The following is a 92,291-nucleotide window of genomic DNA, read 5'->3' on the forward strand; positions in this document are numbered from 1 at the left end:
ACGACGCCACGATACTCACTCCACTATCTATTGTACACAATTTCGGAAAGCGGATTGGCACCAAAGATTGGGTGGTGGCATTCATGCCGATGCGATTATGGACCGAATTGTACATAAAGCCTTTTGGTACGATACTGGAAAGATGAATATGCGCGAATTTAATGCTCAAACAGAATAACAAATGAACCATAGCCACGCTAACTTGTTAGCGTGGCTACTTAAATGAACCTGATATGCGGACTAGTGGACTCGAAATGGCTATCCAAAGACTCGTCCTGCTGGAGAGGTGGATCTGAGAGCGCGGAATAATCAGGTGTTACGGAAGATGTGTGTATTCCGATTTTAGAAGCGGAATCAGGTCTGAAACATGGTATTGATTTTGCGGTAGGTTATTCACCAGAAAGAATAAATCCTGGGGACAAAGTACACACCCTAGAGAATATTATTAAAATCGTATCCGCAACGACCGATGAGGCTTTAGAAGAAATTGCGAAAGTATATGAGTGGGTGATTAAGGCGGGTGTACACCGTGCGCCAAGTATTAAAGTTGCGGAAGCAGCTAAAGTGGTGGAGAACAGCCAACGTGATATTAACATTGCTTTCATGAATGAATTAGCCTTAGTGTTTGATCGTATGGGCATTGATTCAAAAGATGTAATTGATGCGATGAATACGAAATGGAATGCTTTAGGCTTTACACCAGGTTTAGTTGGTGGGCACTGTATTGGGGTCGATCCTTATTATTTCGTCTATGAAGCGGAGAACTTAGGCTATCATAGTCAAATCATTAAATCAGGTCGTGAAATCAATGATAGTATGGGTGTGAATATTGCCGATAAAATCATTAAAGGCTTAATCAAAACAGGCAAAAAAGTCATTGAGGCGAAAGTAGTGGTATTGGGTTTAACCTTTAAAGAGAATACTCCCGATACGCGTAACTCTAAAGTAGGCGATATACTCAAACGATTAGCGGAGTATGATATTAAACCTGAAATCGTCGATCCATGGGCTTCTGAAACAGATGCATTAAAAGAATATGGCGTGACCTTATCTAAATATGAAGATATCCGTGATGCAGACTGTGTGGTCTTAGCCGTAGGTCATGAAGAATTTAAAGCATTGTCAGTAGAAGACATTGAAGCATTATTTAATCAAGAATTAACAAACGAAGAGCGTGTTCTGGTTGATATTAAGAGTATCTTAGATCATGAGCAGTTTACTTCAAAAGGTTATGCTTATTGGAGATTATAATTAACAAATTAATCTAGAAAAATTATCGTGCTTCGAACTATTAAGAGATATAAGGGTTGAACTATACGATTACACTAGGTAAAACTAGTCCAGTTATGCAATTTGAAGAGACTTCTGTCGATACTTACCAATGTGGGAATCGGCAGAAGTCTTAAACTATTTAAATGCTAGGAAGAGCCAGATGTTTGAACAATCTGGTTATAGACTTATTTAGTAAAGAACAATCGCAAGCTGACATAAAAAAAAGGGATTGTTCTGATAATTGGATAAGGGACGCGTTTATTTATGAAGACGAAAGTCACGGCTAAGGAATGTTAGCCAGTGTCTTCAACTGGAAGGTTTAATGTATAATTGTTGAAACTTGGTTATCGATCACCCAAGCAATTCTGTTTATAACCGGTAGACATAAGCGTCCATAAAAAAAGTTCGTTGAATCTACCATGGAACTAGAAAAAGACTTAACCGCAACTTATGGGATTGGAGAATTAAAAGCGCCCCACAAGCTAGTTATGAAATGAATGAGCGTAAAGAATGTAATTTAGATAATTGAATGGATTATACGGAGTTAAATACACTTTAGGATTCGAATGTACCTAAGTAAACGCTTAGAGACGAAAGTAAAATAACAATGAGGAACGAGTCAATGTGAGTTTTTCACGTTGGCTTATTTTGTATGTTCGTATATAGAAAAATATGATATTATAAAGTTGTCGTCTGACATTAAAAATGAATGGAATAATTAGTAGGATTTGTAAAGCGTTAATTCTTTTTTAGTTGTGAAAAGAATGACTGAGGTTATTTATTTAACTTAAGATGCCAAAGCATATCTCCAATTTTATAAGTGTAGAACGATGTGCACTAGTCACCCAAGCGAAAAAACTACCTATCTATTAGGTAATTCTAATGAAATTATTATAAAAGTAGGAAAGTTCTTATAAAAAAAGCTTTGACGAATTATCACAGGTTTTGAAGAATCTATGAAAGGTTCATTATCAAACCAATTCTGCTCGACAACTTTATACAATTTTATTATTAGTGGTGTGATGATAACCGTTAACTTAGATTTTTTAGAAAAGCTCTCGAGCAACACGAAGAAAAAGCGACTAAAGCTAGGCGTAGAGGTACGAGTGAGAACCAACAGAAACTCATCCGTCGTTTCCTTCCTAAAGTGCAGCTTCTCCAAAGTGTAGGTGACAGTTTGTGTCTGCGATTCCAAAAAGGGATGAATGATTATTAACATATAGAGTATCGTTGCGAAATGAATATTAAATAGTTATTTAAAGGAGTAAAATAATGTTTAAAGATAAAATTTTATTAATAACAGGCGGAACGGGTTCTTTTGGAAATGCGGTTTTAAAAAGATTTTTGGATTCAGATTTTAAAGAAATTAGAATTTTTTCACGTGATGAGAAGAAACAAGATGATATGCGAAAGAAATATAATAATGACAAAGTCAAATTTTATATTGGAGATGTACGCGATATCAATAGTATTCGTGATGCTGTACGAGGTGTAGATTATATTTTTCATGCTGCAGCATTAAAGCAAGTGCCTTCGTGTGAATTCTTCCCGATGGAAGCTGTTAAAACAAACGTTATAGGAACCGATAATTTACTTACGGCTGCAATTGATGCAGGAGTGAGCAATGTCGTTTGTCTATCAACAGATAAAGCTGCTTATCCTATTAATGCGATGGGGACATCTAAAGCAATGATGGAGAAAGTTATCGTGGCCAAAGCTCGTAATATTGATCCATCAAAAACTAAAATTAGTGCAACTCGCTATGGCAATGTGATGGCTTCAAGAGGAAGTGTCATTCCATTATTCGTTGATCAGCTGAAAGCAGAACAACCCCTTACATTAACTGATGGCAATATGACACGCTTTATGATGAGTTTAGATGAAGCCGTTGATTTAGTGTTATTCGCATTTAATAACGCTGAACAAGGTGATATTATGGTTCAAAAGGCGCCAGCAAGTACAATTAATACGCTAGTTGGTTCAATCTCAAAGATATTTAACGTTCAGCCAGAAGTCAAAGAGATAGGAATACGTCATGGCGAGAAAATGTATGAATCACTGTTAACAGCGGAAGAAGCCGTTAGAGCCATTGATATGGGCGATTTCTACCGAGTGCCCTCGGATAAACGTGATTTAAATTATGGTAAATACTTTGAAGAAGGACAAGAACCATCCGGCCTCATTGAAGAGTATAATTCAGATAATACTGAGCAATTATCGGTAGATGAATTGGCAGAAAAACTTTTAGAATTGGAGTATATCCAAGAAGAGTTAGCAAATTGGGGGACACGCTAGTGAATATTCTAGTAACAGGAGCTAATGGTTTTGTAGGGAAAAATTTGGTGGCGACACTTGAACAAATCGAACAATATAATGTATTACCTATTACTCGTGAAACTTCACAAGAAAAATTAACTGAAAGTGCACAAAAAGCTGATTTTGTATTTCATTTAGCGGGTGTAAATCGCCCAAAAGAAGAAAAAGAATTTAGTGAAGGTAATGTTGGTTTTACGCAGATATTGATTAACACGCTTATTTCAGTGGGGAGTACAGCTCCTATTGTGGTAACTTCTTCTATACAAGCTGAAAATGATTCAGCGTATGGTAAAAGTAAAAAAGCTGGCGAAGATTTAGTGTTTGAATACGGAGTGAAACAAAAAGTTCCAACCTATATTTATCGTTTACCAAATCTTTTTGGTAAATGGTCTAAACCAAATTATAATACCGTTATCGCAACTTTCTGTCATAAGATTTCTCGTAATGAAGAAATCACAATTAGCGATCCAAGAGTCCAATTAAAGTTAGTATATATCGATGACTTATTAGACGAGTTTTTAAGAGCTTTAGATAATAACCCAACAATTAATGGTGAATTTTGTGAGGTTCCAATCTTTCATACAGAAACCTTGGGAGATATTGCAAATTTATTGAAAGAATTTAAAAACTCACGAACAAATCTCATCATTTCAGATTTATCTCATTCATTCACCCGTAAGCTGTATAGCACATACTTAAATTTCTTGCCAGAGAATGACTTTAGTTACCCTTTATTAACTCATTCTGATCATAGAGGATCTTTTACTGAGTTTGTTAAGTCACCTTTTGGTGGTCAAGTATCCGTGAATGTATCTAAACCTGGTATTACCAAAGGAGAACATTGGCATCATACTAAAAACGAAAAATTCTTAGTGGTATCAGGACAAGGAGTCATTCGTTTTAGAGATTATTATTCGGATGAAGTTATTGAGTATAAAGTTTCAGGAGAAAAACTAGAAGTGGTGGATATCCCAACTGGTTATACTCACTCAATTGTTAACACTGGAGAAACTGATATGGTCACGATTATGTGGGTAAATGAAATGTTTGATCCGAATCATCCGGATACATTTTTCTTGGAGGTTTAATAAATGAAAAAATTAAAAGTTATGACAGTTGTTGGTACAAGACCGGAAATTATCCGATTGTCATCAGTGATTAAACGATTAGAAGAATCTGAAGCAATTGAGCATATTCTTGTACATACCGGTCAGAATTATGATTATGAATTAAATGAAGTTTTTTTTGAAGATTTCGGTTTGAGAAAACCAGACTACTTCTTAAATGCAGCAGGTGAGACGCCGATGGCGACTGTTGGACAAATATTGGCTAATATTGACCCAATATTAATGGCTGAAGCACCAGAAGCTTTCTTGGTTTTGGGGGATACGAATAGTTGCTTGTGTGCCATTGCAGCTAAACGTCATCATATACCAATCTTCCATATGGAAGCTGGTAATCGTTGTTTTGATCAACGAGTTCCTGAAGAAACTAACCGTAAAATTGTAGATCATGTAGCAGATATTAATTTAACTTATAGTGATATTGCGCGTGAGTATTTACTGGCTGAAGGTTTACCTGCGGATCAGATTATAAAAACGGGTAGCCCTATGTTTGAAGTGTTGACTGAAAAAATGGAAGATATCCAACGAGCAGAAAGTTTTACAAAGTTAGGACTCGTAAAAGGACAATATTTTGTTGTATCTGCGCATCGAGATGAGAACATTAGCTCTGAACGTAATTTCTTAAATTTAGTCGATTCTTTAAATGAAATTGCGAAGACATATGAATTGCCTGTGATTGTGAGTACGCATCCGAGAACCCGAAAAATGATTGAGGAAAAAGGTGTGAAATTCCATGAGAACGTTCAATTAATGAAACCAATGGGCTTTACTGAATATAATAATCTTCAGTTAAATTCTAAAGCGGTATTAAGTGATAGTGGTACAATCAGTGAAGAAGCGTCTATCTTAGGATTTAAAGCATTAAACCTACGTGAAGCTCATGAACGTCCAGAAGCGATGGAAGAAGGGGCTGTGATGATGGTGGGTCTTGATAAAGAAAGAATTATGCAAGGATTAGTTATACTAGATACACAAGATTCTAGCAGTTTGAGATTAGTAAGTGATTACAGTATGCCAAATGTATCAGAAAAAGTTTTGAGAATTATTATGAGCTATACTGATTATATTAACAGAAAAGTTTGGAAAACGGGTTTATAATTGGATATAAACTTCAAAAAAATTAAACTGAATTAAAATAGCCAACTGTGTAATGAACTCCAAAAAGATGGCGCCCCCTAAGGCAGATTTATACTTCATGGGACAAGCGTATTATAAAGATTTAGGTGATGCATTTGATTATACCAAACCTTCTTTGGATACGCCCCTTTGTGGGTATGTTAAACGGTAATATCATGGTTAACGATTTTCAAGACCTTAAAAAAACTGATGGATTTATATTAAGAGATTGATACAGCTACTATTGCTTTCACCAAAATGGCTTAAGAAGCCATTAATCGTTTGGATTCCTTTAATTTGAACAAGCAGCTGATGACTTTAATCGTGAGGACTTCAGGAGTCTAAATTTAGTAGGAAAAACCAGTCTGATAGAGGTACTAAATAAGAGGGTAGTGGCGGAAGAGCTCGACTTATGCTGCTTATTTTGAAATCAAGTTAATCTGTAATCAGACAAGGAAACTGAAGATTATTAACTATGCGATTGAGCCATTAAAAGAAACGCACACTGTAGTTGTGAAATGAATCGAGCGTAAAGAATGAAATTTAGGTAATCGAATGGATTATACGGAGTTAAGTATACATGGGGGATTCCAATATCCCGAAGGAAAGGTTTCACTAAGTGTTACTTGATTCAATCGAGTCATACGCTTATATACAAACGTTAACTAAAAAATGACGAACGAGTCAAGGTGAGTTTTTCACTTTGGCTTATTTAGTATGTTCGTATATAGAAAAATATGATATTATAGAGTTGTCGTCTGACATTAAAAATAAATGAAATGATTAAAAGGATTTGTTAAGAGTTAATTGTTTTTTTAGTTGTTCAGAGAATGAATGAGGTTATCTGTTTAGCTTAAGAGGTCAAAAACTATATCTATTTTTAAAAGTGTAGAATTATTTGTACTAGTTACCCAAACGATAAATATACCTATCTATTAGGTGATTCTAATGAAGATATAGTAAAAGTGGCGAAGTTCTTATAAAAAAACAAACTTTGGTAAATTACCACAGATTAATAAGATTCTAAGGATGAAGGTCCACTCTTAAACCATGGCTTGACTTTTTAAATCGAGGTAAACTAGTCGAAGATTGTAATGATTAGAGTGCTGAGTTTTTCTGACAGAACTGCCAAACTAGGCACAGATGAATGGAGAGTTGAAAACTACTTTTGCCTATCAAAGCAAACATAAATGAAATTACATCGAAAGATAGATCTTTTTGTTTGATCACAAATGTTTAGTCGAAATGATTGATAGTGTACTTATAACGGATAGTGTGGTAGAGGAGCTAGTAAAGATGTTAATAAATAATAGCCTATCTAAATCATTTTTATGAGAATTCATTTAGATAAAGAGAGTAAAGAAAAACAAAGGTGCAAATACTCGAAGTATAGAATATAGTTGAAAAGGTTTTGTTGTGTAAATATCAAGTGTGATAGGAGTTACTGCTGCACCTAATAAAAAAAGTGCCGTGGCTCGAATAAACAAAGCTCTATGGGATGATTATTAGAAAAAGATTATTAAGGACTAATAGAGTCAGCGGGTATTACAGGAAATAAAATTGTCCTTTTCAAAATATCACTAATTTGGATAAAAAGGATACCCGTTGATACATCACACATTATTAAGAAAACCAATGGGTGTTAAGCAGATAAAAATACTTCTATTTAATATATAAACTTCATTCAAGAAAGGATTATGATAAAATGGCTGAGAATAAGACTAATAAGAAGATATGGTTAGCTTCACCACATATGAGTGATGAAGGTTATGAAATGCATTATGTACGAGACGCATTTGATACAAACTGGGTAGCTCCACTAGGACCTAATGTTAATGAGTTTGAGAATGAGTTGGCTGCAAAAGTAGGTTCAAAGCATGCTGCAGCTTTGACTTCTGGTACAGGAGCCATTCATTTAGCTCTTAAAGCTGCTGGTGTTGGTGGAGGTGACATCGTACTTTGTCCTACCCTTACTTTTTCAGCTACAGCAAATCCAATCATTTATGAGAATGCTATTCCTGTCTTTATTGACAGTGATTATGAAACTTGGAATATGGACCATAAAGCATTAGAAGCAGCATTACAGAAATATGGTGACAAGGTGAAGGCTGTTTTAGTTGTCCACGTATATGGCTTATCGGCTGATATGGACAAGATTATGGAGATTTGCAGTAAGTACAAAGTGACCGTCATTGAAGATGCTGCTGAATCTCTAGGTGCTTATTATAAAGGAAAACATACTGGAACTTTTGGTGAATTTGGTGTGTTCAGTTTTAATGGGAACAAGATCATCACTACTTCTGGTGGAGGTATGCTTGTTTCTAATAATGAAGAGAAGATTAAGAAAGTTAGATTCTGGTCCACTCAATCTAGAGATGCGGCAAGACACTACCAACATAGCGAATTAGGCTTCAATTATCGTATGAGCAATGTCGTTGCTGGGATTGGTAGAGGACAGCTAAAGGTGTTAGATCAAAGAGTAGCTAAGAAGAAATATATCTTTGAGTTCTATAAGAGAGAACTTGGTCAGTTAGAAGGCGTTGAGTTTATGCCTATCAACGACTGGAATGAGCCTAATTACTGGCTGAGTGTGATGATAATGAAAGGTAAGGTTAGACCTCTAGATGTCATGGAAGCACTGGAGAAAGATAACATTGAATCAAGACCTGTCTGGAAGCCAATGCATATGCAGCCATTCTTTGCTGAGTATGATTATGTTGGTTCAGATGTCAGTGAGAAATTGTTTGAGAATGGTGTGTGTTTACCTTCTGATACTAAGATGACAGATGAAGATCTTGAGAGAATATGTGGGATTATAAAGGGACTTTGGTCTAAATAAGAAATGGGTGCAGATAGATGCAGAGCGAAGTTAAAGAAGAAGTAAGAGTTAGAAAAGGAATATACAGAAGATTTCTTAAAAGACCATTGGACTTCATTTTGTCTTTGATGGCGATTATTTTTTTAAGTCCGGTACTTATAATTGTTGCTATTCTCATTAAGTTGAAGCTTGGTAGTCCAGTGTTGTTTAAGCAGAAAAGACCTGGGCTTAAAGAGAAGATCTTTACTATGTATAAGTTCAGAACTATGACCGATGAAAAGGACGAGAATGGGGAGCTACTTCCAGACAGTGTTAGATTAACAAAGTTTGGTAGGGTGCTAAGATCTACAAGTCTAGATGAACTTCCAGAGCTGTTTAACATACTGAAAGGTGATATGAGTATTGTAGGGCCAAGACCTTTAGCTGTTCAATATTTACCGTATTATACTGAGACTGAAAGATTGAGACACTTCGTGAGACCAGGGTTGTCTGGGCTTGCGCAAATTAACGGAAGGAACACTGCAACTTGGGAAGAACGTTTTAACTATGATATTAAATATGTAAATGAGATAACCTTTTTAGGAGATTTTAAAATCATATTTCTAACTGTATTAAAGACTATACAAAGATCTGATATAGGTGAACGCGGTGTTGATTCGCCAAAGGATTTTGATAAATATCGAATGAAATAATTTAGGATGTGATGATGTGAACATTATCGGAGATAGAATTTATCTTAGAGCTGTTGAACTTTCAGATAAAGGAATGCTATTAGATATCATAAATGACGAACAAACTGAATACGAATTAGGAGGTTGGTCATTTCCGATATCTGTTCTAAATCAAGAGGAATGGATAAAATCTTTAAAACCAGATAATAAAACTCTTAGATGTGTGATTGTCAATAAAGAGGATGATAAAGCCATAGGTACAGTTATTTTATCTGATGTTGATTATAAAAATGGCACAGCTGAAATTCATGTAAAACTTGAAAAGAATATTAGATCAAAAGGTTACGGTGCTGAAACAATTAATTTGATTGTTGGCTATGCATTTAATGAGTTAAGACTTCATTGTATCTATGCTCATATCAATTCTTATAATAAAAAATCACAGAATCTTTTTGAAAAATGTGGGTTTGTGAAAGAAGGCATTCTCAGGGACAGAATTTTTAAAAAAGGTGACTATCACAATGTATATAGTTACTCACTATTAAAAGGTGATTTTAATGGAAATAGGTAGTGAGTTTTGGATTGATGATAACACTTTAGTTGAACATAACAGTGAAATGCCATCATGGCTAAGGCGGTTTGGAGATGTTGTATTAACATCATCAGGAAGAGGAGCTCTTAGTTTAATATTAGACCATGTTAAGCCAAGAGTTAAGAGCGTTTTATTGCCATCATATATATGTCAATCGGTTATACTTCCATTCGAAAAAGCTGGGTATGAATTGAATTTTTATGATGTAGATAAATATTTAAAGCCTGTTGATATAGAGCTTATAAAGAACTCTAACGTAGGAATATTCTTACACATGGGCTACTTTGGATTTTCAACTAATGAAATTTTATCAGACTTAATTTCAAGTCTAAAATCTGAGTCAGTCATTACAATTGAAGATGTAACACATACACTCTTCTCAAAGCAAAACAGGCCAATAGAAAGTGATTTTATTATTGGAAGTATACGCAAATGGTTTGGGATTCCAAGTGGGGGCTTTTTAGCATCAGATAAAATCACGAAATTAGAATTAATTGATGCTAATGTTGACTTTATAAACATTAGAAGATCGAGTTTACATCAGAAATTTGAATATATAAATTCAGGGAACAAATGTATTAAGTCTACTTATTTGTCAGGATTTAATAGAGCTGAGCATATATTAGATGAAGATATTAGACCTTATAAAATTGATCACGAATCTGAAGTGATAATTATGAATCTTGATGATAAAGAATTGCAGAGTTATAGACAAAGAAATTATAAGTTTTTACTAAAACATTTAAGGGATGTTGGTGGGATAGAAGTTTTATCCAGTGATATAGAAAATGATGTTACTCCGATGTTCTTTCCAATCTATGTAAAAAGTAATAGAGATGAACTAAGGAGTAGGTTGATTGAAAAAGAGATATATTGTCCTGTTCATTGGCCAATACCTAAGCAAGTGAATGGACATCTTGATATTACGACTAAATATATATATAACTCAATATTATCAATCCCTTGCGATCAAAGATATCAAATTGAGGATATGCGTAGAATAATAAACGAAATAGTTAGCTTTTTTGAAGAATAGGATGTGTTAATTTGCTTTCAATAATAACTTTAGAGGAATCAGATAAATGGGACTCAATAGTAAAGAGTTTTAGCAACTATGATGTTTACTACCTGTCTGGATATACAAAGGCATTTAAATTACATGGGGATGGAGAACCAACACTCTTCTACTATAATGATGAAGAAATTCGTGCCATTAATGTTGTTATGATTCGAGACATTGCGATGGGCAAAAATTTCAATGACAAATTAGAGACTCATAGTTGTTTTGATATAACTACACCCTATGGTTATGGTGGATTCATAATCGAAGGGACACCAAATAAAAGTAATGTAAAAAAAATGAATGAAGAATACACTGATTATTGTTGCTCAAAAAACATAATTAGCGAGTTTGTACGATTTCACCCAATTATTGAAAATTCTAAGGTAAATAGTGAAATTTATGAAGTTGTAGATTTAGGGAAGACCATTACAATGGATTTGACTTCCAAAGAACAGATTTGGAATGATCTCAGCAGCAAGAATAGGAATGTAATCAGAAAAGCCCTTAAATCGGGTGTAGAAATATATTGGGGTAGAAGTCCAGAACTTATAGATGAATTTATTCCTTTATATAACGCAACTATGAACAAGGATGACGCTACTAATTATTACTATTTCAATAAAGAGTTTTATAAAAGCGTACTTGAAGACTTAAGATACAACAATTTGATTTTTTATGCCTTGTATGACCAAAAGATTATTTCAATGTCTATGATTCTATTTGGTAATGATAATATGCATTATCACTTATCAGCCTCCGACAGAGAGTACCAGAGTTTAGCAGCAACAAACTTACTTTTGTATGAGGCTGCATGTTGGGGCTGTGAGAACGGGTATAAGTCATTCCATTTAGGAGGAGGCTTAGGTAATAAGGAAGACAGTTTATTTAAGTTCAAAAAAGCGTTTAATAAGAATTCGGACACGTATTTTTCAATAGGGAAGAAGATATTTAATAAAGAGAAATATGATGAATTGATTATGATAAGTGGCATTGACAGCAATGATCCAAATAGCAGTTTCTTCCCACAATATAGGAAGTAATATAAGGAGAGTAAATATGAATATTCTGTTTCTAACACTAAATAGTTTCTCTTCTATAAAAGAAAAGGGTATATATTCAGATTTATTGAGGGAGTTCGCTAAAAATAACCACAAATTATATATAGTAACACCTGTTGAAAAAAGAAAAAATGAAGAAACTACTTTAATTAATGAGAAAAATACCACGATTCTTAAGCTAAAGATTGGAAATATCCAAAAAACAAATTTACTAGAGAAGGGTATTTCAACACTAATGCTTGAGTCAAAGTTTAAGTCGGGAATACAAAAATACTTTAGTGATGTCAGATTTGATTTGGTTTTATACTCAACGCCACCAATTACACTTCAAAAGGCAGTCGCGTACATAAAACAAAAAGATAATGCTAAAACATATTTACTTCTGAAAGATATTTTTCCCCAGAATGCAGTGGATTTAGAGATGCTCAGGACCTCAGGTATTAAGAGCTTAATCTATAAGTATTTTAGGAGCAAAGAAGAGAGATTGTATAAAATATCAGATTATATTGGGTGCATGTCGAATGCAAACGTAGAATTTCTTTTAAAAAATAATCCATCAATACCTAATGAAATTGTAGAAGTGTGCCCTAATAGTATTGAACCAATTAATATTGATATTTCTGAACACGAAAAAAAGGAAATTAGAGAAAAATATAATTTGCCGATGGATAAGACTGTTTTCATTTATGGGGGAAACTTAGGGAAACCACAAGGGATAGATTTCTTGATTGATTGTATAAGAGCTAATGAAGATAATAATAATTCATATTTTTTCATTATTGGTTCAGGAACTGAGTTTGGAAAAATAGAGAATTACTTTGAAAGAGAAAAACCAAGGAATGCTATGTTGCGGAAGCAATTACCAAGAAATGATTACGAACTCTTGGCAAATTCTTGTGATGTAGGATTGATATTTCTAGATAAAAGATTTACCATACCTAACTTTCCATCTAGGCTTCTTTCATATATGCAGGCGTCAATGCCTGTTTTAGCGGCTACTGATATAAACACAGATATCGGAGAAATTATAGATCGTAGTAACTTTGGTTATTGGTGTGAAAGTGTTGATGTCGGTAAGTTTAATCAACTTGTTAATAAATTATGTGATGAAGAATTAAGAGTAAGTTTAGGTAGGAATGCAAGAGAATATTTGGAAGAACATTACTCAGCAAAGAACTCGTATGAAATAATTATAAAACATTTTAAGAATTAAAAGAGAGGTAATGGATAGATTACATTAAGTTGGACAAATAAATAAGGGCTAGTAAACTTAGACTATAACTATAAGGGAGCGTGCTACTATGACACGTCAACGTTGAACATTTACACCCGAATTTAAACTACAATTAGTGAAGCTTTATGAAAATGGTAAATCTCGTGCAGACATTGCGAGAGAATACGATATTACACCCTCTGCATTAGATCTCTGGGTTAAAAATCATCAAGAAACAGGTTCTTTCGCAGCCAAAGATAATCGGTCTGAACAAGAAAGTGAACTCGCTCGATTACGCAAAGAAAACCGGCGTTTATTAATGGAGAACGATATTTTAAAGCAAGCAGCGCTGATCATGGGACGAAAATAGATGTGATTCGAAATAATGCTCATAAACATTCAGTATCAGCAATGTGTGACGTCCTCAATATTCCGAAAAGCACCTATTATTATCATGCCGATTTATCTTGTAAAGATGTCAAAAAGGCCGAAGATATAGAGATTTCAAAGGAAATTACCCGTATTTTTAAAGAGAGCCGTCATGATTATGACACTCGTAAAATCAAAAAAGAATTAGAGAAATTACCTGAACCGAAACATGTTTTACGTTGTCTAATTGGGCGTCTAATGAATGAATTAGTCTTGGTATGAAACTATACCGTGTCGCAATTTAAGCCACATAAATCAAGTTGTAACGAAGCTCCAGTAAAAAATGAACTAAAGCGTCACTTCAAGCAGGATGAACAATTAGCAGTGATTGTTAGCGATTTAACATATGTCCGTGTCGGAAAAAATTGGCACTATGTATACCTGTTTGTCGACTTGTTTAATCGTGAAATTATTAGGCATAGTGCAGGTGCGAACAAAACGGCAGAGCTTGTGTATCAAACGATTGCGAGCATCCAAGTTAATTTAAATGATGTCAAAATGTTTCATACCGACCGAGGAAAAGAGTTAGATAATAAACTAATTTCAGAAGCACTTGAAACGTTTGGTATCCAGCGATCGCTAAGCATGAAGGGATGCCCTTATGATAACGCTGTGGCTGAAGCAATGTTCAAGGTATTTAAAACAGAATTCGCTAATCAAGCTCACTTCTCTTCACTTGAACAGCTCGCTCTTGAACTTAATGATGACGTTCATTAGTTCAACAACATTCGAATTCACGGAACACTAGGCTATTTAACGCCTGTGGAATTCAAGTAACTGACCTTATAATTTTGCCCAGTTTAGTGTTGCCAATCCAAAAGGCACCGGCTAGTACTATTAACACATTAGTTAAATCTGTATCGAAAATATTCAACGTAAAACCAGAAGTCAAAGAAATAGGCATTCGACATGGTGAAAAAATGTATGAATCATTGTTAACTGCAGAAGATGCAGCTAGAGTTATTGATTTGGGCGATTTCTATCGTGTACCATCTGATAAACGAGACTTGAATTACAGTAAGTATTTTTAAGAAGGTCAAGCCCCTTCGGGTATGATTGAAGAATATAACTCGGAGAATACTGATCAGTTGACTGTAGAGGAATTAGCAGAAAAACTATTAGAGTTAGATTACATCCAAACGGAATTAGCAAATTGGGAGGGGAAATAGTGAAGATACTTGTTACAGGTGCAAATGGTTTTTTCGGAAAAAACCTAATTTCAACTCTTGAACAAAATGAGGAGCATGTAGTTTTATCAGTAACACGTCAAACGTCTAGTACGCATCCGAGAACCCAAAAATGATTGAGGAAAAAGGTGTGAAATTCCATAAGAATGTTCAATTAATGAAGCCAATGGGCTTTACTGAATATAATAATCTTCAGTTAAATTCTAAAGCGGTATTAAGTGATAGTGGTACAATCAGTGAAGAAGTGTCTATCTTAGGATTTCAAGCATTAAACTTACGAGAAGCTCATGAACGCCCAGAAGCAATGGAGGAAGGTGCTGTGATGATGGTAGGTCTTGATAAAGAGAGAATTATGCAAGGGTTGACGGTATTAAATAACCAAGATGAAGAGACTTTAATATTGGTAGCAGTTTACAGTATGCCTAATGTATCTGAGAAGGTTTTAAGGATTATTGGAAGTTATACGGACTATGTAAATAGAGTGGTTTGGAGTGTAAGTAAATGAAGAATATTGTGATATTTAATCAAGGATATCTACCAGCAACCTCATATGGTGGTCCTGTCGTTAGCATAACAAATATTGTTACTGAATTAAATGAAAATTTTAATTTTTACATTATTTGTACAGCATATGAGTTAGATGGTATAAATCAATTACCTGATATCATACTGGATAAATGGAATTCTGGAAATAATGGTGAGCAGATATTGTATTTAAGTCATGTTAATAACAACTTTTCTTTCATCAAAAAATCTTTATTTCAAATAGAATCAATTGATTTGATTTATGTAAATAGCTTTTTTAATGCTAAGCAATTGTTTTATGGGTATAAAGTGAGTAAAGCTTTCAATTGCCCATTTATCATTGCTCCACGAGGTGAACTGGAAGAGAATGCATTGAAAATAAAAAGTTACAAGAAAAAGCCATATGTTTTTATAATGAAAAGAATATTGAATAAAAATGTCTATTATCAATCTACTAGTGAATTAGAAGGCAATAATATAATGAAAATTTTAGATGTAAAGAATTTCAATGTATTAGATTTACCCAACTTACCCTCAATTCCACAAAGTATAAATATTAGTAAATATAACAAAAAGAGTAATGAGATAAAAATGTGTTTCATATCTAGAATACAGGTCAAAAAAAATTTAGTGTTTGCATTAGAATGTCTATATAAAGTTAGTAGTGAGATTAAAATCACATTTGATATTTATGGAACGATTGAAAATGAGGCATACTGGAAGCAATGTCTAAAACTTATAGATAAAATGCCTAGTAATGTAATTGTTAATTACAATGGTGTAGTTAGTAGAGATAAAATTTTCGAAACATTTAGTAGATATGATTTATTTTTTTTCCCTACGTTAAGCGAAAATTACGGACATGTAATAGGAGAAGCATTATATGCAAGTTGTCCCATATTAATAAGCGATCAAACACCTTGGACGGATATTAATGATACTTATGGTGGTAGAGCATATTCACTAGACGGTAAAAATAAATTTGTAGACTACATTGAAGAAATTGCTATGTCGAGCTTAACTAGTATGAACATAATTAAAAACAGCGCTAAAAAATTTGTTGTCAACAAATCTGATATTGAGAATAAAAAAAATAAATATATTAAGATTTTTAATGAACTTATGATTTAAATGTCATTATCATAAGAATTGAAGAGTATTCAATTCTAGGCTTTTAAGCGTTAAATTATGTGAAGCAAATGAACGTTTAGAAGGAATGAAAGAAAGCTTCATAATGATGTTAGGGCTAAAGAAGAACGAATTAACAATGTCGGCAATGAATGTTTTTCTTATTTAAAATAAACTAAGCCAAAATGCTAATTATAAATAGCTCTAGAATTGGAGTCAAAAAAATAAAAGAGTAATTTAATCCTGATTTATTCATGCTATTTTTTATGACACAGAACTCGAAAATAATCGAGCTAGTTCTAAAATAACATCAATAAATCGTTATTTATCGATAATCCAACAATTTATAAATAGCAACAATTGTTTTCACTAAATTTGTGCAAAACAATGATGTGCAACTCTCTGATAATCAAAGCCTTTTAAAATTATCCGTCTGATTATCGTTGAATCAGTTAGAATTAGAATTATATATGTTGGATGTGTGTCAACGTCTCCTCCAAAAATTACATCGACATTTACAGAAGCTAATCGTGAGTGAATCTTTTTGATTTGGTGCATGATTTTCTGCCGCTTCTAAACAATCGTTTTCGGATGGTTGCATCGGTACGTGTCTGCTTTTTTTTTCGGAAAGTCTCACGCGTTTGAACATTGAAATAGATTATACATAATCGCACTCAAAAGCAAGTTGGACCGTTTTGCGATAAATTATGTGCTATCTGTTTATCTAACGCAAAGCTTGTTTAATTTATTTGATATTATTTTCCATCTGTTTACCTTGCTGGTAAAAGCGATAGAACTACTATGGCGATAGCTCTTTAATACTCTTGACGAAAACTTCATGCCGAAACAAAAAATTTCCTTAGGACTGCGTCGATTTAAAAAAGACACAAAAGGATTTACCTTTTGTGTTCGCTTGATAGAAGTAATCATAGTAATGGCACCCTACTAGTGTGGAATCATTTTCTTCACTGTTGATAATGAGTGACTCGGCCAAACTCATTAATCGGCAGTTGTTTTGAGAAGTATGAGAAAACATGTCCGATCTTCATCTTATAAGTCTTAAATTGTAAAATTAAGCTAGAAAAAATAAACTATTTGCAGTACATTCAAATCAAATTTTTAATCATGAAAATTAGAGGAGTGAACACAAATGGCCTACACACATCTTATTATGAAAGAACTCAGCTGAATAGAAACTTATGATGACATTGACTATAAACTCTATGAGATTGCGTAAAAAATGGGAAGTTCTAATCAACTTATCTATAACGTTATCAACTTCCTTATGCAGGGCGGTAAGATTCATGAATACTTTGAACACTACAAACAGAATAAATCGAAATGTGGGGTAAAGAAAAAACATTACTAATTAACAGACGCAATACACTAAGGTTCGTGTGGCAGATGGCTGGACACCGGATGTGATGATTGATCGAGGAGAGAAAGACCATGGTGTTCGATGAGCTCCCTCTATCGTCGTTTAAAGATAGCCCACTTTTCGAAGGGATAAGTTTAGCAAGCAAGGGAAACGAAAACCTAAAGGGAACAAAGAAACAAGCGGAAGGCAAGCAGATAAAAAAACGCTTGACGACCGTGATAGAGCTTATCCCGCATACGAAAGTAAGTTCGGCCATTTAGAGGGCGCTACCATCATTGGTAAAAAACTACAAGATTACCGTCGTTAAGTTTTCCGAAAGAGTCTCTAAATTAATTATTGCTTTAGAAACCCCGGGCCGTATAGCTAAAGATATCGAAGAGACATTAAACAATTGGTTGAACCAACTGACTAAGAATCTCTTCAAATCAATTACGGTTTATTGTGGTAAGGAATTTTCCAATTGTAAAAGCTTGAGTAATCAACAATACATTTCGATTTTCTTTGCGAACCCAGGATGCCCCTCTCAATATGGTCTGATAGAACATTTGAATAGTCTTTTGCGTAAAGCTGGATTACCGAAACAGATAGACTTCAATGAAGTGATCCATGAATTTATTTCTTCTGTCACCTTGAGCCGAAATAAAATACCTAGAAAATCTTTAAACTATAAGACGCTGTTGGATATCTTTATTGAAAATACACCAGAGTTAGTTAATTTATAGTTTAAATTGACAAATCAAAAGTTATAAACTTATAGTGTTGCAAAGCCAATATCTCCTCGAATGAGACAAGCCGACTGAACTTGTAACAGTCACTGATAGAGTGGAGGAAGTCTTGCACGCCACTAGACCTGTAGACATTGTCAATTCCAAGAACAGAATCAAGTACGAGTCTAGAAATGAAGTCACTCTGATAGCTCATCGTTCGAAAATGAGAATTATAATCTATCTGTACTTTACGGCCAATGTAGAGTCAATAAAAAGATAAGACTATCGTGAACCTGCTCTTGGAACGACCCTTCAACTAATATATTATAAAGCTGGAGCAGTTGATATGAGACTTTGAGCTTGCTTAAGATAGTTACAATATGCACGATGGTTATTCAATTTAATCTATAAGGTAAGAAATGAGTGGGATTTATTTTTTTGAAGAAAAACTTCGAACAGAATCATTCCTGAACTTTATGAAATATCGCCACCAAAATTAGTAACAGTTAATTGAGTATTAAAAGCAAGTGTTTTTTGTAATATTATCTCCAGTATGTAAGCTGAATTTTTAGGGAACTCACATTAATATACGAAAGTTTTTTTGCACCTAAAAAGTGAAAAAAGAAAATGAATTAAACCTTATTAGGGTAGGTCTCAGCGTACTAATCAGCAAAAGTTGAAAAATTCAGAAAACAGTTTTTTTATCAGAAAAATAAATTTATTTTATCGTTTAATTCATCATGTAATCCATAAGGGGAATTGAAATTTAGAATTGTAAGGAGAGTAAGGGTATGACTCAAGAATCTGTTAACAAGAAAATAATTGTATTTCATCCAATGCAACAACATTCTTATAAAACCGCAATAGCTGTAAAAGAAGCTGGTTTTTTATATGAATACTGGACAAGTGTGTATTATTCGCCAGAAAAAACCATATATAAATTATTATCCATTTTTCTAGGTGGATCATCTACTAAAAGGATGAAAAAAAGAACAAATGAGACATTAAATGCGTACGTGCGCACATCAGCTACGGTTTTAGGCTTGCTGTTTATTTTGTCAGGAAAGATTACAAAATCAAAGAAATTATCTAATAAAATGCAGAACATACTATCCATATACATGGGTAAAAAGTTGGCGAAGTCTGCAATTAAAAATGAAGTAGACTATATTATTGCCTATGATACATGGGCACATGGACTAATAAATGAATTGGAGAAACAACATTCTTCAATTAAAGTTATCATGGATTATTCATCATTATATGCAGAAGAAATTGTACATATAATAGAACAAGATATAATACGGTCGGAGACTAATATGGATTCCTTTAGAGAATTTATTGACAAGTACAAACCGAAATATATGGAGAAATATCGTATTGAATTAGAGAAAAGTTCTTACTTTTTATCACCATCAAAGGTTGTTAACCAATCATTAACGAATTATGGTGTACTAGACGAACAGATACAGCTTTGTCCATATGGTAGTAATTTTAAGAAGATAAATTTTAGACAGAAACCAATCAATAAAAAAATTGTATTTGTCTACATCGGACGCCTTAGCTATGCTAAAGGTGTGCATCATCTTATTAATGCTTTCAAAGGTTTAAAAAGAGATGATTGGCATCTTCAGTTGATTGGGGAGGACGTAGATGGGTTTATGAAGCAGAATAATAGTTCTTCTATAGAATTTATTGGCTTTATCCATCACGAAGAAGTTACCCTGTATTTATCTAAAGCACATATTGCTATATCCGCTTCCTTGTTTGATGGGTTTTCGTTATCATTATTAGAATCAGCATCATATAATTTGCCAATTATTTGTACTTATAATACTGGTGTGAGCGATTATATAGTTAATGGAGTTAATGGATACAAAGTAGAGACACATAATGAAAACTCATTAAGAGATGTAATATTAAAAGTTCTTAATAGCAAAGAGACTATAGATGAAATGTCTATTGGAGTTGGAGAGATAGTTGAGACATTAACTTGGAAAGAATATAATAAGAAAATAAAGACAGCTATTAATAATATTTTAGTTCTTGAAGAAAAAAAGCAATATGATTTTGTTGAAAAGAAATAAATAATAAAATTTAAAAATGAAAGAATATATACAATGACATTGTGTATTGATTTGATAAGTATATAATTTATGTTCAATATTCGGTCGATTTAGAAATATTATTGAGAAATGCATTGAGTGAATATTACAAATTAAAAAGACATTTTAAAACATCATCAAGATTAATAGTTTTTAAGAATAGACATTTTATTATTAAAAAAATTATGACCGATGTTTAACTTTGCATATTAAAAATAATATTTACAGTTATTTAAAGTACAAAAGATTATAAAATCTGTATGTACGCTTGCTAAAAATGATTAAAGGATTTAGTATGACCGTAGTTCAATAAAATCTAGAAATTATTTTGTGTAACTTTTATTAATGTTATAATATGATTATACAATGGTTAATAAGTTTTGAATTTACATTATTTGAAAATGAGTTGAGTAATTCCTTGTTTACTCATCAATAATCTTAACAATATCAAAATTGATTTGAATATTTAAAAATTAATAAGTCTTCAAAAATAATCATACCATTAAAATCCATGGTTTGTTAATATTGATAAGATAAGATAAGATAAGATAAGATAAGATAAGATAAGATAAGATAAGATAAGATAAGATAAGATAAGATAAGATAAGATAAGATAAGATAAGATAAGATAAGATAAGATGAGATGAGAGGTAATTTAAAATGGAAAAAATATGTATAATCCATTTAGTTAGGGATACTGGCGGAGTAGCGAAAATGATGCTAGAGCTTGCTAATGAGCAAGCTCGAAATGGGCTTAAAGTTGTTATTTTCCATACTTCGTTATCAGAAGAATTTATTAAGAAATTTTCACTAGAAATAGATGTTCATAAAATTAAGTTATCCCCCAAAGTCCCTCCTATGTTATTTGGTTTGGGATTTATAAAAGCATATAGGAGTATAGAAAAAAGCCATCCTAGTTATAAAATTATTGTACACGCACATAATATTGCGACAATTGGTTTGTTATCTAAAACTATAAATATACCTATAGTGTGCACGATTCATGGGATAAGTTGGTTCGGTAAAATTACATTCCGAAAGAAGATTTCCAGATATTTGACAGGGAAAAGATTAAGATACCTTAGTGGCAAATCGAATATACATCTTATAGCTGTCAGCAAAACTACTGCGGAGTATTATAACAATCTATGTAAAAAAAACATAATGGGCAGTATATATAATGGAATAGAAAGGGATATCAAGCGAAAACCCCAAAAAGAATTTACAATTGGATTTATCGGTGATATTAGTGAAGCAAAAGGATGGGGAATTGTTTTAGAGGCTATATCATTGCTTAATGAAAACATTCGGAATGATTTAGGTTTTATAGCTGCGGGTGGATCAAAGGAGAATTCAGAACAGGAAATTGAAAAGCAGATTGATAATTTAAAAATGGACAGAAGAGCTAAATATCTTGGTCTTGTCTCTGATGCATATCATTCAGTCACACCAAATCTTGACTTATTACTCCTCCCTTCGTTGAGTGAAGGTTTGCCTATGGCAATTATCGAGGCTCAGAGCTTAGGAATACCTGTAATTGCAACAGCGGTAGGTGGTATACCAGAAATAGTAATTAATGGAAATACTGGGATTATTGTGGAAAGAAATGCAACGAGTGTTAGTAACGCTATTGAGAAATTATACACGTATTCTGATAGTTATAAAAGAATGTCAAGTAATGCAGAGAAAAATTATATGGAAAGATTCACTTCTAAAGGCATGCATAATAAATATTTAGAATTATACCTGAGACTATAAGCATTCGTTGTTTATCGATATTAACAAGACTCAAAGCGTATGTAAAAATTTATTTAGAAAGGTCAGGTTATGAATATAAGAACTACAGTATACTCATATCTTTTAATGGTTTCGATATCATTTATTGGTCTATTTAATATTATTGGATCAAAGCAGGGTATTGTCATTGCGTGTTTAATTTGCTTTATACTATATTTTTTAAGTTGTGTCTCAAATATTAGGACACACTTTTTAGGTATTCTTTTTGGTATAGTAACCTTTGGATTTCTTTTCGGAAGCTTTGTATTAGATCAAGAACTAATGTTAGAAGTTGGAATTGATGAATTAGCTTTATATTGCTTTTGCCTTTCCTTGTCACTTTTAGGAATTTTCCTTGGATTAAACTTAGGTTCTATGAATAGAAAGCAAAATATTAATGATTTAGAAGAGTATAATTCAGATAGAAGAATAAAAAAAGTTTTTGTTATAGCTAATAAAATATTCTGGATAGCATTACCTTTTAGTTATATATATGCATTATTTCGAGCTTACTTTGCAATAAATTATGGCTATGTATATTTGTATAATAACCCTACAATTTTTTTATCTGGAAGCCTATCCTTCATTACGGATATAAGTAGCCTAACCAATGTAGCTTTTATTATTTTATTATCTACTTTGCCTAAAATTTCTAAAGTTAGAAATCAAACCATAGCTTTGACAGTATATAATATGCTACTTCTACTAAGTGGTACAAGAGCTGGACTTCTTAAGCTTCTATTTCTAATTGCATCGTATTTCTTTATTATGAGACATTCGTATGAAAAGAAAGCACTGCCAAAGAAAAAAATAATGAAATATATGCTAATTGCTTTTATCCTTATATCCTTTTTTTCTATTATATTTACTACTGTGGTTAATTTTAGATCCGGAGATAATTATTACTCGGACAATAAAAATCCTCTTATTAATCTCATCTCATCCGAAGGTAAAACATGGAGGGTAGTCATTGATGCTTTTGAAGTGTATGATAAAACGACAATGAGTCAGCACCTTAGATTTTATTTTAAGCCTTTAATCAATAGTATCTCTTTACAATTCATATTTGAAAGGATTGGATTAGGGTTTGTACAAGCATTGCCTTATACTTCAGAATTTGCACTCAACTCTTATAATTATAGTCATTTTTATACCTACACTGCAGATCCTTCCTTGTATTTATCTGGTGGGGGATTGGGTTCAAGCTATTTAGCAGAAAGTTATTTTCTTGGACAATATTTTGGCGTTTTTTTTCATTCGATTCTCATAGGTTTTTTCTTATCGGGTTTTATAAGTAAAGTGAGCAAAAGTCTTTGGAAAAATGCCTATATGTGGACATTCATTTTTAATATATTTTGGTCCCCAAGGGGGTCTGCCTTAGGCCCATACTTTTCTTTCTTTTCTTTTTCAAATTTAATTGTATTTATTGGGCTGTACTTGTATTTGGAGTTAACTCAGGATAAAATACGTTAGAGAATTTTCAATTTCAACAGAAATTATGACATTACGAATATACTAAGTGGATACTTCTATCTATGAAAAGGTGATTACTTTTGAATCGGACAAAACAATTAAAATATAATGCTTTTTCTTCCCTAACTAATCAGATTGTTACAGTGATAAGTAGTTTAATATTGCCTCGAATGATCTTATTATATTATGGTTCTAGTGTGAATGGTTTGATTTCATCTATCAATCAATTTTTAGTTATCATTACTTTTTTAGAACTAGGAGTGGGGATAGTTGTTCAATCTAGTCTATATACTCCACTAGCAAATAATGATTTCGAAAAAACTAGTTTAATATTACTTTCAGCACAAAGATATTTTAAGAAAATTGCTTTGATATTAGTTGGCTATGTTATATTATTAATTTTTAGTTTTCCTATAATAATTAATCAAAATCTTAGCTTTATTCCAACGGCTTTATTGATTATTTCAATATCTATAAGTAAATTCTCCCAATATTATTTTGGTATAGTGAATGAATTATTGTTAAATGCCGATCAAAAAGGGCATATTCATTTAATAGCAGAAGCAATAACAATTATCTTAAATCTTATAATTAGCATTATACTGATTGTAAATGGGATGACTATACAAAATGTTCAATTGCTTAGTAGTATAATCTTTTTAATTCGTCCCATATATCTAAATTGGTACGTGCATAAAAACTATGATATTAATCATAATATCGAAATTAAAGAGGAACCTATAAAGCAAAAATGGCATGGCATGGCATATCATTTAGCTTGGACCATACAAAATAGTTCAGCTATTATTGTGTTATCGTTTTTCTCGAGTTTAAATAATGTTTCTATTTATTCTATTTATTCAATGGTAGTAAATGGTATTAAAATGATTTTACAATCAATTACAAATGGATTAAGTTCATTTTATGGTAATCTCTTAGCAAATAATGAAATAGTACTGTTAAAGTCATACTTCTCGCGAATCGAATGGATCATACATTCCACAGTCACGTTTTTATTTAGTATGACATTAGTTTTAATCAACCAATTTGTGTTAATTTACACCTCTGGAATTAGCGATACAAATTACTACGCTCCCGTATTCTCAATAATTTTGGTGCTTTCACAAGCTATATATTCCTTGATAGTGCCTTATCAAAATTTGATATTAGCGGCAGGCCATTTTAAACAAACACAAATTAGTTCTTACATTGAGGTTGCTATAAATCTAATTTTATCTATATTACTAGTATCGAAGTTCGGACTGGTAGGTACTTCGATAGGCACTTTAATAGCGGCAATATTTCGTATTCTTTATGTAAATTGGTATTTATCAAATAATATTATTTATCGATCACCTAAGCTTTTTTTTAAACAAATTTGTGTTAATACTATTATTTTTGTAGTGATTCTTTGGGTTTCTTCATTCTTAAAGATAGAAACATTAGATTATATACAATGGTTTAAAAATGCAGTTATCTTAGGCGGAATATCTCTAGTTTGCACATTGATAATTAATATGATATTTTATAGAGAAAACACAAAAGAAATTATTAATCGTTTATTTAAAATAAGATAGAGAATTAATTTCGATTAGGTGACAATAAGGGCTGTGAAATTTTGAGTGTTGGTGGCTATCGAAAGTCAGAGTGATTCGTCACTTTGGCTTTTTTTTTGAAAAGAAATTCAAAAAAGGCGCAAAAAAGCACCCTCCATGTTATAACCTTGTCAAGGGCAATTTAATTTTGTAGGTTTATGGGGTTGTAAAAGGTGGGAGATTATTGGAGGCAAAGCGAGTGTTACATATTGAAATCAAACAATTAAAGAAGATGGGCTTTACGGTTAGTCAAATTGTTGCACAGCTAAAGATTAGTCGACAAACGGTCTATGATTATTTGAAGATGTCGTATGAAGAAGCAGAAGAATGGGTGATGACCTTAAGTCGTCGCGGTAAGAAGCTAGACCCTTATCAAGATTGGATCATTGCCAGGTTAAAAGAGTATCCACACTTAAGCGCAGCTCAAATTAAAGATTGGTTATTGGAGAAGTTTCCATCATTGGAGGTTGGGAATAGTACAGTGCGATTATACGTTGAGTATTGCGGGCGATTCTTACTGGCATTGCGGTTCTTCTTACCACTATTTGCGGAAGTTTTTACCACACCTTGCGGTGAAGTTTACCAGTTAAATTTATCATGTTCCTAAAACAAATCATCCTTGTTGCATATAGCGTCCATATAAAACCACAAAATCGCGATTCCCTAGACCAGGTGAATCGCGATTCTTTGTACCAGCTTAGTCGGCAGTTGTTGGACCACTTTTCATTCGTAACGATTCACCATAAATATAGATGTGATAAGAGTTTGAAATCGCGCGATCGAGAATCGCATCTGCAATTGCTCCACCACCCAGTTTCTTATGCCACTCACCAGTCTCCATTTGTGATGACAGAATCAGTGAACGATGCCTACTTCGTAATTCAAACACTTCCATCAGATATTTCTGCTCGTGTTCTGTGGTCGGCGTGAGTAAGAAATCATCAATGACTAATACATCTAGTTTTGATATTTTTTTAAGATAGCTTGGCAGTCTATCTTCGATATCAGCTGTCGATAGCTCTGAAAGCAAGTCATACATTCGGACATACCGAGCAGTGTAGCCTTCCTCAATCACGTAGCGACATAAAGCGTTCGGTAGATAAGACTTTCCGGTACCAGTAGCCCCCTGTATAATCACATGTCGATTGTTGGTAATAAATTGACAGGTAGACAGTTGATGAATCGTTTCTTGATTGATTCGTCGAACTGGGGAGTAGTCAATATCTTGAATATGAGCGTGTGGTTGAGTGAGTTTAGCTAATTTTAAGTTGCGTTGTATGGTATTATGTCGTCGTGCTTGGTACTCTTCGCTAACGATATCTTCCAGAATATCTAAAGTAGAGCCATGAGAGGCGGTAGAATCACCATAGAGGTCTACTAAACGATCAGCCATAACGGGTAACCTCATTTGTCGTAGGTAGCCAGTCAGGTGTTTAATTCTTTCGGTTGAATTTGTCATAATAAGCCGCTCCTCTCAGATAAGATTGTTCTGTTGGTGGTAACGTGTTAGAATTTATTTGCGTCATAGGATGTTCAATTAACTGCTTAATTAAGGTGAAATTGGGTTGACTTGAGCGTTCTAATGCATAATGGCAGGCTGTATCTAATCTTTGGTCGGAGTAGGTATCTGCCATTTTTAATATTGCGTGAACTCTTCGATAATACTGTTGTTCAGGGCCTAGAGCGAATAATTGCGCAATCACAGTATGAGTATTGGGCCCAATTCGACTCGCCCATTTTAAATATCGCGTGCTATTCCACTGACCATAATATTGACTCTCCTCAGGTAAGTGTGCTTCGACTGTTGAATACGCACCTGGACGCGTACCAGTTGTTCTGTGTTGGCAGACAAGTTGTTGCTTATGATACACCTCTAAATGATCTGCATAGATTTTAAGCGTGACTTTTTCGCCAATATATTGGTAAGGAACAGAATAGTAATGTTTATTCAGTGTGACATGACTATTGTTATAAACTTTAGCGTCTTTGAAGGTACACATTTCATAAGGATAGTGAGGCAAAGATTTTAAGGTTTCTCGTTCAAATGTTTCAAAGAGTGATAAACGGCTACCTTCTTTCTTCTGGAAGGGCTTCGCATTGAATTCAGCCAGCGCAATTAAAAGATAATGATTATATTCTTGAATACTGAAACACTGATAATGTCGCATACGTGCAATCAGGTGTGTGGTCAGATGCTTAACATGACCTTCGACAGCTGCTTTATCTTTCGGCCTATAAACTCGACTCGGCACGACAATTGTTTGGTAATAAGTGGCCATATCTTCATAAGTTGAATTGAGAATTAACTCATTCTTTGTATGTTTAGTGACGCTTACTCGAAGATTATCTGGAATCAATAAAGTAGAGACACCATTGAAGAACTTAAACATATTCACATGAGCGTCTATCCAACTCGCAGATTTTTGATCGACACAGGCTTGCGCATAGGTATAATTACTAAACGGTAGTGTGCCGACAAAAAATTCCCCCTTAATGATTTCACCGGTTGTTGGATCTACCCAGTGAGGCCGAGTCCCCGCCCAATCCACTTGAATTTGTTCGCCAGCCTTATGATTGAGTATGTGGCTAAATCTCGTTTTATTTAGATAATCATTGAAGTACTTTTTAAACTGAGTCAACTGATAGTAAATCTGTCCATTTAGTCGACAAGTTTGAGCATATTCTTCCCACAATAACTGCATCGTGACACCAGGTTTGACTAAATCCTTCGATAAGGCTTCATAATTTGGCATCACATGGTAAGTAATCGCCTGTTTTTTCTGAGACACTCTAAATAACTCTTCGATTTCTTTCACTGACCATTGAGATAAGCCTACGTATCCTAAACCTTTTTTTTGAGCAATATTGACCGTTCTTGTGACTGTACTTCTACCAGAACCAACAATTTTAGCTATCTGTCTTAAACTAAAACCCGCTTCGTGCAGCCGCACCATTTCTAAATAATTGGGCATATCTGCACCTCCATCATATTGTTGTACGATTTCCTCATACTCCCTAGTTATACCATTAGAAGAACAAAAAGAACCACAAAAGTGGTCCTAGTAGAGTGATTAGGGTGGTACAAACAATAGCGATTTAGGTGGTACTAGAACCGCGACGGGGTGGCTCTATTAGAGCGCCGTATCCACTTGTCTCATATTATAATTAAGACAAAGATGATTGATTTGGGTTTTACTTTATTGACTATTCTCATTATTGCTAAAATACTCGAAAATGATATTTCTTGAACCTTGATGAATAATCCGATCGAGTATGGCTTCAGCTAATGTGCCATAAACACCATCTCCTAATTTCTCATACCATCCCTTAAAATCAAATTGTGAACAGTAAATATTGGACTTCTGCGCTTCATACCTAGCGTTAATGATTTCAAGTAGTAGAGTAGCTTCTTCATCGGTCAAATCATATAACAGCCATTCGTCAAGAATAAGAAGATCTACCTTGATTAACTTCTTCATTAATTTTGTATAGCTACCATCCGCTTGGTGTTTCGCGATTTTGAACTCTTCTAACAGATTAGGTAAACGGGTATAACGTACTGTGTAAAATTGTCTACATGCTTGAACTCCTAGAGTGTAATATATAAGATGAGTAAATAAAAAATGTAGGAAAACCGACAATTTTAAATTGCCTTTTTCCTACATTTTATAATTGCCCTTAACATGGCGAAAATGGTCTACTTTAGTTTAGCAGTTACAATAGCAGAAAACTTTTACGACAAAGTAAAAAATAACCATCACATTCGATCAATTCGACTGTGATGGTTATTAATTTCGTGAGTTGACTGGGCTTATTGCTCAGAACCACTTTTTTTGATTTTAATAAATCATTTTACTCATAATAATAATACTTCCCAGAACTCTTCGGCACATCATTAAACACATAACCTAGAATGGTAGTGTTTAAGTTTTTAAGGGAAAGTATAGCTTCTTTTACTTTGTCTTTTCCAACAAATCCTTGTCTAATGACAAACACAACACCATCTACTAAAGTTGCTAAAATTTGTGGATCAGTAACAGCAGTAATAGGCGGTGCATCAAAGATAATCAGATCAAAATGATTCTCTAGAGTGTTTAAAATTGAACGCATTTTGGCCGAACCTAATAATTCTGATGGATTAGGAGGGACAGGACCACTTGGTAAGAAGTATAAGTTTAATTCACGGCTGTATTGAACGATTTGATTAAATTTAATCGTTTCATTTTCATCTGCGATTAAAGTCGTTAAGCCTTGGGTATTGTTCAATTTAAAAGTCCGATGAACGGTAGGTTTTCTAAGGTCGGCATCTACTAGTAAGACTTTCTTACCAGTTTGTGCCATAACATAAGCTAAATTAGCGGTTAAGGTCGATTTACCTTCGTTAGGAATTGAAGATGAGACTAACAATGATTTAACATTCTTTTCTAATTGGGCAAAGTTTATATTTGTCCGAATGGTTCTGAATTGCTCAGCTTGATTCGCTTTAGGATGTGTGAAAGAAATTAAGTGAGATGCTCTTTGTACAGTCTTTTGAGCATTTTGTTGCTTTTTCTTTGATGAGAACATTAATTATCTTCCTCTCTTTGTAGCCGTAGAATCAAGGATTGCGGCTAAATATTCTTGTTCACTCAGTGAGTCTAATTCGCCTAACTTAACTAAACCAAATTGATTTAGGAAGCTTTCGTCCTTAACGGTAGTGTCTAATAACTCTTTTAATAATAGAATTCCAATGGTTAACATTGCACCAAGAATTGCACCAATAATGGCACGCATTGAAATGCTTGTCGCAATTTTATTCGGTTCATAGGAAGGCGCAGACAACACGTAAACAGTTAATATATCGGTATCGTAAATCTCCGTTAAAGTATTCTCGAAGTTGCGAATGGCACTTTGTATAACACTTTGTGCTAATTCTGGAGATTCCATCACAGCAATAATATCAAAGGTTTGCGCATTTTCTGTCTGCTTGACTGTAATGGCACTTTGCAGTTGATTGACTGTCAAATTAGGATCCACTTCAGCTACAACTTTTTCTAACACTGATTTACCAAGAATAATTTGACGGTAAGTATTGATTAAGCTGACGTTTGTTTGAATCTCATTATACTGAATCGTCTCACTGGCTGTTTTCTGATTAACAATCAGTTGAGCAGACGATTGGTATTCTTCGTCTTCAAGAAAGTGGAAACCCACTAATGAAAGTATAGCACCCAAACACATGGCTGCGATAATAAGCCACAGCCATTTCTTAAAGTATTGAAATAGTTCATAAAAACTAATTGAATTTCCTTCGATAATCTCGTAATCCATCTAATACGCCTCCTGGGATAAAAAAATTATTATATCAATTTCATTTGATAATTTGCATACAATTATAGTAACAGATATTTAGAAACATTAACAGTTCATATTAAGGAAATTGGATTAAATTTCAAATGTTCTGATGCGTGATTTATGTATTTAGAATGCCTTTACAATTTATATTGATTCTAATCATGCATCAAACCACTCATGAATAGAAATATATCTTGAAGGTTTTAAAGGATAAAATAATCAGAACGTTCAACACAAACCAATTCTTTTCTGAAAAGATTAATATTAAATTGCCATACTTATTAACAATACATTGAATACTTTTCAAACCTGAACCTTGAGTGTTTCTATCTGATTTGGGTATGTTAGTTATCCTTTAGTAAATCGATTTCTTCTCTCATCTCTTTTTCTAAGTAGATTAACATTAGTTGACCTTCGTGGGTGTCTCTTAAATTAATGGTTCTTTTATCGTCTGGGATTTTCTCCACTTACTCAAAGGTATCCTGTACAAACTGCTGATAGCCATTATGCTCAGACTCGGTAAAATTTTTATAGTCAAGATTGTGTCGTGATTTCTGATACCGATGTGGTTATAAATTTAATAAGAGCGCTAGGCTGTTTAACCTTATCTTCAGGTCCAAATTCTAGAAAGTGCTGAAAAGGTAGATCCTTTGTTGATCGGTCCATTAAGCCTCTATCAGATCAAGCGTGGAGCTACTTTTAATATAAATAAGGAATTATGATTTTCTTGTAAATGTACCTGCATCAAATTAACATAATATCAATGAACGCCTATACTTAATTATGTTATAATGATTTTATTGAAACTATGTATGGTAGGAGGAAACCACATGATGATCGACTTACATTCCCATTTAATTCCAGGCGTCGATGATGGCGCAGAAGATTTAGAGAAATCATTAGAATTAGCTCGTCTTGCGGTAAGTGAAGGGGTAGAACATATGGTTCTGACACCGCACCATCGAAATGGACGCTACTTAAACCGAAAAGCAGATGTTTTAGCAGCGGTTCAACAATTAAGAGAAGATTATAAAGCGGCTGGCATTCCGATGAAGTTATATGCCTCACAAGAAATTCGAATCAATGAAGAGTTTTTCGATGACTTATACAATGACGATTTACTGCCCTTAGACGAATCAGGCCGTTATTACTTGATTGAATTCCCAACCGCTAGTATTCCGGATTATGCTTGGTCACTGATCAATGAGATGCTTAATCAAGGCATCACACCGGTTATTGCCCACCCTGAGCGGAACCATGTGTTTGCTAAAGACATGAATCTATTACAGAAGTATATTGAAGCAGGCTGTGTATCTCAAATCACTTCTTCTTCTTACGTCGGATTATACGGTAGTAAGTTACAAGATATTTGTAACAAAATGATTGAGTTAAACTTAATTCATATCCTGGCTTCAGATGTCCATCATATGAAACATCGTCCAATCAACTTAGAAAGAGCGTTTGAAATATTAGGCAAGACTCATGGCCAAGAAACGGTCAATTACTTTAAAGAAAATGCCCGCGCGATTTTCAATGGTGATTCCGTTAAGGCGCGGAAACCACTGAAAAAACGTAAAAAGTTTTTAGGCTTGTTTTAATAGACGTATATCACTCATGGTGATGTGTAGTAGTTAGTTTACTCGCAATCATCATGAGTTTCTTTTATACTACATTTGAATTAGGAGGTGACTTCATGAAGAAATATTTAAGTAGTTTAATGTTCGGAGCAATTATAATGGCTTTCTTTTCCTTTGAGTATGAAGTGTATCTTCAATTACTATTGGCTGGATTAACTTTATTTGGCTTAATTTGGGGTATTGCAAGGGTGGAAATTAGGTTGAATGTTCTTATTCATCCGTATTCACTTATGATGGGAGCCTTGCTTATATGGTCCTTTTTATCGATAGTCTGGGTGGCTGATCGCTCAAGTTGGATTGTCAATAATGGTATATTAGCGGTGACCTTCATTTATGGCTTGAGTTTATCCTATTTAATACGAGAGAAAAGCTTTAGACGAGCATTATCTAATTTAATTATAGGGGTTATATTCGTCCATCATTTAGTGGGATGGTTCGAATTACTGACACATCAGCAATACCTTTCTGCTGAAAACTGGAATTTTGCTTGGCGGCGTCAATTACATAATCCCATGATTTTCTTCGGTAATATTAATGACTTTGCTTTATTTTGCTTTTTTGGTTTGATATTTATTATGTGTTGGCATCCACTGGAAGGTAAGGTGCGAGAAATTGATGGTAAGTACTTTATTGGCTTTAAGACGTTAGAAAATTATTCTAAGACGAGATTTTTAGTATTAATGATATTTAAGGTATTGATGTCACTATCTGGTGTGTTATTAATTTACTTTGCGAATGCTCGCGGAATTTTACTTGCGGCTGCCTACTCATTTGTGTTCTATTTTATTTTACATATCAAGCATCGACTGCTTCGCAGATTGACAATAGTGGGAATTGGTATTCTTGCGGTAATGACCGTTCTAACCTTATATACGGATATTATGGCGAAACTTTGGGAGGATGGTTCGTTTGTCATTCGTTATAATCTCATTCGTAATGGCTGGCATCATTTAAAAAGTTCCCATTACCTTGGAGTAGGCGCGGGGAATACGGAATATTATATGGCACACTTTAATTATTATGATACGGGCGGTTATCGTGTGATGCACAACTGGTGGATGGGGATGTTAGTTGAGTTTGGTGTCCCGTTCTTCTTATTGTATGGTTTATATCATGCACGCGTGTTTTTGACGTCTTATTACTGGAGTATCAAATACAACAGTCAAATGGGTAAGTGGATTGTGACTTGGTTATTAGGTTTTATTGTTGCTGGTTTTATTCCCAACACTTTATTTAATTTCGTCTGGTTCTGGTTCATTCATAACTTTGTCTTTGTGTGGTTTGAATACCGGGCGAGTGCAACAGAGTTTGAAGAAAAGCAAGCGGATTTAGATCTTGGCTTGAAGAAACAGTTGAACCGATTAAGTAACTGGCTAGAAGTAACGTTTGTAGGAAAGATAAGTGAATAGATTACTCAGGCTCTTGCGGATAGGCAAGGGCGTTTTTTTATCGTCACTTTGAAAGAGGCGTTTCAGTCACTTTAGCGTTCACGATTTGAATTAAATAAGTGAGTATCCTATAATGCATGGAACGCTAATGTGTTAAAAACAATGACGACGATATAAAGAGGTGATGGGAATGGAGAATAAGAATCTTTTATTAAAGACGGGTCTACTTGCTGGTCGAATTATGATGGAATCTGGCTCAGAGGCTTATCGGGTGGAAGATACCATGCAAAGGATTGCTCAAAACAGTAAGAAGTTGGATACAGAAAGTTATGTCACCGCAACGGGGATATTCATGAGTATTAACGATGAATCAACCTCCCAGATGACACAAGCGCGTAACCGCTCCATAAATTTAGAAAAGATTGATGCGACCAATCGCTATTCACGAGAATATGCGGCTGGCAATATTACTTTAATCGAATTATATGAAGCCTTACAGTCAGTGGATTCGCAAACACCTGAATTCAATAAACACTACCGGATGATCGCCGCCGGTGTCGCGAGTTTTTCTTTAATGTTACTATTAGGGGGAACTTATGGCGATGTTATCACTGCATTTATTATTGGTTCGATCGGCTACTTTATGTCGAATCGTATTTATCACCGGACACAGATGAAATTTATAAATGATTTAATAGCTTCTTTTATCATCAGTATGTTGTCAGTCTTCAGTTACCGAGTGGGACTTGCGGCAAATTTGGATAGTTTGATTATCGGGGGGATTATGCCACTTGTACCCGGACTGGCAATTACGGCGGGAATGCGAGATTTATTTGAAGGTCATTTGTTGACCGGGATTGTTCGTCTGGTTGAGGCAATACTGATTTCATTAGTCATTGGGATCGGGATTGCCTTGACACTGCAATGGTTTTCTTAAGAGGAGGGGTATAGTGGAATTAATCGAACAAATTGTCTTTAGTTTCTTCGCAAGTATTGCCTTTGGCATTATTCTTAATAGCCCTCGAAGAGGCATCTTCTATTGTGGACTAGCCGGATCAATGGGCTGGGTCAGTTTCTGGGGAGTGAATCGATTAGTTGGAGATTTAGCCATCGCAAACTTTATCGGTTCTGTTGTCATCGGCTTAATCTGTATTTACCTCTCGCGTAAATTAAGACTGCCAGTCATCACATTGAATACGCCAGCCATTGTACCATTGGTACCTGGTGGTGCCGCTTATATGGCGGTACGTTCGACTGTTGAAGAGAATTATGTTCAAGGGGCAAACTATATGATGGATGTCGTCTGGACCGCAGGAGCTATAGTCCTTGGTTTTATGGTCGTTAAATTAATTGAGAATGGGATTAAGGCCAGCCAGATGAAGAGGTTAGGCTAATCATTTTTTTGAAAAGGGTGGTGGGCGATAATTATCTAATACGATCCTTTGTCACTTCTCAACTTTAACGATTTGCTGGCATTTAAGAGTGATAAGAAAGGAAGTCAATAGCAGGTGGCCTATCCCAATTAGCTATTGACTTTTTTGGGTGTCAAAGACGTATTGAATCGTCACGTTACTTGGTATCATTAGTTATTTTTGGTTGGTATGTTTTCTATCGGTTTTAAATCGATACCAATATAATAAAAGAATGGCTAGCATGACAAAAGCGGCAAAGTATAAATAGCTCACACGAATAGTTGATACCTTGGCTATTGAGGAAGCAATTATTGGGAAAAGACTCATCCCAATGGCATAAATGGCTTGGAAAACGCCCATTGCGGTTGATTGCCTTTCTTCATCCACTTCTGACATTGCTTCGCTGTTTAAATAGGTGAAGCACAAGCCCGTAGTAATGCCAGGTAAAATTTGTAAGACTAACGCTAGAAAAACCGAATTTACTTGTGAGTATAAGACAAGATAAATAATTAAACAAGTAAGGGAGAAAATGATTGACTTAATGCGATTGACTTGGCGTAATAAGTCGTGTTTAGCCAGCCAAGAAAAGAAGACAGAAGCACTCATGTAGATCACCGACGATAGGCCAATAAAGAAATCATTGGCACCCATACTTTTAATAATTTGGTTTGAGTAGGACATGGTGGTTGTCATCTGGATGCCTTGTTGTACGAGCGCAATTAATGAAAAGAAAAGTAATTTTCTATTCAAGGCAATACTTAGGATATATAAGGGGTTTTTATGAGTGCTTGGTTTGATATGCTTAGAAGTTACAAAGTCTTTAACATAAAACAATAAGACACAAGCGAGGATACCAGCAAAGATGCCTATTCTGATATAATAATTAGCAAAGGAGTTATATAGAATGAATAAACAAATTAATTACTATATTACGCACTATCATAAGGATTTTGAAGATAGTTGGATTAGATGTAAAGCTTTATCATACTTATATAGTCGTTTTAATGACCAAATTGAAGCTAAAAAAGACATCTATTCTTCTGATGAGGGTTATTTAGAAGCTATAGAATTAGTTGCATTAAATCAAGATGATGTTGTTATTGGAATTCTTGATATTGGTATTTTTGACGATGAGCAAAATAAAAGTTACCCATATGTAAAACATTTAAATAAAGGATCTTATATGGATATAATTGCTGTTCATCCGGATTATCAAAAATTAGGAATTGCTCAAGCTCTAATAAAGGAAGCTTTGACAATATTAAGGGAAAAAAGAATCGAGTATGTAGCTATATTTACTCGAGATGATAAACCGGCTAATAACCTCTATCAGAAAATAGGTGCATCCTTATTAACAAAAAACCATCGAGTTAAAGGGACTTTAAAAAATACAGATGAATACATTGGTTCTTTTTTAGTAAACAATGAAGCTGAAAAAATAGAGGTTCTAGACACTAAAGGTAATGAGCTGCCCTATGTTTATGATTCAGGATACTACTGGGTTTACAATCCACAGAATCTAGACTTGTTTGATATTGAAGACTGTATGGTAGAACATTCTTATGCGTTGTATCTGTGATCTTGTATTTTACAGAGTGGTATAGTGTATGGTTGATTGAATAAATTTATCCAGTGATATCTTGTGTTCATTTTACATAAAACTCTAACAGAATAAAATGATGGAAGCGACTCAGCCTGAAAGCAAAGGGGAATATTCTGACAACGATTAACCTAATGTTAAAGAATAAGTATCCTCAATTGCATCTCATTGAACTAAATAAATTTTTTCTTTTATTAACCCTGACTAATATCGCCGTGACAATGGAATGACTACTTTAAGTGACTCGTCTATAGAATTTACTCTCTTATAAGTTGCATGAGTTTTATTGGAAAATCTGGACTTTGAAGAACAAAGGATGGATAAAGCCAGCACAAAGAACTCGATACACCGACTGTTAGGTCAGTTTGTATCGAGTGATTAATTTTATGGAGAATGCTTCTATGATTTTCTGCTTGATAACCTATCTTTTGCCATTTCTTAACACTCATTTAAAACTGAAATATTACCCCATTCAGCGAAAGTAATAGCTGGCGTCGACAATCATACCTTGATGTGTCCTTCAATTTGTAGCCAAGTGTATTCTTCGACTAATTAAAGAGCTTAGTGCTGTGCAAGTTAGCTGATATTATCAATTTGCTTATCTTACATTACATTCAACAGCCTAACATGATAGTAAAAGGTTTAGCGAAGTAACAGTTAGTCTAACTGAAAAACTGTTGAGACGTGTGGCTGGCCGTATTCTTAAGGGCTGGGAACGTGTCTTTCATAGAGGTATCTAGACTCGTTTTAACTTTGCCAATGTTGTTCACTAATATGATTTAATGTTGCTTATATCATTAATGTGTTTAAATAGACATAAAAATGAATTGGCTTTGAGATATTAAGTGTTTATAATAGAGGAAGCTCTACTAGCTATAATCACCCAACCATGTTGTTCTGGAAGGGTGATTTTATTTGTGTTTATTTAGTCAGTTGTTTGTTGTTCAAGCGCTGCTAATAACTCTGATCCGCTCATGACTTCATAATAATCATCATCAAGAAGCTCCACTTCTTTCATGTCCTGGGTGTGCATATAACCTAAAATCTCTTGACTGCCATCCTCTACGTTAACACCACAGATTGCCGCAAAGTCAATGTTACCATAAGCTAGCAAATCCTTGCGTAAATCTTTAATGGTTTCCTTTAAATCATAAAATGCATCGTCTCTCTCATCATTTATCACAGACATATAAGACTCCTTTTATCTAATAAATTTGTCAATCCTCCTGAAGCATTGCTTGTTCGCTAGTACACCCACTTTCTAAAAGCGCTTTCATTTACAGGGTTATTATCGCATGTTTTCTACTAAAATAAAAGAGGAATCATGAGAATTTTAACGGAAAAAGTAATGGCTTAAAGCGACTACGAGTGGCCGCTATACATGATTATGTATCACTTTTGAAATTTCGAATAAAAAAATATAAATCTATTTATATTATACAAAAAACTATTGTTTTCTTCAGATGAATAGTGTATCTTTTTCATTGTAGATACATTCACATACTCAAATCGTATAAAAAATAGACAATGAAAGGAGGATTACAATTGCCACAAGTGAATAGAAGGGCATTTAAACAGTTGATAACAGTGAAAGGCTTAACTAATAAAAGCCTAGCTGAAAAGATATCAGTTTCTCCATGTACCATTAGTAATATTATGAACGGTAAAACTAGACCATGTTATGAAGTATTAGATGGTTGTTTTCATACGTTAGAATTGACAGAAGAAGAATTTATTACCTGTTTTTTTAGACGGAAAGAGTCGGACAAGGAATTAAACCAAGTCTAGTGAAGTATCAGTGTCAGTATCAATTTAAGAGGACCGATTATATATAAGGTAGAGCACCTTTAGAGACGATGTGAAAAGATCTATAAATACTCAAGAAAGTAAGCGCTTAAATAATGAGTGCTGTAAAGCCAATAATCGAAAGGTGCAAACACATCATCGTTTAAGTCATCCTACTGGCCAACGGCATGATGGCTTAAACCATTGCAACAGGCAAGTGTATCTCTTTATTATCTCGAATATGAGATAAAGCTAGATGGAGGTAAGAAAGAAGCCTATTCAGGAGAACTATTGTTTAGATAAAGGGAGGGACAATTTGGATTTTCAATCATTGTATAAATCTCGGGTGTTGGAGCAGTTTGACCCTTTGGTGCATAAGACCTTGGCTCGCTTGTTTATTAGTCCGCGACATGTGTCTTATGAGGATTATGCGCAGGAGTTGCGAGTGAAATTGTTAGAGATTGAGGCATCTTTCGATGGGAATGCCTTGGGTGAGGATCGGATTCGGTTTGTGGCTTTCGCTGGTCGAGGCTTGTATTGGTTTTTAGTAAGTTTGTTGCGCAAGGAAAAGCAGTTGAACTCAGTATCTTTTGATGATATTGAAGCCGCAGTAGAATGTGAGGTGCCGGTGGAGTCCTCTCGTTTGGAGCTTATGTTCTTTATGGAAGAAGCACGTCGGCGCTTGGATGCGGCGGAGTTTGAATTGTTTCAATTGTTGATTGATGGGGAATGGACGGTGACGGAGATTGCGCGCTTTTACAAGGTACAGCGTAAGGCGATTTATCGACGGAAGAAGAAAATTGTCGAAAAATTGAGTGACTTGAAGGAGCTATTACTTTAGCCACGCCTTTTACTTGCCAAAGGCAAGAGCGATTGGATAAGTAGGGTAGCGAATTTTATTTTGCGACCTTTTGTTAATAGACATAAGCAAATAGGACACAGTGTCATTAGACCGTGTCCTATTTGTTGTTCATTTAAATTTTTTTCTACGGGCGGCTTATCTGAAAAAGTCTAGAATGCTATCTAGGAAACCGTCTTTTTTATCGACCGTATTGTTTGACTGACCTTGCGTGAGGCCGTCGAAGATGTTTCCTAATGCATCACTAGCAGAATTGTTATTGCCACTATTCTGGCCGTATTCTCGAACGGAGCGTGCCATTTGTTCGGCAATGTTTCCAGTTTCTTTCTGAACACCTGCATTATCTAGACGATTCGTTTGCTTACGATCTGCCAGATACTTTAAAACGATCGGGGCTAGTAACATTAACACACGCTTGACTGCGCCAGGAGTGACCCCAAGGGTAGTCGCGATACGCTCGAAAATCCCTTGTTGATCATCAAAAACATGTCCTAATATTCTGTCTCCATCGTTTGTATCTACCTTATTGACTAATTCACCAAAGGAGTTGTATTGCTTGACGTCTTGATGTTGGTCTAGTGCTTGCGAAAATGATGCTAAGCCCTGCGTATCATTGTTGTTACGGTTAATGGCTTGCAAAAGAATCGGTAAGCCTAGCGCAATAATTTTCCCGAAGTCTTTCTCGTCAACTTCTGCTCGCTGTGCCATTGAAGCGGTATCCTCACGACGCTCATTGTTCATGAAAAGGTCTAACAGGTTTCCACCAATATTATCAAATATGCTCATTTAAATTCTCCTATCTATTGTGATCTTATCCCTAGTGTAAAATGAATCGGTCTTTTTCACAAATTATATGATTGGAACTGGACCGCATCCTAAAAGAGATACGACTAATTGAAGCGGAAGCTTGCTTAATAAACGCTTTAGCATAGAACCTTGTTTTAATGTCACAATTTGTTTAAATCATGCGTTTATATGGGTGACGGGATATTGGATGAGTGTCTAAATGTGGGGAATGTGTGCTTGGAATAACGGGGAAGGTTGTTAGATTGCTGGGGCAAAGGGGGGATTGGAGTGTCTTTAATTGAATTTGGGGGTCTGGCAGGAGCCTTAGTGGCGATTCTGACTCTATTATCGAAATTAGTGAGTTTGATTGCGGCGATTCAAAAGTTGATTAGTCGAATCGAACAGATGGCGCTTGATATTGTCAAAGGGGAAGAAGCGCGCGAGTTATTGGCTGACAACGTACACTCTCAAGAGAAAAAGTTGCAAGCCGCTGAAGGCTTGTTCTCAGAAGTGCGGCGTGAGTTGGGGGAGTTGAAGGACTCGGTAAAGGAGATGTTACAACATGTCATTTAATAATCAACAATACGACCGCTTGAAGTGGATCGTGTTAATATTCTTACCAGCTTTTGCTGGTTTAGTCGGTGGTTTAGGGAATTTGTATGGTGTAGCTAAGGTGGACTTATATGTGACTACGCTCAATTTGTTGACGGCTTTCTTTGGGGCTTTATTGCAGGTTTCAAGTCGACATTATCATGATGAAATTAATAAGTGATGGTGTTTGAAGGTGTGGGAGCGAATTTACTGTTTAGGGCGTTAAAGAAGGTGTCCTAAAGGCATAGGGGGATGTGGGGATAAAAGAGTCTAGTAGTGGTTGGATCTAAAGGTAGGGAGTGGATGCGAAAGGTGGTAACAGCACAGAAGGTAGTTGACATTGCTGGTAAATATGTCGGGGCGAAGCAATATGGTAGTGTGCATAAAGGACTGATTGATCGTTATAACCAAGTGTTACCAAGACCCAGTGGCTATAAAATGACTTATGATGATGCTTGGTGTGATGCCTTTGTGACGGCAGTAGCCGATGAAGCGGGCGCGAACCACTTGATTGGTCGCGAGTGTGGCGTCGAAAGACATGTAAAGGTCTGTCGAGACTTAGGCATTTGGCTGGGGCGTGTAAAACCAGTGGTTGGGGATTTAGTCATGTTTGATTGGGATGGTGGTGGCTTTGCGGATCATATCGCTTATGTAGGCGAAGTATCAGGCGAACGCTTTCGAACGATTGAAGGCAATTCAAATGGTCGAGTCGAGAGAAATTGGTTCGCTTGGAATGATTGGCGAGTGAAGGGTTTTGCACGCCCCCAATATGGCCGTGTGGCAGGAGGCGCTGGAGCAGGCGGAGGCAATGGGCCAAGTCGTCCACTCAAGCAATCAGTCAATGAGCTAGCGTCCCAAGTTCTGTTGGGAACTTGGGGAAATAATCCGGAGCGAACGCGTGCCTTAATGGCGGCTGGCTATGATGCCTTGGCAGTCCAGAAGCGGGTGAATGAATTGATGAAGGGTCATCTGTCTAATGCTAGTCCTAAGGTCAAGCGAGTTCAAGTGTCTCAAAAGGCTGTCCGTTTCTATACGGGGGAAGTGATGGATGCTTGGGTAAAGGGGAGTTACTTTGATGTATTGGATCAGAAAAGGGTGCGTGGGGAAATGATCTATTTAGTAGGTTATAAGGGTGGCTTGATTGGTTGGCTACATGCAAATGATGTAAAGCTCAAATGAGTTAAGTCACATTCTACAAAATAGGCCAAACATCCCCGCTCAATTTTTGGCTGACGGGTCGACTGTCGGCAACTGTCAGCGTGGCGTATATAGAAGATATAATAAATAAGCATCGCATGAAAGTCCTGTTTAGACTGACAGCTTTCAAGCGATTTTACTCAGACGCTTAACGTAGTATACGCCTTGTCCAAGGTTAACTTTTAACTTATAAGCCATTTCTTAAGCAGCAGGCATGATGTCTAGAGACAGAATAACGGAGGAAAGGCTACACTTAATCGTTCGAAGAAAGCTTCTTTCGATTGGTATAAACAAGTGACGGTGCACCCATATAAGTGTTTATCTAGAAACAAAGCAAAGCTGATTTAAATCGAATAATCCAGCCTCACACTCATTCTTTTATAGGATGGTGTGAGGCTTTTTATGTGCAAACTTGCGAAGACTTTATGAATAAAAACCTCGGTTTAAATGATTATATGAAGGGATTCAAACTGTGAAAAAGTTTAATCATTGCGGCTAGCTTCAAGCTGCTTGAAGAGAGTGTTTCATCAGAATATTGTGTAAAAAATATTTTGTAAAGAGTTTAAAACGTATATTACCAAGGATGGAAAGGTTTTCTTAAGAATATATTAAGTTTCATTTAATGATAGGTTTACGTTTGACCTTAGGGCTAGACAACTTATAAGTGAGTTAAGCGGTTGCATTGCGTCTGGCGGTTTTTCATTTTTTTTTTGTATAAGTTGAATAGGAGGAATTCAAAATGGTAAAAAAATTAGTGATCAGGCTGAGTTTAGCCCTTTCTGTACTCATGCTCGCGGTGGGCGTTAGTCCACTAAATACTCTAGTCGTTTCAGCGCAAGACAATACAGTTTTACAAGTGTCCTATCCATCCTGGTGGGAAGATTGGTTCGTTGAGTTAAAGGCAGATTTTGAAGAAGCCAATGAGGGAGTAGCGGTAGAATTAATTTCCTTGTTTGATGATGTGATGACGAAGCAAGCGATGATGATGCAATCGGCAGATACCGCTCCAGATGTTGTAGTAGAAGATACCTATGTCATTAATTCGGATGTCAATGCAGGTTACTTAGCCTCAATGCAAGCGATGGTCGATGAATGGGAAGACTGGGGAAATTTTGAAGAAACTGTAAAAGAAGGTGTCTCAGCAGAAAACGGGGAAGTTTACGGTGTGCCATTTAGTACGGATGTCCAAGGACTTTGGTATAATCGTGAGATTTTTGAAGAGGTTGGCCTAGAAACAGATTTTGCGCCGACGTCATGGGAAGAGGTATTGGATGCTGCACGCGCTTTAAAAGAAAGTGGCCATGCCGCCATGCCTTTGTTTATCTATGTGACGAAAGCTACTGGTGAAGCTACTTCGATGCGTACGTTCCAAGTATTATATAGTGGAACAGGTTCTGAACTTTATGATTTTGACGAAAGTAAATGGGTAGTAGATGAACAAGCCTTATTAGATACGTTTGGTTTTATTGATACCGTTTTCTAAGAGGAATTAGGGCCAACGATGAGTGTGGCTTCTAATAGTCAAATTGGGACAATGTTAGCTGAGACGATGATGCCGAATAATGAAGTCGCGATGATTATGGATGGTAACTGGGTAACTGGTACTTGGCGCCGAGGTGACACCGCTAAACCGTATGACCATGCGATGGATGTTTGGGGCTTTATTCCTTTCCCGACTCAAACAGGAGATGGCGACGGCTTTACGTCGATGTCTGGAGGTTGGGCTTTTGCGATTCCAGAACAGGCAGATAATAAAGAGTTAGCGATTGCCTTTATCCAAATGGCAGTTGATGAAGAACATCAACTCGCTTATGTCTTACAAACTGGGGACATGACTGTCAGAACAGATGTAGCAGAAAGTGACGGTTACTTGACTCAAGACATCAGCAACTATGAAGAAGCGAATGAAATTCTTCAATATACTAACTTTAGACCAACAGCTGATGATTATGCGACGATTTCCACTCATATCCAAGAAGTCGTTGAAGCGTTGGCATCAGGTACCATTACACCAGAAGAAGCCGTTCAACAATATACGGATGGTTTAATTCGAATCGTCGGCGAGGAAAACATTGTGACTCGCTAAAATTTCATTAGTTACTAGGAGGCCATGACAGAATGGTCTCCTGTTTTTAGAATAGTCTTTTAGGAGGGGTTCGTGTGACACAAGTTAAAAATCAACCAACGACTAAACGGAGTGTTCTGTTACCGACTCTTTTATTTCTTTCGCCATCGCTTATTTTGTTAGTGGTGTTCTTTATCGGGCCGGTTATTATGACAGTTTTTTTCTCTTTTACCGACTTTTCTTTAACGGGTACCACAGCGCGAGAGGTTAGTTTTGTGGGCTTCGATAACTTTACCAATTTATTTAAAGATCACCGTTTCTTTTCGTCTGTTAATGCCACGTGGATTTTTCTACTAGCCTCGGGAATTATCGGGCAACAGCTGTTAGGTTTCGTTGTGGCCTTTCTGATGCAACGTAAGAATAAACTCTTTCGCAAAGTGGTGGGGGCAACGATTATGGCTGGATGGGTGACACCTGAATTGATTGTGGCTATTTCATTTGTGATGCTTTTACATGATGGTGGAACGGTGAATGCATTGCTTGGAAGTTTAGGATTTAACCCTGTTTCTTGGTTATATGAGTATCCAATGATTTCAGTGGTTATCGCCAATATTTGGCAAGGATCGGCTTTATCAATGTTAATGTTTCAATCGGCCTTAGATAGTATTCCTGATGCCTTGTATGAAGCAGCTGAAATCGATGGCGCTGGGCCTTGGAAACGATTGTTGCACGTCACTTTGCCTGTTATTAAAGGAACGATTTTTACTAATTTAGTGATTATTACTTTAAGTACGTTAGGCGTCTTTACATTACTGTACACAATGACCGGTGGCGGGCCAGTAGGGCGCACATCAACCTTACCGGTCTTTATGTATGAACAAGCTTTTGTTAATTATCGATTAGGTTATGGAACGGCGATTGCTTTAGTCATACTTGTCTTTGGTATTCTGTTAAGTTTAATTTACATTCGCTTATTGCGTGTTAAGAATGATTAGGGGGGACAGACATGAGACAGAAGCAATATCAGCGTATAATTGGTTATGTAATATTGAGTCTAGTGGGCTTGCTCTTTGTCATCCCTTTATTATGGATTTTGTTGGCATCTTTTGATGAGAAGGCGACCCAAGTGCTGAAACTTCCAGCCAACGTGTTTTTCGGTAATTATGAGTCTGTGTTGGGTGATGTAAAAAATCAGACGGCCTTTAAAAATGGTCTGTTATTATCAGGAGGTCAAACACTATTAGTCGTAGTGCTTTCGATTCTTGCTGCTTACCCTTTATCACGCTTTAAATTACCTAATAAGCAGAAGGTGATGATGGGGATTCTATTTATGACTTCCTTGCCGATGACGGCAGTCATGGTACCGGTCTATCAATTATTTATTATGTTTAGGCTGACGGATTCTTTATTAGCCACGATGTTTTTCTTAACGGCCTCTCAGTTACCTTTTGGTATTTGGATGATGAAGAACTTTATGGATGGCGTGTCGCCTGAATTGGAGGAAGCCGCATGGATTGACGGAGCCTCGAGGTTAGAAGGAATCAGACGGGTTATCTTACCACTAATGACACCAGGCGTATTTACAGTGGCAATATTTACATTTATAAGGAGCTGGGGCAATTTCATTGTGCCTTATATTTTATTATCCTCACCGAGCAAGTTGCCGGCTTCAGTTACTTTGTATCAGTTCTTTGGCCAATACGGCTATGCCGCTTATGGTCAATTGGCAGCCTACTCGGTTATTTATATGATGCCGACTTTTATTCTATATTACTTCGCCCAAAACCATATGTCCAAGGGTTTCACGATGGGTGGAGCGGCGAAGGGCTAAGCTTTAGAAGGTGGATGTATGTTGATTAGTAAATGATGTACTGCGACTCGTAGCTGCGGGTGGCAGTATTTTTGTGTTCTTTTTCAGATAAATAGTCGTTTATATTCTGTATGAGAGTGGGTAATTGAGCTTTGTTTTTTCTTTAATCATGACGATGTTTCATTAGTCTGTGAGAATGGTTTTAGGGGGGATGCCAAGGGGAAGTGGCTTAGCTGTTTGTAGTCGGGAGCGTTACTTGTAAAAGATGGCCTACATAATAGAAGGAAGATTTAAAAAAGCTATAAAAAGATGGTGGATTTTGGCTTTAGATTGAATCATTTAATGGATAGTGACACTGTTTAGCAATGCAGAAAGCCAGTTGACTGATCGGTCAATTAAAATGTTGGCCAACTATGAAATAGGTCCTTGGTGAATAGTCTGATTACGGTAGGACAGGAGGAATTACTATTTTGCACTTTTTCTCATGTACTAGCTGGTTTAAGTCATTGACTGCTCTAATAACATGACTGAAACAGGGAGTCGAGGTATTAGAATGTGATGCTGATTTTTAAGCTGAGCGAAGTAAATAAGCTTATAAGAAACATTTAAGTTGTTAATATTTTGGATGGTGGGTGCTAATAAGCTTTGGTTGTTTATTTAATCACAATTCAATCGTGCTAATGAACCTAACAGCAAATCTTATTTATAACAATAGTTGTAAGCGCATTCCGTATTTGTGTTGACAATTCAAGAACTTATTGTTACGATATCATGTGAACAAGATAACAAGTGGGGGTTTTGTTTATAGGGTCATCAATTTAGCGGGAGTCACAGTCGTCGGGGTAACTATTGTTTTCATGTTGCTGAAAATTGAATGATAAAAAATTTAAGGAAGTGAAAGTTTAATGAAAAAAGGAAATAGTGGCAAGCAATTCAAGAAATACTTCTCGTGGTTGGTCAGTTTAATTGTCATGGTGCTCATCGGGCAATCGACACTCCCGTTCGCGAATTCCCAGGCAGAAGTTATGGCGACTGGAGCCAATCAACCGGCCAGCGAAGATATCGTGTGGGATTACGAGGCGGATGTCGTGGTAGTTGGTGCGGGCGCGTCAGGTTTGGCGGCGGCACTCAAGGCATTGGACGATGGGGCGTCGGTGCTTTTGGTCGAAGCCAACTTTGATGTCGGCGGGCATGTGGCCGTCAGTGAGGGACAATTTCACTCGGGAGGCGGGACCGTTGATCAAGAGGCTTGGGAAATCGCAGACTCAGCTGACTTGTATTACTATGACCACACGCGTGGCAATTCGGTAAACTCGCGCTATAATGATCGCGATTACACACGCTCGATTGCGAATGCGATGGTCGAAACCTATGACTGGCTTATGGACAATGGGATTGTGACCTTGGACGTTGAGCCGCTGGTTCGTGCTTACTACCGTGATGGCGGTAATGACGGCGATAGCGTGGGACGGATGACGTACGTGGACGCCTCAGAGTGGGAGAATACCTATACGGGTACGGAAGCCGCCGGGATTGGCATTAGCCGTCCTTTAGAACAAACGCTTCGTGAAGAAGGTGCGGAATTCTTGTTGAATTACCATATGGACAAAATATACCGTGATGGCATCTTTGAAGGCCAAGTGACGGGGATTCAAGCAAGTTATTCTCCAACGATTCTCCCAGGCGAAACCGAGCCTTTACAAAGCATGATGAGTGACGGCAATATTGAAGAATCCAATGAGCTTGTCAATATTAAAGCCAATAAAGCGGTAATTATTTGTACTGGTGGCTCGACAGGTAATGTTGAATTCCGGACAATGTTAGATCCGCGTTTGGGTGAGTATATGGATGGCTTGGCTGGGATGCCTTTCTCTGATCAAGATGCATCTGGTGAATATGCGGCCATGGAAATTGGGGCTGCTTTAGGCAGTTTAGGTAACTATACAACGGTGGTTGGTGCAAATATTACGGCTCCGCAACGTTTTGGTACGCAATACGGTTATGGACGAGGCTGGACAGATAAAAGTGTGATTTGGCCACTCGTTCGCACGAACGGCATTGTGCCAGATTATGACAGTCTTGTGATTGTTAATATGTTAGGTGAGCGAATTGGTAACGAAGATCAATATGCTTACAGTCAAATGGATACAGCACGTGAGCCTTTCTTTGACCAAGCCTTATCAGGCACGTTTGTTGACCTTGAAGGTGATGGCAATGCGGAAGCCTATGGTGGTCCTTTATGGGCGATTATGGATCAAGCAGCTGTTGAGCGTAATGGCTGGGATATCGACGGCGAAGGAGTTCTTGACTATGCGGAAGGTTATGCCTTTAAAGCCGATACTCTAGAAGAATTAGCGGCGATGGTGGTCAATAAATACCATGAAGAAGTCGAAATGGATGCAGAAACTTTGGTAGAAACCATAACGCGTTATAATGGTTTTGTTGAAGCGGGTTATGATGAGGATTGGCAACGTGAAAAAACACTGGTTCATTCAATTGAAGAAGGACCCTTCTATGCACTCTGGGCGACGCCAAGTATGCATGATACCTTAGCTGGTATTCGCGTTGATGGTAATATGCAAGTGATTGATATTTATGGCCAAACGATTCCTAATTTATTTGCGGCCGGTGAAGCAAGTGGTGGGATGCGTGTTCACGGTCTAGGTCGCGTCTTAACGAGTGGTTATATTGCGGGTAAATCTGCCGTTTCGGTTGATGAATCTGGACTAGCAACTTCGGATACGAGTCTCAATCAAGACTTTGCGGGACAAGAAACCAACACGTTGACTAAAACGAATAAAGCCGAATACTTCTCACAACGCAACTTGAGTCAAGCAGCCATGCCTCATTCTGAGAAAGTCGCAGAAATTGACGCTTGGTTAGCTAGTGATGAGAGTGAGCTTGAGGTGGAAGAAGCTGATGCTGATGCTGATGCTGAAGCAGGGCCGGCGGCGGATAATGTCTTTGAAGGACAATCCAATGATGGCTTTGGTGGACGTGTGAAAGTTCAAATTACTGTTGAAGGTGATCAAGTAGTTGATATTCAAATCACCGAACAATCCGAAACAGCTGGCATTGGGGTTGAAGCAATGAATGAGTTAGCCGAGCAGGCACTTGAAGCCCAAACAGCTGAATTAGAAGTTGTCTCTGGAGCAAGTGTTTCTTCTAATGCCTTTATGGAAGCCTTGAATAACGCAATGGAAGCAGCTGGCTTGTAGGGATAGCAAGTGGACAGATTTGGTTTTCGAGGACTGGAAACTGAAAGCCTAGTGGTTTAGGTCAGTAATATAATATATAACGAACCAATCTGTCGGAGGAATTCCGCAGGTTGGTTCGTTTTTTGGTGAAGATTATTTTAATGTACCAACTGGAGAAGTGGGTTAATACGTTAGATAGTTTAACATGTCAACTGGATTGCTGAGTTAACACGTTAAAAATAGAATCTGACTAGCTGTCGGATTCTTCACTAGCTACGATGATTTTCTTAACCGCGTCTCAGTTACCTTTTGGTATTTGGATGATGAAGAACTTTATGGATGGCGTATCGCCTGAATTGGAGGAAGCCGCCTGGATTGACGGAGCTTCGAGATTGGAAGGAATCAGACGGGTTATCTTACCGCTGATGACACTTGGCGTGTTTACAGTAGCAATAGTTACATATATAGGCAGCTGGGGAAATTTCTTTGTGCCTTATATTTTATTATCCTCACCTAGTAAATTACCAGCATCAGTTACTTTATATCAATTCTTTGGCAAATACGGGTATGCCGCTTATGGCCAATTGGCAGCTTAATCGGTAATTAACATGATGCCGACCTTTATCCTATATTATTTCGCCCAAAATCATATGTCCAAGGGCTTGACGATGAGTGGAGCGGCGAAAGGTTAAGCCTTAGAAGGTGGCTGTATGCTGACTAATAAAAGATGAACTGTGACTCGTATTATGCGGGTGGCAGTTGTTTTTAACTGAGTTGCTGTCGTAGAATAAATGGTTAGACGCTTCATTGATTGAAGACATTACGAGTCAATTAATTTATTTGAGAAGACAACCGGTTAATTTATTTGAGGCCTTTAAATTCAATAAAAACACTAAGTCATTCTATTTATAATACACAGATGTGAAAAAACTCAAATATAAAACACATTAGTTCTTTTATTTCATTCTACTAGACCATAATTTTACTGTCTAACTTAGTGTAGCCTAATCAAAAGAGAAACTTATAAAAGCTTGAAAACTAGAATGAGACAGTGGGTTGAAAATAACGTTGGTCAACTAGTGGTTAGAGTCTTGCTAGTTATATGTGCGCCCATTCGTTCGATTAGAGACTATTGGCTCTGGGCGGTGGGGCTTGTGGCCTTTGTTTACGTTTAGTTTAGGTAATGATGATGCTTATTTTCCCTGAGTGATTATCTGAGAAGGCAAGAGGGTTATCTTGTTGATTAGACTTCAGTGGCTGGTTTAGGTATAATGGTTAAGTATGATAATTAAATAGCCTTGTTAGGTGAGGCTACTGTATAGAGACATGCTGCTGCCCAGAAACATCCAAAGATGCCAATGGGTTAACAGGAACTTTCGAATTAAGGAAGTTTTTAATGCAGCTGGGGCTTCCCTATGCTATACAGAGCTAAAACTCGACGAAGAGGAGCAGATTTTTTATGGGATCAGTCTATAGATAAACACGCTCTTCGGGGCGTGTTTTTTGTTTGGAAAATTCTAGGAGGTGAGGCGTATGGACCCCAGGCCGGATTCAATAAGGTGTTTATTTAAAGCATTAAATAGTAAAAAAGAAGGGTGCCAGGATGCACCTTCTGGAAGGATTGATTGATATGATGAATTACGAAGCAATTTTCAAAGCAGCCAAACATAACGAGCGTCAAACATTCCGGGAGCTATTCTTCCGGTTACACGTAAAAGACCAAATGGATTTATTCCATGCGCTGTATCCCAAAAACAAACGTAAAATCGAAAATTTCTTATCGCCGAGTGAGTTTGCTAAATTATTCGAATGGATGACGCTGGACGAGCAGAGCGAGTTGTATGAAATTTTTACGGCGTCTTATATTAGCCAATTGTTGTCGCATATGGAAGGCGATAATGTGGTGAAGCTTTTGAATTATCTGCCAGATTCAGACTCAAACATACTGCTGGATTTATTGCCGGCAGAAAAGCGATATATAATAGAAGAGTTATTGGCATTCGAGCCGGAAACGGCTGGTTCAGTGATGAACAAAAGCTTCTTGGTAGGCAAAGTTGAAGATACGATTAAGGTAACGGCAGAACGTGTACGAGGACTCGCTCAAGAAGTAGAAATGGTGTATTATATTTATGTCATTGACCAGGCGGGAAAGCTTAATGGAGTGGTCTCTTTGCGTGATTTAATTTTACATGCACAAGAGCAAACGCTAGGCGAAGTGATGATGACACGCCTTGTGTCTGTGGATTCAAGCGCAGACCAAGAAGAAGCAACCAAATTGTTGCAAGACTATGACTTGGTGGCACTGCCTGTTATAAATACAGCGGGCAAGATGTTGGGGATTATTACGGTCGATGATGTGATGGATATTATTGTTGAAGAAACGACCGAAGACTTCAATGAATTTGCTGCGATTAGTAAATCTAAACAACCTGTCTCGTCTGAAGAAACGACCTGGAGTATCGCGCGAGCGCGATTACCTTGGATAATTATTCTGATTTTCTTGGGAATGATTAGTGCGACGCTTATTAATTCTTTTGAAGAAACGTTAAATGAAGTAGTCTTATTAGCTGCCTTTATTCCAATTATTATGGATTCAGCCGGTAATGTCGGCACGCAATCTTTAGCCGTAGCTGTGCGTAAGATTACCATCGGTGATAATCGTAAAGGTGAAAGTTTAGGCAAAGTCGTTTGGCAAGAATTCTTAGTCGGAGGAATTTTAGGTGCGGCAGCTGGCATGACGTTAAGTTTAGTTGTCGCGATTTTCTACGGCAATAGTTTATTGGCTGTTATTATCGGCGTTTCCCTATGGTTTACGTTGAGTATCTCAACAGTGGTGGGTTCGGTGATTCCGATTCTAATTAACAAGTTGAAAATCGATCCAGCCGTTGCTTCAGGTCCATTTATTACGACCATCAACGATACCTTTGGTTTGATGATATACTTTAGTATCGCCACTCGGTTGTTGCATTTATTATAAGCTTTGAGAGTAGTAGTGAGCGAGGGATTGAATCTTTAGTAAGATGTGTGGGATCTGTCATCAGTCGCTTTATTAGCAATCGAAAGTCTGTGGCTTTCACCAAGAATCGCTTGATAAGTAAGCCAGGGTCTTAGACTGTTTGCCTATCATTCATCATGAGCTTATCTTTTAAAAACAGATACACACGCACCCTTTATAGGCTTCGATGTCTTGTGGAAATGATAAGACATCAATAGATGATTACCGTGTAAGACTAATTCTGCCTGTCCTAATGATTAATAGACCTTTCATAAGAAGCACCCTCCAGACAATTGGAGGGTGCTTCTTTTTTTGGTGGTGGGATTTGGCGAAAAGATAAATAGTCGAACTAGGCGATGATCTTTAATGAAGAAGGTAGGCGTGTGTTGTTTTATTAGCATTCTTAATCTTCCGCCCGTTCATTCGTGTAGCTGCTAATCGTGTGGGAGGTGGAAGGCGCTGCGTTAAATTTCGGTTAGTTTAGGTGGAGCGGTTACTTATTTTCCCTAAAGGGGTGTTTTTTACTGGGGGTGAGTTCATTTCCTAAAACGCTTTCTTTTACCGTGTGAAAAGTTTATGATTAATGATAGAGTGTGTGCCTATTAGTTTATATAGATGAAGGGAAGAAGCGAATGTTTACAGTATTTATTGTAGAAGATGAGCAGTTGATTCGCGAGGGGATGCTGAAGTTGGTTGAGTGGCATCAGTTAGGGTTTGAGGTGATTGGGCAAGCGGCGGATGGTGAGTTGGCCTGGCCGATGATTCAGGACTTGCAGCCTGATATAGTGATTACGGATATTCGGATGCCTTTCATGGATGGTTTGTCTTTGAGTCGGATTATCAAGCAACATTATCCGAATACGAAAATTATTATCTTGAGTGGTTATGATGAGTTTGAGTATGCTCAAAAGGCGATTAATATTGGGGTTGAGCATTATGTGTTAAAGCCGATTACGAAGGCTCAGTTGACCGAGTTGTTGGTGAAAATTCGTGAGGAAAAATTAAAGATGGTGGAACGGGAGGCGTCGCTGGCTTTACTGCAGCAAGAAGCGTTCAATCAGAAGCGACGTGTATTCTTTGAGGAGTTGATGACGGGTTCAAAGGAAGTGTTCTCTTTGCTTGAGCAGGCCAATCATTTGCAGTTAGATGTGTTGAAAGATCATTATAAATTAGTGCTAATCATGATTCAACCGAAGGATCCGGGTGTTTTGGCTGGTTTTTCTTGGACTATTATTGAGCGGATTCGTCAAGAGATGATTGAGGCGTTGACGTTGATTCCGAATTTATTTGAGTATAAAAGTAGTAGTGAATTGACCGTGTTTTTGTTGGCGGCCAATGAAGAAATTCAAGCAAGGTCATTTGAGGCAGAGTTTAAAATTCTAAGTTTTTTCGAGCAAGAGTATGATGATTTAGTTTTTTTAATTGCGACGACGAATTCATTTGACCGTTTGAGCGAAGTGTCCGAGTATTATAATATCGGTCGCAACCGCTTATTGGAACAATGGTGGCGAATCAAGTCTCAGCAGATTAGTTATTCTTATAATCCCCCTAGAATTAATTCGGTCTTAAAAATTGAGAAGCCATCGAAAGACGTTGGCCTAGCGCAAGCGGTCTTGGTAGATGAAACTAAGGTGAGTGGTCAAGGTGACACAAGGGCAGGGGGGGAACCTGACTTAGATTATCTGTCTTTTGAGAACATACCATTAGAATGGACCGATTCTAAAGTGCTGAGCGAGTTTCTACTGGAAGGAAGGCTTGAGGAAATTCCTGCTTTTATCGAGCGGATTTTAAAAGATGTGTCCGAGACTCAATGGCAAAGCCGGGCGTTCGTTCAATACATGTTTTTGAGTACGTATATGGCGCTGCAAGTCTTTATCCAAGCATTGGATCACACTTTAGATGACGCGTTAGAACAATCGATTAAATTGCCGCTAGCTTTTGAACACGAACCGTCGAAAGAATTATTGGTTACTTATTTAAAAGAAGCCTTGAAGGATGCATTAGTAGCGCGTCATCAGCATAGGAAGAGTCGTTATTATGACGTAATTCAGGAAGCGAGTGCTTATATTTATCAACATTATGGTGAGGTTGATTTAAGGTTATCGGATATTGCGAACAGTGTGAATATTAGCCCAGCTCACTTTACGACGATTTTTAGTCAAGAAACAGGTAAGACGGTGACGGAATTTATGACGGAAGTCAGAATGGGGCAAGCAAGAATATTACTTAGAACGACTAATCAAACGCATTATGAAATTGCTTTGGCCGTCGGCTACCGTGATGTGAGTTATTTTAGTCGTTTATTCAAAAGATATCATAATGTCTCCCCAGGTAACTATCGTAAAGGGGTGATTTAAATGGCTGAAACATTTCAAGAAAAGCGCGTAAAATTTCAGCGTCAGGGTAAACGACGGTCTTTTAAAGAGCAACTAAATCGCTGGTCCTATTCGAGCCTATTAGTGTTTTCGGTCATGATGGCGATTTTATTGGTTATGATGATGTTTTTCAATCGTGAGTATCATGCTTCTTTACAGAATGCGAACGTAGCGGCCGAATTCAATAACGAGTTTAAGAATAAGCTTGATTTAGAAATGTATTATTATGTGGTCGGCGCTAGAGACTATCAAAGCCTGCCTCAAGAAGATATAGTGCAAGCTTCTGAAATTGTGGCCAGGCTACAAGAAACGACCACCGATTCGACTAACCAGTGGCGCTTGCAAAGCATGTTGAATTTGTTGAATCGCTTAGATGAAGTGATGATTGAGTTATCTGAGACCTCTGGCTATGATGAGCGCATGATTTCATTGGAGAATAACATTTATATTATTACCGATTTAATTGAAACTTATATGAATGATTATATATCGGATGAATTGCAAGTTTTAGCCAATATTCAAAAAGTCATCCAACAAAGAACCTTCTGGCTAGTTGGTTTGAGTATTCTGTCTTATTTACTTGTGATGTTTGCGCTCACTCGTTCAACCGTTCGCTTTACCAGTCGCATGGTCTCGCCGATTAAACAGTTGATTCATAAGACACAACAAGTCGGTTCGGGCGATTTCTCGAGTGCTCCGATTGAGACGGATAATGTGGAATTTAATGAGTTGGATCAAGGGGTCGATTTGATGAGCCAGCAACTAGAACAGCTGTTGCTTGATATGACACAAGAGCAGGAACTATTACGTAAAACGGAGTTTGAGTTGTTGCAGGCACAGATTAATCCACACTTTTTATATAATACGTTGGACTCAATTATTTGGCTCGCTGAAAGTAAGCAGAGTGAATTAGTCGTTCAAATGGTATCTAGTCTAGGCGAGTTCTTTCGAACGTCTTTAAGTAATGGCAAAGACATTATCACTTTAGAAACAGAAATGAAGCAAGTTGAGAGTTATTTGGAAATCCAAACAATACGTTATAACGATGTACTAGAGTATTCCATTGAATTGGATCCAGCATTATATCCTTATCAAATTCCTAAATTGACTTTACAGCCCTTAGTAGAGAATGCATTATATCATGGGATTAAACTCAAGCGTGGCAAAGGGCATATCCGCATTTCTGGTGAAGTTGATGAAGAGGAACAAATCGTTATTCGTGTTTGGGATAATGGCGTAGGGGTTAGTCAAAGTCAATTGGAAGACTTGGCTAGGAATGTGACGAGCGACGATGGCTTGAACCAATTAGGTTTGATGAATGTGCATCAACGGTTGCGGCTCTATTTTGACCGGGGGAGTGGTTTGTCTTTTCGTTCGGTTGAGGGTGAGTGGTTTGAGGTCCAGGTGCGTTTTCCAATGATAAGTCATTAATTTCGAAAGATTTTACCGATTGTGTGTCAGTGTAGAATAATAAGTCATGTTGTGGCAATGATTATTCATACTAATGTAAGCGTTTGAGTTGTATTATATAAATGAACAAGTCGTTCAACAATAAAAGCAAGGAGTGTTCATATGCAAAATATTGTCAAAAGATTTATGACCTTAGTCTCAGTCGTCCTTGGTTTATCATTCATTCTTGGTGCCTTTCCTGCTAGTGTTCATGCTGAAGATTTAATCGTTGTTGGTTTTTCTCAAGTAGGGGCTGAATCAGATTGGCGTACAGCCAATACTAAGTCGATGCAAGACACATTCGTTGAAGCGAATGGTTACCGTTTGATTTTTGATGACGCGCAACAGAAACAAGAGAATCAGATTACAGCGATTCGTAATTTTATTCAACAAGAAGTTGATTATATTGTTCTAGCGCCGGTTACGGAAACGGGTTGGGATACAGTTTTACAGGAAGCTCAAGATGCTGCCATTCCAGTGATTATTGTTGACCGTATGATTGATGTCTCGGATGACGCGCTGTTTACTGCTTGGGTTGGATCTGACTTTAAATTAGAAGGTGACAAAGCGGTTGAGTGGATGCTTGAAACTCAAGCGGAAGAATTGAAGATTGTTCATTTACAAGGAACAATTGGATCATCTGCTCAAATTGGTCGTTCTGAAGGGCTAGAAGAAGGTGTTGAAGCTAACGAAGGTTGGGAAATTATTGCTCAACAAACAGGCGAATTTACACAAGCTAAAGGTCAAGAAGTAATGGAAAGTATCTTGAAGCAACATGAAGAGATTAATGTCGTGTATGCAGAAAATGACAACATGGCTTTTGGTGCGATCGATGCGATTGAAGCAGCTGGTAAAACAGTTGGGGTTGATGGCGATATTGTGGTGATTTCCTTTGATGCAACTCGTGCGGGGCTTGATGCTACTTTAGAAGGTAAAATTAACTATAACGTGGAATGTAATCCGCTTCACGGGGTGCGTGTAGATGCCTTAATTCAACAGTTAGAAGCTGGCGAAGAAGTTGATAAGTTAGCTTATGTTGAAGAAATGACCTTTGATGCGACAACAATTACTCAAGACGATATTGACGCTCGCGAATATTAATATTAAATTTTTATCTAAATTTAATCTGGAGTGTCTGATATTTAGTCGGATGCTCCTTTGTTTATTATGAATCTGCGTTGAATGAAGCGAGTGTTTATGGCGTCGGTAGCTAGGGCAAGAAAAGTGGGTGGTTTTATGAAGGAAACGGTATTAAGAATGACTGGAATTGATAAAAACTTTCCAGGTGTCAAGGCGCTTAGTGGGGTAGAATTTGAACTGAAAAAAGGAGAAATTCATGCGTTAATGGGTGAGAATGGCGCTGGGAAATCAACGTTAATCAAAGTGTTAACAGGCGTCTACGAAAAAGATTCTGGTAATATTTATTTAAATGATGCGACGACGGCGGTTTCTTTCGATTCACCTAAAGCCGCTCAAACAAGTGGGATTCAAACTGTTTACCAGGAAATCAATTTACTGCCAAATTTAACCGTGGCGGAGAATTTATTTCTGGACCGTGAGCCTCGCAAGTGGGGCATGATTGATTGGAAGAAAATGAATGAGTTAGCAGCTGCCTTGTTAGAGAAATTGGATATTAAAATTGATGCGCAAAGGCAATTAAGTGATTGTTCGATTGGAATTCAGCAGATGATTGCGATCGCGCGGGCAGTGGATATGGATTGCGAAGTTTTGATTTTAGATGAGCCGACGTCGTCACTGGATGATGACGAAGTGAAAAAGTTATTTAACTTGATGTCTTCTTTGAAGGAACGAGGCGTAGGCATCGTTTTCGTCACGCATTTCTTGGAACAAGTCTATGAAATTTCAGATCGGATTACGGTCTTGAGAAATGGTAAGCTGGTCGGTGCTTATGAGACGAAGCGTTTACCACGTGCTGAATTAGTCGCGAAAATGATGGGTAAAAACTTTGATGATTTAGCAAAAATTAAAGAAGAAGGTCAAGCTGTTCAAGAGGAAATCAGTAGTCAAACCTTACTGCAAGCGACGGCTTTATATAGTACGGGATCGATTAAGCCTTTTGATTTAACGCTGCACCCGCATGAAGTGATTGGGATTACTGGCTTATTAGGGTCAGGCCGAAGTGAACTGGTACGAACAATCTTTGGAGCAGATTCGCAAGATGGTGGTCAGCTCTCAATCAAAGATCAAGCGGTGACGTTTAAAGCACCGATTCATGCGATGAAGTATGGGATTGCTTATCTGCCGGAAGACCGGAAGAAAGATGGAATATTCGAAGATTTATCCGTCCGCGAGAATATTATTATTGCACTTCAGACCAAGCGGGGCATGTTCAAGCAAATCAGTCGCAAAGAAACGGAAGAGTTTGCGGATCGTTATATTGAGTTGTTGAAAATTAAAACAGCCAATCGTGAAACACCGATTAAACAATTATCCGGTGGGAATCAACAGAAAGCCATTATCGGCCGTTGGTTATTGACGCAGCCAGAGTTATTGATTCTAGATGAACCGACACGAGGGATTGATGTAGGCACTAAGACCGAAATACAAAAGCTAATTATTGATTTGGCAGCCAAGGGGATGGCGATTATCTTTATTTCATCCGAAATAGAAGAAATGATCCGAACCTGTAGTCGTATGGTCGTAATGCGTGATGGTGCCAAAGTTGGCGAGTTGAGTGGCGGTCAATTAGACCAAGAAACGATTATTTGGACGATTGCGGGAGGGGAGAAGCAACATGGCAAATAGTAAAGAAGGCTTTAAGCTGAGCAAGCTGGCATCGCATCATTTATTTCTACCGATTCTGGCGTTAGTGCTGATGATGGTGATCAACTTTATCCTGTCACCGAGTTTCTTCTCGATTACGATCAATAATGGGGTGCTGTATGGCTCCTTAATTGATGTGATGAACCGAGCTTCCGAATTAATTATTCTAGCCATTGGAATGACCTTAGTTACGGCGGCTTCCGGTGGGCAAGATATTAGTGTCGGAGCAATTATGGCTGTGACCGCGGCAGTCGTTACTCAAATATTATCGGGTGGCGAAGTCTCTGTGTCGCAGTACCAAAATTCGATTGTATTAGCATTGACAGCTGGCTTGTTAGCTGGAATGTTATGTGGCGCCTTTAATGGTTTCTTAGTGGCAAAGATGAAAATTCAACCGATGGTCGCAACCTTGATTTTATATACAGCTGGTCGTGGGATTGCGCAACTGATTACACATGGACAGATTACTTATATCCGTGTAGATGCTTATAAGATTCCTGGTAACTATATTTCAGGAATACCGATTCCAACGCCGATTATTATCTCGACGGTCGTTGCGGTGATCGCCTTTGTTATTCTGAAGAAGACTGCCTTAGGATTATTTATTGCAGGGGTCGGAATGAACAGTAGTGCGGCTCGCTTAGTGGGTTTGAACGAAAGCCGAATTAAAATGATTGTGTTTGTGATTAATGGTTTTCTAGCAGGGATTGCAGGTTTTATTGCCTCAAGTCGTATCTATTCAGCTGATGCGAATAATATTGGACTAAATATTGAGATGGATGCAATTCTAGCCGTCGCTTTAGGTGGAAACTTATTAAGTGGTGGGAAGTTTAGTTTGATGGGGTCGATTATCGGAGCCTATACGATTCAAGCTTTAACGACCACTTTATATTCATTAAATGTTTCCGCTGACCGCTTACCAGTTTATAAGGCAATTGTTGTTTTAGTTATCGTCATCGCGCAAAGCGAGACCGTTCAAAAGACTGTCAAAGAATTGCTCGCTAGTCGTAAGAAATTGATTAAAGTTCAAGGGGAGGTTTAAGATGGAAAAGCAGAAGAAACTCAATGATTCGACCTTCCTCTTGATGATAACGATTCTATTATTCACTGTGATGTATGTAATGGGGATGTTTGTTTTTGCGGACAAAGGCTTTGCGAAACCCCAAATGTTCTTAAACTTATTTATCTCGAATGCCGGCTTGATTGTGATAGGGACTGGCTTGACTTTAGTCATGATAACCGGTGGGATTGATATTTCGGTAGGGTCTGTGACTGCATTAATCTCAATGGTTTCGGCTTATTTAATGGAAGTCTCCGGCTTAAGTGTGTATGTGGCTGTTTTTAGTTCCTTGCTGATTGGCTTGTTGTTCGGTTTACTGCATGGTTATTTAGTGGCTTACTTAAACATCCAACCCTTTATTGTAACTTTAGCTGGGATGTTTTTAGCCAGGGGATTGACTGCAGTGGTCAGTACAGAAATGATTGCGATCAAGAATGAAGTCTTTCTCTCTTGGGCCAATAACAAAATATATCTGCCATTCGGGACGGTCAATAAGAAAGGTGTTTACTTACCGGCTTATATCTACCCAACTGTAATTATTGCAATTTTGGTTGTTGTGCTTATTTTTCTAGTCTTACGTTATACAAGTTTCGGGCGTAAGCTTTATGCGATTGGTGGTAACCCACAGAGCGCCCTCATGATGGGAATCCGTGTCCAAAGAGTGAAGTTATTAACCTATACCTTATCAGGTCTTTTAACTGGTATTGGTGGTTTTCTATTCTGTCTGAATAGTGGGGCAGGTTTCGTAGAACAAGCGAAAGGTTTAGAGATGGACGCGATTTCTTCAGCCGTTATTGGTGGGACTTTGTTATCAGGTGGGATTGGTAATCCGATAGGCACTCTGTTTGGAGTTTTAATCAAAGGAACAATTTCAAGCTTGGTAACGACTCAAGGAACTCTATCGAGTTGGTGGGTTCGAATTATCTTATCGCTATTACTTTGTTTCTTTATTGTTTTACAGAGTGCGATTGCGATTAGAAAACGCAAGCGTAAGAAGATTTAGCGTGTTTAGTGGTCACGTGGTAGTTAGTAGAGCTCTTAGTGACCATAATTATATAATACCTGGGGACAGCTCATTATGGGCTGTCTTTTTTTAATGACGAGGGGATTTTAATAAAGGTAAGCCCGTGATATTGAGGTGTCTACTAGTAAAACGTCAAAAGACTAAACTATTAACTGGATAGTCTCAATTTTAATAGGGTACGCCATCTGCCTTGGTCTGACGAAGCTCAAGTAGCTTGTTGCCAATAACAAAGCAAATTACCCACTAACTAGCCTGGGAACTACCCTTTCGCTGCTACTGTATCATATCCATAAATAGTTCAATAGATACCTCACTATCAGGGACTTACCAAACACTACGTGTATCTGGCTGATTCGAAATCTCAGTCGGCTGGATAGACCAGCTATCTAGCCGACTCAAACTCCCAGTCGGTTGGATAGTCCAGCTATCTAGCCAACTCAAACTCCAGGCGGCTGGATAGACGTAAGCGCGCTATAGTTACGTGGCTTTTACACGACGTGGAATTAGAGCGGTTAACTCGAGAGCTTGCCTTATATCAGCTAGAGAGGATCGGCCTCTAGCCGATTCATAGTAATGGTTTGCTGAATTAGCATCCTATCTAAACGATCCGTCAAGAGAATCGGTTAGATTGAGATTTTTCTTACAAGTAACAGGCTGTGTCGTTTCCCTTTGGTCACCGACGATTCGATTAAAGCAGCGAGACTTAGAATCGTGCCGGGGTTGCTGCCGGCACACCTTACGGATCTCTTAAAGCTCGCAAAGCGTCAGCGTTCAGGTAGCTCAGAAAACAAAGCAATTTACGCACGAACTAGCCTGGAAAGTACTCTTTCGCTGCTAGTTTATCATGTCCATAAATAGTTGAATAGATACCTCACTATCACGGGCTTACAAATAAAGAATGATTTACCAAACTTCAGAATACTCACCTTTATTTTTAATTGTCTAATTGGTTGGTGAGCTGTATGGGGAAACTCGAGCTGGTTGTTTGTAAGAAGTGGCAGGTGGTGGCGTCTTCGGCCGAAAGTATGGGGGAGTAGCTAGGAAGGTAGAGTCGAGTCAGCTCTATGTGAAGAGTCGACCAGATTCTCCATTCAGCACAAGATTGCCCTTATGTAAATCGTCGGGAAGCTCTGGCGAGCGACACCTTTATCTTTCTTATGGCATATTTGGTGAGAAATCATGTGTGTCAACTTCAAGTATAGAGACAATCGGATTATATTTGAAGTTGAGTTCAAAATCCCGGATATTCACCTTGTATTTGAAGTTAACTTCAAATAGTGGTAAAATTCGTAGTGAATAGTAATGTATATTACAAGGAGTGAGAGTATGTTTCAAAGACCCTTTTATCTAAATCAACTGATACAATTCAAAGATTCTGATTTCATAAAAGTTATTACGGGAGTACGGCGTTCTGGAAAATCAGTCTTATTAATGCTTTATAGAGAATACTTACTAAAAGAGAATATATCGGAAGATCATATTATCTATATGAATTTTGAAAGTTATGACTATCAAACAATTACTACAGAAGAAAAATTTCGTGAAAAATTGAATACTTTACTTCCGAATGATAATAAAAAAATTTATCTGTTGTTTGATGAAATACAAGTTGTAGAAGGATGGCAGCGAGTTGTGAATGGCATTCGAGTAAGCTTTGATAGTGATATTATTATTACGGGTTCAAACGGTAAGATGTTATCAGGAGAGTTAGCAACACTTTTAAGTGGGCGTTATATTGAAATCCCAATTTATCCATTGTCATTCTCAGAATATTTAAGGGTAAAAGGAGTAGACAAAGAGTCTCGTAAAGTAGATGCTGCCTACCTTGAATATGAAAAATTTGGAGGATTTCCTAGTGTCGTCATAGCTGAGGAGACTATTAAAGATACTATTTTGTCTGGAATTTTTGATTCTATTGTATTGAATGATGTTGCATTTAGAGCGGGTGTAAAAGATTCAACTGTATTAAAAGCAATTATTAGCTTTTTATCTGATAACGTTGGTCAGTTAGTGAATACTTCAAAAATTGTTAACACTTTAAAAGGTGAAGGCGTTGAAAGTACAGTTCATACTGTAAATCGTTATTTAGATTTGCTTGAGAATGGTTTCTTATTTTATAGAGCAAAGCAATATGATATTCGTGGGCGAGAATATCTGCGAACCAATGGGAAATATTTCATAGTAGATTCAGGACTGAGAAGAAATGCAGTTGGCAGAAAAGACGGTAATTACAGTAACCGTTTAGAGAATATTGTTTTTATAGAGTTAATGAGAAGGGGATATACAGTAGATGTTGGAAGACTTGATAGTAAAGAAATTGATTTTATCGCAAGAAAACTAGATGAGACTCTTTATGTACAAGTGGCTTATGAAATCCCTGATAATACACATGAAACTGATAATCTTTTAAATATCAAGGACAACTATAAGAAGATGGTTGTAACAGGTCGCTATCATGATGTTGAACAAATAGATGGGATTCCAATCGTTTATATTGCTGATTGGTTGTTGGCGGAATAATCTACTGTCTACATCAGTGGAGCCGAATTATCAGATTTAACTTTAACTGGATTTGAATCTAGAATATGTTTACAATTACACCCCCGACACAAGCGCCGATATAATAGGCTTTGTCGGGGGTGTTTTAAGGATGGAGGTCGATTGATGATATTTATCAGTATCCTTTAAGCTTTAAAATTATAAATGGGTTTCAACATCTCGACCACGTCGATGGTTTCATGAATATTCTCCATAATATGTGAGAGAGATTTGTAAGCGTCAGGCGCTTCGTCGATCGTTTTCTGATTAACGGACGTGCTGTAGATACCTTCCATTTGTTGTTTAAAATCTTTGAGTAGGATGGCCTGTTTGGCTTCGGTACGAGACATTAAACGACCGGCACCGTGCGGGGCGCTATTGTTCCAATCTGGATTACCTAGGCCACGGCCAAGAATGGCGCCATCTCGCATATTGATTGGGATGATCACTAGCTGGCCGTCGCGTGCATCGGTCGCCCCTTTACGAAGGACGCCATCATCGCCAATGTAATTATGAACTGAATCAACGACGGATTCGAGTTGCCAGCCCATATGGCGTGCAATCTGCTCCAACATGGTCGAGCGATTAATTTTCGCATAACGTTGAGCGATGCGCATGTCGTTCAAGTAATCATCTAGCAGATCACCTTTTAAGTAGGCCAGCTCCTTTTGTTGAACTAGCTGGCCGGTTGTTTGTTCAGCAATCCGTTGATGATGGTTAGCGACTTGGAAACCTAAGCCTCTTGACCCCGAATGGACCATCAGGCCGTATCCCTCTTTCATTTGACTGACTTCGATAAAGTGATTGCCTCCACCAAGTGATCCGACGGATTGGCGAATGCGATTCACATTCTTTGGCTTAAAGGTTAATTCATCTAGAGCAATGTCCGTTTTTACCGGCTTGAAATTTACGCCTGCTCCATGTGGGACATGACGTTTGATGACCTCGTCGAGACGCTTAAGTTCTTGTTTGCTTAATGGGGTCCGAGTTGATAGTTGGGCTAAGTGGATGCCGCAGCCAATATCAACCCCTACTAGGTTCGGGCAGATTTGACCACCACTAATCGTCATGGTGGTGCCAATAACGGCCCCTTTTCCGGCGTGTGTATCGGGCATGATGACTACCTGTTCGCCTTTGGTGAAAGGTTCGTTCAGAAAGCCACGGATTTGTTCGCGCGTTTGAGGATCAAGAGTATTGGTCATCACTCGCGCTGTATTGTATTTACCTTCAATGTTCATTTCGTCGCTCCTTTCCCAAATGTTGAATAGGTGGGTATAAGGTCATTATAGCTGAAATTATGGGTGAATGAAGGGAATAGCTTGGTTAATGGAACTGATAGGAGTTAAATCGTTAATATTCTGGCCAAAATATGTTTATTGCTTGAACTGCGATAATATATTATAATAACTTATCGAGTGATAAAGGGGTGCGGGTTACTGTGGAAAGAAAAGCGTGTGAGCGGCTATGGGCCACAAACAAATATTTGGTATTGAGTCATTCACATAAAATCTACTTGAAAATACGAGAGTACTTAAAACGAGACGTAGTAGAAGTGGCAGTTGTTGAAAGGTTGATACAAGAAGCTGTGTCTTTGGAAGAAAATCGTTTAGCGGTAGTCAACGCCTATCAGCACATCTGGGGTTATTTTAAAAAGTATACGACCGATGACGAAAAGGCGAGCTTTTTAAAGTTATTAGCAGATTATCAAAAGGATGTCATTGTCAAGGAAACGGTCTTAATGTATCTGTCGGATTTGTTGACGAAGTATCCGAATGCGTACTTGGAGCAGGCGAGTATATTTAAAGGGAGGAAGCGTTGATGAGACTTTGGCATGAGGGCTTGATCGAAGGGTTGCCTAGGCAGCAGTTGTTGGGGCAACACCGCGAATGTTGTGCCTTACGTGGCGATGGTTGGGGGCGCAAGCATGAGACCGTTAATTATGTATTTGATTACTCGCCTTATAAATTGTTCCAGTATCATCAATTGATCATGGATGATATGAAGCGTCGGGGCTATAATGTGTCTGTGGAATGGCTCGATGTTAATTACCGGGGCAAGCAGTGTGCGGCGTATTCTGAGTTGGAAGCAGTCCCTTTGACTGAGCCGATTTACCCAGAGCATGATGGGGCGTATTTAAAAGAATGTGTCGAAAACTTAGCAGACAAGGGCATCTTTATATAGTGGGCAATTTTCGAGGACAGACGGAACCGAAAGGGGCTAGCTGTTCTTATTTCGTGTGGAGCTGTGTTATACTTGTGTGTAATAAATGCGGTTACGATTTCAGTAGACTATGGGGGAATATCATGGATAAAAAGGTTGTCGTTATTACAGGTGCGGGGACGGGTTTAGGTGCATCCTTAGTCAAGCGTTTTGCGGATTTAGGGTAGCATGTGTGTTTAATCGGGCGCCGTGAGAGTGCCTTGAAGGAAGTAGTAAATAAGTTTGAATTGGCGAAATTTTCTGTTTATTCCTTGGATGTCTCCAAGCGTGGACAGGTATCTGAGGTATTTAGCGAAATCTTAGCAGCGCATGGGCACGTTGATGTGCTGGTGAATAATGCGGGTGTCGGCTATTTCGCCAAAGCAGAATTGATTACGGATGAGCAGATTGATCAGATGATTGATATTAATCTGAAAGGCACGATTTATTGTGCGCAGGAAGTCATTCCATCAATGCGCGAGCGCGATAGCGGCACTATTTTGAATGTGATTTCGACGGCAGGCCTGGAAGGAAAAGCGACCGAAGCCGTTTATTGTGCCAGCAAGTTTGGGGTACGTGGTTTCACGGAGAGTCTGTTAGTTGAATTGGGCGATAGCAATGTGCGCGTTATGGGTGCTTACATGGGCGGCATGAAGACAGATTTCTGGGACGGAATTTATGAACGTGATTCAATTGGGCATTTGATGGATCCGGAAGATGTCGCAGATATTCTAATGGCGAATGTGATGACGCGAACGAATTTGAATGTCGATCAAGTTGTGATTAAGAATCGAATTGTGGGCTGATGGCTGTGTATTGGAGTATAGCATGGCGAGAGAGACGGAATACTCTGTAAACGATAAGACTTAGAGAATTGAGTAAAGAGTTATTAATAGATGGAGTAAAAGACAGCAAGTTATTCTCTAATGAGCATGATTTGCTGTTTTTTTGTTGGGACATTTTTATTCATCAATTTGCTCCGTAGTGTATTTTATTAATATTCAATAAGCCATTATTTGGACAGATTAGAATTTGAAATCAGATATCTTCGAAATTATGGCTATCAATTTTTATTTTACTATCGCTATTAATTCATAGTTTAGGATTACGAAGTAATACTCAGATAACAACCAATGAATATATGATGCAGTGTTTGTTGATGACGACGGAAAAAATGAATTTCAGAAGATATACTCTATTAGATGATGCGCATTCATGTTGAATTTCGGTTGAATTACGGACTAATTAAACAGAAGTAATTTATAAGAATGAATGTGCAGATTATTGATAACTCCTTTGGAAAAAATCGTATATATTATGAAAAGATTGAAATAAGCGCATAGTCTAGTGACTTGAGTAGAATGAAAATAATAGTGTCTGTGAGTTAATCAGACACTATTTCATATGGGTAACTTTATTTAGTTTTATCTGTTCTTGTGACTGCTAAAGCATCTCTAAGCTGATCGAATGAAGCTTGATTGTTAATTTCGTCTTTATACATAATTGCTGTATGGATGATATCCATCACAGTTAGATAAAGAATTCTTGAAGAGAGACTCTCTGAACGAAATTTAGATTCTTCAGAAATAACAATTAAACTTTCGTCAGAATACTTAACTAATTCACTACCAGGATTTCCTGTTAATGTAATGAGCGTTGCTTCACTTTTTTTCACCTGTTTTGCTAAGTTAATTGTTTCAATTGTGTATCCAGAATGCGAGAATAAGAATACAGCATCGGTTTTCTTTAATTTAGTACTGTAGCCTAATTGTAAGTGGTAATCTACTATGTAGCTACAGTTGTATTTAGATCTCAGAAATTTATGGAATGAATCATAAGCAACAATTGAAGATCCACCTTGACCATAAAAATGAATGTTTTCCACATTCGATAACAAGTCAATCACATGTGTTAGTTTCTCTCGATCCAAAGTAACCTTTAAAGTATCAAGAGAAATTTTGTTGAAATTAATTATTTTATCTGCTATTTCACTCGGAGTATCATGAGTGGTTATGTCAGAATAAATGTTAATAGAGTTTTCAGAGTCAACGTTATCGTTCATTTCAATGTTGGTTGCTAAAGTAATTTTAAAATCTTGAAAACCTTCAAAGCCTAATTTTTTTACGAAATTAAAAATTGTTGTTTGCGAAATCCCAGTTTCATCTGAGAGGTTAGCAATTGTTTTATTAATTAACTCTTCGTTTAATTTTAGAAAATAATCAGCAAGTTTTTTATCTGTTTTGCTTAAAAGATGTAAATTGTTACGAATTAGCAACTTTAAGAATCCTTTTTTCATGCAATCCACCTCCGAAGTTAAGTATACTACGTTTAATAAAAAAAGTAATTAAAAAAGTTTTATTTAATTCGGTATAAATAAAATAATGTTTTGATTAAGTGGAATTACCTGTTATACTTTTGATAAAATCGAAGTGTTTTATAATAAATAGAAGGTGTGATGTTAAATGAAGTTTGGCAATTGCATTAGCCATGTGATTTTTGATATGGATGGAACTATTGTAGATTCAGATCCTATTTACGAAGATGGATGGCGTTATGCTTTTAAGAATTATAATATTAAACTAGAAGATGAAGTGATCGAAGGTTGGGGTGGACTTAGCGTTGACAATTCAACAGCTGCTTTAGCTAATATTGTTGGCAACTATGAAATAGCTTTAGAGTTGAGACAAATAAGAGAAAGCTATTTTTATGATCAGCTAGAGAAAAACTCTTTAAAATTGATGCCATTCGTTATTGAGTTGTTCGAGCTTTTGAAAAAAAAAGATATCACGATTAGTTTAGCCACCTCAACTCATGAAGAAAAAGGCTTAAAGGTCCTGCATAAATTAAATATAGATCATTATTTTACAAGCAAAATATTTGGAGACCAAGTGATAGAATCAAAACCGCATCCTGATATTTATCTTAAGACACAGAAGATACTGAATGCAAATGAGAGTAATACTCTAGTTATTGAGGATAGCTTGACAGGAGTTTCCGCTGCATTGAAAGCAGGATTGCCTGTCATCATGGTCCCTTACAGAACCCTTTTAAAACCAGAGGAATTAATCGGTGAGAAAGTACTATTGAAAGAAAATTTAGGCGAGGTTTTAGATTGGTTTAACACAAAGTGAAAAATAAAAAAGTACCAGGTAACCTGAAATTAGAAAAGCCCCCAAAACCATTTGAAATTACATGGTATTAGGGGCTTTTTATTTAGTTATAGGGATTTCTAAATTTAAGAAAACTTACTTCCCTTGTCCGTAATACGCATTATCCCCATGTTTACGGTAGTAATGTTTATCCAGAATGTATTGAGGCAGCAGATTATCTTTGACTGTTAGTTCAGTATTGCGGGCCATTAAACACACTTGATCCAACACTAAACTGTTCTCAATGGCTTTTGCCACGGATGGTCCCCAAGTAAACGGACCATGCCCATTGACTAAAACACCAGGGACGGCATTCTCGTCAATTTGACGTTGAGTAAAGGTTTCGACAATCACTTTACCCGTGTGGACTTCATAGGCTTCTTCTACTTCTTTTTGAGTTAACTGTCTAGTGTTTGGAACCGGTCCATAAAAGGTGTCCGCATGTGTGGTGCCATAAACCGGTAAATCAATTCCAGATTGTGCCCAAGAGACCGCATTATTACTATGCGTATGGACCACGGACTGAATCTCGTCAAACGCTTTGTAAAGTTCAACGTGAGTGGCTAAGTCTGAAGAGGGGTTCAAACTCCCTTCATCCAGCTTATGACCGTCTAAATCTGTAATTACCATGTCTTCAGCGGTCATGACTTCATAATCCACGCCACTCGGTTTAATCACTATCACCCCTAGTTCGCGGTTAATCTCACTGACATTGCCCCAAGTTAACGTCACAAGCCCCCACTTAGGTAATTGTAAATTTCCTTTATAGACACGTTCTTTCATTTCTTGAATCATTGGATTATTCTGGCTCATAGCCTGCCTCCTTTAAAATGGGATAAATAAAGTTTTTTGCTTCTGTAATGGCTTGTTGCGGATTCGCTTGCGTTTCACTCCACATTTCAATCATAAAGGCGCCCTCGTAGCCTAAGCGTTTGAGTGATTTAAAAGCAGCCAGGAAGTTTACATCCCCTTCACCCCAAGGCACTTCTTTAAATTTACCTGGGAAATCCTCCGTCACGTTCATTGTGTCTTTGACATGCACGGCCACAATGTTTTCTAAGCCAGTTTCTAATTCAAATCCTAAATCATTCTCTGGCCAAGCTGAGATATTTCCGATATCTGGGTAAGCTTGTAACCACGGTGACGGAATTTGTTGTTTAATCGCTTTAAATTTGGTTAACGAGTTAATAAACGGATCATCCATAATTTCAATCGATAACATGACTTGTTTCGATGCTGCCATCGCCGTGGCTTTAATTAGATTTTCGATAAAGTATTCACGAGATAAATCCGTTTTTTCTTCATAATAGACATCATAACCGGCTAATTGGATATTCCGAATACCCAAATCAGAGGCTAAGTCGATGGCTTTAGCCATTAACTCTAAGGCTGTTGCTCTTACCATGGCATCACTCGACCCAAAGGGGAATCTTCGATGGGCACTTAGACAAATCGAATAGATTTTGACACCCGTCTCATAAATAGCCTCGACGATTTCTTTTCGTTCGTCCTTTGTCCAGTCGAGCCGTGCAATTCTATCATCCGTTTCATCAATTGACATCTCCACAAACTGGAAACCCAGTTCTTTTGCGAGCGTTAATCGCTCAAACCAACTAATATTTTTTGGTAGCGCTTTTTCATAAATTCCGATTGTTGTCACTGTTTTGACCTCCTGAAAATTTCATTTTAAAACAATTAGTAAAATCATTTGACTTCACTTTATTTCATTATAGCTATTGACAAGTGAAAACACAATGATATAATAAAAATTAGTTATTAAATGTTTTTAGAAAAAAACTTTTTTTTAAAAAGGTATTGGTTTTCGTCGGGAATAAATTGGAGAGGAGATGTTTCTTTTTAAAAATGGAATGTAAGGGGTATCATGGTGTTGGTTTTCGCGAGTTTTGGTTTTTATGAAAAGTCGAATTATAAATCATATATATAATAGGAGAGTGTATCATGACAGTATTTCAAGCACTTGCAATAGCGATATGGGTATCGCTAGTACAAGGTCGTTTCTGGGGAGGTGCAATTACATTGCACTGGCGATTCTCACCACTAATTACTAGTTTGGTTTGTGGAATCGTATTAGGAGATATTCCAACAGCGGTCATTACTGGGGCAACTATTCAATTAATTACGATGGGTCAAGTAGCGCCAGGTGGACAAATGCCAACTGAGCCAAACATTGCTGCGGCAATTGCAGTTCCTTTGACAATTATGAGTGGCTTGTCACCTGAAGCGGCAGTAGCCGTTGCAGTTCCAGTAGGGATCTTAGGTGGATATTTATATCAATTGAAACAATTTGGTAACTCATTCCCGTTGAGATATTTAGAAAAAGTAGCTTACAGTGGTGACGAAAGAAAACTTACTTTTGCGACTTTTGTAGTTCCTCAATTTGTTTCACTACTTGTTCATGGACCAATCATTTTTATCGCACTTTATTTTGGAGCTGACATTGTAGCTGGTTATGTTCAAGGTTTAGAAGGTGGTACATTCTTCCACGTTCTAGAAACTGTTGGTGGGGCACTTGGAGCTGTCGGAATTGCATTATTGTTACGTATCATTGGTCGTAAAGAATATATCTGGTTCTTCTTCATTGCGTATTTCTTAAGATTTATGCTTGCACCTTTAGGTATATCTACTGTTACATGGGCAGTTATCGGTGTGTTAATTGCAGGTGTCTATGCATTAATCGTGACTGAAGCTAAAAAAGCATAACCTAACCAAATAGGAGGAATCAAGATGGAAAATTCAGCTGAAAATATAGAAAAAAAATTATTGACGAATAAAGATTTAACGAAGATGTTTACTAGATGGTGGTTGTCACATGAAACGATGAGAACTTATGAGCGTGGAATCGGTCCAGCGTTCTTCTTCGGTATGTATCCCTCTTTGAAGAAAATTTATGGGGATGATCAAGAACAATTTTTAGAAGCTAAAACACGAGCATTAAACTTCTTCAACGGACAATTCTCATGGTGTGCTTCCATTTTAGGTATTTCAGCTTCTTTAGAAGAAGAGCGAAAAAGAGAATTAGATGCCGGTGGTGAAGTGACGATTACTGGCGAGGTAATCGAAAATACTAAAGTAGCTTTGTTTGGTCCTTTAGCAGGAATCGGGGATTCGATAACTAACGGAACTTTACATTACATTTTCATTTCTCTGTTTTTACCTTTGGCACTGACTGGTAATTGGCTAGGAGCCGTATTGCCAGGAATAATTTTCATTGCATATACTTACGCTGAAGGGTTGTTCTTTACTAGATTAGGGTATAACTTAGGACGTCAAGCCGCAGTAGAATTACTTGGTGGCGGTATGATGAATACCTATGTAAATTCCTTGTCATTATTAGGGGTATTTATGACGGGTATCATCGGATCTTCATTCGTGAAATTAAGTTCATCATGGGTTATTGCTATAGAGGGGAACACGTGGTCAATTCAAGACATCTTAAACGGTATCTTGCCTGGACTTTTACCTCTGGCGGTTATTATGGGCGTTTATTTCTACTTTGATAAAAAAGGGTTAAAACCATTACAAGCAATTGGTTGGGTGACGTTAATTGTTGGTGGATTAGCATGGATTGGAGTTTTATAAAATGGAATAAAATTCAATGTAATTTATAACATACTAAATAAATATTAGGAGTGACATTATGGTACAAGCTAAATTTGCACGAGTAGATGGAAGATTAATTCACGGACAAGTAGCAACTGGATGGTCTAATAGTGTAGGTATCAACAATATTTATATTGTTGATAACCCTACAGCTAAAGATGATTTTATGAAGATGATTTATACGAATCTACAAAAGACTTATTCATTTGGCATTAAAGTTTTTACAGTTGATGAAGTTGTGAAAGAATGGAATGAAACAGAATTCGGTAAAGATAAAGTAATGCTGTTGTTCAAGGATGTTGAACATGCTTATGAAACCCGAAATGCTGGCGTTCCGTTTGATGTACTAAACATGGGTGGGTCTCCAAAAACAAAGGATAATAAATTTGTAGCGGATTCGGTTGCCTTGACTGAAGAGCAACTAAATAAACTGAATACCTTAGCCAGTGAACATGGGATGGAAATCTTTTTTCAAACAATGCCTAGTTCAGGTAAAAAGAAATTGAGCGAGGTGAAATATTAATGTCACAGAATAAAATTGCTATAATAAATTCGAAAAGTTTTGGTAGATATTTTCCAGAACAAATAGAAAGACTTGAAGCAGTTGGTGGCGTTGATTTTTATCGAGATATCGATCCTAACATAGGGGCAATAGAATTAGCTGAATTACTTCAACAATACGAATACTTAATTCCAAGCGTGACACCTAAATTTCCTAGAGAGTTTTTCGAGAATTCACCAAATTTAAAAATGATCAGCCGTCATGGTCTGGGCTTTAATAATATTGATATTGAAGCTGCAACAGAACATGGTGTCTATGTAACGAAAATTATTGGTGACTATGAACGAGACACTGTAGCGGAATTATCCGTTGCATTTATTATGGGTTTAATTCGTCATGTGGTACCTGCTGATCGAGCTCTGAAAACTGATAACTGGGGTAAGAAAGCTGACTTCTATGGAACAGAACTACATGCAATGACTGTCGGAATTATTGGGTTAGGAAATATTGGTAGTCGAGTGTCTGAGATTGTTCACAATGGTTTTGGGTCTGAGGTTATTGCATATGATCCAAATGTATCATATGAAAAAATGAAAGCTCATGGGGCAATCAAAGTTGAATTGAATGAATTGCTTAAACAATCAGATATTATATCCTTAAACGCTGCAATAACAGAATCTTCATTCAACATTCTAGGTGAACAAGAATTTGCGAAAATGAAAGATGGCATCATGATTGCAAACACTGCTCGTGGTGAGCTTGTTGTTGAAAATGAATTAGCGGATGCACTAAGAAGCGGCAAGGTGAAGTCCTATGCAACGGATGTATTTGCGACTGAACCAATTACTGCAGATAATCCGTTAAAAGATTTTGAATTCAATATTTTGACACCTCATATCGGAGCTTACACGGACCTTAGCTTGAAAGCTATGGGTGACAAATGTGTTGAAGATGTAGAATTAGTCGTAGCAGGCAAAAAACCAATTGAAATAATAAACAAGGAGGTAGTGCCAAGATGATTGGGATCCAAGTCGTAACCCATGGGAAAATGAGTGCTGGTTTAATTGATTCAGCTGACATGATTATTGGTGATACAGAAAATGTTGTTTCGAATGAATTAAAACGCGCACAAGGTATTGAAGAGTTTCGTGATGAAGTGAGAGAAACAACGGAAAGTGTCATGTCTGAAGATGGCGTGCTAATATTCGTGGATATGTTTGGTGCATCTCCATACAACACGACATTGATTAATTCGAGAGATATCGTATCAGACAAATACAAAGTGATTGCAGGAGTGAATTTACCATTATTAATTGAAGCAATAGCCAACAGAGGTTCAATGGACCTAGATCAATTATATAAACATGTTCTTGAGTCAGCAAAACAGTCAATTTCTGGATGGGAAAAATAACATAATAAGTGAAAGGAGCAGATGTGTAAAATGAAAGTTAATGTAATTGGTATTGGGAAAATGGGTTATCCTTTAGTGGAGAACATGCTGGACAATGGTCATGAAGTTCATGTCTTTGATGTTAGTGAGGATAACGTTAGCAAAGTCAAAGCTGATTTAAATATTGAAGCGACTACAAATTTTGACGATTTTATGGAAAATGCTCTTGTGGACGACAAGTATCGTGTATTCTGGTTAATGTTGCCACCAGGTAATATAACTAATAGTACTGTTGCGAGATTAGCAGAAAAAGCAAAAGAAAATGATGTTGTTATTGAAGGTGGAAACTCAAATCATCATGAGAGCATGAGAAATGGTGAGTTATTACTAGCCAAAGACGCTTACTTCATGGACGTTGGAACTTCTGGCGGTGTCTCAGGAGCGCGTAATGGTACAAGTTTAATGATAGGTGGAGATAGAGGTGTTTATGAACACCTCGAACCATTATTTGCTTCGATCTCAGAAGAAAACGGTTATGTGTATACTGGTAAACTTGGAAGTGGACACTTTTTGAAGTTAGTGCATAATGCGATATATTATGGTATCCAAGAAGCATACGGTGAAGGATTAGAAATTTTAGAAAAATCTGAATTTGATTACGACTTAGCGGAAATAACAGCAGCTTTAAACAGTTCATCTGTAATTAGAAGTTGGGTACTGGGAGTTATTGCAGATGCATTTGCCGATGATCAACATTTGGAAAGTTATAGTGGTCACGTAAGCGGATCAGAATCCACCAATTGGGTTATTACTGAAGCGATGAAAACAAGTGTTCCAGTCCCAGCTATTTACTCAGCGCTTTCTATGCGTCATCGCGGCGTTCAAGATGATAATTCATTTAGTGGAAAAGTTGTTTCAGCAATTCGATCAGGTGTAGGTGGATATTCACCAAAATCATAAAAAATATTAGGAGGAAATAAAAATGGCATTACCAAAATTACAGATTGCGTGTGATCATAACGATTTACCGAGTGCTTTAGCCGATATCAAAGCTGTAGGAGACATTGTAGATATCCTAGAGGTGGGAACTGTATTACTTCTTCAAGTCGGTGACGAAGCCGTTAAGTGTTTTAGAGCTTTATTTCCAGATAAAGAGATTGTAGCAGATCCTAAATGTGCAGACGCTGGTGGAACGGTTGCTCAAAACTTAAAGAATGCTGGTGCAGATTATATGACATGTATTTGTTCAGCAGCTGTAGCGACTATGAAAGCTGCTGCAAAAGAGATTGATCAAGTTCAAGTTGAACTTTACGGAGATTGGACTTACGAACAAGCCCAAGAATGGTTAGATTCAGGAATTGATCAAGCTATTTATCACCAAAGTAGAGATGCTCTATTAGCTGGCGGTAGCTGGGGAGAGAAAGATTTAAATAAAGTTAAAAAATTAGTTGAAATGGGCTTCAAGGTATCTGTTACAGGTGGTTTAGATGTAAATACGTTAGATTTATTTAAAGGTGTAGACGTTTATACATTTATCACTGGACGCGGTATAACTCAAGCTGAAGATCCAGTTAAAGCGGCTAATGAATTTAAAGCAAAAATTGTAGAGTTATGGAGCTAATTAATAAAATAGCACTATGATTTATTAAGGGTTAAAATTGAGCAACGATATTTTCTAACGAAAGTATTGTTGTTCTTTTGGTATTTTAGAAAAAAACAGACTTCTACTGGAATTTTAATTTCAATAGAAGTCTATTTTTATTCATAAAACCTATTAACTAAAATTTATCTGTTAAATACTGGGCTGTAACAACTTTTCGTCTCGTGTAAAATTCGACACTGTCCTTTCCATTTGCATGTAGATCGCCATAGAACGAGTCTTTCCATCCGGAAAATGAAAACCAAGCAATTGGTGCTGGTACGCCAAGATTAACACCAATCATTCCAGCATCAATGTTTTCTCTAAAGTATCTGATTGCACTCGCGTTATTAGTGAATAAGCATGCACCATTGGCAAAGTTAGAAGCGTTAGTTACATTGACGGCCTCTCTTAAATTTTTAACTCGAATGATTGAAACGAATGGAGCGAAAATTTCATCTTTCCATATCTCCATCTCTGTTGTAACGTTATCAAAAATGGTTGGTCCCACAAAGTATCCCTTTTCAGGTAGGTTATCTCGCCCGTCTAATAAGAGTCTAGCACCTTGTTCAATTCCTTTTTCGATGTAACCGAATGTTCTTTGTTGTGTCTCCTTGCGGATTACTGGGCCTAAATAAGTTGATTCATCCAATCCGTTGCCAATTTTGATGTTTCTAGCAGCTTCAATGAATTTTTCCAGGAAAGCGTCAGCAATATCTTCTTCAATTGTTAAAACTGCGCCTGCCATACAACGTTGACCAGCCGAACCGAATGCTCCACCGATGATTTTTGGGATGGCATCTTCGATATTCACATCATTTAAAATTGTAACATGGTTGTTAGCACCAGTTAAAGCTTGAACACGTTTTAGGTGATTTGACCCATGTTCGAAAACGTACCTACCTACAGGTTCAGATCCAACAAATGAGATAGCTTTAATCAATGGATGCTCAATGATGCCATTAACTACATCGTGCGCTCCAAATATGACGTTAAAAACTCCCTTTGGAAGACCTATCTCTTCTATAAGTTCAACTATTTTCTCGATTAAAAGAGGTGTTTTCTCTGATGGTTTTAGAATGAATGTGTTTCCGGCTGCGATGGCCATAGGGAACATCCAAAAAGGTACCATCATTGGGAAATTGAAAGGTGTAATCCCCCCAACAACTCCAATTGGGTATTTATAATTAGTAACTTCAACATCAGTGGCTGCTGTAGAAATTGAATCTCCCATTATTAAATTTGTGATAGAAGCAGCGTTTTCGGCATTTTCAATTCCACGTTGAACTTCTCCGCGTGAATCGCTTAATGACTTTCCATTTTCTAAAGTAATTAACTTTGCTAATTCTTCTTTATTTTCAGAAAGGATATGTTGAAGCTTAAACATGAATCGCCCTCTATTAGGTACGCTAACTTTCTTCCACGAGTCAAATGCTTTTTGAGCAGCTTGGGCGGCATAATCTAATTCCTCTTTAGTCGAAAGAGGAACTTTTGCAATGATTTCACCAGTTGCTGGATTAAAGACTTCTTCGTACTCGGTGGAGTTGCTTACTAACCATTCACCATTAATGTAGTTTTTTAAAATTTTTACAGTCATATGATTGATCCCCCTAATTTCCTTATCTATTTACATAGTACTACCACACCTCGAGTTAGTCAACACTTAACTAACATATGCCCACAGTGTAAGTTTTGTTCGTGTATTTAAGTAGGCACTTTAATTCGCTATTAGATTGATATTAGGGTGTTTTTGATCTTTTTATTAAGTATGTGTGATTAACTCATAATAATAATAATGATGGTAATTGAGTTTGTTTTGGGTATGTTTTGATATAAAAAGCTTGAAGGATGGTTTTTGTTGAGTATAATATTAATTGTAGGGTGTCGTTTTAAGTTAGGTAAGTAATTGATTCATTCAATACTAATAGAAAGTAGTGAGAAAAATGTTGAAAATGTTATGGACCGGCTATAGGAATGAAGAATGGGAAACAGAATTTAGTAAATATTGTGATATCAAATTTGCGGGATTTAGTATACATGGACAGTGGGGTGACTGGCTTACTCAAGAAGAATTGATTGTGGAACTTAAAGGGATAGATGTTTTTCTTGTTGGCTATGATCAAATAAATGAAACCGTTTTAAGAGCTTCACCAGATTTAAAGCTAATACTATCCGAGAGAGATGGGCCAGAAGAAAACGTAAATCTGAATGCTTGTGAGGAGCTTGGAATACCTGTTCTTAATAGTGCCGGACGTTGCACAGTATCGGTGGCGGAACTGACGTTCAATCTAATTCTTAATATGAGTCGTCCTGTTCTTGAAATAAATACATTAATCAGAAAAGAGAAGTGGAAAAAAAGTAATCATCAAAGACTCAGAGATATTGTTGAAGCCAAAGCATTCGAGGCTTATCGGAAAACTTTAGGTATCATTGGTCTTGGTAGGAATGGAAAGTACTTGTCAAAATTAGCGAATTCTTTCGGGATGAGGGTAATTGCATACGATCCTTATGTCACCAAAGTGGATATAAAAAAAGAATACAATGTGGAGATAATGGATTTAGATGAGGTGATGAAAGAAAGTGACTTCGTTAGTATTCTAGCGCGAGTGACACCTGAAAATCACAATTTAATAGGAGAAGAACAACTTAAGTTGATGAAGCCTACAGCAGCTCTAATTAATACAGGTAGACCACAGTTATTAGATTACAGAGCACTAGCGGATGCTTTGATTTCAAACCGTATTAGAATGGCTGCGTTGGATGTTTTTGATATGGAACCTTTGGGCGAAAGTGATTTTATTTATGAAGTGCCTGAAGATAAATTAATTTTGACCTCTCACATTGCTGGGTTTAGTCGTGAAAGATCATGGCATCAATGCAAAACGGCATTTGAAAACTTTTTAACATTTTTTTCTAGTACGGACATTCAGAATAACTGTACACCCAATGTCAGTAAAAGTGATTTTTTTAATGAGCGTGCAGGAAAATTACAAAGTAGCTTAGTTGACTAGGAATGGAGTAAGAATATGTTAGTTACAATGAACGAACTTTTGACACACGCAAAGAAGAATAACTATGCCGTTGCGGCACCTAGTTGTTTTAATAAGGAATCTATCAGAGCATGTTTCGAAGCACGGATACCTTAAGTGCCCCTATTATATTAAATGTAGGTTTTGCTCATGGTATTGAGGAGTCTGCCTATCTAGCTAAATTCTATGAAGCTAAGTATCCCAACGTAATCTATGCACTGAATCTTGATCATGGAGGAGAGTTTTCACACATTATGAGAGCGATACAGTCTGGATTTAGTTCAGTGATGATAGATAGATCAACACTATCTTTGGAAGATAACATTAGAGAAGTAAAAGAAGTAGTGAAAATTGCTCACGCGCTTGGTATTACTGTTGAAGCGGAATTGGGACATGTTGGAAATGGTGCAGAATATGAAACTAGCAGAAACTCTGGATTAACTAGGGTGGATGATGCTGTTCAATTTATCCAAGAAACAAATATTGATTGTTTAGCGGTAGCGATTGGAACTTCTCATGGGGTATATAAAGGAAATCCAGAAATTGATTTTAAACTTCTTGAGGATATAGCAAATGTTGTGGATATTCCGTTGGTACTCCATGGAGGATCAGGTACCGGTGAAGATAATCTAGCGAAAACTATTAAAAGTGGAATCCAGAAGATTAATTTGTGGACAGATCTTGGTAATTCATGGATTGATGCTTTAGAAGTTGAGATAATTAATAGAAAAGAAGAACGTAGTTCAGAAACAGATACAGAGTTTAAAATGAGGAAAAAAACGATACAACAATTACTTGATGATAGTATTGAAGTTGGGTATAAGAGAAAATTGATTTCTTACATGGAACTGTTTAATTCAGAAGGGAAATCTAGCCTTCTGTAATATATATGAAGAGAATAAAGAATCGGTTAACCAGTAATAGTGTCAACAGACTATTATTGGTTAACCGATTTTTTCATTGTTGTTTTAAGCTAATTTTATTTGAATAGAATGTTCTGCTGCTAATGCCTGATACTTCTCGCTTAATGGTTCGTTAGTGATGATTTGGGTTACTTTTTCAAGCTCACAGTATGTTGCTAAGGATGATTTATCAAATTTACTGCTGTCTGCTAAAATATAAGTTTGGTTTGCTTTCTCTGTTACCACTCTTTTGATTTCAAGTTCGTTAAAATCAGAAATAGTCAAACCCGACTCAGTTGAAATTCCAGTGGCTCCCATGAATGCTTTTGTGATATTGAAATTAAATGAAATGTTGGTTAATGGTGTTGAAATAAAGGATCTAGTTTGAGGGTAGTATCGGTTACCCAAGATTATAAGGTCAATATTCTCTAGTTCTGAAGCTTGAAAGATGATGTCGAGATTGTTAGTAAGAATAGTAAATTTTAAGTTATCATCTACATATTTTAGAATATTTGATGTTGTAGTTCCTGAATCTATAAAAACCAAATCACCCTCTAAAATGTTACTTGCGGCTACCTCGCTTAATCTATCCTTAATTTCTTGGTTTTTAGTTGTCCGATAATTATAAGGGGTAAGTTGTTTACCTTGTAAAGATGTTACACCACCGTAGACTTTTTTTAATACACCATTTTTTTCAAGATAATTTATATCTCTACGAATAGTATTGAGGGAAACCTTGAATACATCACTTAATTCTATTAAAGACACTGTTTCTTTTTCTGCAATATAATTTTCAATCTCTAGTATCCTTTTCTGTTTCATCATTTTAATCACCTCTTTACGTTTATGTTGAGTTTATTTATACTGAAAGACTCAATACATTGTAACAAGAAACCAAAAGATAATCGAGAGTTTATCAAATCTTGTATATATGTTGTGCGTTTAAGGCGGTTGTTTTAACATTTTAAATGTAGTTTTAAGTAACAGCAGTTATCTCGCAAAGGCGTAACTCATTATTGACGAACAATTTTTTTCGCTGACCATGGTATGTTTGTTAGTCAGATAAGGTTCCTTGGACTAAATCTATGCAGAACACTAATCCGTGTTTAGGGGCTACCATTTTAGACAATCTTCGTCTGGCGGCCTTGACGATTTTTCTGTTCTTTTTGAAGTGTTCACGTGATATCTGCTAGAAGAATCCATATCGTATTCTGTGAGGCGAAGTATTTGTTGAGCGGGTCGTGGACTGATATTATAGAGTAACTTATCAAATGATAAAGGGGGCTGTGGCCGGTGGAGCGAAAAGCGTATGAGCAGTTGTGGGCGGCTAAAAAATATTTAGTTTTGAGTCGGTCGCAGCGAATTCATCTGGCGATTCGGTAGTATTTGAAGCAGCATCAGGTGGAAATATCAGTGTAAAAGGGCTGATTACAGAGTCGGCGACTTTAGAAGATGTTAAGGTTGATGCCTATCAACACATGTGGGTTATATTAAAAAATCGGGCGTGACCAGTGAGAAGGCTAGATTTTTGGAGTTAATCAAGGACTATCAAGAAGATTTGATTGAAGAAGAATGGGTGTTGGCTTATTTAGTCACGTAGTTAGAGAAATATCCGAACGCCTATTTGGAGTGTTCGACACTGTTTAATTCGGTACTAGGAGGAGAAGAAAGCGATGAGACTTTGGCATGAAGGCTTGATTGAAGCGTTACCGAGGCAGCAGTTGTTGGGGCAACACCGCGAGTGCTGTGCCTTACGTGGCAATGGTTGGGGGCGCAAGCATGAGACCGTTAATTATGTATTTGATTACTCGCCCTATAAATTATTCCAGTATCATCAATTGATCATGGATGATATGAAGCGTCGGGGCTATAATGTGTCTGTGGAATGGCTCGATGTTAATTACCGGGGCAAGCAGTGTGCGGCGTATTCTGAGTTGGAAGCAGTCCCTTTGACTGCGCCGATTTACCCAGAGCATGATGGGGCGTATTTAAAAGAATGTGTCGAAAACTTAGCAGGCAAGGGCATCTTTATATAGTAGATAATTTTCGAGGACAGAGGGAACTGGAAGGTGCTAGCTGTTCTTTTTTCGCGTGGCGCTGTGTTATAATTATGTGTAATGAATGCGGTTACCATATTATTAGACTATGGAGGGAAATATTGTGGATAAAAAGGTTGTCGTTATTACAGGTGCGGGGACGGGTTTAGGTGCATCCTTAGTCAAGCGTTTTGCGGATTTAGGGTAGCATGTGTGTTTAATCGGGCGCCGTGAGAGTGCCTTGAAGGAAGTTGTAAATAAGTTTGAATTGGCGAAATTTTCTGTTTATTCCTTGGATGTCTCCAAGCGTGGACAGGTATCTGAGGTATTTAGCGAAATCTTAGCAGCGCATGGGCACGTTGATGTGCTGGTGAATAATGCGGGTGTCGGCTATTTCGCCAAAGCAGAATTGATTACGGATGAGCAGATTGATCAGATGATTGATATTAATCTGAAAGGCACGATTTATTGTGCGCAGGAAGTCATTCCATCAATGCGCGAGCGCGATATCGGGACAATTATGAATGTGATTTCGACGGCAGGCCTGGAAGGAAAAGCGACCGAAGCCGTTTATTGTGCCAACAAGTTTGGGGTACGTGGTTTCACGGAGAGTCTGTTAGTTGAATTGGGTGATAGCAATGTGCGCGTTATGGGTGCTTATATGGGAGGCATGAAGACAGATTTCTGGGACGGAATTTATGAACGTGATTCAATTGGGCATTTGATGGATCCGGAAGATGTCGCAGATATTCTAATGGCTAATGTCACGACGCGGACGAATTTGAATGTTGATCAAGTCGTGATTAAAAATCGAATTGTGGGCTGATGTTGTAGGTGAAGAATGAGCTTACATACTGAATTAACCTCTATTTCTGGTATGACAACGGAAGTGCTTCAAATTGTGAATGGCTTTCGCAATAACCCAGATTATAAGATATTGGCGATAACAGCTAATCCTAGCAGCGATTTAGCTTTGATGAGTGACTATATATTAAGTTATAAGGTGCCGATTGTAAGATTAAACCAACATGAAGATCTAACTAGTCAAATTCCAGCTCTCTATTTATTAGAAGTGTTATCAAATTCACTGTTGCAGTTAAATGCGAAGGATGAAGACATAAACGTTGATGAAGTTTCACCTTTAGATTGAGGGAGTTAGAAAAAACACCTTCATAATGAATCATATAATATTTATTAATTTACTAGGCCACTGTAGGGTTAAAATCCTGTTGTGGCCTAGTTTTTTTGGTGTGGGGGTAGGGTGGAGATAGTTGGTGGATGGCGGTGTGGAGTTTGTGGGACACCGGATTGAAGGGTAATTTCATTGTGACTCGATACATGACTAAGAAAAAGCAGTTAGTATGCTTTGGAGGAAGGCGGGATGAATTAGCTAATTCTTGTTTGGGATAAAAAAACGCACGCATTGAAAACACAAAGGTGTCGCTCTCTACGTTCGCGACGATTTTATTAAGACAGGTAGACTTAAAATCGTGCTGGCTTTCCAGCACATATACGGAGGCAAGTCTTGTTCTGAATGGAAGAAGTTGAAGGGATCTGACACCCAACCAGGAGGTGGTGAAAATCCTGAGCTAGAGACAATAAGGACTTACTAGATGGAGTTGTTTATGTCATTAAAAATACATAACAAAATGTATATACAAAGTAGATACGTTTGGTGTAAAATGTAACTATACCAAGTATTCATAAAAGGAGTTGTTTGCTATGACTCAATTACAGATAAAAAAATGGGGCAATAGTAGTGCTATCAGATTCCCCAAAGAATTGTTACGCCAAGTAGGTTTTGAGAACAATAGCTTAATTGAAGTCGAGATAGTGGAGAATAAGCTGGTCCTTCAAAAGGTCACCAAACACCAGTCAATACATGATTTATTCAAAGACTACAAAGGCGGTTCATTCAAATCTGAATTAGTTGAATTTGAACCAGTAGGGAATGAATTATGGTAAAACAGGGTGAAATAATCAAAGTCAACTTAAATCCTAAGCAAGGTCATGAACAGCAAGGCTACAGACTTTTTATCTGTTTAAGTCATGAGTTAGTCAACACCACTTCTAATATCGGTGTATTCGCCCCAATCAGTAACACAGCGAGAGAATATCCATTCTATGTTGAGCTAGAAGAAACTGAAACAACAGGAAAAGTGTTATTAGACCAGGTAATGGCTATTGACTATAACGCAAGAAGTTACACCCATGTTGAGTCTGTTAGCGATGATTTCTTGATTGAATTGCTGGACAAAGTAAAGTTAGTCTTTGAAAAGAATTAAATTTACCTCCTGTAGAGATGCAGGGGTTTTTTTATGCACTAGGTACTTAGAACATAGTTTAAATAAATGCAAATCCAGAAAAACACACTAAATCAGCCTATATTTGGTGGAAAAGGACCGTTTATACGAAGAAAAGCCAACTCAATCCAAGAATCCACATCATGGCGACTTGAGCCACGAATCCTGAAGCGTGTTTCACATCATGGCTCCAATCGCCACGATGTGGAAGGGGGAAAAATCCATAAAAACACACTCAATCAGCTTAAATTTTGTGGAAAATGACCGTTTATACGAAGAAAAGTCACTCAATCCAAGAGTCCACATCATGACGACTTGAGCCACGAATCCTGAAGTATGTTTCACATCATGGCTCAAATCGCCATGATGTGTGAGAAGACAAAATCTAGAAAAACACACTAAATCAGCCTATATATTCTGGGTGAAATGACCATTTATACGAAGAAAAGTCACTCAATCAAAGAATTCACATCATGGCTCAAGTAGCCACGATGTACAAGCTTTCAGCGGCACGACTTAAGTTAAGCTGTGTTCGGCAATTGAAAGCCGTAGCTACTCATAGCCACTCATCGCGCAAAAAAGCCGACCAGTCAAAGGCTCAATGCTTTGACTGGTCGGTTGTTGTTATAAATTAGCGTTTGACGACGACTGCAACTCCTTGACCGCCGCCGACACATAAGGTCGCTAGGCCAGTTTTGCTGTCGCGTTTTTTCATTTCGTGAAGCAGAGTCACTAGAATACGGGCACCACTTGCTCCAATTGGATGACCTAAGGCGATGGCTCCACCGTTGACGTTGACGATTTCGCGGTCAAAGTTGAAGTGTTCAATGACGCTTAGCGCTTGAGCAGCGAAGGCTTCGTTTGACTCGATTAAGTCGATGTCTTCAGCTTTCAAGCCGGCTTTGTTGAGTGCTTTTTGAGAGGCTGGGATTGGTCCAATTCCCATAATGCTTGGTGCAACACCACCAACACCATAAGCAGCGATAGTTGCTAAAGGCTCGAGCTCTAATTCTTTTGCTTTATCGGCTGACATCAAAACTAAAGCAGCTGCACCATCGTTAATGCCGGAAGCATTACCAGCTGTGACTGTTCCGTCTTTTTTGAAAGCGGGACGTAATTTGCTTAGTCCTTCAGCGGTTGAGCCAAATTTTGGAAACTCGTCTGTCTCAACAATTAAATCGTCACCACGTCTTTGTGGCACGCGGACGGGTGTGATTTCGTCTTTGAACCGACCGCTTGTGATGGCTGCTTCGGCACGGTTTTGACTTGCGGCAGCTAGTTCATCTTGTTGCTCGCGCGTAAAACCGTATTGTTCGGCAATGTTTTCTGCCGTCACGCCCATATGATAATCGTGGAAGGCATCGATAAGACCGTCATGTAACATCGTATCGATGACAGTTGCGTCACCCATGCGAGCGCCAAAACGTAAATCAGGCATGACGTAAGGTGCCTGGGTCATGTTTTCAGCCCCTCCTACAACCACAACGTCATTGTCGCCAACCATAATACTTTGCGCGCCATTGATAACAGCTTTCAGGCCAGAGCCACATAGGATATTAACTGTTTCGCCGGTTGCGGTTTCTGGGATGCCTGAATGAATCAAGACTTGACGGCCTAAGTTACCTTTCAAGCCAGCACTATAGACGTTACCGAATACTAAATGGTTAACTTGGGCTGGGTCAAGATTAATCTCCTCCAAGGCACTTTTTACTACTTGAGTTCCTAATTCAACAGCCGTCACATCTTTGAATACGCCACCGAAGGCGCCAATAGCTGTACGCTTCGCTGAAACTATCACAACTTCTCTCACAAAATCTTCCTTCCTCTTTGGTTTGATATTTCTATTATCCTCGTCTTTGAAAGCCTTGTCAACGCAAGTCTATCGCAATATTGTCCTAAAGAAAGTCACTATCTTCTATCAAAACTAAGCCCCTTCGAAGAACATAGGTACAAAAGGGAATCATGAAAACTGGGATTAGTGTACCTATACCAATGTGCATGAGCTGTTTAAAGAAAACAAAAGAAAGTAGGAGGCCCAGGACGAGTCCTATTATGTCAAGCACTTGAAACCGCCAAGTTTGTAGAAGGGGAAAGCGGTGATTGATGGTAGCTGTTAATGCATCCGCTGCTAGGACATAATGTTGGGCTTCTTCTTGAAGAATTCTAACCGCAGCTAACAGGAAGCTTGCGATTATCAGGCAAAGAACGTGTGTGCCGAAACTAGCGTTCGCTAAGTCGCTGAACAAAAAGGACCAGAGATCGATTAGCAGGCCAAATAGGAAAATCTCCCAGATGTCTGTTAGGCCTATTGTACCATGAGTGGTTTTAAGGGTTTGTTGGCAGATTAAAAAGATGGCGCTGAAAATCATGGTTGTTAGGCCGAGGGTCAGGGGGCTGGCGGTGGCTATGATGAGGGCGGGGGTGTAGGTGGGTAGGGTGCCGGTGCCGGTTTGGGCCATGAGGGTGATGGCGAGGCTGGCGAGCGGCAGGCTGAGGCGGTATAGTTTTAGGCTGTCGTTTGTGGGCATGGTGGGTCTCCTCGTTTTTTTATTTTAGTATAGCATAAGTGGCGGTGGTTGCGTGTGAGTCTTGCTTTATGCGGGGAGTGGGATGTGTTAAAGTGTAAGGGCAAAATCCTTGCATTAGTGCAATGAAAAAAACGCTTTCAGTGTTTTCCTGTGCTAAACTTCAGATGTAGTCAGGAAGATGGGCGATGGATAGGTGATTATGTGCAAGAAAGACAGTTAGAAATGTTGAAGTCGCTACTCTATAGTAGTACGCCTCGTTCGACCGAGGCTTTGATGGCCCAATGGGCGGTCAGCGAACGGACGATTAAGTATGATTTGTCACAGTTGCGTGAGGCTTTGAAGGAGCATGGCGTCAAGTTGTTGAATAAAAAAGGCATTGGTTATTATTTCTCGCCGGACGATAAGCCGAAATTAATTGCTGCTTATTCCTTTTCTGATTTGGAGAATACGGAGGAAGAAACTCGGCGGGATGATTGCTCATTCTTTTTCTACAAGTAAAAAAAAACCAATGGTAGGTGGCGCGATTTTAGGTGCGATCATCGTCGGCGGTATATACTTATTAATGGGTGGCACATTACCAGAAGCTGTTTAATTAGCAGACAATCAGGTGATAAGCTAAATGTCACAAAGGGCAGGATGGTGTGTGCGAACGTCCTAGCCTATGGCTTTTTGCGTCATGGTGGTGAGGCAGGATAGCTAGAAATGTGCCTGATCTCAGAATATTTTCCATAGATATTTGGGCAGGCAAGCTGGCAAGCGTAATTTTAGATAGATAATTAGTCAGGGGATTTGGCTAACGTTTGCCAACCAGCCAGAACAACCAATAGAAGGCTTTTGATTCATATTTGGGGCAGGGAATTGATAGAAAGAAGGACTAAAGTGATTGATTTATTAATTAAAAACGCGAAAACGATTGACGGTAAACGGATTGAAATTGCGGTTCAAAGCGGCAAGATTCATGAAGTCGGTGCAACGATGACCTATGATGCGGCGGACGTATCAGAAGAGCTTGACCTCGGCGGTGACTCCTATATTTCAGCCGGTTGGATTGACGGGCATGTTCATTGTTTTGAGAAGATGGACTTATACTATGACTACCCAGATAAAGTTGGGATAGACTCGGGGGTTACGACAGTTATTGATGCCGGAACAACGGGCGCTGAAAACGTTGGCGAGTTTCACGACTTAGCTAAGGCTGCTAAAACGAATGTCTTCGCTCTTTTAAATATCTCTAAATGGGGTATAGTTGAACAAGATGAGTTAGCAGATTTATCGAAAATTCAAAGAGACTTAATCGAAGAAGCTTTGGCAAAATACGGCGACTTCATTATTGGCTTCAAAGCTCGTATGAGTAAAACCGTCATCGGTGACAATGGGATTATCCCCTTGGAGATGGCCAAGGATATTCAAGCCCAACACTTTAAGGAATTGCCACTGATGGTTCACATCGGTTCGGCACCGCCTGTCTTGGAAGAAACGCTGAGTTTATTAACAGCAGGTGATATTGTGACTCACTGTTTCAATGGAAAAGATAATGGGATTTTAGACCGCTCAAGGGGTCAAATTAAAGCCTTCGCTTGGGAACATTACCGTCGTGGTTTAGTCTTCGACATTGGTCATGGGACGGCGAGCTTTGACTTTGATGTGACTGAGACGGCTTTTTCGGAGGGCATGAAAGCTCATATGATTAGTACCGATATTTATTCACGCAATCGTTTGGATGGGCCTGTTTTTAATTTCCCCACGACTTTGGCAAAGCTACATGTTGTAGGTTACAGCTGGTCAGAAATTATTGAGAAAGTGACCCTTGTACCGGCAGAAGTTTTCAAGTTAGAAGGTAAAGGACAATTGGTCGCAGGCTATGATGCGGATGTAACTATTTTTGATAGAGTGGAAAGTACGCAGACTTTAGTCGATTCACAGGGCAATGAACGTCAGGCAAATGAGTGGTTACAACCGGTCAAGGCCATAGTAGGAGGCAAACAGTATGACATCAATTTATGAGAAATATGATTTAAAACAAGTCATTAACGCAAGTGGGAAAATGACAGCTCTTGGTGTGTCCAAATATGTTGACGCTGCGCTTGACGCGCAACGTTTAGGTGGCAAAAGTTTCTTTGAAATGGATCAATTATATAGCCAAGTCGGCAAATATTTAGCAGGTCTATTAGGCTGTGAGGATACACAAATTGTGTCGTCTGCTTCAGCGGGGATTGCGCAATCTGTTGCTGCTTTAATCGGTAAAGGAAGCCAGTACCATGTTTACAATCCTTATAGCCCTCGCATGACAGCACGTGAGATTATTGTGCCTAAAGGGCATAATGTCGACTTCGGTGCCCCAATCCAAACCATGGTTGAACTAGGTGGCGGACGTGTTGTTGAAGCGGGTTATGCGAATAAATGTACACCATCTTTAGTCGAAGATATGATTACTGAAGACACCGTCGCGATTTTATATGTCAAGAGTCATCATTCGGTTCAAAAGAGTATGTTGACGGTTTCTGAAGCCGCCGAGGTTGCGAAGAAACATGACTTACCACTGATTGTGGATGCGGCTGCTGAACAAGATTTAACCAAATATTTAGAAGAAGGTGCCGACTTAGTTATCTACTCTGGAGCGAAGGCTTTAGAAGGAACAAGTTCAGGGATCGTCATCGGTAAAAAACAATACATCGAGTGGGTGCGGCTGCAAGGTAAAGGCATTGGCCGTGCCATGAAGATTGGAAAAGAGAATATACTTGGACTAGCTGCAGCGATTGAATATTATCTCGAACATGGTTCAGAGTCTGGTGAAAGCATGAAGTCACGTTTGGCACCTTTCGTGGAGGCGTTGAATGAGCTTCCAGAGGTTAATGCGAGTGTCGTTCAAGACTTAGCAGGTCGTGACATTTACCGTGCAAAGGTCACTTTTGGAGACGGTGTGAATTTATCAGGTGTGGCAGCACGTGATTTATTAATTGCTGGACAGCCAGCGATTTATCTTCGCGATCACCAAGTCAATAACGGTGTGCTCGAATTTGATATTCGCTCGGTAGACGAAAGTGAAATGGCTCAAATTGTCGAAGCATTACGTGATATCGTAACGCAAGCAAGTAACTAGTAAGGAAGGAAGTACTGAATGAATAAAACACCTAAGTATTTTAATGATCGTGTCTGTCTGAATGTTCTGGCTAACTCTGTGGAGAATGGTAAGGCATGTTTCCAAGCAAGTGAGGGACATGTGGTATTAGGCGTCCTTTCTAGAAGTTTTGAGACGGACGAAGCGGCTATTGAAGAAATGAAGGCATATCAAGCCGCGACCGATAATGCGTTATCGATTGGATTAGGAGCGGGTGACCCCAAGCAAAGTGATATGGTGACTCGTTTATCAGCTGTTTTACAGCCACAACATATTAACCAAGTCTTTACAGGCGTTGGTAAAACACGCGGCGCGCTCGGCCAAAACGACTCTGTCATCAATGGTTTGATTTCACCCACAGGTAAAGTGGGGGTGGTAAACATTGCGACTGGTCCATTGAGTAGCCAAGCGGGTTTGGCAGAAGTGCCGCTGGAAGTAGCGATTGCTATGTTGAAAGATATGGGAGGCACAAGTGTTAAATTCTTCCCGATGAAAGGCCTCGCTCATCTTGATGAGTATCAGGCTGTCGCAGCTGCTTGTGCAGCCAATGACTTCGCATTAGAGCCAACAGGTGGGATTGATTTAGAGAACTTCTCTGAAATCGTCCAAATCGCTTTAGACGCGGGTGTGGATAAAATTATACCTCACGTCTATAGCTCGATTATCGATTCGGCAACGGGTGACACTCGTCCTGAGGATGTAAGTGCCTTGTATGAGATGATGCGCAACTTGGATTATTCAGCTAAATAGACTTTATGTTTGAAAGCAGCTTAGCCAGCGGAAACGCCGGGCGGGTTGCTTTTCTTATTTTGTCCGGAGGGTTATTAGTCGACCGACTATTGGGCTTTGGGTATAATTTAGAAAAGAGAGAGAAGGTGGAGACATGAAGTTAACGATTGGAACAGACGATATTCTAGCAGTTAAGAAAAAATATGGCGCCGGTAATGCGGTGGCGGGCTATGTCGAAGAGGCCAAGTTAATTCCGATTCCTATCCCGATGCCTAAGTTTTATGTGATTGTTCTAGACGAGCGCAATATGACGCTGGTTCAGATGGATATGAAGTTTCGTGAAAAGTCGTCCGAGGTGATTCCTTTGGATGCAATCTCAAGTATTAAAGTGTCGAGTATGATGGTGAAGCGCATTACGGTTGAGGCGAACGGCAAGACGTACAAATTTTTGATGCGACCACTTTCGATTGGGATTGGTGAGGAGCAGGACGAATTGTTGGAGCGCTTTGAATCGATGTAGTGACTGTGTTGTCGGAGTCATACGGGTGGTAGAAAAATTGAATAGTAAGAGAAGCATACTGCCATTGGTCGCTAAAGTTAGCGGGTGATGGTGGTTTTTGTGTTTTATGGGGAAAGTGTTTGGGCTTGCAAGAAAAGATTAAGAGCAAAAGGTGTCGGCTAACGCCGACGATTGGACTTTATTCTTGTGGAGGGGAGTGGCGGTGGTGAATCAAGCGTCGAGAGGAAGCCTGGCAAAGGTTTGCGTCTTTGAATTGAATCGGGGCAACTCGCTACGAGTTGCGACTGCCTTTGTCTTTCTGGTTTGAAAAGCTTTAAGTGTAGAAGGAGTCGGCAGACGCCGACGATTAGAGTTTGTGACTGAGTATACACCTTTTGGGTGATGTTTCAGTTTTAATTATCCCACTCACGATTTGAGTGGAACAATTAAAAGTTTAACGTGCCCACTCAAACTTCGAGTGGGACAATTAGAATTGAATTTGGCTAAAATCAGCTGGAAATGGGATGGAATTCCCTAAGTTTGCTCAAATCGTTGAGTGATAATACACCTAATAGGTGATGTTTCAGTTTTAATTATCCCACTCGCGATTTGAGTGGAACAATTAAAAGTTTAACGTGCCCACTCAAAGTTTGAGTGGAACAATTAGAATGGAATTTGACTAAAATCAGCTGGAAATGGTGCGGTTTTCCTGAGTTTTCCTCAAGTAGATGAGTGATTATACACCTTTTAGGTGATGTTTTGGTTTTAATTATCCCACTCACGATTTGAGTGGGACAATTAAAAGTTTAACGTGCCCACTCAAAGTTTGAGTGGGACAATTAGAATGGAATTTGACTAAAATCAGCTGGAAATGGGATGGAATTCCCTAAGTTTGCTCAAATTGTTGAGTGATAATACACCTAATAGGAGATGTTTTGGTTTTAATTATCCCACTCACGATTTGAGTGGGACAATTAAAAGTTTAACGTGCCCACTCAAACTTCGAGTGGAACAATTAGAATGGAATTTGACTAAAATCAGCTGGAAATGGGGCGGAATTCTCTAAGTTTGATAAGTAGGTGAGTGATTATACACCTATTAGGAGATGTTTTGGTTTTAATTATCCCACTCACGATTTGAGTGGGACAATTAAACGTTTAACGTGCCCACTCAAACTTCGAGTGGAACAATTAGAATGGAATTTGACTAAAATCA

85 protein-coding genes, 5 pseudogenes and 1 riboswitch are annotated in these 92,291 nt (G+C 37.7%); of the genes and pseudogenes, 72 read left to right on the forward strand and 18 right to left on the reverse strand.

The window, feature by feature from the left end:
* The 24 genes and pseudogenes from ACTQ45_RS11655 to ACTQ45_RS11770 all read left to right on the forward strand — a co-directional run.
* Positions 1 to 178, forward strand: a 178-nt coding sequence (locus tag ACTQ45_RS11655; RefSeq protein WP_441763893.1) for an ATP-binding protein, incomplete at its 5' end; no start/stop codon positions are given.
* 146 nt (positions 179 to 324) lie between these two features.
* Positions 325 to 1,251: pseudogene (locus ACTQ45_RS11660) on the forward strand (nucleotide sugar dehydrogenase); the annotation flags it as partial.
* Positions 1,252 to 2,544: 1,293 nt separating this feature from the next.
* The gene (locus ACTQ45_RS11665; RefSeq protein ID WP_441763814.1) at positions 2,545 to 3,567 is read left to right on the forward strand and encodes a polysaccharide biosynthesis protein; all 1,023 of its coding nucleotides are present in this window, start codon (positions 2,545 to 2,547) and stop codon (positions 3,565 to 3,567) included.
* Entirely contained in the window at positions 3,567 to 4,676 is a 1,110-nt protein-coding gene (locus ACTQ45_RS11670) for a polysaccharide biosynthesis C-terminal domain-containing protein (protein WP_441763815.1), read from the forward strand. Before ACTQ45_RS11665 ends, ACTQ45_RS11670 begins: the two co-directional genes overlap by 1 nt.
* 3 nt (positions 4,677 to 4,679) lie before the next feature.
* Positions 4,680 to 5,810, forward strand: a complete 1,131-nt coding sequence (wecB, locus tag ACTQ45_RS11675) for a non-hydrolyzing UDP-N-acetylglucosamine 2-epimerase (protein WP_441763816.1) — start codon at positions 4,680 to 4,682, stop codon at positions 5,808 to 5,810.
* Positions 5,811 to 5,877: 67 nt separating this feature from the next.
* Positions 5,878 to 6,000: a hypothetical protein gene (locus ACTQ45_RS11680; protein WP_441763817.1), complete on the forward strand. Its 123-nt coding sequence runs from the start codon at positions 5,878 to 5,880 to the stop codon at positions 5,998 to 6,000.
* Positions 6,001 to 7,533: 1,533 nt separating this feature from the next.
* A complete protein-coding gene (locus ACTQ45_RS11685; RefSeq protein ID WP_441763818.1) occupies positions 7,534 to 8,667 on the forward strand; it encodes a DegT/DnrJ/EryC1/StrS family aminotransferase in 1,134 nt (377 codons plus the stop codon).
* A gap of 17 nt (positions 8,668 to 8,684) precedes the next feature.
* Positions 8,685 to 9,338, forward strand: coding sequence for a sugar transferase (locus ACTQ45_RS11690; RefSeq protein ID WP_441763819.1), 654 nt, complete (start codon positions 8,685 to 8,687; stop codon positions 9,336 to 9,338).
* A gap of 16 nt (positions 9,339 to 9,354) precedes the next feature.
* Complete coding sequence (locus tag ACTQ45_RS11695) at positions 9,355 to 9,888, forward strand: GNAT family N-acetyltransferase (protein WP_441763820.1); 534 nt, start codon at positions 9,355 to 9,357, stop codon at positions 9,886 to 9,888.
* A complete protein-coding gene (locus tag ACTQ45_RS11700) occupies positions 9,875 to 10,945 on the forward strand; it encodes a hypothetical protein (RefSeq protein WP_441763821.1) in 1,071 nt (356 codons plus the stop codon). The genes ACTQ45_RS11695 and ACTQ45_RS11700 overlap by 14 nt, the downstream gene beginning before the upstream one ends.
* 11 nt (positions 10,946 to 10,956) lie before the next feature.
* Positions 10,957 to 12,012 (forward strand): lipid II:glycine glycyltransferase FemX, encoded by a 1,056-nt coding sequence (locus tag ACTQ45_RS11705; RefSeq protein ID WP_441763822.1) that lies wholly within the window; start codon positions 10,957 to 10,959, stop codon positions 12,010 to 12,012.
* A 16-nt stretch (positions 12,013 to 12,028) separates the two neighbouring features.
* Positions 12,029 to 13,243, forward strand: a complete 1,215-nt coding sequence (locus ACTQ45_RS11710; RefSeq protein WP_441763823.1) for a glycosyltransferase family 4 protein — start codon at positions 12,029 to 12,031, stop codon at positions 13,241 to 13,243.
* A 136-nt stretch (positions 13,244 to 13,379) separates the two neighbouring features.
* A pseudogene (locus ACTQ45_RS11715) lies at positions 13,380 to 14,386 on the forward strand (IS3 family transposase); the annotation flags it as partial.
* Between the two features lie 77 nt (positions 14,387 to 14,463).
* Positions 14,464 to 14,703 (forward strand): polysaccharide biosynthesis protein, encoded by a 240-nt coding sequence (locus ACTQ45_RS11720; RefSeq protein ID WP_441763824.1) that lies wholly within the window; start codon positions 14,464 to 14,466, stop codon positions 14,701 to 14,703.
* Positions 14,704 to 14,715: 12 nt separating this feature from the next.
* Positions 14,716 to 14,841, forward strand: a pseudogene (locus ACTQ45_RS11725) (hypothetical protein); the annotation flags it as partial.
* Between the two features lie 41 nt (positions 14,842 to 14,882).
* A pseudogene (locus ACTQ45_RS11730) lies at positions 14,883 to 15,364 on the forward strand (UDP-N-acetylglucosamine 2-epimerase); the annotation flags it as partial.
* Positions 15,361 to 16,515 (forward strand): glycosyltransferase, encoded by a 1,155-nt coding sequence (locus tag ACTQ45_RS11735; RefSeq protein WP_441763825.1) that lies wholly within the window; start codon positions 15,361 to 15,363, stop codon positions 16,513 to 16,515. The pseudogene ACTQ45_RS11730 and the gene ACTQ45_RS11735, both read left to right, overlap by 4 nt.
* Before the next feature lie 1,446 nt (positions 16,516 to 17,961).
* Positions 17,962 to 18,150 carry a hypothetical protein gene (locus tag ACTQ45_RS11740; RefSeq protein WP_441763826.1) on the forward strand — a complete coding sequence of 63 codons (189 nt, stop codon included), beginning with the start codon at positions 17,962 to 17,964 and terminating at the stop codon, positions 18,148 to 18,150.
* Between the two features lie 15 nt (positions 18,151 to 18,165).
* Positions 18,166 to 18,612 (forward strand): IS30 family transposase, encoded by a 447-nt coding sequence (locus ACTQ45_RS11745; protein ID WP_441763827.1) that lies wholly within the window; start codon positions 18,166 to 18,168, stop codon positions 18,610 to 18,612.
* 776 nt (positions 18,613 to 19,388) lie between these two features.
* Entirely contained in the window at positions 19,389 to 20,684 is a 1,296-nt protein-coding gene (locus ACTQ45_RS11750; RefSeq protein ID WP_441763828.1) for a glycosyltransferase family 4 protein, read from the forward strand.
* Between the two features lie 678 nt (positions 20,685 to 21,362).
* Positions 21,363 to 22,460: a glycosyltransferase family 4 protein gene (locus tag ACTQ45_RS11755; protein ID WP_441763829.1), complete on the forward strand. Its 1,098-nt coding sequence runs from the start codon at positions 21,363 to 21,365 to the stop codon at positions 22,458 to 22,460.
* A gap of 69 nt (positions 22,461 to 22,529) precedes the next feature.
* Complete coding sequence (gene wzy, locus ACTQ45_RS11760) at positions 22,530 to 23,951, forward strand: O-antigen polysaccharide polymerase Wzy (RefSeq protein ID WP_441763830.1); 1,422 nt, start codon at positions 22,530 to 22,532, stop codon at positions 23,949 to 23,951.
* Positions 23,952 to 24,031: 80 nt separating this feature from the next.
* The gene (locus ACTQ45_RS11765; protein ID WP_441763831.1) at positions 24,032 to 25,528 is read left to right on the forward strand and encodes a sugar isomerase; all 1,497 of its coding nucleotides are present in this window, start codon (positions 24,032 to 24,034) and stop codon (positions 25,526 to 25,528) included.
* Between the two features lie 217 nt (positions 25,529 to 25,745).
* Positions 25,746 to 26,153: a hypothetical protein gene (locus tag ACTQ45_RS11770; protein ID WP_441763832.1), complete on the forward strand. Its 408-nt coding sequence runs from the start codon at positions 25,746 to 25,748 to the stop codon at positions 26,151 to 26,153.
* A 90-nt stretch (positions 26,154 to 26,243) separates the two neighbouring features.
* Here ACTQ45_RS11770 and ACTQ45_RS11775 read toward each other — a convergent pair whose 3' ends face one another.
* The 7 genes from ACTQ45_RS11775 to ACTQ45_RS11805 form a co-directional block, all read right to left on the reverse strand.
* Positions 26,244 to 27,005: an ATP-binding protein gene (locus ACTQ45_RS11775; RefSeq protein WP_441763833.1), complete on the reverse strand. Its 762-nt coding sequence runs from the start codon at positions 27,003 to 27,005 to the stop codon at positions 26,244 to 26,246.
* The gene (gene istA / locus ACTQ45_RS11780) at positions 26,980 to 28,518 is read right to left on the reverse strand and encodes an IS21 family transposase (protein WP_441763834.1); all 1,539 of its coding nucleotides are present in this window, start codon (positions 28,516 to 28,518) and stop codon (positions 26,980 to 26,982) included. The genes ACTQ45_RS11775 and istA overlap by 26 nt, the downstream gene beginning before the upstream one ends.
* Positions 28,519 to 28,743: 225 nt before the next feature.
* Positions 28,744 to 29,187, reverse strand: a complete 444-nt coding sequence (locus ACTQ45_RS11785; protein ID WP_441763835.1) for an ATP-binding protein — start codon at positions 29,185 to 29,187, stop codon at positions 28,744 to 28,746.
* A gap of 211 nt (positions 29,188 to 29,398) precedes the next feature.
* Positions 29,399 to 30,112, reverse strand: a complete 714-nt coding sequence (locus tag ACTQ45_RS11790; protein ID WP_441763836.1) for a CpsD/CapB family tyrosine-protein kinase — start codon at positions 30,110 to 30,112, stop codon at positions 29,399 to 29,401.
* A 3-nt stretch (positions 30,113 to 30,115) separates the two neighbouring features.
* Positions 30,116 to 30,856, reverse strand: a complete 741-nt coding sequence (locus ACTQ45_RS11795; protein ID WP_441763837.1) for a YveK family protein — start codon at positions 30,854 to 30,856, stop codon at positions 30,116 to 30,118.
* A gap of 199 nt (positions 30,857 to 31,055) precedes the next feature.
* A complete protein-coding gene (locus ACTQ45_RS11800) occupies positions 31,056 to 31,232 on the reverse strand; it encodes a GHKL domain-containing protein (RefSeq protein WP_441763894.1) in 177 nt (58 codons plus the stop codon).
* Positions 31,225 to 31,347, reverse strand: a complete 123-nt coding sequence (locus ACTQ45_RS11805) for a hypothetical protein (protein WP_441763838.1) — start codon at positions 31,345 to 31,347, stop codon at positions 31,225 to 31,227. Before ACTQ45_RS11805 ends, ACTQ45_RS11800 begins: the two co-directional genes overlap by 8 nt.
* Before the next feature lie 363 nt (positions 31,348 to 31,710).
* Between ACTQ45_RS11805 and ACTQ45_RS11810 the strand changes: the two genes are divergently transcribed.
* The 4 genes from ACTQ45_RS11810 to ACTQ45_RS11825 all read left to right on the forward strand — a co-directional run bounded on the left by ACTQ45_RS11810 (position 31,711) and on the right by ACTQ45_RS11825 (position 35,299).
* The gene (locus tag ACTQ45_RS11810) at positions 31,711 to 32,478 is read left to right on the forward strand and encodes a tyrosine-protein phosphatase (protein WP_441763839.1); all 768 of its coding nucleotides are present in this window, start codon (positions 31,711 to 31,713) and stop codon (positions 32,476 to 32,478) included.
* Positions 32,479 to 32,573: 95 nt separating this feature from the next.
* Entirely contained in the window at positions 32,574 to 33,926 is a 1,353-nt protein-coding gene (locus ACTQ45_RS11815; RefSeq protein WP_441763840.1) for an O-antigen ligase family protein, read from the forward strand.
* 169 nt (positions 33,927 to 34,095) lie between these two features.
* Positions 34,096 to 34,842, forward strand: coding sequence for a threonine/serine exporter family protein (locus tag ACTQ45_RS11820; protein ID WP_441763841.1), 747 nt, complete (start codon positions 34,096 to 34,098; stop codon positions 34,840 to 34,842).
* Between the two features lie 13 nt (positions 34,843 to 34,855).
* A complete protein-coding gene (locus tag ACTQ45_RS11825) occupies positions 34,856 to 35,299 on the forward strand; it encodes a threonine/serine exporter family protein (protein WP_441763842.1) in 444 nt (147 codons plus the stop codon).
* Positions 35,300 to 35,491: 192 nt separating this feature from the next.
* On the opposite strand, the gene ACTQ45_RS11830 is transcribed toward ACTQ45_RS11825, so the two are convergent.
* On the reverse strand, positions 35,492 to 36,235 hold the full coding sequence (locus tag ACTQ45_RS11830) for an MFS transporter (protein ID WP_441763895.1): 744 nt from the start codon (positions 36,233 to 36,235) through the stop codon (positions 35,492 to 35,494).
* On the opposite strand from ACTQ45_RS11830, the gene ACTQ45_RS11835 reads away from it, so the two are divergent.
* Entirely contained in the window at positions 36,222 to 36,896 is a 675-nt protein-coding gene (locus ACTQ45_RS11835; RefSeq protein WP_441763843.1) for a GNAT family N-acetyltransferase, read from the forward strand. The two genes, ACTQ45_RS11830 and ACTQ45_RS11835, sit on opposite strands and share 14 nt — an antisense overlap.
* Positions 36,897 to 37,842: 946 nt before the next feature.
* On the opposite strand, the gene ACTQ45_RS11840 is transcribed toward ACTQ45_RS11835, so the two are convergent.
* The gene (locus ACTQ45_RS11840) at positions 37,843 to 38,106 is read right to left on the reverse strand and encodes a hypothetical protein (protein ID WP_441763844.1); all 264 of its coding nucleotides are present in this window, start codon (positions 38,104 to 38,106) and stop codon (positions 37,843 to 37,845) included.
* 365 nt (positions 38,107 to 38,471) lie between these two features.
* Here ACTQ45_RS11840 and ACTQ45_RS11845 point away from each other — a divergent pair, with 365 nt between their 5' ends.
* Positions 38,472 to 38,705, forward strand: a complete 234-nt coding sequence (locus ACTQ45_RS11845; protein ID WP_441763896.1) for a helix-turn-helix domain-containing protein — start codon at positions 38,472 to 38,474, stop codon at positions 38,703 to 38,705.
* Positions 38,706 to 39,018: 313 nt separating this feature from the next.
* Positions 39,019 to 39,543: a sigma-70 family RNA polymerase sigma factor gene (locus tag ACTQ45_RS11850; protein ID WP_441751883.1), complete on the forward strand. Its 525-nt coding sequence runs from the start codon at positions 39,019 to 39,021 to the stop codon at positions 39,541 to 39,543.
* 156 nt (positions 39,544 to 39,699) lie between these two features.
* On the opposite strand, the gene ACTQ45_RS11855 is transcribed toward ACTQ45_RS11850, so the two are convergent.
* Complete coding sequence (locus tag ACTQ45_RS11855; RefSeq protein WP_441763845.1) at positions 39,700 to 40,347, reverse strand: DUF937 domain-containing protein; 648 nt, start codon at positions 40,345 to 40,347, stop codon at positions 39,700 to 39,702.
* 288 nt (positions 40,348 to 40,635) lie between these two features.
* Between ACTQ45_RS11855 and ACTQ45_RS11860 the strand changes: the two genes are divergently transcribed.
* The 16 genes and pseudogenes from ACTQ45_RS11860 to ACTQ45_RS11935 all read left to right on the forward strand — a co-directional run bounded on the left by ACTQ45_RS11860 (position 40,636) and on the right by ACTQ45_RS11935 (position 63,414).
* On the forward strand, positions 40,636 to 40,920 hold the full coding sequence (locus ACTQ45_RS11860) for a hypothetical protein (protein WP_441763846.1): 285 nt from the start codon (positions 40,636 to 40,638) through the stop codon (positions 40,918 to 40,920).
* Positions 40,910 to 41,119, forward strand: a complete 210-nt coding sequence (locus tag ACTQ45_RS11865; protein ID WP_441763847.1) for a phage holin — start codon at positions 40,910 to 40,912, stop codon at positions 41,117 to 41,119. Before ACTQ45_RS11860 ends, ACTQ45_RS11865 begins: the two co-directional genes overlap by 11 nt.
* 122 nt (positions 41,120 to 41,241) lie before the next feature.
* Positions 41,242 to 42,117, forward strand: a complete 876-nt coding sequence (locus ACTQ45_RS11870) for a CHAP domain-containing protein (protein ID WP_441763848.1) — start codon at positions 41,242 to 41,244, stop codon at positions 42,115 to 42,117.
* Between the two features lie 805 nt (positions 42,118 to 42,922).
* Positions 42,923 to 44,221, forward strand: a pseudogene (locus tag ACTQ45_RS11875) (extracellular solute-binding protein).
* Positions 44,222 to 44,295: 74 nt separating this feature from the next.
* A complete protein-coding gene (locus tag ACTQ45_RS11880) occupies positions 44,296 to 45,195 on the forward strand; it encodes a carbohydrate ABC transporter permease (RefSeq protein ID WP_441763849.1) in 900 nt (299 codons plus the stop codon).
* 11 nt (positions 45,196 to 45,206) lie between these two features.
* Complete coding sequence (locus ACTQ45_RS11885) at positions 45,207 to 46,031, forward strand: carbohydrate ABC transporter permease (RefSeq protein WP_441763850.1); 825 nt, start codon at positions 45,207 to 45,209, stop codon at positions 46,029 to 46,031.
* Between the two features lie 884 nt (positions 46,032 to 46,915).
* On the forward strand, positions 46,916 to 49,228 hold the full coding sequence (locus tag ACTQ45_RS11890; RefSeq protein ID WP_441763851.1) for an FAD-dependent oxidoreductase: 2,313 nt from the start codon (positions 46,916 to 46,918) through the stop codon (positions 49,226 to 49,228).
* Between the two features lie 257 nt (positions 49,229 to 49,485).
* The gene (locus ACTQ45_RS11895; RefSeq protein ID WP_441751899.1) at positions 49,486 to 49,803 is read left to right on the forward strand and encodes an ABC transporter permease subunit; all 318 of its coding nucleotides are present in this window, start codon (positions 49,486 to 49,488) and stop codon (positions 49,801 to 49,803) included.
* Between the two features lie 694 nt (positions 49,804 to 50,497).
* Positions 50,498 to 50,660, forward strand: a riboswitch (M-box (ykoK) riboswitch).
* A 177-nt stretch (positions 50,661 to 50,837) separates the two neighbouring features.
* Positions 50,838 to 52,184 (forward strand): magnesium transporter, encoded by a 1,347-nt coding sequence (gene mgtE, locus ACTQ45_RS11900; RefSeq protein WP_441763852.1) that lies wholly within the window; start codon positions 50,838 to 50,840, stop codon positions 52,182 to 52,184.
* A 650-nt stretch (positions 52,185 to 52,834) separates the two neighbouring features.
* Positions 52,835 to 54,559, forward strand: a complete 1,725-nt coding sequence (locus tag ACTQ45_RS11905; RefSeq protein ID WP_441763853.1) for a response regulator transcription factor — start codon at positions 52,835 to 52,837, stop codon at positions 54,557 to 54,559.
* Positions 54,560 to 56,008 carry a sensor histidine kinase gene (locus ACTQ45_RS11910; RefSeq protein WP_441763854.1) on the forward strand — a complete coding sequence of 483 codons (1,449 nt, stop codon included), beginning with the start codon at positions 54,560 to 54,562 and terminating at the stop codon, positions 56,006 to 56,008. It begins immediately after the preceding gene.
* A 141-nt stretch (positions 56,009 to 56,149) separates the two neighbouring features.
* Positions 56,150 to 57,127 carry an ABC transporter substrate-binding protein gene (locus tag ACTQ45_RS11915; RefSeq protein WP_441763855.1) on the forward strand — a complete coding sequence of 326 codons (978 nt, stop codon included), beginning with the start codon at positions 56,150 to 56,152 and terminating at the stop codon, positions 57,125 to 57,127.
* Between the two features lie 81 nt (positions 57,128 to 57,208).
* Complete coding sequence (locus ACTQ45_RS11920; protein ID WP_441763856.1) at positions 57,209 to 58,792, forward strand: sugar ABC transporter ATP-binding protein; 1,584 nt, start codon at positions 57,209 to 57,211, stop codon at positions 58,790 to 58,792.
* Positions 58,782 to 59,852, forward strand: a complete 1,071-nt coding sequence (locus ACTQ45_RS11925; protein ID WP_441763857.1) for an ABC transporter permease — start codon at positions 58,782 to 58,784, stop codon at positions 59,850 to 59,852. The genes ACTQ45_RS11920 and ACTQ45_RS11925 overlap by 11 nt, the downstream gene beginning before the upstream one ends.
* A 1-nt stretch (position 59,853) precedes the next feature.
* The gene (locus tag ACTQ45_RS11930; RefSeq protein ID WP_441763858.1) at positions 59,854 to 60,873 is read left to right on the forward strand and encodes an ABC transporter permease subunit; all 1,020 of its coding nucleotides are present in this window, start codon (positions 59,854 to 59,856) and stop codon (positions 60,871 to 60,873) included.
* 1,347 nt (positions 60,874 to 62,220) lie between these two features.
* On the forward strand, positions 62,221 to 63,414 hold the full coding sequence (locus tag ACTQ45_RS11935) for an ATP-binding protein (RefSeq protein ID WP_441763859.1): 1,194 nt from the start codon (positions 62,221 to 62,223) through the stop codon (positions 63,412 to 63,414).
* Positions 63,415 to 63,578: 164 nt separating this feature from the next.
* Here the strand turns inward: ACTQ45_RS11935 and ACTQ45_RS11940 are convergent, their stop codons facing one another.
* Positions 63,579 to 64,670: an RtcB family protein gene (locus ACTQ45_RS11940; RefSeq protein WP_441763860.1), complete on the reverse strand. Its 1,092-nt coding sequence runs from the start codon at positions 64,668 to 64,670 to the stop codon at positions 63,579 to 63,581.
* A gap of 188 nt (positions 64,671 to 64,858) precedes the next feature.
* On the opposite strand from ACTQ45_RS11940, the gene ACTQ45_RS11945 reads away from it, so the two are divergent.
* The 4 genes from ACTQ45_RS11945 to ACTQ45_RS11960 all read left to right on the forward strand — a co-directional run bounded on the left by ACTQ45_RS11945 (position 64,859) and on the right by ACTQ45_RS11960 (position 66,437).
* The gene (locus ACTQ45_RS11945) at positions 64,859 to 65,251 is read left to right on the forward strand and encodes a YbgA family protein (protein WP_441763861.1); all 393 of its coding nucleotides are present in this window, start codon (positions 64,859 to 64,861) and stop codon (positions 65,249 to 65,251) included.
* Positions 65,251 to 65,613, forward strand: a complete 363-nt coding sequence (locus ACTQ45_RS11950) for a TIGR02328 family protein (protein ID WP_441763862.1) — start codon at positions 65,251 to 65,253, stop codon at positions 65,611 to 65,613. The genes ACTQ45_RS11945 and ACTQ45_RS11950 overlap by 1 nt, the downstream gene beginning before the upstream one ends.
* A gap of 74 nt (positions 65,614 to 65,687) precedes the next feature.
* Positions 65,688 to 65,819 (forward strand): hypothetical protein, encoded by a 132-nt coding sequence (locus tag ACTQ45_RS11955; RefSeq protein ID WP_441763863.1) that lies wholly within the window; start codon positions 65,688 to 65,690, stop codon positions 65,817 to 65,819.
* Between the two features lie 3 nt (positions 65,820 to 65,822).
* Positions 65,823 to 66,437 (forward strand): SDR family oxidoreductase, encoded by a 615-nt coding sequence (locus ACTQ45_RS11960; protein ID WP_441763864.1) that lies wholly within the window; start codon positions 65,823 to 65,825, stop codon positions 66,435 to 66,437.
* A gap of 608 nt (positions 66,438 to 67,045) precedes the next feature.
* Here ACTQ45_RS11960 and ACTQ45_RS11965 read toward each other — a convergent pair.
* Positions 67,046 to 67,927, reverse strand: a complete 882-nt coding sequence (locus tag ACTQ45_RS11965) for a MurR/RpiR family transcriptional regulator (RefSeq protein WP_441763865.1) — start codon at positions 67,925 to 67,927, stop codon at positions 67,046 to 67,048.
* Between the two features lie 166 nt (positions 67,928 to 68,093).
* Here ACTQ45_RS11965 and ACTQ45_RS11970 point away from each other — a divergent pair, with 166 nt between their 5' ends.
* Entirely contained in the window at positions 68,094 to 68,762 is a 669-nt protein-coding gene (locus ACTQ45_RS11970; RefSeq protein WP_441763866.1) for an HAD family hydrolase, read from the forward strand.
* 114 nt (positions 68,763 to 68,876) lie between these two features.
* Here the strand turns inward: ACTQ45_RS11970 and araD are convergent, their stop codons facing one another.
* Positions 68,877 to 69,593 carry an L-ribulose-5-phosphate 4-epimerase AraD gene (gene araD / locus ACTQ45_RS11975; RefSeq protein WP_441763867.1) on the reverse strand — a complete coding sequence of 239 codons (717 nt, stop codon included), beginning with the start codon at positions 69,591 to 69,593 and terminating at the stop codon, positions 68,877 to 68,879.
* Positions 69,580 to 70,440, reverse strand: coding sequence for an L-ribulose-5-phosphate 3-epimerase (locus tag ACTQ45_RS11980; RefSeq protein WP_441763868.1), 861 nt, complete (start codon positions 70,438 to 70,440; stop codon positions 69,580 to 69,582). Before ACTQ45_RS11980 ends, araD begins: the two co-directional genes overlap by 14 nt.
* Positions 70,441 to 70,739: 299 nt before the next feature.
* Here ACTQ45_RS11980 and ACTQ45_RS11985 point away from each other — a divergent pair, with 299 nt between their 5' ends.
* The 7 genes from ACTQ45_RS11985 to ACTQ45_RS12015 are packed head-to-tail and all read left to right on the forward strand — an operon-like array spanning position 70,740 to position 75,914.
* Positions 70,740 to 71,501 (forward strand): PTS mannose/fructose/sorbose/N-acetylgalactosamine transporter subunit IIC, encoded by a 762-nt coding sequence (locus ACTQ45_RS11985; protein WP_441763869.1) that lies wholly within the window; start codon positions 70,740 to 70,742, stop codon positions 71,499 to 71,501.
* A 24-nt stretch (positions 71,502 to 71,525) separates the two neighbouring features.
* A complete protein-coding gene (locus ACTQ45_RS11990; RefSeq protein WP_441763870.1) occupies positions 71,526 to 72,380 on the forward strand; it encodes a PTS system mannose/fructose/sorbose family transporter subunit IID in 855 nt (284 codons plus the stop codon).
* A 58-nt stretch (positions 72,381 to 72,438) separates the two neighbouring features.
* Positions 72,439 to 72,924 carry a PTS system mannose/fructose/N-acetylgalactosamine-transporter subunit IIB gene (locus ACTQ45_RS11995; RefSeq protein WP_441763871.1) on the forward strand — a complete coding sequence of 162 codons (486 nt, stop codon included), beginning with the start codon at positions 72,439 to 72,441 and terminating at the stop codon, positions 72,922 to 72,924.
* A complete protein-coding gene (locus tag ACTQ45_RS12000; RefSeq protein ID WP_441763872.1) occupies positions 72,924 to 73,922 on the forward strand; it encodes an NAD(P)-dependent oxidoreductase in 999 nt (332 codons plus the stop codon). The genes ACTQ45_RS11995 and ACTQ45_RS12000 overlap by 1 nt, the downstream gene beginning before the upstream one ends.
* Positions 73,919 to 74,314: a PTS sugar transporter subunit IIA gene (locus ACTQ45_RS12005; RefSeq protein WP_441763873.1), complete on the forward strand. Its 396-nt coding sequence runs from the start codon at positions 73,919 to 73,921 to the stop codon at positions 74,312 to 74,314. The genes ACTQ45_RS12000 and ACTQ45_RS12005 overlap by 4 nt, the downstream gene beginning before the upstream one ends.
* Before the next feature lie 30 nt (positions 74,315 to 74,344).
* Positions 74,345 to 75,253 (forward strand): NADP-dependent phosphogluconate dehydrogenase, encoded by a 909-nt coding sequence (locus tag ACTQ45_RS12010; protein WP_441763874.1) that lies wholly within the window; start codon positions 74,345 to 74,347, stop codon positions 75,251 to 75,253.
* A 22-nt stretch (positions 75,254 to 75,275) separates the two neighbouring features.
* Positions 75,276 to 75,914, forward strand: coding sequence for a 3-keto-L-gulonate-6-phosphate decarboxylase UlaD (locus ACTQ45_RS12015; protein ID WP_441763875.1), 639 nt, complete (start codon positions 75,276 to 75,278; stop codon positions 75,912 to 75,914).
* Positions 75,915 to 76,071: 157 nt separating this feature from the next.
* Here ACTQ45_RS12015 and ACTQ45_RS12020 read toward each other — a convergent pair whose 3' ends face one another.
* The gene (locus ACTQ45_RS12020) at positions 76,072 to 77,529 is read right to left on the reverse strand and encodes a CoA-acylating methylmalonate-semialdehyde dehydrogenase (RefSeq protein WP_441763876.1); all 1,458 of its coding nucleotides are present in this window, start codon (positions 77,527 to 77,529) and stop codon (positions 76,072 to 76,074) included.
* A 346-nt stretch (positions 77,530 to 77,875) separates the two neighbouring features.
* Between ACTQ45_RS12020 and ACTQ45_RS12025 the strand changes: the two genes are divergently transcribed.
* Positions 77,876 to 78,943, forward strand: a complete 1,068-nt coding sequence (locus ACTQ45_RS12025; RefSeq protein ID WP_441763877.1) for an NAD(P)-dependent oxidoreductase — start codon at positions 77,876 to 77,878, stop codon at positions 78,941 to 78,943.
* A 110-nt stretch (positions 78,944 to 79,053) separates the two neighbouring features.
* The gene (locus ACTQ45_RS12030) at positions 79,054 to 79,845 is read left to right on the forward strand and encodes a class II fructose-bisphosphate aldolase (RefSeq protein ID WP_441763878.1); all 792 of its coding nucleotides are present in this window, start codon (positions 79,054 to 79,056) and stop codon (positions 79,843 to 79,845) included.
* A gap of 84 nt (positions 79,846 to 79,929) precedes the next feature.
* Here ACTQ45_RS12030 and ACTQ45_RS12035 read toward each other — a convergent pair whose 3' ends face one another.
* Positions 79,930 to 80,688, reverse strand: coding sequence for a DeoR/GlpR family DNA-binding transcription regulator (locus ACTQ45_RS12035; protein ID WP_441763879.1), 759 nt, complete (start codon positions 80,686 to 80,688; stop codon positions 79,930 to 79,932).
* Between the two features lie 848 nt (positions 80,689 to 81,536).
* Between ACTQ45_RS12035 and ACTQ45_RS12040 the strand changes: the two genes are divergently transcribed.
* The 5 genes from ACTQ45_RS12040 to ACTQ45_RS12060 all read left to right on the forward strand — a co-directional run bounded on the left by ACTQ45_RS12040 (position 81,537) and on the right by ACTQ45_RS12060 (position 84,184).
* Positions 81,537 to 81,899, forward strand: coding sequence for a TIGR02328 family protein (locus ACTQ45_RS12040; protein WP_441763880.1), 363 nt, complete (start codon positions 81,537 to 81,539; stop codon positions 81,897 to 81,899).
* A gap of 211 nt (positions 81,900 to 82,110) precedes the next feature.
* Entirely contained in the window at positions 82,111 to 82,725 is a 615-nt protein-coding gene (locus tag ACTQ45_RS12045; RefSeq protein ID WP_441763881.1) for an SDR family oxidoreductase, read from the forward strand.
* 15 nt (positions 82,726 to 82,740) lie between these two features.
* Complete coding sequence (locus ACTQ45_RS12050) at positions 82,741 to 83,049, forward strand: hypothetical protein (protein WP_441763882.1); 309 nt, start codon at positions 82,741 to 82,743, stop codon at positions 83,047 to 83,049.
* A 572-nt stretch (positions 83,050 to 83,621) separates the two neighbouring features.
* Complete coding sequence (locus ACTQ45_RS12055) at positions 83,622 to 83,864, forward strand: AbrB/MazE/SpoVT family DNA-binding domain-containing protein (protein ID WP_441763883.1); 243 nt, start codon at positions 83,622 to 83,624, stop codon at positions 83,862 to 83,864.
* Complete coding sequence (locus ACTQ45_RS12060) at positions 83,858 to 84,184, forward strand: type II toxin-antitoxin system PemK/MazF family toxin (protein ID WP_441763884.1); 327 nt, start codon at positions 83,858 to 83,860, stop codon at positions 84,182 to 84,184. The genes ACTQ45_RS12055 and ACTQ45_RS12060 overlap by 7 nt, the downstream gene beginning before the upstream one ends.
* A gap of 649 nt (positions 84,185 to 84,833) precedes the next feature.
* On the opposite strand, the gene ACTQ45_RS12065 is transcribed toward ACTQ45_RS12060, so the two are convergent.
* Complete coding sequence (locus tag ACTQ45_RS12065) at positions 84,834 to 86,012, reverse strand: acetyl-CoA C-acetyltransferase (protein WP_441763885.1); 1,179 nt, start codon at positions 86,010 to 86,012, stop codon at positions 84,834 to 84,836.
* 85 nt (positions 86,013 to 86,097) lie between these two features.
* On the reverse strand, positions 86,098 to 86,730 hold the full coding sequence (locus ACTQ45_RS12070; RefSeq protein ID WP_441763886.1) for a hypothetical protein: 633 nt from the start codon (positions 86,728 to 86,730) through the stop codon (positions 86,098 to 86,100).
* Positions 86,731 to 86,931: 201 nt separating this feature from the next.
* On the opposite strand from ACTQ45_RS12070, the gene ACTQ45_RS12075 reads away from it, so the two are divergent.
* From ACTQ45_RS12075 to ACTQ45_RS12100, 6 genes are all read left to right on the forward strand, one after another.
* Complete coding sequence (locus ACTQ45_RS12075) at positions 86,932 to 87,228, forward strand: hypothetical protein (protein WP_441763887.1); 297 nt, start codon at positions 86,932 to 86,934, stop codon at positions 87,226 to 87,228.
* The gene (locus ACTQ45_RS12080; protein ID WP_441763888.1) at positions 87,200 to 87,322 is read left to right on the forward strand and encodes a hypothetical protein; all 123 of its coding nucleotides are present in this window, start codon (positions 87,200 to 87,202) and stop codon (positions 87,320 to 87,322) included. Before ACTQ45_RS12075 ends, ACTQ45_RS12080 begins: the two co-directional genes overlap by 29 nt.
* A 287-nt stretch (positions 87,323 to 87,609) precedes the next feature.
* On the forward strand, positions 87,610 to 88,734 hold the full coding sequence (locus ACTQ45_RS12085; protein WP_441763889.1) for an amidohydrolase/deacetylase family metallohydrolase: 1,125 nt from the start codon (positions 87,610 to 87,612) through the stop codon (positions 88,732 to 88,734).
* Complete coding sequence (locus tag ACTQ45_RS12090; RefSeq protein ID WP_441763890.1) at positions 88,718 to 89,830, forward strand: DgaE family pyridoxal phosphate-dependent ammonia lyase; 1,113 nt, start codon at positions 88,718 to 88,720, stop codon at positions 89,828 to 89,830. Before ACTQ45_RS12085 ends, ACTQ45_RS12090 begins: the two co-directional genes overlap by 17 nt.
* An 18-nt stretch (positions 89,831 to 89,848) precedes the next feature.
* On the forward strand, positions 89,849 to 90,598 hold the full coding sequence (dagF, locus tag ACTQ45_RS12095) for a 2-dehydro-3-deoxy-phosphogluconate aldolase (protein WP_441763891.1): 750 nt from the start codon (positions 89,849 to 89,851) through the stop codon (positions 90,596 to 90,598).
* Positions 90,599 to 90,731: 133 nt separating this feature from the next.
* Positions 90,732 to 91,097, forward strand: coding sequence for a hypothetical protein (locus tag ACTQ45_RS12100; protein ID WP_441763892.1), 366 nt, complete (start codon positions 90,732 to 90,734; stop codon positions 91,095 to 91,097).
* Positions 91,098 to 92,291: the final 1,194 nt, after the last annotated feature.

Source organism: Fundicoccus sp. Sow4_D5, from assembly GCF_052116365.1.
In the GTDB taxonomy this organism is placed as follows: domain Bacteria; phylum Bacillota; class Bacilli; order Lactobacillales; family Aerococcaceae; genus Fundicoccus.

Bases quoted from the DNA above. Each gene is read 5' to 3' on its own strand.
- ACTQ45_RS12010 (WP_441763874.1), top strand. From the start codon at position 74,345: ATGAAAGTTAATGTAATTGGTATTGGGAAAATGGGTTATCCTTTAGTG.
- ACTQ45_RS11840 (WP_441763844.1), bottom strand. From the start codon at position 38,106: ATGTCTGTGATAAATGATGAGAGAGACGATGCATTTTATGATTTAAAG.
- ACTQ45_RS11690 (WP_441763819.1), top strand. From the start codon at position 8,685: ATGCAGAGCGAAGTTAAAGAAGAAGTAAGAGTTAGAAAAGGAATATAC.
- ACTQ45_RS11680 (WP_441763817.1), top strand. From the start codon at position 5,878: ATGGCGCCCCCTAAGGCAGATTTATACTTCATGGGACAAGCGTATTAT.
- ACTQ45_RS11855 (WP_441763845.1), bottom strand. From the start codon at position 40,347: ATGAGCATATTTGATAATATTGGTGGAAACCTGTTAGACCTTTTCATG.
- ACTQ45_RS12060 (WP_441763884.1), top strand. From the start codon at position 83,858: ATGGTAAAACAGGGTGAAATAATCAAAGTCAACTTAAATCCTAAGCAA.
- ACTQ45_RS12035 (WP_441763879.1), bottom strand. From the start codon at position 80,688: ATGATGAAACAGAAAAGGATACTAGAGATTGAAAATTATATTGCAGAA.
- ACTQ45_RS11915 (WP_441763855.1), top strand. From the start codon at position 56,150: ATGCAAAATATTGTCAAAAGATTTATGACCTTAGTCTCAGTCGTCCTT.
- ACTQ45_RS11685 (WP_441763818.1), top strand. From the start codon at position 7,534: ATGGCTGAGAATAAGACTAATAAGAAGATATGGTTAGCTTCACCACAT.
- ACTQ45_RS12100 (WP_441763892.1), top strand. From the start codon at position 90,732: ATGAAGTTAACGATTGGAACAGACGATATTCTAGCAGTTAAGAAAAAA.
- ACTQ45_RS12055 (WP_441763883.1), top strand. From the start codon at position 83,622: ATGACTCAATTACAGATAAAAAAATGGGGCAATAGTAGTGCTATCAGA.
- ACTQ45_RS11925 (WP_441763857.1), top strand. From the start codon at position 58,782: ATGGCAAATAGTAAAGAAGGCTTTAAGCTGAGCAAGCTGGCATCGCAT.
- ACTQ45_RS12070 (WP_441763886.1), bottom strand. From the start codon at position 86,730: ATGCCCACAAACGACAGCCTAAAACTATACCGCCTCAGCCTGCCGCTC.
- ACTQ45_RS12000 (WP_441763872.1), top strand. From the start codon at position 72,924: ATGTCACAGAATAAAATTGCTATAATAAATTCGAAAAGTTTTGGTAGA.
- ACTQ45_RS11750 (WP_441763828.1), top strand. From the start codon at position 19,389: ATGACTCAAGAATCTGTTAACAAGAAAATAATTGTATTTCATCCAATG.
- ACTQ45_RS11790 (WP_441763836.1), bottom strand. From the start codon at position 30,112: ATGTTCTCATCAAAGAAAAAGCAACAAAATGCTCAAAAGACTGTACAA.
- ACTQ45_RS11965 (WP_441763865.1), bottom strand. From the start codon at position 67,927: ATGAAAAAAGGATTCTTAAAGTTGCTAATTCGTAACAATTTACATCTT.
- wzy (WP_441763830.1), top strand. From the start codon at position 22,530: ATGAATATAAGAACTACAGTATACTCATATCTTTTAATGGTTTCGATA.
- ACTQ45_RS11940 (WP_441763860.1), bottom strand. From the start codon at position 64,670: ATGAACATTGAAGGTAAATACAATACAGCGCGAGTGATGACCAATACT.
- wecB (WP_441763816.1), top strand. From the start codon at position 4,680: ATGAAAAAATTAAAAGTTATGACAGTTGTTGGTACAAGACCGGAAATT.
- ACTQ45_RS11815 (WP_441763840.1), top strand. From the start codon at position 32,574: ATGAAGAAATATTTAAGTAGTTTAATGTTCGGAGCAATTATAATGGCT.
- araD (WP_441763867.1), bottom strand. From the start codon at position 69,593: ATGAGCCAGAATAATCCAATGATTCAAGAAATGAAAGAACGTGTCTAT.
- ACTQ45_RS12025 (WP_441763877.1), top strand. From the start codon at position 77,876: ATGTTGAAAATGTTATGGACCGGCTATAGGAATGAAGAATGGGAAACA.
- ACTQ45_RS11930 (WP_441763858.1), top strand. From the start codon at position 59,854: ATGGAAAAGCAGAAGAAACTCAATGATTCGACCTTCCTCTTGATGATA.
- dagF (WP_441763891.1), top strand. From the start codon at position 89,849: ATGAATAAAACACCTAAGTATTTTAATGATCGTGTCTGTCTGAATGTT.
- ACTQ45_RS11995 (WP_441763871.1), top strand. From the start codon at position 72,439: ATGGTACAAGCTAAATTTGCACGAGTAGATGGAAGATTAATTCACGGA.
- ACTQ45_RS12020 (WP_441763876.1), bottom strand. From the start codon at position 77,529: ATGACTGTAAAAATTTTAAAAAACTACATTAATGGTGAATGGTTAGTA.
- ACTQ45_RS12005 (WP_441763873.1), top strand. From the start codon at position 73,919: ATGATTGGGATCCAAGTCGTAACCCATGGGAAAATGAGTGCTGGTTTA.
- ACTQ45_RS11775 (WP_441763833.1), bottom strand. From the start codon at position 27,005: ATGACAAATTCAACCGAAAGAATTAAACACCTGACTGGCTACCTACGA.
- ACTQ45_RS11710 (WP_441763823.1), top strand. From the start codon at position 12,029: ATGAATATTCTGTTTCTAACACTAAATAGTTTCTCTTCTATAAAAGAA.
- ACTQ45_RS11920 (WP_441763856.1), top strand. From the start codon at position 57,209: ATGAAGCGAGTGTTTATGGCGTCGGTAGCTAGGGCAAGAAAAGTGGGT.
- ACTQ45_RS11865 (WP_441763847.1), top strand. From the start codon at position 40,910: ATGTCATTTAATAATCAACAATACGACCGCTTGAAGTGGATCGTGTTA.
- ACTQ45_RS11700 (WP_441763821.1), top strand. From the start codon at position 9,875: ATGGAAATAGGTAGTGAGTTTTGGATTGATGATAACACTTTAGTTGAA.
- ACTQ45_RS11820 (WP_441763841.1), top strand. From the start codon at position 34,096: ATGGAGAATAAGAATCTTTTATTAAAGACGGGTCTACTTGCTGGTCGA.
- ACTQ45_RS12080 (WP_441763888.1), top strand. From the start codon at position 87,200: ATGATTGCTCATTCTTTTTCTACAAGTAAAAAAAAACCAATGGTAGGT.
- ACTQ45_RS11905 (WP_441763853.1), top strand. From the start codon at position 52,835: ATGTTTACAGTATTTATTGTAGAAGATGAGCAGTTGATTCGCGAGGGG.
- ACTQ45_RS11755 (WP_441763829.1), top strand. From the start codon at position 21,363: ATGGAAAAAATATGTATAATCCATTTAGTTAGGGATACTGGCGGAGTA.
- istA (WP_441763834.1), bottom strand. From the start codon at position 28,518: ATGCCCAATTATTTAGAAATGGTGCGGCTGCACGAAGCGGGTTTTAGT.
- ACTQ45_RS11910 (WP_441763854.1), top strand. From the start codon at position 54,560: ATGGCTGAAACATTTCAAGAAAAGCGCGTAAAATTTCAGCGTCAGGGT.
- ACTQ45_RS11735 (WP_441763825.1), top strand. From the start codon at position 15,361: ATGAAGAATATTGTGATATTTAATCAAGGATATCTACCAGCAACCTCA.
- ACTQ45_RS11835 (WP_441763843.1), top strand. From the start codon at position 36,222: ATGAATAAACAAATTAATTACTATATTACGCACTATCATAAGGATTTT.
- mgtE (WP_441763852.1), top strand. From the start codon at position 50,838: ATGATGAATTACGAAGCAATTTTCAAAGCAGCCAAACATAACGAGCGT.
- ACTQ45_RS12015 (WP_441763875.1), top strand. From the start codon at position 75,276: ATGGCATTACCAAAATTACAGATTGCGTGTGATCATAACGATTTACCG.
- ACTQ45_RS11985 (WP_441763869.1), top strand. From the start codon at position 70,740: ATGACAGTATTTCAAGCACTTGCAATAGCGATATGGGTATCGCTAGTA.
- ACTQ45_RS11990 (WP_441763870.1), top strand. From the start codon at position 71,526: ATGGAAAATTCAGCTGAAAATATAGAAAAAAAATTATTGACGAATAAA.
- ACTQ45_RS11665 (WP_441763814.1), top strand. From the start codon at position 2,545: ATGTTTAAAGATAAAATTTTATTAATAACAGGCGGAACGGGTTCTTTT.
- ACTQ45_RS11895 (WP_441751899.1), top strand. From the start codon at position 49,486: ATGATTTTCTTAACCGCGTCTCAGTTACCTTTTGGTATTTGGATGATG.
- ACTQ45_RS11740 (WP_441763826.1), top strand. From the start codon at position 17,962: ATGGTGTTCGATGAGCTCCCTCTATCGTCGTTTAAAGATAGCCCACTT.
- ACTQ45_RS11870 (WP_441763848.1), top strand. From the start codon at position 41,242: ATGCGAAAGGTGGTAACAGCACAGAAGGTAGTTGACATTGCTGGTAAA.
- ACTQ45_RS11810 (WP_441763839.1), top strand. From the start codon at position 31,711: ATGATGATCGACTTACATTCCCATTTAATTCCAGGCGTCGATGATGGC.
- ACTQ45_RS12090 (WP_441763890.1), top strand. From the start codon at position 88,718: ATGACATCAATTTATGAGAAATATGATTTAAAACAAGTCATTAACGCA.
- ACTQ45_RS11935 (WP_441763859.1), top strand. From the start codon at position 62,221: ATGTTTCAAAGACCCTTTTATCTAAATCAACTGATACAATTCAAAGAT.
- ACTQ45_RS11890 (WP_441763851.1), top strand. From the start codon at position 46,916: ATGAAAAAAGGAAATAGTGGCAAGCAATTCAAGAAATACTTCTCGTGG.
- ACTQ45_RS11795 (WP_441763837.1), bottom strand. From the start codon at position 30,856: ATGGATTACGAGATTATCGAAGGAAATTCAATTAGTTTTTATGAACTA.
- ACTQ45_RS12040 (WP_441763880.1), top strand. From the start codon at position 81,537: ATGAGACTTTGGCATGAAGGCTTGATTGAAGCGTTACCGAGGCAGCAG.
- ACTQ45_RS12050 (WP_441763882.1), top strand. From the start codon at position 82,741: ATGAGCTTACATACTGAATTAACCTCTATTTCTGGTATGACAACGGAA.
- ACTQ45_RS11885 (WP_441763850.1), top strand. From the start codon at position 45,207: ATGAGACAGAAGCAATATCAGCGTATAATTGGTTATGTAATATTGAGT.
- ACTQ45_RS12030 (WP_441763878.1), top strand. From the start codon at position 79,054: ATGTTTCGAAGCACGGATACCTTAAGTGCCCCTATTATATTAAATGTA.
- ACTQ45_RS11970 (WP_441763866.1), top strand. From the start codon at position 68,094: ATGAAGTTTGGCAATTGCATTAGCCATGTGATTTTTGATATGGATGGA.
- ACTQ45_RS11950 (WP_441763862.1), top strand. From the start codon at position 65,251: ATGAGACTTTGGCATGAGGGCTTGATCGAAGGGTTGCCTAGGCAGCAG.